The organism is Gudongella sp. QWL-04, assembly GCF_058683975.1.
The window spans coordinates 57,672-173,014 of the sequence record NZ_CM178754.1 but is presented as its reverse complement, the minus strand read 5'-3'; the positions used below and the strand labels follow the sequence as shown (position 1 = coordinate 173,014).

The 115,343-nt window shown below is 43.2% G+C and carries 111 protein-coding genes and 1 tRNA gene (2 of these 112 cut by a window edge); 25 read left to right on the top strand and 87 right to left on the bottom strand.

Translation table 11 applies throughout. The annotated features are described in order from the left end of the window. From AC4PHB_RS00835 to spoVG, 7 genes are all read right to left on the bottom strand, one after another. On the bottom strand, window positions 1–1,506 hold the 5' portion of the coding sequence (locus AC4PHB_RS00835) for a putative polysaccharide biosynthesis protein (RefSeq protein WP_492136798.1). The gene continues 108 nt to the left of window position 1, outside the view; the window shows 1,506 of its 1,614 coding nt (coding positions 1–1,506); its start codon is at window positions 1,504–1,506; the stop codon falls past the left edge of the window. Between the two features lie 25 nt (window positions 1,507–1,531). Beyond that, window positions 1,532–2,488: a SurA N-terminal domain-containing protein gene (locus AC4PHB_RS00830; protein ID WP_492137780.1), complete on the bottom strand. Its 957-nt coding sequence runs from the start codon at window positions 2,486–2,488 to the stop codon at window positions 1,532–1,534. Window positions 2,489–2,491: 3 nt separating this feature from the next. Continuing rightward, on the bottom strand, window positions 2,492–6,001 hold the full coding sequence (gene mfd / locus AC4PHB_RS00825) for a transcription-repair coupling factor (RefSeq protein WP_492136797.1): 3,510 nt from the start codon (window positions 5,999–6,001) through the stop codon (window positions 2,492–2,494). Between the two features lie 35 nt (window positions 6,002–6,036). After that, the gene (gene pth / locus AC4PHB_RS00820; protein ID WP_492136796.1) at window positions 6,037–6,615 is read right to left on the bottom strand and encodes an aminoacyl-tRNA hydrolase; all 579 of its coding nucleotides are present in this window, start codon (window positions 6,613–6,615) and stop codon (window positions 6,037–6,039) included. A gap of 22 nt (window positions 6,616–6,637) precedes the next feature. Then, window positions 6,638–7,585: a ribose-phosphate diphosphokinase gene (locus AC4PHB_RS00815; protein WP_492136795.1), complete on the bottom strand. Its 948-nt coding sequence runs from the start codon at window positions 7,583–7,585 to the stop codon at window positions 6,638–6,640. An 11-nt stretch (window positions 7,586–7,596) separates the two neighbouring features. Next, a complete protein-coding gene (glmU, locus tag AC4PHB_RS00810) occupies window positions 7,597–8,982 on the bottom strand; it encodes a bifunctional UDP-N-acetylglucosamine diphosphorylase/glucosamine-1-phosphate N-acetyltransferase GlmU (RefSeq protein ID WP_492136794.1) in 1,386 nt (461 codons plus the stop codon). A gap of 130 nt (window positions 8,983–9,112) precedes the next feature. Next, window positions 9,113–9,376 carry a septation regulator SpoVG gene (gene spoVG, locus AC4PHB_RS00805; protein WP_128426542.1) on the bottom strand — a complete coding sequence of 88 codons (264 nt, stop codon included), beginning with the start codon at window positions 9,374–9,376 and terminating at the stop codon, window positions 9,113–9,115. Window positions 9,377–9,613: 237 nt separating this feature from the next. On the opposite strand from spoVG, the gene murC reads away from it, so the two are divergent. Then, window positions 9,614–11,023, top strand: coding sequence for a UDP-N-acetylmuramate--L-alanine ligase (murC, locus tag AC4PHB_RS00800; protein ID WP_492136793.1), 1,410 nt, complete (start codon window positions 9,614–9,616; stop codon window positions 11,021–11,023). Between the two features lie 33 nt (window positions 11,024–11,056). Here murC and AC4PHB_RS00795 read toward each other — a convergent pair whose 3' ends face one another. From AC4PHB_RS00795 to AC4PHB_RS00770, 6 genes are all read right to left on the bottom strand, one after another. Further along, window positions 11,057–11,905, bottom strand: coding sequence for a 3-hydroxybutyryl-CoA dehydrogenase (locus AC4PHB_RS00795; RefSeq protein ID WP_492136792.1), 849 nt, complete (start codon window positions 11,903–11,905; stop codon window positions 11,057–11,059). Window positions 11,906–11,918: 13 nt separating this feature from the next. Beyond that, window positions 11,919–12,698: an enoyl-CoA hydratase-related protein gene (locus AC4PHB_RS00790; RefSeq protein WP_492136791.1), complete on the bottom strand. Its 780-nt coding sequence runs from the start codon at window positions 12,696–12,698 to the stop codon at window positions 11,919–11,921. 66 nt (window positions 12,699–12,764) lie between these two features. Beyond that, window positions 12,765–14,069: a glucose-6-phosphate isomerase gene (locus AC4PHB_RS00785; RefSeq protein ID WP_492136790.1), complete on the bottom strand. Its 1,305-nt coding sequence runs from the start codon at window positions 14,067–14,069 to the stop codon at window positions 12,765–12,767. A 53-nt stretch (window positions 14,070–14,122) separates the two neighbouring features. Continuing rightward, the gene (locus AC4PHB_RS00780; protein WP_492136789.1) at window positions 14,123–15,247 is read right to left on the bottom strand and encodes a SpoIIE family protein phosphatase; all 1,125 of its coding nucleotides are present in this window, start codon (window positions 15,245–15,247) and stop codon (window positions 14,123–14,125) included. A 173-nt stretch (window positions 15,248–15,420) separates the two neighbouring features. Further along, window positions 15,421–15,948: a cob(I)yrinic acid a,c-diamide adenosyltransferase gene (locus AC4PHB_RS00775; RefSeq protein ID WP_492136788.1), complete on the bottom strand. Its 528-nt coding sequence runs from the start codon at window positions 15,946–15,948 to the stop codon at window positions 15,421–15,423. Window positions 15,949–15,961: 13 nt separating this feature from the next. Continuing rightward, complete coding sequence (locus tag AC4PHB_RS00770; protein WP_492136787.1) at window positions 15,962–17,092, bottom strand: THUMP domain-containing class I SAM-dependent RNA methyltransferase; 1,131 nt, start codon at window positions 17,090–17,092, stop codon at window positions 15,962–15,964. 149 nt (window positions 17,093–17,241) lie between these two features. On the opposite strand from AC4PHB_RS00770, the gene AC4PHB_RS00765 reads away from it, so the two are divergent. The 3 genes from AC4PHB_RS00765 (at window position 17,242) to AC4PHB_RS00755 (ending at window position 20,989) form a co-directional block, all read left to right on the top strand. Beyond that, a complete protein-coding gene (locus tag AC4PHB_RS00765; protein ID WP_492136786.1) occupies window positions 17,242–17,616 on the top strand; it encodes a class II SORL domain-containing protein in 375 nt (124 codons plus the stop codon). A gap of 280 nt (window positions 17,617–17,896) precedes the next feature. Beyond that, window positions 17,897–19,120, top strand: a complete 1,224-nt coding sequence (gene tyrS, locus AC4PHB_RS00760) for a tyrosine--tRNA ligase (protein ID WP_492136785.1) — start codon at window positions 17,897–17,899, stop codon at window positions 19,118–19,120. Between the two features lie 15 nt (window positions 19,121–19,135). Next, complete coding sequence (locus AC4PHB_RS00755) at window positions 19,136–20,989, top strand: helix-turn-helix domain-containing protein (RefSeq protein ID WP_492136784.1); 1,854 nt, start codon at window positions 19,136–19,138, stop codon at window positions 20,987–20,989. A gap of 15 nt (window positions 20,990–21,004) precedes the next feature. Here AC4PHB_RS00755 and AC4PHB_RS00750 read toward each other — a convergent pair whose 3' ends face one another. The 4 genes from AC4PHB_RS00750 to AC4PHB_RS00735 are packed head-to-tail and all read right to left on the bottom strand — an operon-like array spanning window position 21,005 to window position 25,064. After that, on the bottom strand, window positions 21,005–22,168 hold the full coding sequence (locus AC4PHB_RS00750) for an amidohydrolase (protein ID WP_492136783.1): 1,164 nt from the start codon (window positions 22,166–22,168) through the stop codon (window positions 21,005–21,007). Between the two features lies 1 nt (window position 22,169). Continuing rightward, the gene (locus tag AC4PHB_RS00745; RefSeq protein WP_492136782.1) at window positions 22,170–23,405 is read right to left on the bottom strand and encodes a Zn-dependent hydrolase; all 1,236 of its coding nucleotides are present in this window, start codon (window positions 23,403–23,405) and stop codon (window positions 22,170–22,172) included. A gap of 14 nt (window positions 23,406–23,419) precedes the next feature. Then, window positions 23,420–23,836 (bottom strand): OsmC family protein, encoded by a 417-nt coding sequence (locus AC4PHB_RS00740; protein ID WP_492136781.1) that lies wholly within the window; start codon window positions 23,834–23,836, stop codon window positions 23,420–23,422. 43 nt (window positions 23,837–23,879) lie between these two features. After that, on the bottom strand, window positions 23,880–25,064 hold the full coding sequence (locus AC4PHB_RS00735; protein WP_492136780.1) for a hypothetical protein: 1,185 nt from the start codon (window positions 25,062–25,064) through the stop codon (window positions 23,880–23,882). 277 nt (window positions 25,065–25,341) lie between these two features. On the opposite strand from AC4PHB_RS00735, the gene AC4PHB_RS00730 reads away from it, so the two are divergent. From AC4PHB_RS00730 to AC4PHB_RS00720, 3 genes are read left to right on the top strand one after another with little or no spacing between them, the layout of a single operon-like run. Further along, window positions 25,342–26,481: an acyl-CoA dehydrogenase gene (locus AC4PHB_RS00730; protein ID WP_492137779.1), complete on the top strand. Its 1,140-nt coding sequence runs from the start codon at window positions 25,342–25,344 to the stop codon at window positions 26,479–26,481. A gap of 12 nt (window positions 26,482–26,493) precedes the next feature. Continuing rightward, entirely contained in the window at window positions 26,494–27,282 is a 789-nt protein-coding gene (locus AC4PHB_RS00725) for an electron transfer flavoprotein subunit beta (protein WP_492136779.1), read from the top strand. Between the two features lie 10 nt (window positions 27,283–27,292). Continuing rightward, complete coding sequence (locus AC4PHB_RS00720; RefSeq protein WP_492136778.1) at window positions 27,293–28,318, top strand: electron transfer flavoprotein subunit alpha/FixB family protein; 1,026 nt, start codon at window positions 27,293–27,295, stop codon at window positions 28,316–28,318. Window positions 28,319–28,377: 59 nt separating this feature from the next. On the opposite strand, the gene AC4PHB_RS00715 is transcribed toward AC4PHB_RS00720, so the two are convergent. From AC4PHB_RS00715 to AC4PHB_RS00690, 6 genes are all read right to left on the bottom strand, one after another. Further along, window positions 28,378–29,157 (bottom strand): purine nucleoside phosphorylase YfiH/LACC1 family protein, encoded by a 780-nt coding sequence (locus AC4PHB_RS00715; protein ID WP_492136777.1) that lies wholly within the window; start codon window positions 29,155–29,157, stop codon window positions 28,378–28,380. After that, window positions 29,154–29,738 (bottom strand): nucleotidyltransferase family protein, encoded by a 585-nt coding sequence (locus tag AC4PHB_RS00710; protein WP_492136776.1) that lies wholly within the window; start codon window positions 29,736–29,738, stop codon window positions 29,154–29,156. Before AC4PHB_RS00710 ends, AC4PHB_RS00715 begins: the two co-directional genes overlap by 4 nt. After that, window positions 29,739–31,241 (bottom strand): glycerol kinase GlpK, encoded by a 1,503-nt coding sequence (gene glpK, locus AC4PHB_RS00705; protein WP_492136775.1) that lies wholly within the window; start codon window positions 31,239–31,241, stop codon window positions 29,739–29,741. It lies immediately after the preceding gene. A gap of 121 nt (window positions 31,242–31,362) precedes the next feature. Further along, the gene (locus AC4PHB_RS00700; protein WP_492136774.1) at window positions 31,363–31,590 is read right to left on the bottom strand and encodes a MoaD/ThiS family protein; all 228 of its coding nucleotides are present in this window, start codon (window positions 31,588–31,590) and stop codon (window positions 31,363–31,365) included. Beyond that, a complete protein-coding gene (locus AC4PHB_RS00695) occupies window positions 31,590–33,380 on the bottom strand; it encodes an aldehyde ferredoxin oxidoreductase family protein (RefSeq protein WP_492136773.1) in 1,791 nt (596 codons plus the stop codon). Before AC4PHB_RS00695 ends, AC4PHB_RS00700 begins: the two co-directional genes overlap by 1 nt. 200 nt (window positions 33,381–33,580) lie before the next feature. Then, window positions 33,581–35,461, bottom strand: a complete 1,881-nt coding sequence (locus tag AC4PHB_RS00690; RefSeq protein WP_492136772.1) for a sigma-54-dependent Fis family transcriptional regulator — start codon at window positions 35,459–35,461, stop codon at window positions 33,581–33,583. Window positions 35,462–35,603: 142 nt separating this feature from the next. Between AC4PHB_RS00690 and AC4PHB_RS00685 the strand changes: the two genes are divergently transcribed. Further along, window positions 35,604–36,971 carry an MATE family efflux transporter gene (locus AC4PHB_RS00685; RefSeq protein ID WP_492136771.1) on the top strand — a complete coding sequence of 456 codons (1,368 nt, stop codon included), beginning with the start codon at window positions 35,604–35,606 and terminating at the stop codon, window positions 36,969–36,971. A 14-nt stretch (window positions 36,972–36,985) separates the two neighbouring features. Here the strand turns inward: AC4PHB_RS00685 and AC4PHB_RS00680 are convergent, their stop codons facing one another. The 3 genes from AC4PHB_RS00680 to mscL are packed head-to-tail and all read right to left on the bottom strand — an operon-like array spanning window position 36,986 to window position 39,274. Next, the gene (locus AC4PHB_RS00680; protein WP_492136770.1) at window positions 36,986–37,603 is read right to left on the bottom strand and encodes an NUDIX hydrolase; all 618 of its coding nucleotides are present in this window, start codon (window positions 37,601–37,603) and stop codon (window positions 36,986–36,988) included. Window positions 37,604–37,622: 19 nt separating this feature from the next. Continuing rightward, window positions 37,623–38,819, bottom strand: a complete 1,197-nt coding sequence (locus AC4PHB_RS00675; RefSeq protein WP_492136769.1) for a patatin-like phospholipase family protein — start codon at window positions 38,817–38,819, stop codon at window positions 37,623–37,625. Window positions 38,820–38,836: 17 nt separating this feature from the next. Next, window positions 38,837–39,274, bottom strand: coding sequence for a large conductance mechanosensitive channel protein MscL (gene mscL / locus AC4PHB_RS00670; protein WP_492136768.1), 438 nt, complete (start codon window positions 39,272–39,274; stop codon window positions 38,837–38,839). Window positions 39,275–39,417: 143 nt separating this feature from the next. Between mscL and AC4PHB_RS00665 the strand changes: the two genes are divergently transcribed. After that, window positions 39,418–39,846 (top strand): deoxycytidylate deaminase, encoded by a 429-nt coding sequence (locus AC4PHB_RS00665; protein ID WP_492136767.1) that lies wholly within the window; start codon window positions 39,418–39,420, stop codon window positions 39,844–39,846. Here the strand turns inward: AC4PHB_RS00665 and AC4PHB_RS00660 are convergent. Next, window positions 39,824–40,447 (bottom strand): ribonuclease H1 domain-containing protein, encoded by a 624-nt coding sequence (locus AC4PHB_RS00660; protein WP_492136766.1) that lies wholly within the window; start codon window positions 40,445–40,447, stop codon window positions 39,824–39,826. The genes AC4PHB_RS00665 and AC4PHB_RS00660 overlap by 23 nt on opposite strands. A gap of 452 nt (window positions 40,448–40,899) precedes the next feature. On the opposite strand from AC4PHB_RS00660, the gene AC4PHB_RS00655 reads away from it, so the two are divergent. Continuing rightward, window positions 40,900–42,252, top strand: a complete 1,353-nt coding sequence (locus tag AC4PHB_RS00655) for an alanine/glycine:cation symporter family protein (protein ID WP_492136765.1) — start codon at window positions 40,900–40,902, stop codon at window positions 42,250–42,252. A gap of 53 nt (window positions 42,253–42,305) precedes the next feature. Here the strand turns inward: AC4PHB_RS00655 and AC4PHB_RS00650 are convergent, their stop codons facing one another. From AC4PHB_RS00650 to AC4PHB_RS00605, 10 genes are all read right to left on the bottom strand, one after another. Then, window positions 42,306–42,815: a phosphatidylglycerophosphatase A family protein gene (locus AC4PHB_RS00650; protein WP_492136764.1), complete on the bottom strand. Its 510-nt coding sequence runs from the start codon at window positions 42,813–42,815 to the stop codon at window positions 42,306–42,308. A 48-nt stretch (window positions 42,816–42,863) separates the two neighbouring features. Then, window positions 42,864–43,529 carry a sortase family protein gene (locus tag AC4PHB_RS00645; protein WP_492136763.1) on the bottom strand — a complete coding sequence of 222 codons (666 nt, stop codon included), beginning with the start codon at window positions 43,527–43,529 and terminating at the stop codon, window positions 42,864–42,866. 34 nt (window positions 43,530–43,563) lie between these two features. Further along, the gene (cuyB, locus tag AC4PHB_RS00640) at window positions 43,564–44,268 is read right to left on the bottom strand and encodes a cysteate racemase (protein WP_492136762.1); all 705 of its coding nucleotides are present in this window, start codon (window positions 44,266–44,268) and stop codon (window positions 43,564–43,566) included. Beyond that, window positions 44,265–44,672: a nucleoside-diphosphate kinase gene (ndk, locus tag AC4PHB_RS00635; protein ID WP_492136761.1), complete on the bottom strand. Its 408-nt coding sequence runs from the start codon at window positions 44,670–44,672 to the stop codon at window positions 44,265–44,267. The genes cuyB and ndk overlap by 4 nt, the downstream gene beginning before the upstream one ends. A gap of 21 nt (window positions 44,673–44,693) precedes the next feature. Beyond that, entirely contained in the window at window positions 44,694–45,779 is a 1,086-nt protein-coding gene (locus AC4PHB_RS00630) for an FAD:protein FMN transferase (protein ID WP_492136760.1), read from the bottom strand. Window positions 45,780–45,859: 80 nt separating this feature from the next. Then, on the bottom strand, window positions 45,860–46,951 hold the full coding sequence (locus AC4PHB_RS00625) for a hypothetical protein (RefSeq protein ID WP_492136759.1): 1,092 nt from the start codon (window positions 46,949–46,951) through the stop codon (window positions 45,860–45,862). Between the two features lie 228 nt (window positions 46,952–47,179). Further along, a complete protein-coding gene (locus tag AC4PHB_RS00620; protein WP_492136758.1) occupies window positions 47,180–48,658 on the bottom strand; it encodes a tripartite tricarboxylate transporter permease in 1,479 nt (492 codons plus the stop codon). 12 nt (window positions 48,659–48,670) lie between these two features. Further along, a complete protein-coding gene (locus AC4PHB_RS00615; protein ID WP_492136757.1) occupies window positions 48,671–49,096 on the bottom strand; it encodes a tripartite tricarboxylate transporter TctB family protein in 426 nt (141 codons plus the stop codon). A 12-nt stretch (window positions 49,097–49,108) separates the two neighbouring features. Continuing rightward, the gene (locus AC4PHB_RS00610) at window positions 49,109–50,131 is read right to left on the bottom strand and encodes a tripartite tricarboxylate transporter substrate binding protein (protein WP_492136756.1); all 1,023 of its coding nucleotides are present in this window, start codon (window positions 50,129–50,131) and stop codon (window positions 49,109–49,111) included. Window positions 50,132–50,250: 119 nt separating this feature from the next. Next, on the bottom strand, window positions 50,251–50,436 hold the full coding sequence (locus AC4PHB_RS00605; protein WP_333688717.1) for a helix-turn-helix transcriptional regulator: 186 nt from the start codon (window positions 50,434–50,436) through the stop codon (window positions 50,251–50,253). Window positions 50,437–50,577: 141 nt separating this feature from the next. Between AC4PHB_RS00605 and AC4PHB_RS00600 the strand changes: the two genes are divergently transcribed. Next, window positions 50,578–50,967 carry a helix-turn-helix domain-containing protein gene (locus tag AC4PHB_RS00600; protein WP_492136755.1) on the top strand — a complete coding sequence of 130 codons (390 nt, stop codon included), beginning with the start codon at window positions 50,578–50,580 and terminating at the stop codon, window positions 50,965–50,967. A gap of 82 nt (window positions 50,968–51,049) precedes the next feature. On the opposite strand, the gene glmS is transcribed toward AC4PHB_RS00600, so the two are convergent. From glmS to AC4PHB_RS00500, 20 genes are all read right to left on the bottom strand, one after another. Next, window positions 51,050–52,879 carry a glutamine--fructose-6-phosphate transaminase (isomerizing) gene (gene glmS / locus AC4PHB_RS00595; RefSeq protein ID WP_492136754.1) on the bottom strand — a complete coding sequence of 610 codons (1,830 nt, stop codon included), beginning with the start codon at window positions 52,877–52,879 and terminating at the stop codon, window positions 51,050–51,052. A gap of 41 nt (window positions 52,880–52,920) precedes the next feature. After that, entirely contained in the window at window positions 52,921–53,436 is a 516-nt protein-coding gene (locus AC4PHB_RS00590) for an adenine phosphoribosyltransferase (protein ID WP_492136753.1), read from the bottom strand. A 106-nt stretch (window positions 53,437–53,542) separates the two neighbouring features. Further along, window positions 53,543–55,090, bottom strand: a complete 1,548-nt coding sequence (locus AC4PHB_RS00585; RefSeq protein WP_492136752.1) for a Mur ligase family protein — start codon at window positions 55,088–55,090, stop codon at window positions 53,543–53,545. Between the two features lie 9 nt (window positions 55,091–55,099). Then, complete coding sequence (locus tag AC4PHB_RS00580) at window positions 55,100–56,281, bottom strand: carboxylate--amine ligase (protein ID WP_492136751.1); 1,182 nt, start codon at window positions 56,279–56,281, stop codon at window positions 55,100–55,102. A gap of 59 nt (window positions 56,282–56,340) precedes the next feature. Next, a complete protein-coding gene (locus tag AC4PHB_RS00575; protein ID WP_492136750.1) occupies window positions 56,341–56,868 on the bottom strand; it encodes a DUF5317 domain-containing protein in 528 nt (175 codons plus the stop codon). A 41-nt stretch (window positions 56,869–56,909) separates the two neighbouring features. Continuing rightward, a complete protein-coding gene (locus tag AC4PHB_RS00570) occupies window positions 56,910–58,151 on the bottom strand; it encodes an HD-GYP domain-containing protein (RefSeq protein ID WP_492136749.1) in 1,242 nt (413 codons plus the stop codon). Window positions 58,152–58,380: 229 nt separating this feature from the next. Further along, window positions 58,381–58,995, bottom strand: a complete 615-nt coding sequence (locus AC4PHB_RS00565) for a hypothetical protein (protein ID WP_492136748.1) — start codon at window positions 58,993–58,995, stop codon at window positions 58,381–58,383. 125 nt (window positions 58,996–59,120) lie between these two features. Continuing rightward, complete coding sequence (locus tag AC4PHB_RS00560) at window positions 59,121–60,158, bottom strand: LacI family DNA-binding transcriptional regulator (protein WP_492136747.1); 1,038 nt, start codon at window positions 60,156–60,158, stop codon at window positions 59,121–59,123. A gap of 17 nt (window positions 60,159–60,175) precedes the next feature. Then, window positions 60,176–61,264 carry an ABC transporter ATP-binding protein gene (locus AC4PHB_RS00555; protein ID WP_492136746.1) on the bottom strand — a complete coding sequence of 363 codons (1,089 nt, stop codon included), beginning with the start codon at window positions 61,262–61,264 and terminating at the stop codon, window positions 60,176–60,178. Between the two features lie 11 nt (window positions 61,265–61,275). After that, entirely contained in the window at window positions 61,276–62,157 is an 882-nt protein-coding gene (locus AC4PHB_RS00550; protein WP_492136745.1) for a sugar ABC transporter permease, read from the bottom strand. Continuing rightward, complete coding sequence (locus AC4PHB_RS00545; RefSeq protein WP_492136744.1) at window positions 62,154–64,244, bottom strand: carbohydrate ABC transporter permease; 2,091 nt, start codon at window positions 64,242–64,244, stop codon at window positions 62,154–62,156. Before AC4PHB_RS00545 ends, AC4PHB_RS00550 begins: the two co-directional genes overlap by 4 nt. A 1-nt stretch (window position 64,245) precedes the next feature. After that, window positions 64,246–64,704 carry a hypothetical protein gene (locus tag AC4PHB_RS00540; protein WP_492136743.1) on the bottom strand — a complete coding sequence of 153 codons (459 nt, stop codon included), beginning with the start codon at window positions 64,702–64,704 and terminating at the stop codon, window positions 64,246–64,248. Window positions 64,705–64,769: 65 nt separating this feature from the next. Further along, window positions 64,770–66,098 (bottom strand): sugar ABC transporter substrate-binding protein, encoded by a 1,329-nt coding sequence (locus AC4PHB_RS00535; protein ID WP_492136742.1) that lies wholly within the window; start codon window positions 66,096–66,098, stop codon window positions 64,770–64,772. A gap of 118 nt (window positions 66,099–66,216) precedes the next feature. Then, window positions 66,217–68,580 carry a glycogen/starch/alpha-glucan phosphorylase gene (locus tag AC4PHB_RS00530; RefSeq protein ID WP_492136741.1) on the bottom strand — a complete coding sequence of 788 codons (2,364 nt, stop codon included), beginning with the start codon at window positions 68,578–68,580 and terminating at the stop codon, window positions 66,217–66,219. Continuing rightward, window positions 68,558–70,063 (bottom strand): 4-alpha-glucanotransferase, encoded by a 1,506-nt coding sequence (malQ, locus tag AC4PHB_RS00525; protein WP_492136740.1) that lies wholly within the window; start codon window positions 70,061–70,063, stop codon window positions 68,558–68,560. The genes AC4PHB_RS00530 and malQ overlap by 23 nt, the downstream gene beginning before the upstream one ends. A gap of 106 nt (window positions 70,064–70,169) precedes the next feature. Continuing rightward, entirely contained in the window at window positions 70,170–71,024 is an 855-nt protein-coding gene (locus tag AC4PHB_RS00520; RefSeq protein WP_492136739.1) for a sulfurtransferase, read from the bottom strand. Next, a complete protein-coding gene (locus AC4PHB_RS00515) occupies window positions 71,024–71,848 on the bottom strand; it encodes a TPM domain-containing protein (protein ID WP_492136738.1) in 825 nt (274 codons plus the stop codon). The genes AC4PHB_RS00520 and AC4PHB_RS00515 overlap by 1 nt, the downstream gene beginning before the upstream one ends. After that, window positions 71,842–72,876 (bottom strand): TFIIB-type zinc ribbon-containing protein, encoded by a 1,035-nt coding sequence (locus AC4PHB_RS00510; RefSeq protein WP_492136737.1) that lies wholly within the window; start codon window positions 72,874–72,876, stop codon window positions 71,842–71,844. Before AC4PHB_RS00510 ends, AC4PHB_RS00515 begins: the two co-directional genes overlap by 7 nt. Before the next feature lie 16 nt (window positions 72,877–72,892). Next, the gene (locus AC4PHB_RS00505; RefSeq protein ID WP_492136736.1) at window positions 72,893–74,092 is read right to left on the bottom strand and encodes an SPFH domain-containing protein; all 1,200 of its coding nucleotides are present in this window, start codon (window positions 74,090–74,092) and stop codon (window positions 72,893–72,895) included. Window positions 74,093–74,232: 140 nt separating this feature from the next. After that, window positions 74,233–75,381, bottom strand: coding sequence for a baeRF7 domain-containing protein (locus tag AC4PHB_RS00500; protein ID WP_492136735.1), 1,149 nt, complete (start codon window positions 75,379–75,381; stop codon window positions 74,233–74,235). A gap of 281 nt (window positions 75,382–75,662) precedes the next feature. Between AC4PHB_RS00500 and AC4PHB_RS00495 the strand changes: the two genes are divergently transcribed. After that, on the top strand, window positions 75,663–75,890 hold the full coding sequence (locus AC4PHB_RS00495; protein ID WP_492136734.1) for a hypothetical protein: 228 nt from the start codon (window positions 75,663–75,665) through the stop codon (window positions 75,888–75,890). A 64-nt stretch (window positions 75,891–75,954) separates the two neighbouring features. On the opposite strand, the gene AC4PHB_RS00490 is transcribed toward AC4PHB_RS00495, so the two are convergent. Continuing rightward, complete coding sequence (locus AC4PHB_RS00490; RefSeq protein WP_492136733.1) at window positions 75,955–77,688, bottom strand: sigma-54-dependent Fis family transcriptional regulator; 1,734 nt, start codon at window positions 77,686–77,688, stop codon at window positions 75,955–75,957. Between the two features lie 225 nt (window positions 77,689–77,913). On the opposite strand from AC4PHB_RS00490, the gene AC4PHB_RS00485 reads away from it, so the two are divergent. Continuing rightward, window positions 77,914–79,203 carry an L-cysteine desulfidase family protein gene (locus AC4PHB_RS00485; RefSeq protein WP_492136732.1) on the top strand — a complete coding sequence of 430 codons (1,290 nt, stop codon included), beginning with the start codon at window positions 77,914–77,916 and terminating at the stop codon, window positions 79,201–79,203. 45 nt (window positions 79,204–79,248) lie between these two features. On the opposite strand, the gene AC4PHB_RS00480 is transcribed toward AC4PHB_RS00485, so the two are convergent. The 3 genes from AC4PHB_RS00480 to AC4PHB_RS00470 all read right to left on the bottom strand — a co-directional run bounded on the left by AC4PHB_RS00480 (window position 79,249) and on the right by AC4PHB_RS00470 (window position 80,981). Continuing rightward, the gene (locus tag AC4PHB_RS00480; RefSeq protein WP_492136731.1) at window positions 79,249–79,719 is read right to left on the bottom strand and encodes a methylated-DNA--[protein]-cysteine S-methyltransferase; all 471 of its coding nucleotides are present in this window, start codon (window positions 79,717–79,719) and stop codon (window positions 79,249–79,251) included. A 13-nt stretch (window positions 79,720–79,732) separates the two neighbouring features. Beyond that, complete coding sequence (locus AC4PHB_RS00475; protein WP_492136730.1) at window positions 79,733–80,500, bottom strand: J domain-containing protein; 768 nt, start codon at window positions 80,498–80,500, stop codon at window positions 79,733–79,735. Between the two features lie 187 nt (window positions 80,501–80,687). Continuing rightward, window positions 80,688–80,981, bottom strand: coding sequence for a hypothetical protein (locus tag AC4PHB_RS00470; protein WP_492136729.1), 294 nt, complete (start codon window positions 80,979–80,981; stop codon window positions 80,688–80,690). Between the two features lie 150 nt (window positions 80,982–81,131). Between AC4PHB_RS00470 and AC4PHB_RS00465 the strand changes: the two genes are divergently transcribed. After that, on the top strand, window positions 81,132–82,661 hold the full coding sequence (locus AC4PHB_RS00465) for a hypothetical protein (RefSeq protein ID WP_492136728.1): 1,530 nt from the start codon (window positions 81,132–81,134) through the stop codon (window positions 82,659–82,661). An 11-nt stretch (window positions 82,662–82,672) separates the two neighbouring features. Here the strand turns inward: AC4PHB_RS00465 and AC4PHB_RS00460 are convergent, their stop codons facing one another. The 9 genes from AC4PHB_RS00460 to AC4PHB_RS00420 all read right to left on the bottom strand — a co-directional run bounded on the left by AC4PHB_RS00460 (window position 82,673) and on the right by AC4PHB_RS00420 (window position 89,921). After that, on the bottom strand, window positions 82,673–83,617 hold the full coding sequence (locus AC4PHB_RS00460; protein ID WP_492136727.1) for a YbgA family protein: 945 nt from the start codon (window positions 83,615–83,617) through the stop codon (window positions 82,673–82,675). 35 nt (window positions 83,618–83,652) lie between these two features. Beyond that, the gene (locus AC4PHB_RS00455; protein ID WP_492136726.1) at window positions 83,653–84,423 is read right to left on the bottom strand and encodes a DUF1295 domain-containing protein; all 771 of its coding nucleotides are present in this window, start codon (window positions 84,421–84,423) and stop codon (window positions 83,653–83,655) included. Between the two features lie 11 nt (window positions 84,424–84,434). Beyond that, complete coding sequence (locus AC4PHB_RS00450; protein ID WP_492136725.1) at window positions 84,435–86,219, bottom strand: DAK2 domain-containing protein; 1,785 nt, start codon at window positions 86,217–86,219, stop codon at window positions 84,435–84,437. Between the two features lie 24 nt (window positions 86,220–86,243). Continuing rightward, the gene (locus AC4PHB_RS00445) at window positions 86,244–86,645 is read right to left on the bottom strand and encodes a DUF2177 family protein (RefSeq protein ID WP_492136724.1); all 402 of its coding nucleotides are present in this window, start codon (window positions 86,643–86,645) and stop codon (window positions 86,244–86,246) included. Between the two features lie 120 nt (window positions 86,646–86,765). Next, window positions 86,766–87,248 (bottom strand): CBS domain-containing protein, encoded by a 483-nt coding sequence (locus tag AC4PHB_RS00440; protein ID WP_492136723.1) that lies wholly within the window; start codon window positions 87,246–87,248, stop codon window positions 86,766–86,768. A gap of 92 nt (window positions 87,249–87,340) precedes the next feature. Continuing rightward, window positions 87,341–87,661: a thioredoxin family protein gene (locus AC4PHB_RS00435; protein ID WP_492136722.1), complete on the bottom strand. Its 321-nt coding sequence runs from the start codon at window positions 87,659–87,661 to the stop codon at window positions 87,341–87,343. A 17-nt stretch (window positions 87,662–87,678) separates the two neighbouring features. Further along, window positions 87,679–88,233: an isochorismatase family protein gene (locus AC4PHB_RS00430; protein ID WP_492136721.1), complete on the bottom strand. Its 555-nt coding sequence runs from the start codon at window positions 88,231–88,233 to the stop codon at window positions 87,679–87,681. A 51-nt stretch (window positions 88,234–88,284) separates the two neighbouring features. Next, window positions 88,285–88,770, bottom strand: coding sequence for a ferritin-like domain-containing protein (locus AC4PHB_RS00425; RefSeq protein WP_492136720.1), 486 nt, complete (start codon window positions 88,768–88,770; stop codon window positions 88,285–88,287). Between the two features lie 83 nt (window positions 88,771–88,853). After that, window positions 88,854–89,921 (bottom strand): NADH:flavin oxidoreductase, encoded by a 1,068-nt coding sequence (locus tag AC4PHB_RS00420; protein WP_492136719.1) that lies wholly within the window; start codon window positions 89,919–89,921, stop codon window positions 88,854–88,856. Between the two features lie 167 nt (window positions 89,922–90,088). Here AC4PHB_RS00420 and AC4PHB_RS00415 point away from each other — a divergent pair, with 167 nt between their 5' ends. Further along, complete coding sequence (locus AC4PHB_RS00415) at window positions 90,089–90,934, top strand: YitT family protein (RefSeq protein ID WP_492136718.1); 846 nt, start codon at window positions 90,089–90,091, stop codon at window positions 90,932–90,934. A 12-nt stretch (window positions 90,935–90,946) separates the two neighbouring features. Continuing rightward, entirely contained in the window at window positions 90,947–91,684 is a 738-nt protein-coding gene (gene truA, locus AC4PHB_RS00410) for a tRNA pseudouridine(38-40) synthase TruA (protein ID WP_492136717.1), read from the top strand. Here truA and AC4PHB_RS00405 read toward each other — a convergent pair. The 6 genes from AC4PHB_RS00405 to AC4PHB_RS00380 form a co-directional block, all read right to left on the bottom strand. Further along, window positions 91,681–92,160: a GNAT family N-acetyltransferase gene (locus tag AC4PHB_RS00405; RefSeq protein WP_492136716.1), complete on the bottom strand. Its 480-nt coding sequence runs from the start codon at window positions 92,158–92,160 to the stop codon at window positions 91,681–91,683. The two genes, truA and AC4PHB_RS00405, sit on opposite strands and share 4 nt — an antisense overlap. A 91-nt stretch (window positions 92,161–92,251) precedes the next feature. Continuing rightward, on the bottom strand, window positions 92,252–92,854 hold the full coding sequence (locus AC4PHB_RS00400) for an acetate uptake transporter (protein WP_492136715.1): 603 nt from the start codon (window positions 92,852–92,854) through the stop codon (window positions 92,252–92,254). A 112-nt stretch (window positions 92,855–92,966) separates the two neighbouring features. Then, window positions 92,967–93,779, bottom strand: a complete 813-nt coding sequence (locus tag AC4PHB_RS00395) for an EFR1 family ferrodoxin (RefSeq protein WP_492136714.1) — start codon at window positions 93,777–93,779, stop codon at window positions 92,967–92,969. After that, entirely contained in the window at window positions 93,776–94,852 is a 1,077-nt protein-coding gene (locus tag AC4PHB_RS00390; protein ID WP_492136713.1) for an AI-2E family transporter, read from the bottom strand. Before AC4PHB_RS00390 ends, AC4PHB_RS00395 begins: the two co-directional genes overlap by 4 nt. A 51-nt stretch (window positions 94,853–94,903) precedes the next feature. After that, a complete protein-coding gene (locus AC4PHB_RS00385; protein WP_492137778.1) occupies window positions 94,904–95,215 on the bottom strand; it encodes a YbjQ family protein in 312 nt (103 codons plus the stop codon). Further along, complete coding sequence (locus tag AC4PHB_RS00380; protein WP_492136712.1) at window positions 95,196–95,417, bottom strand: hypothetical protein; 222 nt, start codon at window positions 95,415–95,417, stop codon at window positions 95,196–95,198. The genes AC4PHB_RS00385 and AC4PHB_RS00380 overlap by 20 nt, the downstream gene beginning before the upstream one ends. Window positions 95,418–95,538: 121 nt before the next feature. On the opposite strand from AC4PHB_RS00380, the gene AC4PHB_RS00375 reads away from it, so the two are divergent. After that, window positions 95,539–95,614, top strand: a tRNA-Ala gene (locus tag AC4PHB_RS00375). An 82-nt stretch (window positions 95,615–95,696) separates the two neighbouring features. Beyond that, the gene (gene mnmA / locus AC4PHB_RS00370) at window positions 95,697–96,812 is read left to right on the top strand and encodes a tRNA 2-thiouridine(34) synthase MnmA (protein ID WP_492136711.1); all 1,116 of its coding nucleotides are present in this window, start codon (window positions 95,697–95,699) and stop codon (window positions 96,810–96,812) included. A gap of 21 nt (window positions 96,813–96,833) precedes the next feature. Here the strand turns inward: mnmA and AC4PHB_RS00365 are convergent, their stop codons facing one another. Further along, window positions 96,834–97,664 carry a deoxyribonuclease IV gene (locus tag AC4PHB_RS00365; protein ID WP_492136710.1) on the bottom strand — a complete coding sequence of 277 codons (831 nt, stop codon included), beginning with the start codon at window positions 97,662–97,664 and terminating at the stop codon, window positions 96,834–96,836. A 208-nt stretch (window positions 97,665–97,872) separates the two neighbouring features. On the opposite strand from AC4PHB_RS00365, the gene AC4PHB_RS00360 reads away from it, so the two are divergent. Further along, entirely contained in the window at window positions 97,873–99,471 is a 1,599-nt protein-coding gene (locus AC4PHB_RS00360) for an amidohydrolase (protein WP_492136709.1), read from the top strand. Window positions 99,472–99,522: 51 nt separating this feature from the next. On the opposite strand, the gene AC4PHB_RS00355 is transcribed toward AC4PHB_RS00360, so the two are convergent. The 4 genes from AC4PHB_RS00355 to AC4PHB_RS00340 form a co-directional block, all read right to left on the bottom strand. Further along, complete coding sequence (locus AC4PHB_RS00355) at window positions 99,523–99,987, bottom strand: C-GCAxxG-C-C family protein (protein WP_492136708.1); 465 nt, start codon at window positions 99,985–99,987, stop codon at window positions 99,523–99,525. Between the two features lie 15 nt (window positions 99,988–100,002). Further along, on the bottom strand, window positions 100,003–100,935 hold the full coding sequence (locus tag AC4PHB_RS00350) for a TDT family transporter (protein ID WP_492136707.1): 933 nt from the start codon (window positions 100,933–100,935) through the stop codon (window positions 100,003–100,005). A 157-nt stretch (window positions 100,936–101,092) separates the two neighbouring features. After that, window positions 101,093–102,217 carry an aminotransferase gene (locus tag AC4PHB_RS00345; RefSeq protein ID WP_492136706.1) on the bottom strand — a complete coding sequence of 375 codons (1,125 nt, stop codon included), beginning with the start codon at window positions 102,215–102,217 and terminating at the stop codon, window positions 101,093–101,095. Window positions 102,218–102,250: 33 nt separating this feature from the next. Next, complete coding sequence (locus tag AC4PHB_RS00340; RefSeq protein WP_492136705.1) at window positions 102,251–102,874, bottom strand: hypothetical protein; 624 nt, start codon at window positions 102,872–102,874, stop codon at window positions 102,251–102,253. Window positions 102,875–103,013: 139 nt separating this feature from the next. Between AC4PHB_RS00340 and AC4PHB_RS00335 the strand changes: the two genes are divergently transcribed. Continuing rightward, on the top strand, window positions 103,014–103,952 hold the full coding sequence (locus AC4PHB_RS00335) for a carbohydrate kinase family protein (RefSeq protein WP_492136704.1): 939 nt from the start codon (window positions 103,014–103,016) through the stop codon (window positions 103,950–103,952). Beyond that, window positions 103,952–104,854 carry a pseudouridine-5'-phosphate glycosidase gene (locus tag AC4PHB_RS00330; RefSeq protein WP_492136703.1) on the top strand — a complete coding sequence of 301 codons (903 nt, stop codon included), beginning with the start codon at window positions 103,952–103,954 and terminating at the stop codon, window positions 104,852–104,854. Before AC4PHB_RS00335 ends, AC4PHB_RS00330 begins: the two co-directional genes overlap by 1 nt. 79 nt (window positions 104,855–104,933) lie before the next feature. Here AC4PHB_RS00330 and AC4PHB_RS00325 read toward each other — a convergent pair whose 3' ends face one another. Both AC4PHB_RS00325 and AC4PHB_RS00320 read right to left on the bottom strand, forming a co-directional pair. Next, window positions 104,934–105,602: a P-II family nitrogen regulator gene (locus tag AC4PHB_RS00325; RefSeq protein ID WP_492136702.1), complete on the bottom strand. Its 669-nt coding sequence runs from the start codon at window positions 105,600–105,602 to the stop codon at window positions 104,934–104,936. Beyond that, window positions 105,589–107,070 (bottom strand): DUF1538 domain-containing protein, encoded by a 1,482-nt coding sequence (locus tag AC4PHB_RS00320; protein ID WP_492136701.1) that lies wholly within the window; start codon window positions 107,068–107,070, stop codon window positions 105,589–105,591. Before AC4PHB_RS00320 ends, AC4PHB_RS00325 begins: the two co-directional genes overlap by 14 nt. 192 nt (window positions 107,071–107,262) lie before the next feature. Here AC4PHB_RS00320 and pdhA point away from each other — a divergent pair, with 192 nt between their 5' ends. From pdhA to lpdA, 4 genes are read left to right on the top strand one after another with little or no spacing between them, the layout of a single operon-like run. Continuing rightward, window positions 107,263–108,345, top strand: a complete 1,083-nt coding sequence (pdhA, locus tag AC4PHB_RS00315; protein ID WP_492136700.1) for a pyruvate dehydrogenase (acetyl-transferring) E1 component subunit alpha — start codon at window positions 107,263–107,265, stop codon at window positions 108,343–108,345. Between the two features lie 2 nt (window positions 108,346–108,347). Then, a complete protein-coding gene (locus tag AC4PHB_RS00310) occupies window positions 108,348–109,328 on the top strand; it encodes an alpha-ketoacid dehydrogenase subunit beta (protein WP_492136699.1) in 981 nt (326 codons plus the stop codon). Window positions 109,329–109,340: 12 nt separating this feature from the next. Then, entirely contained in the window at window positions 109,341–110,633 is a 1,293-nt protein-coding gene (locus AC4PHB_RS00305; RefSeq protein WP_492136698.1) for a dihydrolipoamide acetyltransferase family protein, read from the top strand. A 16-nt stretch (window positions 110,634–110,649) separates the two neighbouring features. Continuing rightward, a complete protein-coding gene (lpdA, locus tag AC4PHB_RS00300) occupies window positions 110,650–112,029 on the top strand; it encodes a dihydrolipoyl dehydrogenase (RefSeq protein WP_492136697.1) in 1,380 nt (459 codons plus the stop codon). A gap of 50 nt (window positions 112,030–112,079) precedes the next feature. On the opposite strand, the gene rsgA is transcribed toward lpdA, so the two are convergent. The 4 genes from rsgA to AC4PHB_RS00280 all read right to left on the bottom strand — a co-directional run. Next, window positions 112,080–113,213, bottom strand: a complete 1,134-nt coding sequence (gene rsgA / locus AC4PHB_RS00295) for a ribosome small subunit-dependent GTPase A (protein WP_492136696.1) — start codon at window positions 113,211–113,213, stop codon at window positions 112,080–112,082. Between the two features lie 295 nt (window positions 113,214–113,508). Then, entirely contained in the window at window positions 113,509–114,408 is a 900-nt protein-coding gene (gene rarD / locus AC4PHB_RS00290; RefSeq protein ID WP_492136695.1) for an EamA family transporter RarD, read from the bottom strand. Window positions 114,409–114,540: 132 nt separating this feature from the next. Next, window positions 114,541–115,005, bottom strand: a complete 465-nt coding sequence (locus tag AC4PHB_RS00285; RefSeq protein ID WP_492136694.1) for a DUF1801 domain-containing protein — start codon at window positions 115,003–115,005, stop codon at window positions 114,541–114,543. Window positions 115,006–115,008: 3 nt separating this feature from the next. Further along, window positions 115,009–115,343: the 3' portion of a VOC family protein gene (locus AC4PHB_RS00280; RefSeq protein ID WP_492136693.1), read on the bottom strand. It continues 79 nt past the right edge of the window; 335 of the gene's 414 nt are visible here — the last part of the coding sequence; the start codon falls outside the window, past its right edge; it ends in the stop codon at window positions 115,009–115,011.

Below are 115,343 nucleotides of genomic sequence, written 5' to 3'. Positions count from 1 at the left end.
CCCGTATACTACGACTCCCAGTCCTACTGCCCCGACGGTTGCCAGCTTATCAGGCATTATTGTGGACATCCCAATGTAACCCAGCTTTGCGACCGCGGCCATTCCCAGCGATGACATCAGTGGCTTGAGAAGTATTTTCTTCAGGTCGATATCCGCATTTGCCATTTTGAGGACATAATAAAAATCCAGTGTGGCTGCAACAGCATATGCTGTTACAGTACTTATTGCTGCGCCTTTTACATTTATTGCAGGGATGCCGGTGAGTATATAGGTCAGCGATATTTTAGCCACAGCCCCGAGGAAGAGGTTCCTTACAGGTATTATCGGCTTACCTAGACCCTGAATGATCGCAGTCAAGGCCTGTACAAGGGTTAGAAATACTACCCCAAGGGAAAGATAAGTCAGAATATCTCCTGTACTTGCAATTACATCGGGTTCGTTGTTGAAGTACAACAGTGCTATTATCGGCTTAGCAAGTACAAACATGCCAAGTGCAGCTGGAAGACCTATCAGAAGAGTCATTCTTATCCCTGAGGATATAAGACTCCCAAGCTCTTCTCTTGCTTTCCTGGCACTCGCAGTAGATATGGCGGGTACAAGACTCATTGAAATAGCAATCGAGAAAACCTGTGGAAGATTAACCAGCGTCTGCGCCATTCCAGTGAGCTGACCGTAGAGGTCGTTGGCTGTTTTAGACGTGTAACCTATGTCCTGAAGTCTTCTGAAGACGAGTGCTGCATCCACAGTATTCATTATTGGGGCTATCGCTGAACCGATGGTGATCGGTACAGCAATCAGAAGAAGATCCTTTATAATGCTTTTGACTGGATAATCTCCGCCTATGGTCGTCGTTGCTATCTCGTCCTTGATCGAGCTGCGTCTTTTCATATAGATGATCATTATCGTGGCAGCTCCGATTATCGCACCCATAGATCCACCGAAGGATGCACCTCCGGCAGCCATTGGAAGTCCTTTGTCAAGCAGTATGACAGTAAGTCCAAGGCCTGTAGCTACTCTGAAAAGTTGTTCCAGAACCTGTGATAGTGCCGTCGGGAACATTGTCTGGCTTCCCTGGAAAAACCCCCTGAAGGCTGCCATTATTGGTACGAATAAAAGTGCAGGGGCAAGTGCCAGAAGGGCATAGTAGGCATTTGGATTACCGATAGACTCTACTATCTTGCCTGCGCCAACTGCAACTGTAAGGGATGTAAGTATCCCCAGCACCACCAATCCCACAAGTGAGACCTTAAAGACCTTGTGGGCGTTGCGATAATCTCCCAGAGCCCTCTTTTCAGAGACCAGCTTAGCTATTGCAACAGGTATGCCTGCAGTGGAAATCGTAAGCAGAAGGACATATATAGGATAGGCAGTCTGGTAATAGCCTATTCCCTCGTCCTTGATGATATTGGAAAGAGGTATTCTGTATACCGCTCCCAATATTTTTACTATGATGCCGGCAATACCAAGTATTGCTGCACCCTTCAAATAGTTTTGACTTTTAGTCATTATTGCTCCTCCTGATGTCTTAAGGCTATTCGGTGAATTTCTTTACATCTGCCTCAGCCCTAAGCTCCTCTATATACTCATAATATTTTTCTTCTCTTATAGTCTCAAAGACTTTGTCTGAAAGCTCCTCATAGGAGTCCATTCTATCCTGCACCCATATTATGTGATAGCCTACCTCAGTCTTGACGATCCCGCTTATTTCTCCCTCTTTAAGTGAAAAAGCCTGCTCTTCGAATTCGGATATTGAGTAGTAGCCCCTTGGAAAGTATCCCAGGTCTCCTCCTCTTATCGCTGATTCACTGTCCAGGGATTCCAGCATTGCAACCTGAGCGAAGTCCTCACCATTTTGGAGTCTCTGCTGGACCCTTAAAGCATCCTCCTCTGTGCCAAGGAGTATATGACTGGCCTTGACTTCAATAAGACTTTCGTTGTTTTGGGAATAGTAATCCCTGGCCTCATCCTCATTGATCTGAATACCTGAAAGAACAAGGTCTCTGTGCTTGTCTATGATAAGCTGCTCCCTTTCGTATTTTCTGAAATACTGAGGATCAAAGCTGTTCGAGCTTAGGAAATCCTGGAAGGCCTGTTCTCCGCCCAGCTCCTCCTTGACCAATGCGATTCTCTGGTCGATCTCTTCATCGTTTACTGAAATCCCATTCTTCTCAGAGTCGGCTTCGATTAGCTTCTGGATTATCAGGTTCTCGAGGATGTTTTCACTAAGGCTTTCACCCAGCGTCTTCCCATCCATACCCACCTGTGACAGAGCATCGTCTCCGTATTGTCTCTCAAACCTGGCCTTGTTTACCTGGAATTCCATGTCGAACTCTTCCTGAGTTATCTCAATTCCATTGACCTCTGCAATTACTCCTTCCCTAGCAGTCTGACAGCCTGCCAGCAGGGCGATGACTACCAGAGTCAACAATATAGCTGATATCTTTTTATTCATAACATCACTTCCCTTTCTGAAAAACCAACTTTGAATATATTACTGCCTGCTGGAATTGTCAATGGTCTCTACCAATTCCTTCAGTCTGTTTATTATATCCGTCTTTGTAGCTATCGTTATCCCCGGCTCAGTGGAAAGGTCGAACTCCATCTCTCTTCCATATTTCCCTGAGAGCTGATTTATAAGCTCAGGTTTCAACCAATCGGGGCTTGCGAAGTCCAGCCTTATCCTGTCACGCAGCTGAAGTATATTTTTAATGCCATTCTTACTCGCCAATGCCCTTATATAGGATATGTTCATCAGGTTCTCAACTGGCTTTGGAAGATCTCCAAAGCGATCGATCAGCTCGTCTATAAGCTCCCTGTAGTCATCCATGCACTCCACTGAGGATATTTTCTTGTAAATCTCTATCTTCTGGTCTTCATCCTCAATATACCTGTCGCTGATAAAGCCGTCAATCTTAATATCTACAGTTGTGTCGATCCTTTCCTCGACGACCTCTCCCTTAAGCCTTCTGACGGCTTCTCCAAGGTATTTCACATACAGGTCATAGCCTATTGACTCAATATGGCCATGCTGCTCCATACCGAGAAGGTTTCCTGCACCTCTTATTTCAAGGTCTCTCATAGCTATCTTGAAGCCTGATCCGAACTCAGTAAATTCCTTTATGGCTCTCAATCTTTTTTCTGCGACTTCGCTGAGTACCTTATCCTTTTCATAGGTGAAGTATGCATATGCGATCCTGTTGGATCTGCCTACTCTTCCTCTGAGCTGATATAGCTGAGAAAGTCCCATTTTGTCGGCATCGTGTATTATTATGGTATTAACGTTTGGGATATCCAAACCGGTTTCTATTATTGTTGTGCATATTAGGACGTCTGTTTCCTGGTTCATAAAGTCCATCATGACATTTTCCAGCTCCCGCTCGGGCATTTGTCCATGCCCCACTGAAAACACAGCCTCAGGCACTAGCTCCTGGAGCTCAGAGGATAACTTGTCTATGGTTTCGACCCTGTTATAAACGTAGTATACCTGACCGCCTCTTGAAATTTCCTTAATTATTGCCTCGCGGATAAGAGACTTGTTGTACTCAGTCACATAGGTCTGGATTGGATACCTCTCCTCAGGAGGATCCTCAATTACCGACATATCCCTTATACCTACCAGGGACATGTGGAGTGTCCTGGGAATGGGCGTAGCTGTAAGGGTAAGCACATCCACTGATTCCTTGAGCCTCTTTAGGGCTTCCTTATGCTTGACTCCAAATCGCTGCTCTTCATCCACTATCAAAAGACCAAGGTCCTTGAACTCTACGTCCTTAGACAGTAGTCTGTGGGTTCCTACAACGACATCTATCATTCCCTTTTTCAAGAGCTTGATATTTTCCTTCTGTTCCTTGGCAGATCTGAATCTGCTCAGCATCGCGATCTTTACAGGAAATGTCCCAAATCTATCCATAAGGGTATTGTAGTGCTGTTGGGCGAGTATGGTCGTAGGTACCAATATGGCGACCTGCTTGCCGTCCATGATGGCTTTGAATGCTGCCCTTAAAGCCACCTCAGTCTTCCCGTAGCCGACATCTCCACAGAGAAGCCTGTCCATTGGTTTGGGTGTCTCCATGTCCTTCTTTATCTCCTCCGCAGACTGAAGCTGACCCTGAGTCTCCTCGTAAGGAAACATATCCTCGAACTCCCTCTGCCAGGTCGAATCCTGCGAGAAGCTGAAGCCCTTAAGCTTTTCTCTTTTTGCATATAGCTCCAGGAGGTCCTGAGCCATATCCTCTATTGCCTTCTTGGTTCTGGAACGAGTTTTTGTCCAGTCCCCTCCGCTGAGCTTATTGATCTTTGGCTTTACCGAGTCTGATCCAATATACTTCTGGATCATTCCCATTTGGTCAATAGGAAGATAAAGCCTGTCATTTCCCTTGTATTGTATATGGAGGTAGTCCTTCTTTATCCCTTGGACTGCAAGCTGCTGAACTCCAAGGTATTGACCGATCCCATAATTTTCGTGTACGACGAAATCTCCTTCCTTTAGATCCCCAAAGCTTAAGGAGGATTCCTTGGTCAGAGGCTTCCCTTTTTTCTTTCTTGTTCGCTTTCTTCCGCTTCCGAAAATATCTCCGTCACTGATTACAGCAAGCTTTATACCCTCGTACTCGAAGCCCGTTTTCAGGGAACCGGGAGTTATAAACAGCTGCCCGCTTTTTATTTCTGCATCTCTCGTCTCATGGTACTCAGAGGCTGTATCAAGCTTGTCAAGCATATCCTTCAGTCTTTTGCCTCTTCCCTCTGTACCGGATAGTATTATTGTTTTGTAGCCTTTGTACTTGAATCTTTCAAGATCCTCCTTCAGCAGGTCCAGCTTACCATGGTAAACAGTCATCTGTCGTCCAGACAGCTGATGGATCGCCTTTGGAGGGAAATCATGATCCTGTTTGAGGAAGGCCGCGCTGGTAAGACAGGTGTACTCGCTGGTATTGTCGATGAAGTCCTGTAGTCTTATCCTTGAATGGAAATGTGACTTCAGTACCTCCCCTGCCTGAAACAGCTCTGAAGCCCAGCTATCGAAGCTGTTCTCCAAGGACAGCTTGGACTCTCTGATCCTCCTGGGCTCGTCAAGAAGTATAACTGAATCCTTTCTAAGATGGTCGAGGAGACCAGAAGTGATTTCAGTTCCAAGAAAAGGCAGCAAAAGGTCTCTGTTGGGAATGTGGATGCCTTGCTTTAAAAGCTCGATGTATTTCCCAAACTTTTCCTCGGCCAGCTCCCTTGATTGCTTGTCAGAGGATGCTTTTACATAGGATGCCAGATCTCTTGAAAGAGATTCGGCTATCATAGAGCCGTCCTTAGGCAGAAGAATATCTCTGGATGGATAGATAATGATACTATCAAGGACCTCTAGCGATCTTTGGGTCCTGAAGTCGAAGCTTCTTATGGAATCGACCATAGTATCGAAAAATTCGATTCTGACGGGATTTTCCATATCCGGTGAAAATATGTCCAATATTCCTCCTCTGAGGCTGAACTGTCCCTGAGCCTCAACCATGCTGACTCTTTCATATCCGGATGCAATAAGCTTGTCGGTCATATGATCCAGAAGGTGTTCTTCCCCAAGTGAAAGGCTTATCCTATGCTCCTCAAGAGTTCTCCTTGAAAGGATCCTGTCAGACAATGCCTCTATCGAAGCGATCACAATCGTGTCCTTGGATTCAAACAATCTGGAGACAACTTTAAGCCTTTGATGTGTTCTTTCATGGCTGTGGGCATCTATGTCGTAAAATAGAAGCTCCTTCCTCGGGAAGTGGACTGTTTTAACTTCACCTGTGATGCTTTTTATGTCCTCATATAGCTGCCTGCTTCTAAGCTCATCATATGTTACCAGCAATAGCTGTCGTCCAAGGTGCAGGTTCAGAGCAGCAGAAAAATGCCCAAGGTTTTCCTCCATGAGGCCGTGAACTGCAATTGGTGATGTCTTGTCCTCTATGTCCTTCAGGAGGCTCCCATAGGACTTGAGGTGAAGCAGCGAATCAAGCAAAAAATCCTTCATTTTTATTCCTCTTCCATAACGCCGGAAGCCCAGGTTTAATCCTGGGCTGTATTTTTTATATTGAAGCTGTTCATGGCTGCATCGATACCCTCTTTAAGTATCGTTTCAACAGCCTCGGCAGCCTTTATTACCATTTTATCTACTTCTTTTCTCTCATCCGTGGAGAACCTGCTTAAAACGAAATCCGCCAGGTCCCACTCAGCAGGCTTCTTCCCGATGCCAAGCTTGATCCTTGTGAAGTCGTCTCTTTTAAGATGAGAGATTATTGACTTCATGCCGTTATGTGAGCCTGCACTTCCTTTTTTCCTTATTCGGGTGGAGCCAAACTCAATGTCTATATCATCCACTACTACAATAAGGTCTTCAACGGACAGCTTGTAATACTCAATTGCTTCCCTGACTGCGATGCCGCTGTTGTTCATGTAGGTCAGAGGCTTCATGAGAATGACCCGCTTCCCAGAGATAGTGCCTTCACCAGTCAGGGCTCTGAATTTTATCCTGTCAACCTTGATGCTGTTGGTTTCCGCCAGTCTGTCGACTGCATCGTAGCCGACATTGTGTCTGGTCTTATCATACTCTTTTCCCGGGTTACCAAGACCCACTATCAAAAACACTTGACCATCTCCCAATAACGGATCATTCAAAAATTATGCTTACTGATTCGTTGGAATTGATCCTCTTTATTGCCTCTGCGAATAGCGGAGCTACGCTTACTACCTCTATCTTGTCTATCCTGGCCTCGTCTGACAATGGAATAGTATCAGTTATTACGAATTTCTCCAGCTCTGAGTTGTGGATCCTGTCCAATGCAGGTCCGGAAAGAACGCCATGAGTTGCGCAGCCGTAGACCTTCTTGGCGCCAAAGCTCTTCAGAACGCTTGCAGCCTTTACAATCGTGCCTGCAGTGTCTATTATGTCATCTACAAGTATTACATTTTTTCCCTCGATTTCACCTATTACGTTCATTACCTCTGAAACATTTGCCTTAGGTCTTCTCTTCTCAATTATTGCAATCGGAAGATCCAGGATGTTGGCAAAGGTTCTTGCCCTCGTTACCCCTCCAAGGTCAGGAGATACTATTACTGTATCTTCATCGATTATCTTCTTGAAGTAATTTGCAAGCAATGGAATGGAGGACAAATGATCCACGGGGATGTCGAAGTATCCCTGGATCTGACCTGCGTGGAGGTCCATCGATACTACTCTGTCCGCTCCGGCCGTCGTTATCAGGTTTGCAACCAGCTTTGCTGTTATTGGTTCCCTTGCCTTGGTTTTTCTGTCCTGTCTGGCATAGCCATAGTAGGGGATAACTGCATTTATCCTGCCTGCTGAAGCTCGCTTAACAGCATCGATAAGGATCAAAAGCTCCATCAGGTTGTCATTTACAGGTGAATTGGTGGGCTGAATTATGTAGACGTCGCAGCCTCTTACGGTTTCTCCGATATTTACGTTTATCTCTCCGTCGCTGAAATGTGTTACATCACAGTTCCCAAGCTGGATATTCAGCTCAGAACAAATCTTTTTGACTAAATCTCTGTTGGCATTGCCGGTGAATACCTTTACTCCTCCAAGACAAAGGTTCATTTTACTTCCTCCTATTTATGTTTTTTGAAGCCCTTTTTCTCAACCCAGCCTTCTTTGTTTACCTGTCTGGCTCTTGCTATGGAAAGCTCACCTTCCCCCACGTCGTCTGTGATCGTCGATCCTGCCGCTATATAGCCCCATTCTTTGACCTCGACCGGAGCGACAAGATTTGAGTTGCTTCCCACAAATGCATGGTCTCCTACTATGGACCTGGATTTTGAGACTCCGTTATAGTTTACGAAAACTACTCCACAGCCTATATTTACATCCTTGCCGACATCAGCGTCTCCCACATAGGAAAGATGGCTTGCTTTTGAGCCGTCTGATATGTTTGCATTCTTGACCTCTACAAAGTTGCCTATCTTAACATGTTCCCCAAGGACACTCTTTGGTCTTAGATGAGCGTAGGGCCCTATATGGGTACCGTCCCCGACTATGCTTTCTTCTATCAGAGAAGAATCTATATCAACGCAGCTTCCTATTTTACTGTCTCTGATCCTTGAGCTTCCAAGAAGCTGGCAATCCGTTCCAATTACTGTCCTGCCCTGCAGGATCGTTCCGGGATGGACAACAGTATCCCTGCCGATCTCTACCCCTTCCTCAATGTACGTTCTGTCAGGATCGATTATGGTTACGCCATTCAGCATATGGAAGGTATTGATCCTGTTTCTCATTATATTCTCTGCCTCAGCCAGCTGCACTCTAGAATTGACTCCCATGATCTCATTGGAGTCCGAAGCTTCCAGAGCACCGACCCTTTGTCCTCTACCGTTGAGAATGCCTATTACGTCAGTGAGATAGTATTCCCCTTGGCTGTTGTCGTTGCTTATTTCTTCCAGACCTTCCTTCAGTGAGGAGGCTTTAAAACAATATATCCCAGAGTTGATCTCTCTTATGTTTTTCTGCTCATCAGAAGCATCTTTTTGCTCCACTATCTCCAGGACTGTTCCATCATCTTTTCTTATGATCCTTCCGTATCCGGCGGGATCATCCATGATAGTAGTAAGGACAGTGGCGGAATTACTGTTTTCTTCGTGATATTCCATCAAGGCCTTAAGAGTTTCGTGCTTTACAAGCGGAGTATCTCCACATAGTACTACGACCGTACTGTCATTCTCAATATGCGGCAGAGCCTGCATAACTGCAAAGCCGGTGCCGTAGGGTGCTCCATCATACATCGGCTGCTCCACGAAAACTATATCCTCTCCGGATATTTCCCCCAGGACATCTTCCTTCCTGTGTCCCACTACAACTAAATTTTTATTGATACCTGCCTTCGCAGATACATTAAGCACGTGCTCCAGCATCGGTCTGCCACATACCCTGTGCATTACCTTTGCATGGTTGGATCTCATCCTGGTGCCTTCCCCTGCAGCCAATACAATGCTTATTTTCATATGATTTACACACCTCTTTTTTAAATGCCTCTATAATATTTTAACCCATTTAACCTATAAGTCCACCCCAAATCACCAATATTTTAAATAAAAACTCCTATATAAAGCAAAAGAGCCCATTGGGCCCTTTTTACTCTGCTGTCAGCGACTTCTCATACTCTGAAAAGACGGCTTCCTGGATCTTTTGCCTTGTGGTGGCATTAATTGGGTGAGCGATGTCTCTAAATTCACCGTCAGCCATCTTCCTGCTCGGCATGGCAATAAATAGTCCATTTTGTCCCTCGATGACCTTAATGTCGTGAACGACGAATTCATCGTCAAACGTAACTGAAACTATCGCCTTCATTTTGCCTTCCTCAGTAACCTTTCTTACCCTTACGTCAGTAATCTTCATTGTCTCACCACCTTCCCCGACACATTAATTGCATTTACTATATTTATTCTACATATTTTTCAAAAATCCTTCTTTTTTTTTGAAAATTGTAAATTTTTTATTAGTTTTTTTGTTTTCAGCGTAGAAATTTGTTCTTTAATATTATTTTTGGTATGATATAATCATTCAATGGCAGGGACAAGGCATATGCGATGAGCGCCGTGCCATCATAACCGAGTATATTCAGGGGGAAAATAAATGTTTGAATTTGATTTTGATGCCAGAGCCTATAATAAGGTCCACTTCATTGGGATAGGCGGCATCAGCATGAGCGGAATGGCAGAGATACTACTTAGCAAGGGCTACCAGGTTTCAGGAACTGACAACTCTGACAGCCATATAGTCAGGCATCTGAGGGAGCTTGGTGCAACTATCCATATTGGACATTCTCCAAATAACATCGGAGATGCTGAGCTTATAATATTTACCGACGCGATCTCTCCGGACAATATCGAGCTGATAGCTGCAAGGGAATCAGGTGCTTCTGTAATAGACAGAGCTTCATTTTTGGGTTCCTTGATGAGAAATTACAAGAATTCGATCGCTGTATCGGGTACTCACGGAAAGACCACTACAACCAGCATGATCGCTACTATAATCAATAATCCACAGATGAACCCCACCATATTGCTTGGTGGAGAGCTTGACTCAATAGGTGGCAACGTAAGGTTGGGAACAAGTGAGTTTTTGCTTACCGAAGCATGTGAATACAAGGCAAATATCCTTAAATACCGTCCGTCTATGGCAATAGTTTTGAATATTGACGAGGATCACCTGGATTTTTTCAAAAGTATAGACCACATAACTGATACCTTCAGGCAGTTTGTAGACAACCTTACCGAAAAGGATGTACTGATCGCAAATACTGATGATAATCATGTTAGATCGCTTTCAAGGGCTTGCAGGGGCTTAGTAGTAACAATCGGTATTGATCAGGATGCAGATTTTATGGCTAGAAATATATCCTTTGATTCACTTGGATTCCCTTCCTTCGATCTTTTCGTCGGGGGCAGCTACGAGAGGAGCTTAACTCTTAGCGTAATGGGCAAGCACAATGTTTATAATGCATTAGCTGCTATCGCTGCTTCCTATTCTATGGGTGTGGACAGGGGCCTCGTCCTGGAGAAGATATCGTCCTACGGAGGCGTCCACAGAAGACTTGAGCTGAAGGGCTTTATGGGAGGCGTCAGGATAATCGATGACTACGCCCATCATCCCACTGAGATCAAGGCTTCACTAAATGCCATAAGAAATTCCACTAATGAAAAGGTATTTTGCATATTCCAGCCACATACCTTCACCAGGACAAAGATACTTCTGGACAGCTTCTCAGAGGCATTCTCAGATGCTGACAGAATTATAATCGCCGACATATACGCAGCTAGAGAGCTTGACAATGGCGAGGTGCATTCCAGAGATCTTGCAGAGCTTATTCGCAGGAGAGGTTATGAAGCAGTTTATCTGGGATCCTTCGATGAGATCGAGGATTATATACTCAAGGAAGCCTCAAATCACGATACGGTAATAACTATGGGAGCTGGAAATATATATCAGGTAGGGACCAATCTATTGAATAGATTTGGTGCAGACAGCCAAAAAGCAATTTAACCCCCGATTTGGGGGTTAAATTTTTTTTATATATCAATAAGCGTAGAAGCCCTTCTTGGTTTTTCTTCCAAGCAGATTTGCCCTTACCATCTTTCTTAGGAGTGGATGAGCTCTATATTTTGGATCCTGATATTCACTGTAGAGTACGTCCATTATTGCAAGGCATACGTCGAGTCCTACCAGATCACCTAAAGCCAATGGCCCTATTGGGTGGTTTGCACCAAGCTTCATGGCCTCGTCAATATCCTCTGCAGTTGCAACTCCGTCAGCAAGTATTCCTACAGCCTCATTTATCATTGGGATAAGTATCCTGTTCACAACGAAGCCCGGAGCCTCAGCTACCTCTACTGGAGTTTTCCCAAGGGATTTCGACAGTTCAACGATGGCATCCTTTGTTTCATCTGAGGTTGCTAGTCCCTTTATTACTTCAACCAGCTTCATCAAGGGCACCGGATTGAAGAAGTGCATACCTATTACCTTGTCAGGTCTTCCGGTCGAATTCGCTATCTCAGTTATTGAAAGTGACGATGTATTGGTAGCAAGTATGGTGCTTTCCTTGCATAGCACGTCCAGCTTTTTAAATGTTTCCCTTTTGACCTGCATATCCTCAGATATCGCTTCGATTACCAGATCGCTGTCTGAAACGTCGTCAAGATTAGTTGTGATTGTAATGTTGGATAGTGTTTTTTCCATTTGCTCTGCAGTTATTTTCTCCTTGGCAACGAGCTTCTCAAGGGTTTTTGCTATGGGAGCCACGCTTCCTCTTGGATTGCTCTCCTCAATGGATCTGACCCATACATTCACATCAAAATCTCTTTCGGCAAATATTTGAACTATACCCAATGCCATAGTCCCTCTGCCAAGTATGCTTACCTTCTTCATAATAGCACCTCCATTATTTTACCTTAAATTCAGGCTTTCTTTTATTCAGGAATGCATCCATTCCTTCCTTTTGGTCCTCTGTTGCAAAGCAGAGGCTGAAAAGATTCCTCTCTATCTCCATCCCTGTCTCGACATCAGTTTCAAAGCTTCTGTTGATCGCTTGTTTTGAGTATCTGACAGCCAGCTGACCCTTTGATGCAATTTTCTCTGCCAGCTCCATAGCCTTCTCCATCAGGACCTCTGGTTCGGCCACTGAGTTTACAAGGCCAAGTCTCTCTGCCTCAAGAGCATCTATTACATCTCCCGTGAAGATCAGCTCCTTTGCCTTAGCCGGCCCTACAAGCCTCGCCAGGCGGTTTGTTCCTCCAAAACCCGGAGTTACTCCCAGGCTTACCTCAGGCTGGCCAAACTTAGCTTTGCTTGAAGCGATCCTTATATCGCAGGACATGGCAAGCTCGCAGCCGCCACCAAGGGCAAATCCATTGACTGCCGCTATTGAGGGCTTGTCCATAAGCTCGATAGCCCTGAATACCTCCAGACCAAGCTTCGCGAAGCCTCTGGCACCTTCCGGATCCATATCCTTCATTTCTGCTATATCAGCACCGGCTACGAAGGCTCTGCCCTCACCCGTAAGCACAAAAACATGTACCGATTCGTCGGCAGCTATTGATTCAACGGCTGATTTCAGCTCAATAAGGAGCTTTGAGTTCAATGCGTTCAGTGCCTCAGGCCTGTTGATAGAAAGAGTTGCAATGCTTCCGCTTTTATTGATCTTCAAATGCTCATAAGTCATTTCCATCCCTCCCATTGATTATAATATATCAATACAAGGAAAATGGCAATATCAGGTTGTTCCTGATCAATATCCGGATTTACCCAAAAGCCTGAACATATTTCTCTTGTACTGCTCGACTCCGGGCTGATCGAATGGATTTACTCCCTGGATATATCCGGAGATAGCGCATGCCTTTTCGAAGAAGTATATAAGGTTGCCGAAGGAGTACTCGTCAAGCCTTGGTATAGAAATCGCCAGGTTGGGTACGCCCCCTTCCAGGTGCGCAAGAACGGTTCCCTCGTATGCCTTTCTATTTACATTTCCAATAGTCTTGCCCTGGAGGTAGTTCAAGCCGTCAAGATCTACGTCACTTCCCTTGATGACTATGTCCCTTAAATGATCCTCTACCACAATGGTAGTTTCAAAAATATTTCTGGCTCCATCCTGGATCAGCTGCCCCATGGAGTGAAGATCTGCTGTGAAGCTTACGCTTGCCGGGAATATACCCTTGCCGTCCTTGCCTTCAGATTCACCATAAAGCTGTTTCCACCATTCTCCAAGATACTGCAGCGATGGTTCATAGCTTGCAAGTATTTCAATGGTTTTACCCTTCCTGCTTAATATTTGGCGGACTGCAGCATACTGGTAGCAATTGTTTTCTTCCAGGCTTGGGTTGCTGTATTCTATGGCCGCGGCATGAACGCCCTCCAGCATCCTGTCAATGTCTATCCCCACCGATGCCAGTGGAAGCAGCCCTACTGCCGTCATAACAGAATATCTTCCGCCGATGTCGTCAGGTATGGTGAAGGTTTCGTAGCCCTCTTTATCAGCCAGGGTCTTAAGTGCTCCTCTTGTCTTGTCTGTTGTTGCAACTATCCTCGTAGATGCCTCCTCCACTCCATACCTTTTCTCCATATAGCTTTTGAAATGTCTGAAGGCTACAGCAGGCTCAGTTGTGGTTCCCGACTTGGATATGACGTTTATGTATATCTCCCGTCCATCAAGAAGGTCCATAACATCTGAATAGTATTTCGGAGACATGTTATTTCCTACGAAAATCAGTTGTGGGGCCTTTCTTGTGCCTTTATCCAGAAGATTGTGGAAGCTGTGTGTCAGAGCCTCCATTGCCGCTCTTGCTCCAAGATAAGAGCCTCCTATGCCGATCACAAGAAGTATGTCTGCATTTTGTCTGATCCTCTCAGCAGTTATCCTGATCCTGCCAAGCTCTTCCTTATCGATTACTTCAGTCCAGTCAAGCCAGCCTGTGAATTCACACCCCGGTCCTTTCCTGTCATGGAGAAGCTGGTGGGCGATATTTACCTGCGGTTTGATTATCTCGATCTCATGTTCCTTGATAAAGCCCTTTGAATAATCAAATTCAATAAACACAGTATCCCTCCTGTCTAAAAATATAACCCAGAATCAAATTCCGGGTTAATCTCCTATTCCATTACCTCCAGCAGTACTAGGGCATAATCATCATTTTGCTCTCCCCAGCTGTGGATAATGAACTTATCCTCTATTTCCTTAAGCATGTTGTCTGGATTTTTTCTTACCGTCTCAAGTACACCTTCTATTCCAAACTGCACATCATTGTGGTCCCTGGCTTCAGTTATCCCATCTGTATATAGAAGGACCTTGTCTCCCTTTTCCAGGGAAACCTCCTTCTCCTTGTAGGTAACCTCCCCAAACAGCATCGTTATTGGGTATCCCTTTATTTTCAACGGCTCTATGTGGCCTGAGTTGAATTTGATCGGGTAGCAATTATGGCCTGCATTGGAATATGTCAGCTTATGTGTCTCTTTGTCGTAAACTCCATAAAAAATTGTGAAATACTTATCCGCCTCAAGATCCAGTGCAGTAAACCTTCTATGGAGCTCCTCAAGAGTCTCGGATGGTTTCCTGATCTCATCCTTGATGCTTCTCATGGTTTCCTTGATGAACATGGTCATCATCGAGGCTGCAATCCCATGGCCTGCAACGTCGCATATATATATCCCAAGCGTCCTGTCGTCTATGTGGAAGATATCAAACATATCTCCGCTCAACATCTCGGACGCCTTGTAGATGTAGTCTACGGTAACGTTGTCTACGGCTCCTCTTTTTGGAAGGACCTTTTCCTGTATCCTTCTTGCAAAGTGGAGATCCTTGCTTATCTTCTTGTTTCTCTCGATAAGCTCGAGCTCAAGCTTACGCTCACGGGTAACATTTCGGAATACCTCGACAGCAGCATTTATCTTGCCGTTGCTGTCTTTTACGGGGGAGCTTTTGACAGAATAATACTGACCGTTGATTATCTCTTCCTTTTGAACGGTCTCCCCTGTTGCAATGCTTTTATTGGTTATACAGAAGGTACATCTTTCATCCTTGCAATATGATCTGTAGCATTCTCTTCCTACGATATCCTCTCCGAGAGCCTTTCTCATAGCACTGTTGGCAAATATTACCTTGCCCTTAAGGTCCACAACCCGGACCCAATCAGCCATACCCTCTAGGACATGGTGGTTCAGGATTCCATACTCGATGTAATCCATTCCCTCGTTTATGATTTTTCTTCCATCAATCATGATCATCACTCCAAGCCGGGCAATTTGATAAAGAATTAACTATTAGTCGTGCCCCTTACCGATCAAAACGGTGATTACCATAATTGTATACCATAATTAGTGACATTTCCACAGTATAATTGAGTGTTTGGCAAAATTCTGGCTCATTCGATGCCAAATTCAGTTGTAAAGGTTCACTGATACTTAACCGAGCTCTGCTGATCCTCAGAATACCTTGCCATTGCATAAATCGCATCTGACAATCTGTTGACGTATTTTACAACAAGGGGATCTACCTCAGCAACACCTGTGAGGCTGACGATCCTTCTTTCTGCCCTTCTGCAAACAGTTCTTGCTACATGGAGATAGCCAGATTCAGCGCTGGATCCAGGTACGATGAAGCCTGTGGGGTCATTCAATCTACCCATATACAAGTCGATTATCCCCTCCAGATATTTTATGTCCTCCTCCTTGATCTTATACATCACCTTCGTCTGATCCTCGGTAGCCAGATTTGTAGCAACGGTAAAAAGCTTGTTTTGTATGGTGAAGATCTGCTCCTTCATTTCCGGTTCCTTTACGAAGTTCTTGGCCAGTCCAAGAAATGAGCCAAGCTCGTCGACGGTACCATAGCTTTCTACTCTTATATCATCCTTCGTGACCCTTTTGTTGTCGAACAGGGAGGTCGTTCCCTTATCTCCAGTCTTTGTATAAATACCCATATCTCTCTACCTCCTACTTTGGTCTTGGCCCATAGAATTGATAATAGTCTACCTTTATTCGGCCATTGTATAGCTTCCTTTTCCTGTCGGCCTTTTTCCCGTAAAGGCTTTCAAATTCCTCATTCGAGGTTATGACATACACTGACCAGGTTTCAAGAGGTCTGAATTTGCTTCCAAAATCTGTATAAAGCTTTCTTACCTCTTCTCTTTCTCCCATCCGTTCGCCATATGGGGGGTTGGTTATAACTACCCCAAACTCGTCGTTTATGTCAACATCCCTCATGTCCTTCATAAAAAAAGCAATGTCATCCTCAAGCCCAAGATTTGCTGCATTGTCTCTGGCTCTTAATATCGACCTCTTATCTGTATCGCAGCCCAGAAGCTTCAGCTGGGAGCTGAAATCTATTGCATTTCGCGCCTTGATGCGTTCACTGCTCCATACCTCAGAGGGTATACTGCTCCATTTTTCAGCATCAAAGCTTCTGTCCAGGCCAGGAGCCATGTTCCTGCCAATCATTGCTGCCTCAATAAGAATCGTTCCTGATCCGCAGAATGGATCCAGAAGGACTCTGTCCTTATTCCAGTAGCTGAGTAATATCATTGCTGCTGCAAGGGTCTCCTTTATGGGAGCATCGCCTGCCCTGTCTCTGTAGCCTCTTTTATGCAGCCCATCACCTGAGGTGTCAAGAGTTATGGTCGCAATATCCTTTAGCAGCGATACCTCGATTCGATATCTGGCTCCTGACTTTGAAAACCATTCAATAGGGTACCTCTCCTTTAGCTTTTCCACTATCGCTTTTTCAACGATCCTCTGGCTGTCAGAAATACTGTATAGCTTGGAATTAAGGCTTTTTCCCTCGACGATGAAGGCACCGTCCTCGGGTATCCAATCTGCCCATTGGACTGCCTTAGTTCCCTGGAACAGCTCCTCAAAGCTGGTTGCTTCAAATTCAGCAAGCTTTACAAGAACTCTATCCACGGTCCTCAGCCACAGATTGGTTTTGACAATATCTTCAAGACCTCCATTAAATTCAATTTTCCCATTTTCAACCTTTATATTTTCATATCCCAGAGCCTCAAGCTCTCTTTTGGCAACTGCCTCCAGACCAAAGGTGGTGGTGGCTATCAAGCAGATATCCTTCATAAGCAACGCTCCTCTCTGTCCTAAGTATACTCAAGTTTTGGTGCTTTTAATCAGGCCTGATGATAAAGAAGGATTTCCTGTGATACTTTTTGTGATAACTTCTCATATGAGGGGTATAAAGTAACAAAACATTCAAGGAGGAATGAGTTATGAAAATAGGTACAATGTATCAAAGCGGAGACTGGAAGGGAGAAAAACACGTACCGGTCATCCACGCCCCAGAGACTGCAAAAAAAGGTGAAGAGCTTGAGGTCAAGGTCCTTGTTGGCCAAGAAATCCCACACCCCAATACCTTTGAGCACTACATAGCTTGGATCAAGGTCTATTTCAAGACAGACGAGGGCAAATTCCCAGTCGAGATAGCTACCTTCTCATTTGCTGCTCACGGTGAGTCTGAAATGCTTACCAGCCCATTTGGAGTACTTAAATTCAAGGTTCCTGCTTCAGGCTCGATCATTGCAGCAAGCTACTGCAATATCCACGGTCTGTGGGAAAACTCGGCTGCAATAGCAGTTACAGAGTAATTCGCAGCTGAATAGAATCTTGACATTGCCTTCTGCTTGTATTAATATGAGGTTAACTTTATATTGACGATGATGGAGCAAGTAGGTAGTTGGTAATGTTTTTAGAGAGAGCTGAGGTTGGTGGAAAATCGGCAGAGCACGGCACTGAATTACGATCCTGAGTCTTTTGGTAGAGCTGCACCATACGCAGCATGAGGCTTTTTGCGAATTAAGGTGGTACCACGGGTTTTCTCGTCCTTATGGAGGAGAAAGCCCTTATTTTTTTTCAGGAGGTTTTTCTATGGCAAATGTATTTGACGTTTTGAGTGAAAGAGGCTACATCGATCAGGCAACACATGAGGAGGAGCTTAGGGAGCTGCTGGAGAAGGAATCCGTAGCATTCTATATAGGCTTTGACGCAACTGCAGACAGCCTTACCTTGGGGCATTTCCTTCAGATGATGGTAATGATGCATATGCAAAGGGCTGGTCACAAGCCTATAGCTCTACTTGGCGGTGGAACTACGATGATCGGGGATCCTTCCGGAAAGTCGGATATGCGAAGAGTGTTGACAAGAGAGATAATAGACCACAATGCAGAATGCTTTAAGGAGCAGTTCAAGAGATTCCTGGACTTCAACGACGACAGGGCTATAATGGTGAATAACGCTGACTGGCTGATGGATCTTAATTTCGTAAACTTCATGCGTGAGATCGGAGTCCACTTCTCAGTGAACAGGATGCTCACCTTCGACTGCTACAAAAATAGGCTGGAGCAGGGACTTACATTTTTCGAATTTGGATACATGTTGATGCAGAGCTATGATTTTCTGTACCTGTACAGGCATCACAACTGCAAGATGCAGCTTGGAGGAAGCGACCAGTGGTCAAATATAATCGGAGGCTATGAGCTTGTGAGAAAGCTTGAACAGGACAAGGTATACGGGATGACCTTCAAGCTCCTAACAACTGCATCCGGAACAAAGATGGGCAAAACTGAGAAGGGTACAATCTGGCTGGACAGGGAAAAGACCTCCCCGTATGAACTGTTCCAGTACCTTAGAAATGTCGATGACAGAGATGTTGAAAAATTCCTGGCACTTCTGACCTTCCTTCCTATGGATGAAGTTAGAAGACTGGGTTCGCTTAAGGATGCTGAGATCAATACTGCCAAGGAGGTCCTGGCGTATGAGGTGACTCAAATGGTCCATGGCAAGGATGATGCAGATAAAGCCTTGGAGGCATCGAGGTCGCTATTTGCAGGCGATGCGGATTCGGAGTCAATTCCTTCAACCGACATGGATCCAGGGATTTTCGGAGATGGGATAGGCATTCTGGATCTTATGAGAGAGCTTGGGTTGATCAAGACAAACAGTGAAGGAAGACGTCTTGTCGAGCAAGGCGGCATTACTATAAATGGCGAGAAGGTAGAGGCTGTTGACAAGCTTGTAACGATTGAGGATTTTAAAGAAGGCAGGATATTGATCAGAAAAGGCAAAAAGGTGTATCACCAAGTAAAAATCTGATTTGGAGGGAATCCAATGCAGAATTCAGAAAAGAGGATACTGGAGCTTCAAAATATCCTGGAGGCAACTAAGCTGCTCAATGCCTCTAAGGATATCGATTTCATACTTGAGGAGCTTATGAAGACAACTCTGAGACTTATCAGCCGGGCAGATATTGGCATAATTTTTCTTTATGACAAGGATAGCAGTATGTTAAAGGCAAAATGCTCCTTCGGCTTTAGCGATATGTCCATCTCATTAAAGCCAGGGGAGTCCATAACCGGGATAACCTTTGTCAGAAAGGAGACTCTGCACCTGAAGAGCAATCAAGAGATGATGGAGCTTATGGACTTTATGGAGCCTGAAAACAGAAGGATGCTTGACGAGAAGATAATCAAGCCCATGAAGGATCTTCAAAGCTCGATAAGCTGTCCGCTTATCCATGAGGATGAATGCATTGGGGTATTTGTTCTGGACAACTATGTCGGGAAGGACCCTTTGACTGAGGATGACGTTTATCTTGCGGAGCTTATCTCAGTGCAGGCAACTATAGCAATTAGGAATGCCGAAATACATGAGAATGAGATAAGGAATCAGAGGGACTTAAAAAGCTACAGTGAGATGCTTGAGATCGAAAAGAACCGGTATCAGTATTCAACTTATCTTCATAACAGATTTACTGAGATGATCCTTAAAAAAAGTACTATTGATGATATTGTTCGAGAAGTGTCGATGCTCCTGCAGAGCGATGTTTTCGTCATTGACTCATTTTATTCCATCATAAGCTACTGTGGTGATTTCTCAGTGTCAAGAGATACTCTCTCCCTTCAAAAATCAAGTCTGCTTGATCATATGCTGGAAAATGACGAAAGCATACATTTTTCTGAAACTCTTAAGAACTGGGTGATGCTATACCCTATCACACCTGCAAATGAGCTTATGGGATGGGTAGGAGTCATACTTAGGTCAAGAGACATCAACGAGCTTGATAAAATAGCCATAGAGAAGTGCACTAACGCAGTTGCACTTGACATGATAAAGCATAATGAAATGTTTAACCTTGAGCAGTCTATAAAGGGAGATCTATTCGACAACCTTATGAATTCAGGAAGCCTGGACTCCATCGAGGCTTTTTCAAAAAGATACAAGGTCGACCTTGAAAGACCTCACAGACTCCTTTTGATAAGGCTGGAGCTTCCAAAAATTCAGGTTTCAAATTATAAGCTGATCAAGCATCTTTACGAGGAAGTAAACGCATTAGCCTTGCAGAGATTCAAAAATAGCCTTTCATTGCTGAAGGGGAATATCATCATCGTGCTGCTTGACGATACCAAAAATCCCACTCGTAAGGATATTTTGAAATTCCATCAGGATGTGGCTGGTTATTTTACCGGCTTCGGATACTCCCACAGATACTCTCCAGAGCTCTCTATGGTGGTAAGCGAGAGGATCGACGACTGGAAGCAGCTGCGTACTACCTATGACTATACCTTCAGACTTTTTGAACTAGTTCCGATTGAAAGTCTGAGGGATAAATGTATTTTTTATGAGGATTTCGAGGTCAAAAGGTTCCTTCTTAAGGCTGACAAAAGAGAGCTTGAGGAATTTGTGATCAAGACTTTCCATCCTCTCTCTGAATATCCAGGGTCCTCACGGACTGAGCTTTACCAAACCTTGAAGATTTATATCAAAAGCTGTGGTAATTGGTCCAGCACCAGGGATATTCTCCATATCCACGGCAACACTCTTACTTATAGGTTATCACGGGTCAAGGATATTCTTAGTCTGGACCTTGACGATTACGAGAAGAGGCTTAAGCTTCAGTTGGCCTTCGAGATCATTTCGATATATCCTGAGCTTGAGAAAAAAATATGCCCTGATTCCTTATAGGAATCAGGGCAATTGTTATTTGCTCAGGAAATCCAGTGCAAACTGGGTATAAAGCCCAGCGGATATTCCAAGTGCATCCTCATCAATATCGAATTTTGGATGATGGTGTGGATAATTATCCAGCTTTCCAGTATTCTTTGAACCAACGAATGCAAATGCTGACGGAGCATACTCTGAGAAGAATGCAAAGTCTTCCCCGCCGGAGGTCTTCTCGAAAGTTATTACGCCTTCTTCTCCAACTAACTTTTTGGATGACTCAGCTGCGATAGCAGACATCATTGGATCATTTATCGTCGGGATAGTCATCTGAGTATATTCCAATCTAGCCTCTGCCCTATAGGCTTGTGCAGTCATCTCGACTATTCTTTTGATCTGACCCTCAAAGGCATTATTTACATCCATGCTGTAGCATCTAGTAGTTCCCTCCATATAAGCCTCGCCGGAGATTACGTTCCATCTGGAACCACTTCTGATCATTCCAACTGTAACTACTGCAGGATCTGAAGGAGCTACCTCTCTGTTTACTATGGTTTGCAGGTTCATTACTATCGCAGATGCCACTACTGAAGCATCAACCGTCTGATGAGGCATTGCACCATGACCGCCCTTACCAGTGATATAGACCTTGAACATTCCAGCAGATGCCATTCTTGGACCAGCTTCACAGGAAATTTTACCAGTCTCGACATCGTTCCAGATATGGATACCGAAGATGCCATCTACTCCTTCCATTACCCCGTCCTTGATCATAGCAAGGGCTCCCTGGGCAACTTCCTCGCCAGGTTGGAAGATCAGCTTGATAGTACCATTAAATTCATCCTTAATTTCGTTGAGCATTTTGGCTGCCGTCAGAAGACTTGCAGTATGTCCGTCGTGACCGCATGCATGCATCATACCCACGATCTTTGATTTATAAGGGGCTGAATTCTCTTCCTGGACCTCAAGAGCGTCCATATCAGCTCTAAGTGCGATGGTTTTTCCAGGTCCTTTCCCTTTGATAATACCAACAACTCCTGTCCCGCCACATGTATAATGCTCTATGCCCATAGCCTGAAGCTCTTCCATGACCCTTTTCTGAGTGTTGAATTCCTTCATGCTTGGCTCGGGATTTTCGTGAAAATGCCTTCTCATACCTACTGAATAGTCCTGATACTTAGTCATTAGTTCCTTGATTTCCATTTTATGCCTCCCCTAGTTTAATAATAGTATCGTAGATAAGCTCAATTCCTTTTTGAAGCTTATCATAGTCTGTCCATTCTTCCTTACAATGGCTTCTTCCATCTTTACTTGGCACAAATATTAGCCCAACTTCACTGACAGCTGCCATTATCATAGCGTCGTGTCCGGCTCCGCTCAGCATCATCTGGTAGGATAAGCCCAATTTTTCTGCTGATTCCTCAAACATCCCGATCATAACTTCATTCATTCTGACCGGCTTAACATTAAGCATATCAACAAACTGGTATGATACTCCCGAAGCATCTGTCAGCTGCTCCAGATCATTGATTATCTTCTCTCTGACCCTATTAATGCTATCCTGATCTTTAGACCTGATATCTACAGTAAACACAACCTGTGCAGGAACTATGTTTGCAGCTCCCGGTTTTACCTCAAGTACACCTACAGTAGCTACTGTTCCGTTATTTTCCGCAGCAGGGTAACTGTCGATCTTTGAGATCACCTTAGCCGCTACGCTAAGAGCATCTGCTCTCATGTCCATCGGAGTAGTCCCGGCGTGATCAGGTCTGCCTGAAAGTATTATCTTGAACTCATTTATACCAACTATAAATTCAACAATGCCAACATCCTTGTTGTTTTTTTCAAGGATAGGTCCCTGCTCGATATGAAGCTCGATAAATGCCTTTACCTCTGAGGGATCTTTTTTCGATTCACCTATCCTGCGAGGGTCAAAGCCGAATTTTTCCAAAGCTTCAGCCATCGATACTCCCTCGCTGTCCTTATTTGCTAGAAGATTCTCATAGGTAACAAGTCCAGCCATTGCTCTGCTGCCAAATACTCCTGAACCAAATCTTCCGCCTTCTTCCTCGATCATAGCAACAAACTCGATGGGGTACTTGGTTCTGACTTTGTTTTCATCAAGGGTCCTCATTATCTCCAGGGCCATGACTACACCTGCAGGGCCGTCGAAGTTTCCCCCGTTCCTTACTGAATCGAAATGTGAGCCTATCATTATTGCCGGTGCATCAGGATCTGTACCCTCTCTTCTAGCGAAAAGAGTGGCCGCATGATCCTCATAGATCTTGACATCAAGTTTACCAAGCTCGCTTTTCAGGTAGTTTCTTGCTGCCCTGTCTTCCTCTGTCAGAGAGAATCTGGTCAACCCTCCATCCTTGCTGCTGTTGAACCTTGAGAGCTCTACCAGGTCTCTTTCTATTCTTTCAAGCTTTGTTATCATAACATCCCTCCTCTCTAAACTATAACTGCTTTATATTCCAGCTCACATATCCTGGACAACATAGCGCTGACATTACAGTACTTTTCTTCTGCAAGGGCTATAGCCCTCTCCAGTTTTTCCTGTTCCAGGCTTTCACCGCCGATGCTGAATAGGATGCTTATTTTTTTGTAGGTTTTTGGGGTCGTGGATTCATCCAGCTCACCCGTTATGTCCAGATCCAGTGAAGTGATGTTTAGCTTCATCTTCTCCAGGATTATCTTTACATCCACTCCCATACAACCTCCTAAGCCGACCAGCAGCATAGGCATGGGCCTGAATCCCTCGTCATCTCCGCCTGCTTCTCTTGAAAGGTCCATAGATACCTTGTGATCAAACTCATCTGCTGCAGTAAATTTCATGTTTCCATCCCAATTGCACTTTATCCTATGCATAAATTACCTCCTATGAAAAAGCGCCCTTCGAAGGCGCTTTATACTACATGTACTGGACGAATATACCTGCTATTATTACTGAGACTATAGTGACTGTAGTGAAGCCCCCTACAAGCATTTTGGGAAGCATTTCATCCATAAGGAAATCTCTTTCCTCCTGTGTCTTACCAATAGCCTTCGAGGCTTCCTCAGTGAGGATGTAGTTTGGAGGGAAGCCGTACAGTGCTGTAAGTGCAACTGCAAAGGACATCTCCTTAGTATAACCAAGCTTTTTCCCAAGTAATATGGATAGGATCGCCATACCTGTAACTCCAAGTATAATTATACCGCCCAATGGTACTACTATTTCCATAAGCATTGCAGGCGTTGCTCTTGAAAGTCCAGCAAATACGTAAGCCATAAGAACTGTTATTAGGAATCCGAATGATGTTGAAGTGTTCAAAGGTCTTTGTTCAACAAATCCTATTTCCTGAGCTATTACTCCAAAGAAAAGACACATAACGAATGGAGAAATATCAATAACTGGTTTGATGAAGCCTGCAAATGCAACTGCTGCCCATGCAGCCAATCCAAGCCTTGCAAGTGTTACATAGGTTGTCTGATAGTCCTTTGGAAGAGCTGGCAATAGCTTCTTCTTAGCAGGAGCGTCAACTGCCTTAGCCTCGTCCTTAACATGCTTGAACTCGCCAGTTCTAAATCCATTAACAAGTCGAGTTCCTTCTTTCTTTAGCATAATTGCGGTCAGAGGATAGCCTACGAAGCCTTGCATTACATACATGATTATTGCAAGTATTGCTAAATTATCCTTGCCAGCTGCAGTAGCAGCGTCCATCATGACGATAGCAGCTACGATACCTCCAGTCAATGGAGGTGTAGCAACCAGTGCTGTTTCAAAGCCAAAGATTGCAGCTCCGACTGTCATAGTCAAAGCGACGATACCAACTATACCTATCAATGCAACTGCGATGGTTCTCCACTGAGCTGCAAGCTCTCTAACAGAAAGCATAGTACCCATGTGAGTGATCAACAGGTACATGGATAGAGTTACCACTGGCATCTGGAATCCAGCCAGTGCTACTATGTCTGCTGGGAAGAATGTCCAAAATCCGAATAAAAACAATAATGCCGATACGAAAACCGATGGTACAAATGCTTTAGTCTTTGCTGAAACAAGATCGCCCAGCGAAAGTACGATAAGTACAACTGAAAAAGCCATCAACAAACTCATAGTATACCTCCCTTATTTTGTATTCTTTTAAAGTATAACAGTAAATTGGATTAATTTCTATGGTGTATAAACCAAATATTAAATAAATATTTTGAAATATCACTTAACGAATGATCTTAATTTGATTATTTTTTATCAAATATTCTCAAATGCCTTGATTTATGTTTCAGATGTTTTATAATAGTGTATAGTGATTTATTTAACAATATGAATATTTTTTTGACTAATATTGTTACTATTTTATCAATAATAAGGGGTGAAGCTGTTGAGTAAGGCAATGCATTTTGATCTAAGCGAAAAGCAAGCATTGATGAGGAAGCTTTTTCGGGAGTTTTCTGAAAAGGAAGTAAAGCCGATTGCGGCAGATATCGACGAGGAGGAAAGATTCCCTGTTGAAACGGTCGAGAAAATGAAGGCTATAGGTATGATGGGAATACCATTCGAAAGCAAGTATGGTGGTTCAGATGGAGATAACCTCTCATACATATTAGCTGTGGAGGAGCTTTCAAAGGTCTGCGGCACAACTGGTGTAATCCTTTCAGCCCATACCTCTCTAGGATGCAATCCGATCTATACCTACGGAAACGAAGCACAGAAGGAGAAATATCTCATACCATTGGCAAGCGGCGAAAAGCTGGGTGCATTTGGATTGACAGAGCCAAATGCAGGAACTGATGCAGCAATGCAGCAAACGGTTGCAATCAGAGAAGGCGATCATTACAGGATCAACGGATCGAAGATATTCATAACAAATGGTGGTTATGCCGACACTTATGTTATATTTGCCATGACTGACAAATCAAAGGGTAACCGTGGTATTTCTGCCTTTATACTTGAAAAGGAGATGGAGGGCTTTTCTATTGGCAAAACTGAGCACAAGCTTGGTATAAAGGGAAGTTCAACTACTGAGCTTATTTTCAAGGATGTCATGGTTCCAAAGGAAAATCTCCTTGGAGCAGAGGGTAAGGGCTTTATGATAGCTATGTCCACTCTTGACGGAGGAAGGATCGGTATCGCTGCACAGGCTCTTGGTATTGCACAGGGATCTCTTGATGAGGCGGTAAAATACGTGAAGGAAAGAAAGCAGTTTGGAAAGCCAATAGCAGCCTTCCAGAACACACAATTTACGATCGCCGAGCTTCAAACCAAGATCGACGCAGCAAGGCTGTTGGTTTATAGAGCGGCTTACCTGAAGGATACAAATCAAAGCTACAGTACGGAGGCTGCTATGGCAAAATTGTTTGCTTCAGAGGTTGCTATGGAGACGACTACCAAGGCTATACAGCTGCATGGCGGATATGGTTATACCAGGGACTATCCAGTTGAGAGAATGTTCAGAGATGCTAAGATAACCGAGATATATGAGGGTACCTCAGAGGTACAGAAGATGGTTATTGCAAGTAAAATATTGAGATAATAGGAGAATGCTATGAATATACTGGTTTTATTAAAACAAGTACCCGATACAACTGAAATGCAGATCGATAAGGAAACTGGGACTCTAATTAGAGCCGGCGTACCGACGATAACCAATCCGGACGACCTGGCAGGTCTTGAAGCTGCTCTTAGGCTTAAGGATTCCATGGGGGCCAAGGTTACATGCATAACCATGGGGCCTCCTCAGGCAAAAAATATGATGAGAGAGCTCTATGCAATGGGAGCCGACGAGGCTATAGTACTAAGCGACATGAAATTCAGCGGAGCTGACACCTGGGCTACCTCCAATACACTGGCAGCTCTTATCAGAACACTGGAATTTGATCTTATAATTGCAGGCCGTCAGGCTATAGACGGTGATACAGCTCAGGTTGGACCACAGACAGCTGAAAAGCTGGGCCTTCCACAAATAACATATGTTGATGACATCGTCGCGGTAAAGGATGGAAAAATAGTAGTAAAGAAAGCTTTGGAGAGCACTTATGAGCTTGTTGAGTCTCCTCTCCCTTGTGTGATCACCACTCTAAGCACTCTTGCGGCTCCGAGGTACATGCACGTAAAGGGGATCAGTCATGCATTTGAGAGAGATATCAAAATCATGACCTTTGATGATATTGAGATAGATCAGTCGTTAATTGGACTAAAGGGCTCACCCACAAAGGTAAAAAAGACCTTTACCAAGGAAGTCCACAAGAATTCAGATATACTTCACCTTGACGGCAAGGCAGCAGCACGAAAAGTCTTCGATATCATGGTCGATTTCAAGTTTATAGGAAAGTAGGGTGAATAATATGAATCTAAACGAATACAAGGATATATATGTTTTCTGTGAGGTAAAGGACGGAAAGGTCCATGACGCATCTCTGGAGCTTTTAGGTGAAGCGGCAAGACTAGTTAATGGAAGACCCCAGCTTAAGTACAAGGTAGTGGGAGTATTGATCGGGGACCATTCCGACGACGTTGCAGCACAGGTTGGCTGGTATGGTGCTGATAAGGTCATCTTCCTGCATAACATGAGTATAAAACACTATAGTACTGAGATTTTCACCTCTCTTTTTACCAGTATGATAGAGACTGACAAGCCTGACATAGTGCTTGTACCAGCTACAGTAATGGGAAGAGACCTGGCTCCAAGGATAGCTGCCAGATGCGACACCGGTCTCACTGCTGACGCAACCAAGCTTGAGCTGAATCCCGAGGATTCTGACTCAAGTCTGTTGTATGTTACGAGACCTGCATTCGGAGGCAACCTTTTTGGTACGATAATCAATGAAACGAAGAGACCTCAAATGACGACTATAAGACCAGGGGTAATGGAAATGCTCCATAAGGATGAGCATAGACACTTCGAGGTGGATAAGAGAGAGGTTTCTATCGACCATATCAACGATCCTGTAAGGATTCTCGAGGTAATGCATAAGGACCACATGGCTGTGGATATTACCAAGGCCGATATAATAGTATCAGGAGGAAGAGGGATAGGAGATAATTTCCATGTGCTCCAGGAATGTGCAGATATGATGGGCGCTGTAGTAGGTGCTTCAAGAGGAGCTGTTGACAAGGGCTACATAGCAAAGGACCATCAAGTTGGTCAAACAGGTAAGACTGTAAAGCCTAAGGTATACATTGCATGCGGTATTTCGGGTGCGGTCCAGCATCTTGCCGGAATGGAAAAGTCAGATTATATTATTGCCATAAACAAGGATCCAGAGGCACCGATATTCAGCGTAGCCAATATAGGCCTTGTAGGTGATGCGCTGGAAATACTTCCACAGCTTACCCAGGAAATCAAGCGTTACAGAGAAAGACCTTACTAAAATAATTAAATATACCAGAAGCTCCCGGTACTGTGACTGGGAGCTTCTTATATAAGTGGTTATTTTATCATAGTAAGCATCCCCATAAGTCCGTAGGATGCCTGGTCCCTTCTGTATGAGTGGAAGCGCTTATCCGAAAAGGTTGATATGGGTATGATGTGGATGTTCTCCTTCTGGATCCCTCCGCGCAGGAGAAGCTCCTCGTTTATAAGTTGAAGATCGACAAGGTATTTATTATCATTTTTCTTACGTACCGCTCCAGGAATATGGCCGTGTATTTCAATGAACCTGGATGCAACATCCCATTCCACCTCAAAATCGTCTCTTCCAATCGAAGGCCCAATAAGAGCAATCATATCCTCTCCCATTGAGTTGAAATTCTTCTTCATTGCATGGACTCCTTTTTCCCCTATCTTCAAAAGAGTACCCTTCCACCCTGAATGGATATTTGCTTGGACTTTATTTTTTCTGTCAAATAGTACGATCGGAACACAGTCTGCGAATCTCGTCAAAAGACATACCTGGGTCATACCGGTTATAAGTCCATCAGTTGATGGTATGAATCTTCCGTAGGGACTAACCAGCCCCTGCTCAAAAGAGCTTATCATTTCAAGATTGTCCGTGTGCTCCTGGTACCCGTTGTATAGAAGCTCAGGCTCACTGCCAAGTACTTCAAATGCAACCTTTAGATTACTTCTTATAGACTCCACATCTCCATTTGTGGAGGTACCAATATCCATATCACCAGTAGTCATACATATCAACAGCCCAGCCTGTACAAGCTCCGGGAAGGTTAGAAACTGATGCCCTTTGTGGTTGACCAAAATATGATCCATCATGATCCTTCTCCTCCATTAGCCATGATCCATCTGTAGTCATCCAAGGTGTCTACGTCTGCAACCAGCTTTTCATTCTCAATTTGGACAAACTCTATGTCCCCAGGATTATCTTCAATGATTTCAAAGCCTCCGTGCTCACCATGGACTTTTAGTAAATCACCCTTGTAGTTTCCAGAGAATAGAATCGGCATTTTTATCTTGTCTCTTAATACGGGCGCAATTATTCCCTTCCCCGTTTGAATATGCTTTTCTATCAAAAGATCAAGAAATCCAGGGGTTATATATGGCTGATCAGCCGCGAGAAAAAGGTAGCCGTCAGCATCAGAGGCCGCAACTCCAAGCTTAACGCTTTCAGCCTGACCGAGTATGGCATTCTTGTTCATGATCGGCGTTACGCCAAGGTTTCTCCCTATCTCCATCAATCTTTCATCTCTGCATACAAGGATTATTCTACCAAGCCCTGAAGCCTTTGCAGCAAGTATAACCTTCTCAACAACAGTATCAGATCCCAGTGACAGCAAAAGCTTGTTTTTCCCCATTCGTTTGGAAAATCCGGATGCCAGTATTATTCCGTCTATCATTTAATCCTCCTCAGGTTCCCAGCTTCTGGATCTCTCCACAGCTCTCTTCCATCCTTTGTACAGTTTCTCCCTTAAGGAAGTATCCATATCGGATTTGAATACTCTATCCAATATCCTGTTCCCAATTATCTCTTCTTTGCTCTGCCAAAAGCCCACAGCCAGCCCTGCCAAATATGCTACTCCCAAGGCTGTAGTTTCAGTTACTGAAGGCCTCTCTACCTGAGTATTCAATATGTCTGCCTGAAACTGCATCAGGAAGTTATTGGCGACTGCACCCCCATCAACCTTCAATGCCTTAAGAGATATCCCTGAATCCTCTTCCATTGAATCCAGAACTTCCTTAGTCTGGTAAGCTATGGATTCAAGGGATGCCCTTATTATATGCTCTGCCTTAGAGCCTCTCGTTATTCCCACAATAGTCCCCCTGGCATACATATCCCAGTATGGGGCTCCCAGGCCTACAAAGGCAGGGACTACATACACTCCGTTTGCGTTCGGCACCGAGGAAGCCAACATCTCTGATTCTGCAGCTGTCCTTATAAGCTTCATCTCATCCCTAAGCCATTGAACTACAGCGCCTGCAACGAATATACTGCCCTCAAGTGCGTAGGTTATGCTGCCGTTCAGACCCCAGGCTATCGTCGTCAGCAGACCATTTTTTGATCTGATCATTCTGTCTCCTGTATTCATAAGCATAAAGCAGCCTGTCCCATAGGTATTCTTCGCTTCACCCGGTTCAAAGCAGGTCTGTCCAAACAAAGCCGCCTGTTGGTCACCCGCAGCGCCTGAAATAGGAACACTGCCTCCAAAATCCTTTTCTTCCGTATATCCAAAGATCCCTGAAGAAGGCAATACATCCGGGAGCATAGTCTTAGGAATGTCAAGATACTTAAGGATCTTTTCATCCCATTCCAGGGACTTGATGTTATAAAGCATTGTCCTTGAGGCATTTGAATAATCAGTAGCGTGGATCTTTCCTGCGGTCAGCTTCCAGATCAGCCAGGTATCTATAGTTCCAAATAGAAGGTCTCCTCTTGCAGCTTTCTCTCTCGCTCCATCAACGTTGTCAAGTATCCATTTGATCTTAGTTGCTGAAAAATAAGCATCGATGATCAGGCCGGTATTCTCTGAAATATATTCGCCCAAGCCTTCATCCTTCATCCTCTGGCATATGCCAGCGGTCCTTCTGCATTGCCAAACTATAGCGTTATAAACCGGTGTCCCAGTGTTCTTGTCCCACACTACGGTAGTTTCCCTTTGGTTTGTGATCCCTATGGCTTTAAGATCATCAGGTTTTACAGAGGCTTTCTCTACAACCTCCTTAATTACTCCTGACTGGGTAGCCCAAATTTCAAGAGGATCATGCTCGACCCACCCGGCCCTTGGATAAATCTGTCTGAAGTCCTTTTGAGCAGCTGAAACTACATTACCCCTATGGTCAAATAGAATTGCTCTTGAGCTTGTTGTGCCCTGATCCAGAGCCAATATATATCCATCACTCAATTCCAATGCACCTCCAATCGTTATGTATATTATAACAATATTACCTGTAATAATTAATAGAAAATGAAAAACATCCAGAACTGGTTATACTCAACCAGTCTGGATGTTTTTGATCAGCAGATCAACCTCCTCCAACAGGAGGAAACAGGGAGATAACGTCTCCCTCCTTCAGTACTGTTTCAGGTTCACTCCTGACTCCGTTTACAAGCAATATGGCAATATCGTCCATGGAGATATCCAAATTCCTTATCAGTTCTTCAGCCGTTGTGTCCTCATCGGCTCTTAGAATCTCTTTTTTCACCCCATCCTTACGAAGAGTTGCAAAGTACCTGACTTCAATTTTTATCATTACAATCCCAATTCCTCTAGCTTTTCCTTAGTTGGGATACCGTCATTACCCCAACCTCGCTTAGAGTAATAAACCGGAAGCATCTCGGCAAGTCTATTCACATGTCCTTTAGAAGGACCTTCAGGGATCCCGTCCTCCAGCAGTCTCTTTGGAAGAGTATCGTCAGCCGGTGTCAGGCCTGCCATCATGTTGAATTGTCTTTCTATATTGTATACCCTTTCGCCTATCTTAAGGATCTCTGCACCTGTATATTCAGTTCCACAGATTGCATTGCACATTTCAGCATAATCATCAGCACCAAGTGCAAAGGATGTGAACAGGCATACCCCAAGTGAGTCTATTGCTGCAGTAAGGTCCTGGAACACCTTTACCCAGCCAGGCTTCCCATCGGCTTCAAATCTGTCAAGCTGCTCAGGCAGACCCAATATCTCTGGAGATATTGTATAGCCTCTTACATGACAGCCTCCTCTGTTGCTGGTTGCATAGTTCAGACCTATACCCATTATTCCTCTGGGATCATAAGCAGGCATCTCAAGCTTCTTGACGGACATTGAAATCTCTGGCACTCCATAGCTTTCAGTAAGCCTGTAGGAGCCTTGAGCCATCTTAGCGCCTAGTCCCTGGCCATAGCCCATTCTTCTGGTCCATTCAGCTATGTCGGTTATATTTCCAAACTGAAGACTTACACCATCGAGATCCTCATCCTTGATATATCCTCTTTGATAAAGCTCCATAGCTGCAGCTATAGTAGCACCTGCTGATATGGTGTCCAGTCCCATCTCATTACACCAGTAGTTTGCCATTATCACGGATTCCATGTCGCTGATTCCACAGGTAGCTCCAAAGGACCATAGAGTCTCATACTCAGGACCTCCACCTTCCCAATCGCCAACTTTGACGTATCTTCCGCACCCGATCGGACACCTGTAGCAAGCAGTTCTCTTGACCAGGTATTTTTCTGCCAAAGTTTCTCCACTTATCTCCTCTGCTCCATCGAATACTGATTTCTGGAAGTTGTCGGTAGGCAAGCTCCCCAGTTCATTTAGTATATTCACAAGAACTGCTGTTCCGTATGTAGGCAGACCCTGTCCTGTGACTCCATTTTCCTTTATCTTAGCGAGTTGTTTTTTGTTGAGCTCTTTGATTTTGTCCTGGTCGGGAACGTCAGGTGCTCCTGAGCCTTTTACAACGATAGCCTTAAGGTTCTTTGATCCCATAACTGCTCCAACGCCAGAACGCCCGGCCGCTCTGTCCTCATCATTCATGACCGCTGCTATAAGCGAGAGATTTTCTCCCGCTGGGCCTATGGTAAGTACCTTAGCACCCTTTGCATGCCTTTCCTCAAGCTTCTTTGTCGTTGATGATACGGTAGTCCCCCAAAGCTCGTCAGCAGGCAACAGTTCTACCTTATCATCTTCTATGCTTAGATAAACAGGATTCTCTGATTTGCCCTCAAAGGCTATTACGTCCCAGCCGGCAAATTTCATCTCTGCTCCCCATTTCCCTCCGGAATTAGAGGACGCAATAGTTCCTGAGAGCGGTGACTTTGTGACGACCATGTACCTTCCACCCGTAGCAACAGGATTTCCCGTCATGGGTCCTGAGACAATGAACAGCTTGTTTTCAGGGCTGAAGGGATCAACCTTTGGATCCACCTCATCCATCATAAGCTTTGTTCCAAGTCCTCTTCCTCCAAGGAACTTTCTGGCCATATCCATATCAAGGTTCTCAGTCTTTAGGGTTCCTTCTGTCAGGTTAACTCTTAGTATCTTTCCATTGTAACCGTACATATGCAAACCTCCTATCAAATATTGTACGATATACTTATGCAAGATTAGTGCCAACTTTGAACAAAATATGAAATTGCTGGATAGCTCTATTTTGCTTAATTACAGGACAAAGGTAAAGTGGATAGTATCTTCAATTTGAAATATGTGCCATATTTGAGCAATAAAAGAAGCAGGACAGTGCTCATTTTTGGAGCACTGTCCTATTTTGGTACGTCTATTCTATATAGTTCAAGCTTCCTGTACAAGGTGTTCCTGCTTATTCCCAGAAGCTCTGCACTTCTGGAAATATTATATGATACTTCCTCAAGAGTGCTCCTGATGTGGAGTTCTTCAACCTCTGCAAGTGAAAGAACTTTATTGGGTTCACTTACAGCAGATCTGACAGGAGCCTCGGGGTTTATTTCACCTGGGATGGATTCAGTATTTATTATTAGCTCGACAAAATTCTCAAGCTCCCTGATGTTGCCCGGCCAATCATAGTTTATAAGCCTATCCATGAACGATGCAGGGATATTTACCTTCTTTTTGTTTAGTCTTTTGGACTTTCTCTCCATGAAATAATCGATCAAAAGAGGTATGTCCTCCCTCCTCTCACGCAGTGCCGGCAGCCTGAGAGGCAATACATTCAATCTATAGTAAAGATCCTTCCTGAAGTTACCTTTTTCCACCTCTCCCTTGAGATTCTTATTTGTAGCAGCTATTATCCTGATGTCGACTGGGATCTCACGATTGCCTCCTATACGCCTTACATTCCCTTCCTCGATGACTCTAAGAAGTCTTGTCTGGAGTTCATACGGCATCTCTCCTATCTCATCTAGAAAAAGCGTTCCTCCATCAGCTATCTCGAATTTGCCAGGGTGACCCTCCGACTTCGCCCCGGTAAAAGCTCCTCCCACATAGCCGAAAAGCTCTGATTCAATGAGGTTTTTTGGTATAGCTCCGCAATTCAGAGCTACAAAGGGCTCATCCCTTCGGTTGCTGTAATTCTGGATCGATTGTGCAAAGACCTCCTTCCCGGTCCCGCTCTCCCCCATAATCAAGATAGTGGATTTTGAATCCGCAATCTTTTTGGCGAAGGCGACAGTCTGCATGAAGGCTGGAGATTTCCCGATTATCTTATCGAATGTGTATATTGCAAGAGATCCCGTCACCTTATTGGCAAGTCTTCTCATCTTTTTGACATCTTTAAGGACGAAAACGATCTCCTTTGTATTGCCATCTGGTCCAAATATCGGATAGGCACTTAAATTTACTTCATTTTTGTTTGCCTTAAGGCTTACCTCTACATCTTCCTGGAGGATACTCTCCTTTTTTGATATCCTTTCAACTATCTTCGGCCAGCCATGTATCAGCCTGGAACAGTCTATGTTAAGGAACTCCTCTCTTCCATAGCCTAGCATTCCATAGGAAAACTCATTGAAATGCCTTATCCTGCCATGAAGATCAGTTGTAAAAATTGCTGAAGGGAGCGAATTGATTATCCCTTCTATGTACATATTGTCAGCTTCTATCATATCAGAGTATCTCTTAAGGCTCAGCATTTTTTCTATTGCTGTGGCAGCTGCTGCTACCATTCCAAGAGTGTGTGAGTTTACAAGTTCAATATTTCCTGTAAGATCTATGCAGCCTGTAATTATTCCTTCGGGATCTCTTATGGGAGCCCCGGAGCAGGTCCAGCCCTTCAGTATTTCCAGAATGTGCTCTTCTCCTGTTATCTGTAACGGATACCCTTCGATTATTGACGTCCCCATTCCATTCGTGCCTATATATTCCTCTCCCATATATGCTCCCGGAAGCAGATAGGTCGAGTGTGCTTTCTGAAGCATTTCCTCGTTTCCGATAACATTGAGGATACAGCCTTCTTCGTCAGTAAGGATAACTAAGAATTGCGAGTCCTTTACAAAGGTGTAAAGCTGATTAACGAACGGCTCAGCAACAGCAACTAGCTCCTGTTTGGATTTTATAAGGGTATCGAACTCTCTCTCATCCAACATTTTCTTACTGGTCCTTTGCCTGGAATCTATACCGTACTTAACGCTTCTTTCATGTGATCGGATAACAAAATCCCTGTTCTTAGACATGTGTACACCTCCTGATAATAGTATAGCTTTCCTGAACACTATTGAAAACCATTATCTTGATACGGCAGCCTGGGAAGGATTAAGTTGCCAAAATCCTATGTTGTAGTATAATCATATTTAGTTATTCTAAGGATGTGAAATAATGAAAAGAGATGAAAAAAGAGCAGAAAGGCTTGGAATTGAGCCAATACCAAGTCTACTTCTAAGGTTCTCAGTGCCGGCAATTGTAGGTATGTTGGTTAACGCCCTTTATAATATAGTGGACAGGATCTTCATAGGCCGTGGAGTAGATAGTGTTGCTATAGGTGGAATCTATATAGGCATGCCGATAATGCTCGTGCTGATGGCATTCGCTATGCTTATAGGTATTGGAGGCAATACACTGGTATCCATAAGATTGGGAGAGGGCAAGAAGGAGGAAGCTGACAGGATCGCAGCAAATTCGCTGACCATGCTCGCTCTGGTAGGAATATTTTTAGGTGCAGCAGGTACAGTTCTACTTGAGCCTTTGCTGAAGCTATTTGGAGCGAGCAGCTCTAATATTGGTTATGCGAAGGAATATCTGCAGGTCATACTAATTGGTGCGCCTCTTAATGCTATCGGCTTTGGAATGAATAACTTCATAAGGGGTGAAGGTAATCCCAAGATAGCAATGTTTACGATGTTGATAGGAGCATTTTTGAATATGGTCCTGGATCCTATCTTCATTTTCGTGTTTAATATGGGGGTCAGGGGAGCTGCACTTGCGACCATAATCTCTCAGGCTGTTTCGGCCATTTGGGTCTTAAGATATTTCCTTACAGGCAAAAGTATATTATCCTTCAAGAAAAAGTACCTTGTACCAAATCTAAAAATCATTAAAAAGATAGTCGCGAATGGAGTGGCACCCTTTAGTATGCAGATAGCAGCCAGTATGGTAACTGCTTTATACAACAATAATCTCCAGACATATGGAGGTGATATGGCTACATCCAGTATGGGAGTGATCAACTCTGTGAGCATGATGATAGCTATGCCAATATTTGGAATTAACCAGGGATCGCAGCCAATCATGGGATATAACTACGGAGCAAAGAAATATGACAGGGTGAAGATCACATTCAAATATGCTGCCATAGCAGCCACTACGATCACTACGCTTGGATTCGTAATCGTGCAGTTATTCCCAGATATCATAATCAAGGCCTTTGTAGGTGAACAGGGTGCGTCTGGCCAGCTAATGTCGATAGCTGTTCCAGGTATGAGGACTTTGCTTATGGCATTCCCTTTCATTGGTTTTCAGATAGTGAGCAGCGCGTACTTCCAGGCGACGGGCAAACCGAGACAGTCAATGCTCTTAAGTCTTTCAAGGCAGGTTTTGATTCTTATTCCAGCATTGCTTATACTGCCTAAGCTATTCGGGCTCAGTGGTGTATGGATGGCAGGTCCGATTGCTGATTTCACGTCATTTGCCATTGCAGCTGTACTAATGACCTTTTCATTGAAGCATTTGAAAAACGAGGAGCTCTAAAGCCCCTCGTTTTTTCATTCTAAACCCCTTATTATCTCAGCCAATTGGTGGGTCATCCTTGCGGTGTAGCCCCAAATCGTGTAATCCCCATACTCATAAAACAATATTCTGTGCTTGCCCACTCGGAAATTATAGTCCCTTCCATTTGGTATCAGATGATATGGAAAGGTGTCGCTGTCCTCAGTTTTCAAGGACAGCTCATGGACCAGCGGCTCATTCTCTGTAAAAAAACTTACAGGCACAGTGAATATATGGTCCACCTCGTCCGGATTTGGTTCTATGTTTTCAAAGTCTACATCCATTATTATTCCTAGAAAGCAGTGGATGGTAAAATTGGCGTAGGATACTAAAAAATCAAGCTCACCTATAAGATTAATGTTTTCTCTGTCTATCCTAAGCTCTTCAAGTGTTTCTCTTATGGCAGTCTGCTTGAAGCTTTCTCCTTGTTCAACCCTTCCTCCCGGAAAGGATACCTCCCCAGGTTGGGTAATGTTTTTTGAACGGAGTTCATAAATGATCTCCCAAGTCCCATTTCTATTGATCAACGGTATCAAAACTGCAAACCTGCCCTTTACATCCATAGGTTTGGGAGATCTGTTTTGCACCTTTAAAGCCAACTTATTGATATCCACCTTATTCCCTCCATGTTGCTCATTTTCTGAACATAATATCTGACAGCCGAAGCAGAAGCTCCTCTCTATTGAAGGGGCTGATATTCTCCAATCGTTCCTTTAATTTCGACAGCCTGTTATTATCTTTTCCCCTGAATGGCACTATATCCAGAGACTTTGATCCGATCACCTCGTCGAAATGATATATCCTGAATCTCTCCATTCCCGCCTCATGCATCGACCTTTCGATGAGACCGATCGCCAGATCCTCATAGTTGCTATCCTGTCCGAGATCCAACATTTTCCCAAGCTTAGGAAGTATTTCTTCAAATAGAGATCTTAGGTTTGCCCTTCCTTGGAACCCGAGGAGCTCAGAGATATCCTTAATGGAATCCTCGTTCAGATGGGATAACAGCTCAAAATAGTACCTCTCACCCTTAGGCTCGAAATAGAACCTGGACCCTTTAAGCCCCCTCAGCTGCCTTAAGGCATCGAAATATCCAAGCTCGATGTTATGCCTTACCATTCCCTTTTCGTAATTGAAGGTCCGGCCTATGTCCTCTGAAGGTTCAATTATGATTGCTTCTAATCCGTTGGGTAGTATTTCCCGTGTCCTTGCATCCATATGGGTTCTGACAATAACAAGCTTATCGTAGCCTTTCCCGAGGAGCATCCTGAATGGAAGATTGTCGTATATTCCTCCGTCAAGGTACAGCTTTCCATTGAGTCTCTCAAATCTAAAAACAGGTAAATAGGACGATGCAAGGAGATAATTCTTCATCTCTCCATAGGGTATCTGCTCCTTGAACATCTGAACGGGTCTAAGATCAGACAGATTGAAGGTCACCAACCCAAAATCCATTGCTGAAGACCTAATTTTGTCCTCATCTACATATTTATCCAGCATACGCTTGAAAGGCGAGATATCAAAGCCCTTGTCAGTAATCAGAAGCTTAAGCTTCTGAGCCAGCACCGCAAGTTCTTCTCTGCCAAGCCTTAACCTAGTAAGCCTTTCGATCTCATCGTAATTTGCTCCGATGATTTTGGAATAGCTGATGCTCTCCCAAAGCTTCAGACAAATTTCAAAGTCTCCCTGAACTATCATAGCTCCATTCAGGGCACCGATCGAGGTTCCGGCGACTCCTCCTATAGGTATGCCTTCCTCAAGGAGAGCCTTGTATACACCTACATGGTAGCTACCCTTAGCTCCACCACCTTCAAGAACCAGGCCATACATCTAAATCACTTCCTTATTTACACCAGCTCTGATGTGCAGTGTGGACATCTTGTAGCAGCAATAGCAACCTGTGATTTGCAGAATGGACATTCTTTAGTGGTTGGCTCTTCAGCAACGGGCTCCTCCGGCTTTTTCATCTTGTTTATGGCTCTCACGACCATAAAAATCGAAAAAGCGATTATCAGAAAATCAATGATTGCCATTATAAATAAACCATAATTAAGCGTTGCTGCTCCTGCTTCCTGCGCCGCTGCAATAGTTGGATAAGTATTCCCGTCAAGACTTACGAACTTCCCTGCAAAGTCCATACCGCCGACCACAAGGCCAACAAGCGGCATAATGATATCTGCAACCAGTGATGCTACTATCTTTCCAAAGGCACCACCGATAACAACACCTACTGCCAAATCGATGACATTACCCCGCATCGCAAACTTTTTGAATTCCTGGAACATTTTTGTCTCCTCCTTTTTGTATTCTCATTACCGTTTTATTATACCCAGAATATTTCATTTCTCATTGTTTCAGCTATGCTATAATATTGATAAAGAAGATATCATCGTAAATTGATCGATCAAAATTCAACGGGAGGAAAAATATGAGTAAGAGAAAGGATTGGAAGGAGTACTTCATGCAGATAACGGAGCTGGTCGCTACCAGGTCGACCTGTGACAGGGCCTGGGTCGGATGTGTACTGGTCAATGACAGCAACAGGATAGTGTCCACAGGTTACAATGGTTCAGTATCAGGGAATCCCCATTGTGACGACGTAGGCCATACAATGAGAGACGGACATTGTATTGCAACGATACACGCTGAAATGAATGCTCTCCTATATTGTGCCAAGGAGGGTATCTCCGTAAAGAACTGCTCAGCATATGTGACTCACTTCCCTTGTCTTAACTGTACTAAGGCACTGATCCAGGCAGGAATAAAGAATATATATTACAAAAACGATTACCGGGTAGACGACTATGCAATACTCCTTCTTCAAAGAAACAATGTCAATTATGAAAAGGTTGAGTAACTAGCATAGCTTCCTTAGCCAATTTATCTGCTTCTTCATTGTATTTATTACCTGAATGAGCCTTGACCTTTATGAATTCGACCCTGAGTTTATTTTTAATGCTGTCAAAATAAGCTTTATATGCCTTAGTTCCATCTTTATTGGTCTTCCAGTCACCCTTTGCCCAGCGCTCGATACCAGTGTAATCATAGTGCAGGTAAAGGGTTTCTATCTTGTTCTCAAGAGCCCATTCCATGGCCTTCATTGCACCCTTCAGCTCTCCCGAAACATTCCGCATCAATGCCATTTCAGGATCTACTTCCCTTCCGCTTAGTTCATAGGTATCATCCTTCGTCAAAATAACGACGCCATAGCTGTAAGTACTTGATCCGAGATCAAAGCTGCCGTCGACATATACAGAGGCCTCACCTTCGCTCAGTCCTTCTATATCCATATCCATTTTTAATGATTTTCTGCCTAGGAATTCCTCAGCCTCCTCCAGAGTGGAAAACTTTTTATATTCAGCTCCTGGATAGCCTATCACCTGCTCCCTGCATTTTTCCCATGTTTCATATATCCCAGGCATTCTCCCGGCTTTGACGCTGTAGTATTTCTTATCCATATGGACCTCCTGTCGTTTATTATACTAATTATACCATAAAGCTTCATTCTTGATGGATAAGGTTATCATAAGGAAAAGACCACCAAGAATAAGTTACCATTTTATTGTTATTCTATAAATTAATTTTTAAATTTTTGGAACATTTTTTTGATTTAATAGGAAAACCTTTTCTCGATGTCATTTCACAAAATACCTATTTACCAACATTATAAAAATTCAATTGTATATTTATGGAAATTTTATTACACTTTTATTTGTTAATGGTATGTCAATGTTCTATAAATTGGGAATTTTCGATTAACTTAGTTGTTGTAAAGCTGTATTAATTTTGCTAAAATCATGTTAGGTTGGTACGTTTAGTGGGAAAACGATACTATACCGAAGATTTGAACCTTCACCAGGGTTTGAATTAACGCGTGAACTTGAAAAACAATATTAAAAGGAGGGAATTTATGGATTTTCTAATGTCAATCAACAGCGCAATAAACAATATCGTTTGGGGTCCCCCGATATTGTTCCTGATTGTCGGAACTGGTCTTTATCTATCTATTAGTACTAAATTTTTCTCTGTTACAAAAATTGGTTATATCCTTAGGAACACTTTCCTTAAGATGTTCTCAAAGGAATCACGTGGTGAAGGTGAAGTAACTGCATTCCAGGCAGTAGCAACAGCTCTTGCTGCTACAGTAGGAACTGGTAATATTGCAGGGGTTGCAACTGCTATCGCACTTGGTGGACCAGGAGCAGTATTCTGGATGTGGATGGCAGCAGTAGTAGGTATGACAACTAAATTTGCAGAGGTCGTACTGGCTGTTAACTTCAGAGAAAAGACTCCAGACGGCCGTTTCGTCGGCGGTCCGATGTACTACATCGAAAAAGGTCTTAAGATGAAGTGGCTTGCAGTAATCTTTGCAGTATTTGGAGCTTTGGCTGCATTTGGTATCGGTAATATGGTTCAGTCAAACTCAGTTGCCGCTTCATTACAAGCAACCTTCAGTATCAATCCATGGATAACTGGTGTAACTCTTGCTGTAATAACTGCAGCCGTTATCATTGGTGGTATTAAGAGAATCGGTGCTTTTACTGAGAAACTTGTTCCATTTATGGCAGCTATCTATATAGTTGGTGGATTATTTATCATCTTTGCAAATGCATCTCATATTCCAGCAGCTTTTGCTCTGATATTCGGAAACGCATTCACAGGAACTGCAGCCGTTGGAGGATTTGCTGGAGCAACTATAGCAAAATCGATCAGATATGGGGTTGCCCGTGGAGTATTCACAAACGAAGCAGGTCTTGGTAGTGCTCCAATAGCTCACGCTGCTGCAACTACCGATCACCCGGTAAGACAAGGTCTCTGGGGAGTATTCGAGGTTTTTGCTGATACAATAGTAATTTGTTCTATAACTGCGCTAGCTATCATGGTATCAAGTCAGTGGAGTTCAGGTCTAACAGGTGCAGCACTTACAACTGCTGCATTTAATGAAGGGATTCCAGGAGTTGGTGGATATATCGTATCAATAGGCATAGTATTGTTTGCTTATTCAACAATAATCGGTTGGGAATATTACGGTGAGAGATGTGCTGAGTACGTGTTTGGCCCTAAGGTCATAACTCCTTACAGATTGATCTGGATACCATTCGTAGTAATCGGAGCTATAGGCGGACTAGAAGACCTATGGGCACTTGCCGACACTCTCAATGGTTTGATGGCGATTCCAAACTTGATAGGTGTTCTGTTGTTAAGTGGTACAGTATTTAAGCTTACAAAGGATTTCTTTGCTAAGGAAAAAGCTGCAAAATAAATCAAGTACACTATTTCCCTATAAAAACACCGGAGCCACAGGCTCCGGTGTTTTTATTCAGAATGTGCAATTCTACTGGCTGCAGCTGCAGCAATAGCAGCTACTATATCGTCCAAAAAGGTATGGACTGCTTCTCCCTTCTTCGTATCAAGCTCCTTGATAATGCCTATCTTTTCTTTATCAAGATATCCAAAATTAGTAAGTCCAATACTTCCATATACATTTACTATTGATAATGGCAGTATTTCATCTATTCCGTAAAGCCCCTCATCAGCTTCAACAATTGATTGCAGTGGCTCCGGTAAAAGTTTTTTCTCAGTCAGCTCATCTATAGCAATGCCTGTAATTATGGCATGTATGATTTCCCTTTTCCTTAGAACTGCATGTATGTTCTCGAGACACTTTTCTTTAGTGAGGTCCTCATAGTAATTCTTCTGCAGGTCGTAAACTATATCCGCGATATCCTCCAATGCTACGCCTCTTCTGTTTATCATTTCGATCGTCATTTCTTTTAGTTCATCCATATTATATCTGTGTTGGTATCTTTTTTTATTTATATCCATATTATCATTCCCCTTTAATGTATTTTAAAAGCCGCTCGTTTATAGCGGCTAAAATTTATCTTCTGAGTATTCATAGGTGTCAACCAGTTCACCAAGTGCAAAAAATCTCTTTCCGTTCTTTGATGTATAGTAACAGGTCATAAGTGATATGATCGGCTTGCCTCTTAGCTCTGCCCTTTCCTGGTCCAGCATATATAACGCTGTTTCAGGCACAAGGACTGTTTCGTAGATCTTATATTCATAAATATATCTTTTATCCGTTATCTTCACAGACATCTCAGGCTGTGCATTCAACAGGTTTCCAAATAAGAGCTTTGGATCCTTCATATAATGAGAAGCCAGAGAAAAGTTACCCTCGCCCATGACCAGGTCCGGGACCATCGTTCCTGCTCCCGCCATCAAATTAGCATCAGATACTCCATTCAATATTGGAAGATCGATGCCAAGCTCAGGAATCTTAAGCAGACCTACGATATTTGGATCCTCAAACTGTGCCACTGCAACTGCAGCAGTTATGGCTGACACGTCAGTTATGGCAGAGTAATCATACTCTGCTTTCATTTGTTTATTGAGTTCGATCTCCTCGGCAGTTATGCTCTCAATTACCTTGCTGGTCTTTTCGATCTGCTGCTCCACCATTTTTTCTGTAATTAGAGGAGAAATTATCAAGGCCAGTCCAGTTATTATAAGAATTGCAGAAAGCCATTTTCGCATGGCAAATCACCTCGTCATATAGATACCCATCATTCTATTTTGTCTCACAGCCAGATTCAAATAATGCCCTCCTAGCAATAATTGTAAGAGGATCGAGATAAGTGATCCTATTATCAAGCTCAAGGTAGTCAATAGCGACTGAAAGCTCTGTGCAGCCAAGTATAACAGCCTTCAAGCCATTATCTGCCATCTTATTGACTACTTCCTTAAAGTCTTCGGAGTGGCCACCTAAATTTCCACTTTTGATCCCATAAATGAATTTCATTACCTTTACTTGATCCTCAGGTTCAGGATGGATCAATTTAAGTCCATGATCGGCAGCCCTCTTATCATATATTCCCGACTGTAAAGTACCGTCAGTTGCAAGAAGTCCGATCCTTCCGTCTAACACTGTCTCCGAGGCTTTCAAAAGTGTTTCCTCCAGCATATCGATAAATGGAATTTTGATCACTTTCGAAATTTCTTCCAAAAAGAAATGTGCTGTATTGCACGGCATTATAAGAAAATCTGCACCCATTTTTTCAAGTCCAACTGCACTTTTTGTAAGCTCCGGTACAGGATCTTCACCTCTGCCAAGTATAAAACTAGTCCTGTCGGGAATATTTGTATTGTTGTCTATCAGTACCCTCGGATGCTCCTGGTCGGCAGCCGCACCGGAATTTGTGACTATTCTTTCGAACAGCTTTACTGTAGCAAGGGGTCCCATGCCCCCAATTATCCCAATTGTCTTTTTTATCATAGCTTATCTCCAAACCAAATTTTAATTTCTCTTTCTGCTGATTCTTTTGAATCTGACGCATGGATCAGATTTTTTGTGGTCTCAAAGGCATAATCCCCTCTAATTGTCCCCGGAAGTGCGCACAATGGGTCTTTGTCCCCTACCATTAACCTCATAAGCTTTATAGAGCTTTCGCCCTCTATTATCATAGCTAAAACAGGTTTATCCTTCATGGAATCTACAAGTGTCTGAAAAAATGGTTTATTCCTATGCTCCATGTAGTGGTTTTCAAGGATATCAGGTGATACCTTGACCAGCTTAAGCTGCTGCAGCTTAAGTCCTTTATTTTCAATTCTTGAAATTATCTCTCCAACCAGCCCTCGCTCCACTCCGTCTGGTTTAATCATGACAAAAGTCTTTTCCATGACCATACCTCCCCGTCTACACTACTTGTCAACCGCACTTGCACCATGACTTAGAGCAATGCTTTGAAATCCGTCAGTCATTTCGATCCTCCCGTTTGCGAAGACCCATATAGCTTCCAGGCCTTCTACCGACTCAACCAAGGCTCTGCTTTGCTCGTATGGAAGAAGGAATACTTCAGTGGAATAAAAGTCAGCAAGTCCTGAATCCTCTATCACAACGTTTACAGCCCTATAATTTGTCGCAGGCATAAGTGTTTCCGGATCAATGATATGGTGAATTCTTTGATCCCCAACCATATAGTATCGTTGATAATCTCCTGAGCTTACCACTGATGCATCGTTTACGAAAATCGTTTCAAGGGTGTTAGAACCGTCTCCAAATACATCCTTATCAGGATTCTGGATACCTACGCCCCATCTGTCTCTCTCTCCATCCAATGGCTTGCCGACTGCCCGAATATTTCCTCCTGCGCTCATTATGAAGGATTCAAAGCCCGCTTCCTTGGCTTCGCGTGTCACTATTTCAGCTGCAAAGCCCTTAGCCACAGCTCCCACATCAAGAGACATCCTTGGATCTTCAAGAAATATCGTGCTATTTTCTACATCCACAATCACCTTGTCGATATCGGTATGCTTCTTTGCCTCTTCAAGTACATCCATTGGAGGTATTTTTGCATTAAATGGGTCCGCCTCCGCCTCATTTCTGTATTCAGACCAAATCGACAATACTGCTCCAAATGCTATATTTGTCCTATGACTTGTTTTCTCATACATCTCTTTAGAGAAGACTATCAGGTCGAGAAGCTCTTTCTCAACAACGACGGGTTCTTTACCTGCCATATCATTTATTGTCTTGATATTGTTGATACCCTCGTAATTATTGTACTTGTCATATAGCTTGTGAAGCTCAAGCATTCTGTCATGCATAATTGCAGTGTACTGTTTGAATTCTTCCTCCGTCTTGGCATACCCGACTATCTGAGTAATAGTGTCGAAGGAATCGAAGAACGTATCTGTGTATTTTTCGTACTCTACTTTAAGTCCACAGCCTGAGACAGTTGTAGCTATAATTGAGAGCAGAATTATTATTGTTATTGTTTTTTTCAAATTATCACCCCAGAACATCATACCAAAAACCGGATTTTCAGGCAAATAAAAACTCCCTCTTTCGAGGGAGTCGAAATCAACTATTTTGCTGTGGATGCTGCCTCTTCTACTACCAACAGGTAGTCTTCAACTCCAACTGTAACTGAGGATATAAGATCTTCTACAGTTGTTTTGCCTTCTGCAAGCTCCATTCCTTTGATCTCATCGATTGACTTTCCAGCCATCCAATCAGCAAGTGCTCTTGCCTGCTCATACCACTCTTTGCCTATTGAGGAAGCTTTTATCATTCCATACTCATCCTTAAGCTCATTCTTTGTCTTGAACTCGCCAGCTTTATCAGCTGTAACTTTACCTTCAGCGTCGAATGGAATTTTTACCTGTGCAGTATCGATTATTGCTCCTGCAACCTTACCTTCAGCGTCAAATGCTGCAGCTGAAATTATAGTATCAACCTGAGCCTGAGCTGTAACTGCATTTCCATTTGCATCTTTTCCAGCGTCCTTAGACTTTGCTATAGATGTTTTGATACCAAGGCCCACGGTTTCTCCGCCAGCAACTTCAATGGACTCATTCCAAGCCTGCTCAACTGCTGCGATGTAGCTGTCTACAGAAATAGTAACTGACGATACCAGGTCCTCTTCAGTAGTTTTGCCTTCTGCCATCTTCATACCCTTGATCTCTTCTACAGTCTTGCCAACCATCCAGTCTTCAAGAGCTGCTATTTGCTCGAACCACTCTTTGCCGATACCTGAAGCCTTAACCATTCCATAGTCAGCTCCAAGATCTTTTTTACTCTTTACTTCAGCAGTTTTGTCTGAAGTTACTACCATGTTCTCATCGAATGCAACCTTTGTTTGAGCAACATCGATGTATACGCTTGCAACCTTACCGTCAGCATCGAATCCTACTGATGCAATGGTTACGTCTGCTTGTGCTCCTGCGTTGACTGCATTTCCGTTAGCATCTGTCCCTTTGTCCTTGGATTTTGCTATAGATATAACATGTCCAAGTCCAAGCTTTACGATAGTTCCCTCTACAGCTGGTTCTTCAGCTGGAGTTTCTGCAGGAGTCTCTGCTGGTGTTTCCGGTGCTGCTGGTGCTGCTGGAGTACAACCTGCAAGCAAGCCAATGCTCAGCATAAGTACTAATAACAATGAAATAATTTTCTTCATCCTTCACCCTCCATGAAATTTATATAGGTTCAAACAACAAGTCGATTATAGCATGTAACTTTTTTAGGTGCAATAGATATATCGTTAAATTTCTATTTATCTATGTTTTAACGAACATTATCCCTTTATTGTTTGACATCCTCTTTACGTATAAGCATTTGCAACGATTTTTATCAGGATCATAATAAAACACAGGTAGATTTGTCACGAACTATGACTTTTCATGCATTAAATTCGCTTCCTAAGCCGAATACCTGATAATAATAGTAGAGCTATCACAGCAAATAGGGTCAGACTTATGGGATTAGAGATTATTTCAAATAGAACACCTTTCAAGGATCCGGCAGAAAGTGCAGCCCTTCGAAAGTTGCTGTCGATCATTGGCCCAAGGATCATGCCAAGTATTACTGGTCCAGTCGGATAACCGTTAAGCTTTATGCCATAACCAACTACTCCAAAGATTATTACCAAAACCAGGTCCAGATACCTGCCTCTGATTGCGTAGGCACCTATCATCGAAAGTATTAGTATTGTCGGGATTATCCACTGCTTTGGAATCTCAACTATACGTGAAAATATCCGGACTCCCATCAGCCCAAATACCAGCATGAAAATATTGCTCAGAAAAAGAGCTGACACAAAAAACCAGAATACTTCAGGTTTTTCAGACATCATCAATGGACCAGGCCTTAAGCCATGGATGAATAGAGCTCCAAGGATAACGGCAGTAACACTGTCTCCCGGTATTCCCAGCGTCAACATCGGTATGAATGCTCCCCCAACGGCAGCATTATTTGCCGCTTCGGGAGCAATGACGCCCTCTATAGTTCCCTCACCAAAAGGTCTCATAGGACTCTTGACCGTTCTTCTAGCATGGTCATATGCAAGTAATGCTGCAATATCTCCACCTGCTCCAGGAAGCGCTCCTATGAATGCTCCTATCGCTGAAGCTCTTAGAGACAATGGAATGTGGCGTAACGTTTCACTCCACAGAGGTATTATCCTGTCTAACTTTTGCCTGATGATTGGTTTTCCTATTAGCTCTATCTGACTTATGGCCTCTGAAACTCCAAAAAGTCCTATCATGGCTACCACATAGTCGATTCCACCCATAAGCGCCAGAGAACCAAAGGTAAACCTTCCCTCACCTGTGAATGGGTCCATACCTATCATTCCCAGGATAACTCCCATCAAGCCCATCAGTATACCCTTTGAAGGAGTCTTGCCTCCTAGACTTCCAATAAGAAGAAGCCCCATCGAGGCAATCAGGAAGTAGTCTCTGGGAGCAAAGGCCAAAGCTATCTGAGACATGAGAGGTGTTGCGAAAACCATGATCAACAATCCTATCATACCTCCAAGAAATGACTGAATTGTCGCAGTACCGATGGCCTCACCCGCCAGGCCAAGCTTAGCCAATGGATAACCATCGAAGGATGTAGCTATGGCAGCAGGCGCACCCGGTATATTCAATAATATTGCAGACCTTGAGCCTCCATAAACTCCTCCGGCAAATACTCCAGTCATCAACGCCATAGCGCTGAACATATCCCACGAGAATGTGAAGGAGATAAGCAGTGAGACCGCCATAGTAACCGATAGGCCTGGGATGGCTCCAACATATATACCTGCAAAGGTCCCTGCCGCTATGAGAAATATTAAAAAAGGATCTGATATTGGTATCAATAATCCTGTCAGACCTTCAAGCATAATATCAACTCCCTAAGGTAATGTGACTCTGAATATGGTCCCAAAAAGAATCCATAGCACCAATACAAGCCCTGATGAATAAAGCAGCATCCCTATGGATGGCTTCTCTCCAAGCACGATGACTGAATAGACGGCAAAAATCGCAGTCGAAGGATAAAAACCTATAAGATAAGTCAATAGTATATATACTGATAAACCTATTATTACCAGTGGAACCCTAGGATCCATCGTGAGGTTGTTTTCTTTTTCCAAACGCTTCGTATATAGTAGTATGCTGATCATCACCATCAATGTTGATACTCCAAGCGGCAATGCTCCTGCAGAAGCTATCGATGGGTCTTTTAAGAACATGATCAATGAAAGGCAAAAAGCCCCAAGGCTGAAAAGCCCAAGGGCAAAAATGATCAGAGTATATTTCCTTTGTTCTGATTTTCTCATTATTATCACAGCCTATGGATTTACTCTTTCTATGCCAAGCTCCTCAGGTGATATTTTAGCTCCTCCTGCATCGTATAACAGCCAGGATGATACCTTTTTCCAGTTTTCCAGAAAATCTCTGGCTTCATCGCCCGAAATCCCCATAGGTGTTATGGCACTCTCTGATAGGAAATCCTGGAACTCTTCATTTTGAAATCCCTTGAGGTAAGCACTCTTAAGAATATCCACTACCTCAGGCGATGTATCCTTTCTTGCATAAACTCCATAAAATGGTCCCCATGGAAGATATTTTGAGTACTCAGGTCGGGTGCTGGTAATTGTAGGTATTTCCTCAAAACCGATTATCGGTTCTTCGGATATGCTTCCCAGGATCTTTACCTCTCCTGCAGAAGCCAGATCCTTGACCGTAGAAAGCTTAGTAACTGTTACATCAACATGTCCCCCAAGGAGGGCAGTGACTACAGGGCCGTCTCCATCAAATGGTATTTGGTTGAATTCCGCCTTATCAACGGCATTAAAAAGAGCTGCGACGACATAGGGCAGTCCCCCAGGACCAGTGGTGCCAAGCTTTATTGACCCAGGTGAATCAGACGCATTCTGGAGGAGTTGATCAAGAGAATCGATCCCTGAGCTATCAGTAGTTACAACCACTGCAGTCTCTCTGCCGATAACGATTATTGGCTCAAAATCATCATAGCTTAGTTTAGATATATCCATTACCCCGTAAAGTTGAGGATTCTCTGCACCATAAAGAAGAGTGTACCCGTCCGCAGGCTGGTCATATACATACTGAGCAGCTATTGCACCGGTTGCACCTGTCTTGTTTTGTAGAATGATCGTCTTTCCAAGCTGAGCCTCTACATAAGGCGTCAATGATCTGGAAATAATGTCCGTACCTCCGCCTGCACCCCATTGGATGATCCCATTGATATCCTGGGAAGGGAATTTCTCCTCAGCCTTTCCAAGACCACATCCTGATACCAGTAATATTACTGCTAATACCAGTGAAACTAAAATTGATTTTCTTTTATTCATGATTGATGCTCCTCTTAATAAATAGTCACACTTATATTACCACTGACGGTATTAATCATGCAAGAGCATTATTAAATAACGATGGTCTCCGACACGCTAATGAACGAAGACCAATCCTGCTACAGCTCTAAAATTTGATTGATGCCGGGTATATACTTTTTGCCTGACCTTTCTCCATAAAGTATCATGCTTAAATATACCTCTGAGGTACCCAGTGCTTCTGCCAATTTCTTCTGGGTCATATTCACCTCAACAAGCTTCTGTTTGACCTTTTCTCCAAATGGGGTCAGCTTTCTCCTTTTCATCAAAATCACATCCCTAAAAAGAATTTTTATTCTCTTTTTGTTGATCTATATGGTAGAATGGGCTTAATATGATTAACATTCCTAGCTATAGGATATCTCAGATGTCAGATACTGTCAATATGAAATGGCTACAATTCTCTGATGTCAGAAAAATTTGGAGGTGTTAAAGTGTCCACCATAGGGCAAAGGATCAGATCTGCAAGAAAAGCAAAGAAATTATCTCTAATTGAGGTTAGGGATCTCACCGGTCTATCAACAGGAAACCTGAGTGATCTGGAAAATGACAAGTTCGCTCCATCAGCCAATACCCTAATGCTCCTTAAAAAGGTACTGGAGATCAATATCGACTGGATGCTTACAGGAAGCCTCCCCATGGAAGCTCCTTCCGCTGATGTTGTAAGAGAAAAGACCCCTCAGTATCTGGGTTCAGATGAGAAAATGCTTCTGGATGCATATGGACGATTAAGCGAGGATGAGAAGAGAAACGTCATCGCTTATATGAATTTGATACTCAGCAAAGGAAGTCTATAATTTTTTTGATAAGTGATTAATGTTTAATCTTATCGTTTCAAAAGTGAAGTAATTAAAAAAAGCCGCCTAGGCGGCTTTTTTGCTATTCAACAGTGACAGATTTTGCCAAATTTCTCGGCTTGTCAACATCATTTCCCTTAGCGAGTGAAGTATAATATGCCAACATCTGCGGATAAACGACTGACAACAGAGGCATGAATATGTTGAAGCTCTCCTCAAGATAAATCACTGTATCAGCAACCTCTGAAAGATCTGTATTCCTTTTCCTAGTAATTCCTGTAACTACAGCTCCTCTGGCCTTTACCTCCTTGATGTTGGAAACCATTTTTTCATATATGCCCTGCTGTGTGGCAACAGCAATTACCGGAGTCCCCTCCTCGATAAGAGCTATGGTGCCATGCTTAAGCTCACCTGCAGGAAATGCCTCCGTATGGATATAGGATATTTCCTTCAGCTTCAATGCTCCCTCAAGAGCTGTATAGTAATCAAGTCCTCTGCCTAGATAGAATATCGACTTGCTGTTCTTTATCTCCTGAGCAGCTGTTTTTGCCTTTTCAGCAAAAGCTGTAAGGGAAGCCTCCACCTTGCCGGGAAGAGTCTTCAACTCGGCTAGGATCTCATCATAGCATTTATCTTCAAGGGTGCCCTTAAGCTCCCCAAAGTAAAGAGCCAGTATATAGAAAGCTGTGAGCTGAGTAGTGTAAGCCTTTGTAGATGCTACAGCTATTTCTGGTCCTGCCCATGTATAGAATATGTCATCTGATTCTCTAGCGATGGAGCTTCCGACGACATTTGTTATCGATAGTATCCTGGCACCCTTTGCCTTCGCGGCTTTTAATGCACCGATGGTATCCATCGTTTCGCCAGATTGACTTACAATAACGACCAAGGTCTTATCGTCAATGTAGTGCTCTGAATATCTGAATTCAGAAGCTATCTCTGCCTGGGTATCTACCTTCAGGAATTCCTGCAAAAGATATCTTCCAACCAGCCCTGCATGGTAGGCTGTACCACAGCCAACTACATATATCTTGTTGATCTGTTTTATGGTTTCCTTATCGATTTCAATATTTTCGAGGAACAATCTTCCGTTCTCATCAAGTCTTCTGTTTATTGTCTCTGCTATGACCGAAGGCTGCTGATAAATTTCCTTCAGCATAAAGTGCTCATAGCCTTCCTTGGTTGCTGATTCAAGATCCCACTCTATAGTTCTTACCTTTCTGCCGATCCTGTTTCTGTCCTCACCATAGATCTCATATCCGGATCGGGTAAGTCTTACTATGTCCTTATTTTCAATATAAACTACCTTATTTGTATACTTAAGTATTGCGGGTATATCAGATGCTATGAAGTTTTCACCCTCGCCTACACCAAGTATTATTGGGCTCTCATGTCTGATAGCAATTATCTCATCAGGGCTGCTCTCACACATTACTACCAGTGCATATGCTCCTCTGAGTCTAGCCTCAGTTTTAAAAACAGCCTGGAGAAGATCTCCTTCATAATAGTGATCCAAGAGATGTGCAATGACCTCTGTGTCAGTTTCTGATTTGAATTTATAGCCCAAAGCAAGAAGCTCATCCTTTATAGGCCTGTAGTTCTCTATTATACCGTTGTGTATTACAGCTATAGTACCCTTTTCATTCGTATGAGGATGGGCATTGTCATCGGTTGGAGCACCATGAGTCGCCCACCTTGTATGTCCCATACCAATAGTTCCATTTATTGGATCATTTTCCAGGCTTCCTGCCAGAACTCCAAGTCTGCCCGAAAGTTTCCTGATCTTCATTTTCCCGCTCTCAATAATGGAAATCCCTGCAGAGTCATAGCCTCTGTACTCAAGCTTTGACAAGCCGTCGAGTATGATGTTCTGAGCATTTCCGGTTCCTAAGTAACCAACTATACCACACATAGTTTATCCCTCCAAAATGATTTGCTTTCAGTCTTATTCGATCAGTCGTATTTGACCAATGAGTTGACGTGATAGCTTCCCAGTTTTTCTCTTCCTCCCAAGAAGGTAAGCTCAATAACGAACTCCAATGCGACTACATCTCCGCCAAGAGACTCGATCAGTTTAGTTGCAGCCATTACTGTACCTGCTGTTGCCAAAAGGTCATCTACGATTGCGATCCTGTCACCCTTCTTTATTGATTCGGTATGGATCTCAAGGGTGTTTGTACCATATTCAAGCTCGTACTCAAAGCTTGTAGTTTCACCGGGAAGCTTCCCTGGCTTTCTTATGGGGATGAACCCTACTCCCAAGCCATATGCAACTGCTGCGCCGAAAAGGAATCCTCTGGCCTCAGGCCCTACGATATAATCTACTTTCTTGTCCTTCAGATCATCGATCATGCTAGAAACAGCATGGTTGAAGGCATCCTTATCCCTGGTAAGAGTGGTGATATCCTTAAAGCTTACTCCCTTTATTGGAAAATCTTCTATTTCCCTGATTTTAGACTTAAGATCCAAAACACTTCCTCCTCAATTCTTCATTTTGATCCCATGAGTCGATCCAACCGAGTTGATCATACACAACATAAGTTTAACATAACAGAGTGAATTTCTAAACAATTTTTTACAGTTGGTCCATGTGCTCCGACACCCTTCTCTCAAGAGGTGAATACAGCTTTTTCATGTCGATCTCAGGACGCATTCCGGCTATAAAGTCAAAGGCGACCCTTGCTCCACGATCCATTCCCTGGCAGCCAGCTAAAAGAACTATGTCGTTTCTCTCCACTCTCTTAAGGACTTCCCCTATAGCCTCCTTAAGGGTATCAAAAACCTTCAACTCAAGATCCGTCTTCCCTATCACTTCTCTGAAGACCTTTTCTTCCTCAGGTACTACTTCATCCTTCCATCCAACTGATCCTATGCTCCTTGTGGCAACAAGATCGTTTATCCCTAGCTTGTCCTTCCAGTACACCAAAGCTTCCGCATTTTCTCTGTTAACTGTTATTCCTCTGTTGCCTCTTATGGCATATACGATATGAAGCTTGTTCTTATCCATATCCGCAAGTGTACCCAGAGTGCTGTTTATATTCTTGACATTTGCAAAGTGGTCGTCAACTATTATGAAGTCATCCTCGAATATAAATTCAAAACGCCGTTCAACTCCCTTGAAGCTTCTCAATGCTGCGGTAATTATGTTTATTGGGATCCCATCTGCCAATGCTATTACAGTAGCAGCCATGGCATTCTCTACTGAATGGTATCCGGGTATCCCAAGACTTACATTGAAGTCTCCTTTTTTTATAATGAATTCCCCAAGTTCAATATCCTTTTTTATCACGACCTGATAGTTAGCCCTGCCCTTTATCAGCCTTACATTTCGGCACAGGATATCACCATTTTCTCCGGATATCGAGTAAGTCACTATTCTGGCATTAGTCTGTTCTCTAAGACTTGCTATCCTTTCATCATCAACATTCAAAACTGCTATAGCTGAATCCTTTGCATTTCTAATAAGGCTGGATTTAACCTCCCAGTACCTTTCAAAGCTCCCATGCTGGTCGATATGCTCCCTGCTGAAGTTGGCAAAGGACACTATGTCAAAGTCAATGTCGTTAGTCCTGTAAAGCTCGAGGGCTGATGAGGATACCTCCATGGATACCCTTGTGATGCAGTTTTCCCTCATTTCAAAGAATAAACCCTGGAGATCAAGACTTTCAGGTGTTGTAAGCTCTGCAGTTTCTATCCTTCCTCCCGTTTTGTTAAGAACGCTTCCAATTACGCCAGATTTAAAGCCTGCCAGCTCGAATATCCTGTCCAGGATAAAGGTAGTGGTCGTCTTTCCGTTCGTCGCAGTTACTCCAATGGTCCTGATGGATTTCGATGGGTGACCATACAGGTTTGCACCAAGTCTTGATAAAGCAACTCTAGTATTTGCAACCTTTATCTGGGGTATTGGAATATCTGAAAATTCTTCAACGATTGCTGCGACGGCACCCTTGTCAAATGCTTCGCTGATATAAAGGTGACCGTCAGTCTTGTATCCTTTTATAGCTACGTATATATATCCCTCCTGCACTCTCTTTGAGTGGTATGCCACACCCTTGGCATCAGAATCGATTGTATCTCTTGTATCCAATATTTTAATTCCTTCAAGGAGCGTGTTGAGTCTCATATATTCCTCCTATCGAAGCAGTCTCTTGGCCGTCTTTCCAAAAATTGTCCACATATAGCTAAATGCAGGCATGGGGTCATCCAGACTCCATATGGCAGGTGCTTTTCTTCTGAACAGTGATTTAAGGATCTCACCTGCAGTAAGCTGTCCCTTTCTAATATACTCTCTGCAAGCCAGGATATCTTCAAACAGATACTGGAACACATAGCCTGTATCTTCCTTTACAGCTTTGTCCTGGAGTGGGTCTCCGATCATGTCTCTGTAGCAGACATATGGGAAATTAATACCTGCTTTGTATAGAAGATAATTCAGAGTAGTAGTCCTTGTATTTATTTCTATCATATAAAACTTACCTGTTTTTTCATCCTTTTTAAACTCTATTTCACCAAAGCCTCTGTATCCAATTTTCTCAATGAATGGGATCCCAAGCTCAGCAAGCTCAGGGACGTACTTTTGCTCAGTATAAACTGAAGCACCGAAGTTTATAGGCCATTGTCTCAGCTTCCTGCAGGTAACCCAATGTGATATCTTCCCTTTTTGATCTACATGAAAGTCAAAGGTATACATATGGTCATCAAAGCCTGGGATTATTCTTTGAACGATGACCTTAAGTCCCTCATTATCCGCTCTTTCCACCGCATCCAAAAGCTCATCACGATTATTGCAATATAGTACCTTTCTTCTGAACTTTGCAACAAAAGCAGGTGAATTCACAGGCTTAACTATACAGGGATAACCAAGCTCTGCCTCGACCCTGTCTCCCAGGTTTGGGTCAGGTGCTTCTATTGTCTCAGGTACGGGCATACCATGCTCAATTGCTAGATGGAAAAGACTCTCCTTTTTCATAACCCTCGACCAGAGGCCTTGCTCTTTCATGGGAATCAGGAAGTGTTCTTTGAGTATGTCAAGATGTTCGTCCATGAACTCGGCATATGGATCGGCACTAGGGAAAAGAATCGGCTTTGTATCCTCCTTTGATGCGATCTCGATAAGCTTAGCGATATATCCCTGAGGATCCTCTCTAAAGCTTGGTGCCATATAATGAGCATCAAGATACTTTGACCTGGAGCCATACAGATCCTCATCAAGGTAATCCACTGCGATGGTCTTTACCCCCTCATAGCCCAATGACCTAATGATGGTAAGCCCTATAAAATAATTGGTTCCCAATACTACTGCCTTAGTTTGCATGATCCACCTCCAAAAAATATCCCAACCACTTCAACCTATACAGGAAGTGCTTGGGATTGTCAACCACGTTTTGATGCCAGCATTTCCTTTTGAAAAAAGAGAAACACTCCACCCATGATAAATATGTCTCCTATGCTGATTACTTTAGGCAACGGATAGGGCTTTGGGATAAGAATGATGTCAGCCAACCACACGAGCTTTGTATCCTCATCTGCAGCCACGTGCTTGATATCCACTTCCCGATCTGGCAGCACGGTTTCCTGGCCAATTCCTTGTATTCCATCGATGGATACAGGCATTTTGCCGTCATTCCAAATAATGACTGCCATGTTGAGCAAAAGACCTACGAAAAATAGCTTCATGTAGCTTTTCTCATAGTTGATTATAACTGTAATAAGCATTACTGTGTATGTTGCAAGCATGACGTACACTAGCCATTCACCTGTAAGACGCTCTACCAGTGGGAGCTTATAAAGTTTTCCGAATGAGAGCGCTCCCTGTAGAATCGCTGCAAGTATGAACATCCAGTAACCCTTTATGCTTACTTTCTCCAGATTTTTTATTTTGCCGCCCCTAAGCTTTGCCAAGGTAATTGATATAACTGAAGGCTCCAGAAACATAAGCTCACCTAATGATTCATTATTGAAATGAATGTTTCTACCAGCTGTGGATGGAACTGTGTTCCTGCATTTTTCTTCAGTTCCTCAAAAGCCTCTTCCTGAGTCAGCGCTTTTCTGTATGGTCTGTCGGAGGTCATTGCATCATAGGAATCCGCTATCGTCAATATAGCAGCCTCTATCGGTATCTCTTCTCCATGCAGGCCGTCCGGATACCCCTTTCCGTCAAATCTTTCGTGATGATGCTTGACGATCGTCGTAATGTCCTTAAGGAAGTCTACCTTGCTGATTATATCCGCACCTATGCTTGGATGCCTCATTATCTCATGGAATTCTTCCTGCGACAGCCTCGTAGCCTTATTCAGTATGCTGTCGTTTATACCGATTTTCCCTATATCATGAAGTATTGAAGCCGTCTTTATATTTTGAACGCTTTCAAATGGCAGATGATATGCCTCTGCCAGCTCTACTGCGAATTTTTCAACTCTGTTTGCGTGGCCGCTTGTGTATGGATCCTTGGCCTCGACTGTCTTATTCAATGCCTGAATGGTTGAAAGGTAGAGATTCCTCATCTCTATATATAGCTTAAAGGAGTACCTTGCCAATAGTAGAGGACCAAAAAACAGAATAACGGCACCATAACCGTATCCAATAAACGCAAGGGCTATTATGATGCCCATAGTTCCCACGGCTACCGAGCTTGGGAAAGTCCCACGTATATTTCCTATCCATGTATTAATAAAATGAGTCGAGGAAGAAATCGACAGAAACCCTGAGATCAATGAAGTATTCAGCACTACTCCAACTAAAAGGATAACGATTGTTGGAATCAAGCTAAACGAACCGATTTGACCACCTATAAGAATATATATCAAACTCATTAGTGCGGTAACTATTATACTCTGAGATACATTGAATAAAGATTTATGCGGTGGCAAATTCAGGACATGGACATAGCCTCTCCCTGCAATCTTAGGAGCTCTGCAAAGGAAACCTAGTCCTGCTACTGTTGTTGCCAGAAGAGGACCTCCAATGATTATAGTAGCAATGTTAATTGCATAGCCAACGGAAACTCCAATTGTATTGTTGGGGAGTGGAATTAAAAGAGATTCAACAACAATTGCAAGAACAGACCAAAAAGCCAGAAGACCGACCGGTCCCAGGCTGTAGTTGAGAGCAAGATATATGTACAATGTTAACGCCAAAGCCACTAGGAATCCGAGGTATACTTTGGTTTTAGTATTGATCCCCATGTCTATCGCTCCTTATATAGATAATGCCGGCTAGTTTTATGCTTCATGTGTAGTTAGATCAGTGAATAGTTTGCGCCTGCTGCCAAAACCAATGCTAGAATGCTCATGAACGCACCGATAACTTTTTTCATCGAATATAGCCTCCTCTTAGAGTACTCTGCTGTCCGCTAGTTCAGCATGCTATATTCGCTCCGCTCGTTAAAACCAAAAAATTAGCCGGCATTGATCACTACTTTGTCAAAAACCTGTTGACCGCATCAAGGGTCGCCTTTACAACAGCTCCATGATAATCATTCTTGACTACGCAGGAGCCTGAAAGCCTTTGCTCAGTATCATTCCAGATGCCAGTTACACATACGATCACCACAGTCCCTCCGGAAATCTGAATCTGTCTGACATCCTCGAAGATAAAGATATCCTCATACCCACATGCATCCTGTACAGCAGCAAGAGTGCTCTCAACGAGCATCCTGTCAACATTCCGCACGGTATTTACACCTGTCCTGGAGTGGACGTATTCGTCTTCCTTCTTGGATAGATTGACCCTTACTGTCGCCTTGGTTCCGAAGGTATCCTGGGATACTCCGTTAAGCTTGACCCGGCAGCTGTTCCTTTGGACCATTTCATCCGGGATCTGGGCTATGCTTATTTTCTTGTGGTCAATATCTACGTCATATGTAGCAAGAAGAACGGACTGTATATCTCTGGCGATCTGTTTGGCACCTCTGTGCCCGTTTGAAACAATGTGGACCTCGTCGATCTGATTGTCCTCACCAACTACTATCTTGCTGGACACAACCGCTTCAATTTTTCTTAAATTGTCTTCCATCAGCTTGTGATCCATAGTATCCCCCACAGTAAATTATAAAATAGCATACCATAATTAGATATTAACACGCTTAATCATTACTTTCAATATAAAACGTGTATCAGAGTCAAATAAAGTGTGAAAATTATAAATATACTGCACTATTTAATGAAGCCCTCAGTGGATGCACGTTTGTGGAGCTGATACGGCACGATTATTCTTTTATCCATTGTTCCATTCAATATCGAGTCAATGACAAGCTTAACTGATTCCTCTCCCAGCTTTCCAGGATTGATTTCTATCGACGTTATGGGGATATTGCATCTTCTCGACAGTACGCTGTTATTAAAGCTTGATATTGCAACATCCTCAGGGATCCTCAGACCACTTTCAAGAAGCGCTGTCGTAGCACCAAATGCCAGCACGTCGTCTGTTGCGATGATACCATCTATCCTGTTGATTGGATCTGATGCCCACTTTCCGAAGTTATATCCTGTCTCCTCATCAAATCTTCCCACAAGCACCCTGTCGTCAGTGTATGGGATGCCTGATTCTTCAAGGGCTTTTCTGAAGCCATGGATCCTCATCCTTGTCACTGTAAGTTCTTTTTCTCCGGATAGCAATACAAGCCTTCTGTAGCCCTTAGCTATCATATAGCTTGTTAGCTCATAGGCTGCCAAAATATTATCATTATCAGCATGGTTAAAGCTCTTTTGCCCGTTATACGGTGAGCCTATGACTGAATATGGAAAGTCTATAGATGCCAGATACTCTATTGATCTGTCATCCTTTCTACTTGACATAAGGATTATCCCATCTACCTTGGAGGCATTTATCATCCCTTTTATTGCGTTGACCTGTCCATCCTCATCACCATGATGTGATACCAGCAATATGTCATAGCCCATCTCTGACGAGGTCCTGATTATACCGCTCAGAGCCTCTGGAAAAAATGGATTCGACAATGCTTCTCCTGGTCCCTGCGGCATTACGAGCCCAATTGTACTTGAACTGCTATTTGCAAGTGACCTGGCGATTGCATTTGGATGGTATCCCATTTTTTCCATGCACTGCATGACTCGTTCAGTTGTATCTCTACTGATCCTCGGATTACCTGATATGACACGAGATACAGTGGATGGCGAAACACCGGCTTTTCTTGCTACATCTCTAATCGTTATCCTCTTATTTTCTTTCATGGCCCCTGCTCCCTGGATCAAGGATTGATCCGCACTCCCGTTTCAGAATCGAAGAAATGGATAGCACTTTTATCAAAGCCGAAGCTGTGGCTTTCACCCTCAATGAACTCGTGATGTCCTGGCACAGATATCACCAGATCAGTTCCGTCTTCAAGCTTTGCGAATATGGTTTTTTCCTTTCCAAGCATCTCTATAACGTCGACCTTAGCATTGAAGGTATCCTCGTAGGTGTCATCGTTGACAAATCTCTCAGGCCTTATGCCCATTGATATCTTCTTGCCCTCAAACTCGGAAAGGCTTTCTCTGTCCTCTTCAGAGGGAGTCAGTTTTATCGTATTATTATCGGATATGAACCTTCCATTTCTGTATTCACCTTCAAGGATATTCATTGTTGGTGATCCGATAAACCTTGCCACAAATATATTTGCAGGCTTGTTGTAAAATTCATCAGGCGTTCCTACCTGCTGAACCTTACCCTTGTCAAGAAGTATTATCTTGTTTGCCATGGTCATTGCCTCTGTCTGATCATGGGTAACATATATCGTCGTTGTTCCAAGCTGTTTGTGGATTCTTACAAGCTCAACTCTCATGTGCTCTCTCAGCTTTGCATCAAGATTTGAAAGCGGTTCATCCATGAGGAAGACCTTGGGTTTTCTAACTATCGCCCTTCCCAAGGCTACTCTCTGCCTTTGTCCGCCTGATATATCCGCAGGTTTGGCATAGAGGTTGTTTTCTATCTGAAGAAGCTCTGCCGCCTCCCTTACTCTCTCATCAACAAGCTTCCTGCTCTCCTTCCTCATCGCAAGAGAAAACGCCATATTGTCATACACCGTCATGTGCGGATAAAGTGCATAGGACTGAAAGACCATCGCTATGTCTCTATCCTTTGGTGGAACAGTATTTACCCTTCTGTCGTCGAACATAAGGTCTCCCTCCGTGATGGAGTTAAGACCGGCTATCATCCTTAAAAGAGTTGTCTTTCCACAGCCTGATGGACCTAGAATTACACAAAATTCTCTGTCATCTATTTCAAGGTTTATATTCCTTAGAGTAAACTCTTCTCTTCCCTCGTATTTTTTACCAATATTCTTAAGAATTACCTTCATGGCCTCTCCTCCTATCCTTTAACTGAGCCGCTGGTCAAGCCTGATACCAGCTGTTTTTGAAGAACGATGAACAACGCAACGATGGGTATTGCAGTGAGCAATCCACCAGCAGCGAAGGCTGGCTGGTTCATCGTCCTGAAATCACTGATCAGAGTGAATAGTCCTGTAGCAAGGGTATAGGATTGAGGATTTGTGAGCAATACCTTTGCCATAAGATAATCCATGAAAGGGCCAATAAAAGACCAAAGAGCTATTATTGTGAGCATCGGCTTAGCTATAGGCATGATTATAAGCCTATATACGTCAAAGTTTGAGCAACCGTCGATTCTAGCGGCATCATCAAGCTCAGTAGAGACCGAATCGATATAGCCCTTAAGTATAAAGGTATTGGAGGCTATACCGCCGCCGGTGTATATCAGTATCAGCATCATCTGTCTTGTAAACTGAGGAACAATAGCAGCTGCAATGGAATGCATCGTGAAGTAGGCCGTGATACCTGCAAAGGTTGGAATGGTCTGTATCAGCATGATTGCCATCAGAGATGCACTTCTCCCCTTGAACCTGTACCTCGAATAGGCGTAGCCTGTAAAGGATACAACTATCAGCGTCAGCACAGCTGTTGTACCGGCTATGAACAGGGTATTTTTGACCCAGGTGAGGAACAGCGTTTCCTCAAACAGATACTCAAAGTGCCTGGTGGAAAACTCAAAATTGGTGTTTGCCATGATATACTGCTGCTGCTTGCCATTAAAGGCTGATATTACCATTTGCACCAAAGGCCATATTATCGCCGCTGCCCATGCTGCAAGCACTGCATAGGTCATACCTAGGCCAACTCTACCAAGAGGAGTCAGTGGAGGCTTGTCTGAGAGATACATTTTATCCTTTTTCATAGTCTTCCCTCCTTAAAACCCTTAGAATTTCTAAATCCTAGATACGCGAAAACCATCAGACCAAGGGATATAAAGATGGTGATCGCTGCGCCGATGGCCTGATACTGGTTCATCATAGCCAGCTTATAGATGTATGAAATCAACAGGTCTGACGATCCTGCAAGATTTCCATATTGCTGCGGATTGAAGGGGCCTCCTTCATTAAACAGGAAGATCACACTGAAATTATTGAAGTTGAACGTGTACTGGGTCACCAGCAAAGGTGATATCTGGAATAAAACCAGAGGTACTGTGATCCTGATTATCCTGTCCCAGGCAGTGGCTCCATCGATCTCTGCTGCTTCATATAAGTCAGAGGGTATGGACTGAAGAACTCCTGTAGTCAATAGGAATACATAGGCACTTCCCAACCATCCCTGTATAAGGATCAAGGCTGTCCTTGTTAGGAGAGTGTTGTTTTTTATCTCAATCCTGGAGTTAAAAATACCTGATAGTATTTCAGTGATCGAGCCTCCTGGTGCAGTCATTATACTGAAGTACATTATCGTTATAAATGCCGGGACAGCCCATGGTAGGATATATATCGTACGGAAAAATCTCTTCCCCTTTATACGTTCGTTGTTTACCAATAAAGCCATGAAGAAGCCTATGAGTATAGCAAGGGTGGTTGCTGCAAGAGTCCAGATCAGCGTCCATACCAGAATCAGCCAGAATACGCTTCCAGCTAGTCCCTCTCCCAAGGCTATAAGTCTATAATTTTGTATTCCTATCCAGTTGAATTTAGACTGATGCTGCGGGTCCATGTTAGTAAAGGACAGGAGGAAGGTTGTAATAACTGGAACAAGTACAATGAATAGTATTATGATCATAGCCGGCATCGAGGATACGTATGGGAATCCCTCCTCCAGCAATGACTTCTTGTTTTCAAACCAGGACTTTGGTCTTGTTCCCTTTATCTTTCCAACCTCTACCTTGTATACGTCAGAGAAGGAAACATACAATACAAGTACAGCCAGAAGCAATAAAAATATCGAAACGACTCCTTCAATCATAAATATCAGAGATTTATCGATCCTTGCGCCGCCCTCTGCAAGGCTAATGAGTCCTGCAATTCCTTCACCCTGATAATTTCCGAAGCCTAGGGCATAGGGTATTGCGACCAAGTATATGAACAACGAGCCAAGGAGCATTACCAACATCTTTCCAAGCTGACCGTTCAAGCCCTGGCCCAGGCCAGGCAGCAAGATTGTAGCATAGGAAACGATGGGTTTAGTTTTCTCAACCTCCACAGGGGTTATCTTTCTTATATCTGCTATGTCACTTTTAAGGATCTTGAGACTCTGCTTGGTAAAATTTTTCAATTCAATATTTTTACTTTTTAGCTGATCTCTTATCCCAGTGGTCGGGATTTCCAGTTCCTTAAGTTTTATTGAATTCCTGTTGCGTTGCTTAGCTTCACGGATCGAATTGGCCTCAGCCTTTCTAGATATTGTACCTTCCTTTCTAAGCAGCTTGATCCTTGATATTTCATCTTCAACTGCCTTCTTTTGAGATGTCTTGAAGGATTGAAACTCTGATTTTTTTAAGACTTCCTGAGAGGTGTCTACTGAAGACTTAAGAGTCTCCAATGCACCAATCTCAGTTTTTATTCTTCCTATATTCTCAAGGATCCCAGGAAGTTGTTTTCTTTCCAATTCAGCCTTCTTATATTCAAATTCAGCATCGTAGCTTATAGCCATGTGATCCTTATAAAAATCAGCGGACATTTCACTGGCAAAGAGTCTCAGTTTAAGTCTACTCTGATTTTTATCGTGATTGTCTGAAAATGTCCCAGAAAATGAGTTCAGTTCATTTTTCAAGCGGTTTTTGAATTCCTTTTCTTTCCTCTTAAACTCCTTGAACTGGATCATATACGGATGCTTATCTCTACCTGAAATCAGGTCTCTTCTCCTTTTCCTGAGCTCGGGTTTATCTGAGGCTTTGCTATCCAGCAGCTCGTCTATTTCAGCCAGCTCTGCTAAATAGAGATTCCTTCTGTTATATTCCCTGCCTATCTCATCATACAGATATTTGTTAAACTTCCCCAAATCAATCACCACCCTCAGATGAATTGTAGGTACCCTGTAAAGCGATAGAATATAGCTTCACATTAAGTATAATATAAAGAAATAGTCCTATGTAATAGAAAAATGAGTAGAAATCATGCTGAAGTATTTGGTATATGATTCCTCCTGATGAAATAACAAGCCAAACAAACGTCATCGCTCCAAATGCTTTGGATTTATCAATAGCAAAATATGCAGTTAACGCTATTGAAGCCGGAAACGCCGTTTTCAAAAAATACTCGACCATACTCCCCACAAGATATATCGAAAAATTCGAAGTCGCTACCTGTTCCCCCGGGTATGCCTCCTGGTGCCACTTAGTGAACATGTTTACGTCCTTTACCTTTGTAACGGCTTCAAGGGAACTGAAAAGTATTAATAGGGCGCAGATCCCAGCTATAATATAAAAGCCTCTCCGATCGAGGGCTCTCCTGTTTTTCATTTCTACACATCCCTGATTTAAAGTTATGGGAATAGGGATCTCTCCCTATTCCCAAGTTTATTATCCTAGAAGTTTGCCATCATGGCATCAAACGATGCCTTCATAGCTGAATATGCATCCTCGACTGTTTGAGGATTGTTTGCAGACCAGGAAAGAAGTCCATTTTTCCAGGTATCCCATACTGAACCCCACTCAGTGAACAAAGGTCTAGCCGGAGCTGCCTCATAGGACTCAAGGACTGCAGCTATTACCTTCTTATCTGTCTCAGAAAGATCTGAGTTCATGTATTGGTCTGCTGAAACGTTCTCAAGTATCTTGCCGGTTGCTTTGAAGAAATCTACTGCAAATTCAGGATTTACGATTTCTTCGATCATTGCCATTCCAAGAGCCATTTTTTCAGCGTCGCCTTCATTTCTCGAGTTTATTGCCAATCCCCAGCCGCCTTTCCAGTGTGCCAATGGATAGCCCTTAACTGTTATCTGATTTATTGGGATTATGTCTAGATCAGCTCCGTTGCCTGCAAGAGCCGATAGGCTTCCTGTAGACCATGGACCCTCTATCCTGAGTGCAGTTTGTCCGCCAGTTGAAAACTCAGTGTCCATGTAGCCCCAGGCTGCATCTGCATCCCACATCGGTGTTCCGTTAGTGTAGTGCTCTTTCCAATACTCATACAGAGCTGTAAATACTGCCTTTTGCTGATCGTTCAATTCGCTGAATTCCTTAGTAAAATCGGAGTAGAGGTTCCCTTGTGCATCATGTCCAAGGAGCTCGATCCCAGCTGCATTTGCAAAGGAAACTCCAAACCATGCATCAAAAGCCGGAAGCAGCATATCAGTATATCCCAGCTCAGTCAATTCTATAGAACCGGTTATGTCTATGCCCTTTGATGCAGCATTAGCTGTATTTACGAAGGTTACCAACGTCTCGATATTCATCGGGAATGCAAGATATTCTCCGTCTACTTTAAGGTTCCCTCCAAGTCCTGCATCATAATCAGAAAAACCGCCAATATTATCAGCCATCACTTTTACGTCTGTTAATGCTGCAAGAGCCTCATTGTTGGACAGGCCATAAATCCTGTCAGCTGGAATAGCAAAAACATCTGCTACGTCAGGATTTGTAACATCTGTAGCATCAAGAACATCAAGATGGTCGAAGGATCCAGTTTCAATTAGATTGATCGTAGCTCCTGGATTCTTTTCCAATACTCTTGCTACAGCAGCTTCATAATAAGGCATCCAACCTGATTCTGCCTGTACAGATATTGTAGCAGTGCTTCCTTCTACTGCAGGAGTCTCAGGACCTGGCTGTGCAGGCTCTGGTGCCTTTGGTGAACAAGCTGTTATGGTCATTGCCAAAACCAGGATAAATGCCAGTGCAAATCTTTTTTTCATTTTCATTCCCCCTATTCTTTGTGCATACGGTTGCATGAGCCAAAAAATATAATTTAATTGAGGATTATCTCCCCTTATTAAATCCACTTACAAACCGAAGGGCAAAGCCCTTCGGATTCTATACCTTTTCTATGCTCCATATTTCCTTTGAGTATTCCTCAATTGTCCTATCAGAACTAAATTTACCCGAATTTACCAAATTCAACCAGCATTTTCTAGTCCATTCCACACTGTTTCTGTAATCATTGTCAATTCTTTCCTGAGCAAGCCTGTATTCTTCGAAATCCTTCAGCACATAGTAATTATCGGGCCTGTGCCAGTCTGCACCGTACAAAAGTGAATTGAATATCTCCCTGTAAACTCCAGAATCGTCGCTGAAGGTTCCATCTACAAGCGAGTCCAGTGCTCGCTTAAGAAATGGGTTGTCGTTGTATACAGACTTGGGGTCGTAGGTATCGCCCATAGCCTTTATATCTTCGACTTGAAGTCCAAAGATATAATTATTGTCCTCTCCTGCTTCCTCTACGATTTCAATATTTGCTCCATCATAGGTGCCAAGTGTTGGTGCACCATTGAGCATGAATTTCATATTTCCTGTCCCTGAGGCCTCTTTTCCGGCAGTTGAAATCTGCTCTGATACGTCTGCTGCAGGAAACAACTTTTCGGCGCAGGATACTCTGTAATTTTGTATGAAGACTACCTTTATTTTTTTGCTCACTACAGGATCGTTATTTACCAGCTCCTTGATATCGTTGATAAGCTTTATGATCCCCTTAGCTCTTACATATCCGGGAGCTGCCTTTGCTCCGAATATAAAGGTTCTTGGGTGGATATCAAACTCCGGAGCATCCTTTATCCTGAAGTAAAGATGGATTATGTGGAGTGCGTTCAATAGCTGTCGCTTGTACTCATGAAGTCTTTTTATCTGAGTGTCGAATATGGATTCCGGGTCTAGATCGATCCCTTCAGTGTGGCTGATATACTCTATAAGCTGTGACTTCTTAAGCTGCTTGATCTCTCTGAACCGCGCAAGAATAGCTTCATCCCACGCGAATTTCTCAAGATTCTTGAGCTTTCCTAGATCTGTAATCCATTCATCGCCTCCCAAAAGCTCACTTATGAGACGGGAAAGCTCAGGATTTGACTGTAGAAGCCATCTTCTTTGAGTTATTCCGTTGGTCTTATTGTTGAATTTCCATGGGTACAGTCTGTACCAATCCCTTAGCTCCTGGTTTATCAACAAGTCTGTATGGAGCCTCGCAACTCCATTTACAGATTTTGAGCCATAAATTGAAAGCCATGCCATTCTTATATTGCCATTGTGGATTATCTCATACTTGTGGAATTGATCATGGGTTATTCCATAGCCGGCAAGCTCCTCGAGGAGCATATAGTTTATTCGCTGGATTATCTCGTATATCTGAGGTATAAGCTCTTCGTAATACCTTACCGGCCACTGCTCCAGAGCCTCTGCCATAAGGGTATGGTTGGTGTAGCCAAAGACATTCTTTACAATCTTCCATGCTCCATGCCACTCCATCCCCTCCAGCTTGGTCAATATCCTCATGAGCTCGGGTATGGCTACTGCAGGGTGAGTATCGTTAAGCTGGATTGCATGCTTGTCTGCAAAGCCTTCAATACTATTGTTTTCCTTTTTATATCTTCTTACGATGTCCTGAAGAGACGCTGAGACAAAGAAATACTGTTGCTTAAGCCTCAGCTTCTTCCCTTCCTCATAGGAGTCATTAGGATAAAGTACCTTAGCAATATTTTCTGCGTCATTTTTAGCTTTTACAGCAAGATCATAATTCTGGTCGTTGAAGGCCTTGAAATCAAACTCCTCCAGTGATTCAGCCTTCCAGAGTCTCAGTTTATTTATCATCTTATGTCCGTACCCGATTACAGGGTAATCGTAAGGAACTGCTCTTATTTCACCACCTCTAAAGGTGACCAAAACAGTTTCCTTAACCTTCCTGATTCCCCAGGGATCACCATATTTTGTCCAGTTGTCGGCTTCCTCAACCTGTTCCTTATTAACGATCTTTTGTTTGAACAATCCAAAATCATATCTTATACCATATCCGTCAAGAGGGTATCCCAGGGTCGCAGCTGAGTCCAGGAAACAAGCTGCAAGTCTTCCTAATCCTCCATTCCCCAGGGCAGGGTCCTCCTCAGATTCCTCAATAAAATCATATTCTATGCCCATCTCAACCAAAAGCTTTTCTACCTCGTCCTTGACCCCCATGCTTATAAGGTTATTGGTAAGAAACCTTCCCATAAGATATTCAGATGAAAGATAGAAGGCTCTCCTTTTTCCACCAAGTGACCTCCTTGACTCCTCCCATAAAGGAAGTACATTTTCCATTAAAGCTTTTGATAGCACAACATATTTTTCAGTGTCCAGCAGCTCCTCAAAGGTTGAGCCGAAGGTAGTCTGAGAATAAAGGTGGATCCTTTTCTTAAGATTCTCGTGGTTGATCATCCTTACCCCTCCTATATATCCAGGTAAGCCTGGATATCCTTTTCGCCAACTTATCAGTAAGCTGCTCCTTTTGTACTCTCCAGGTCCAATTCTGCCCTAGTGTTGCCGGTTCGTTCATCCTTCCTTCCATGCCAAGATCAAGAAAGTCTTGCATCTGAGCTATCGCAAGGTAGGCATTCGTACCCCAGGCACCCCTAATCAAGCCCCAGTTGTAGCCTTCGTCATTATCATCCAGCTTCAGGTACTCGATTGCATATTCCCTTGAATCCTTTGGTGCCGTCTTTATCCAGTCTCTTACCGTCTTGTTGTCGTGTGTTCCTGTATATACTATGCAATTCCTGTCATGATTGTGCGGAAGGTAGTCATTGTCTCCCTCCGGATCAAAGGCAAACTGAAGTATTTTCATACCCGGAAATCCTGTGGCCTTAATAAGATCTACTACCTCTTCGGTCTGAAACCCAAGATCCTCTGCTATTATATCGACATCACCAAATACCTGAGCTATTCTATTGAAAAGCTTCATTCCAGGTCCCTTGGTCCACTTACCGTTTACCGCATCCTCCGCACCGCTGGGAACCTCCCAGAATGACTCGAAGCCTCTGAAATGGTCTATCCTTATGGTGTCAAAGAGCAGGATGCTTTGTTTTATTCTTTTGATCCAAAAGTCGTAACCTGACTCTTCCAGTGCGTCCCAGTCATAGATGGGATTCCCCCATAACTGGCCCTTAGCTGTAAAATAATCAGGAGGTACTCCGGCTACAGTAATTGGCTTAAGCTCCTCATCAAGCTTGAAGTACTCAGGGTATGCCCAAAGGTCGGAGCTGTCCTCTGAAACATAGATAGGCAGGTCTCCAATAATCTTTATTCCCTTGTCATTCGCATAGCTTTTTAGCTTCAGCCACTGCTTCAGGAAAAAATATTGGGTGAAAATCCAGAAGCTTATCCCTTCCGACTCCCTTTTTTCAAATTCCAGCACCTTAGGACTGTCGACATGCTTAAGATCCTCATCCCATTCAGACCAACCCTTGCCGCCTTGACTGTCCTTTATTGCCATGAAAACAGAAAATTCCCTGAGCCACCAACTGTGTTCCTCGTAGAATCCAGCCAGAGCGCCTTCAAGAGAACCCTTGCTTTTTTCGAATGCCAGCCTAAGAAGCCTGTATTTCTCTTTATATAAATGACTGTAATCTACCCTGCCGTTCTCAGCAAAACCTGCAGAGTAAATATCGGACTTTGTCAGTAATCCAAGCTTTAATAGCTCATCCAGGTCAATAAAGTATGGATTTCCAGCAAAGGCTGAGAAGCTCTGATATGGTGAATCACCATAGCCTGTCGGTCCCAAGGGAAGTATCTGCCAGTACCGCTGAGCTGACTTTTCTAGAAAGTCTACAAAATCATAGGCTTCCTTCCCAAAATCTCCTATACCATACTTCCCTGGAAGTGATGAAATCCCTAATAAGATACCGCTTTCTCTTTTCTTCACAAATCCACTTCCTTTGTTTTGGGTTTGATGCACGTTTGTGCAACCGGTTGAACATGTTTTCATGATACCCCGGATGGGGTATCATGAAAACATATATTGTATTTTATCACATACCTGTTGCTACTTCATTCTCGGGATAGGATATCCAATCGCTCCAGCCTCCTACATACAGCTTTGGTTGAAATCCTATCTCCTCCATAAACATTATGTTGACAGTACCCGTTATTCCGGATCCGCAATGCACGATCAGCTGCTCAGATTCCTTCAAGGATTTGAAATGTTCCTTGAGCTCTTCAATATCCGGCACTCTTCCACCTTCGGTCAAAGCTGTCCAGGGGTAATTAACAGCCCCCGGGATATGACCTGCTAACCTATCTATAGGCTCTACATCTCCCCTGAATCGCTCCCTGGTTCTAGAATCTATAACAGATGCTTTTGGATCCTTGAGAGCTTCCTTGACCTCTTCTATGGAAGCCTCTATGCTTGAGTCTATTTTTAATGTTAGGGTTTCTCCAGGATTTGGAAGAGCTGCTGTCTTGGATACAGAATATCCCTTTTCGATCCATTTTTTGATCCCGCCGCCAAGTAATCGCACATCCTCTTTACCAATGAGCTTAAGCATCCACCAAAGCCTTCCTGCCATCGACAAATCACCGTCATCATAGACTATCACGCTGGATTTATCGTCAACTCCAAGCTTGTTGATATTCGCTGCAAACTCGTTCATATCAGGAAGAGGGTGTCTGCCTCCGTGCTGTGCCACCTCACCTGTCAAAATATCCTCGACCGAAACATATACAGCCCCTTCAATGTGGCCTTCTTTATATGCATCAGAGCCATAGTGAGGGTTTCCAAGCTCAGATCTGACGTCAAGCACTACAACTCCATCTTTTTTAAGATTTTCAACAAGCCATTCTGCAGATACGATGTTCTTCATTGTATTCTCCTTCCATTCTGTCATTAAAATTTTCTTCCCCCTCCGCCATGCATCCTGCCGCTTGAGGACCTGTGGACTGTACTCCTTCCGGAGGATGAACCTCCTGACCCTGGCGGGGGCGTTCTTGGTATTATTCTTGAGGTAACAGACGTATCTATCAGCCTGTCTCCTTTGTCGGCAAGATTTACAATGCTGTTGTTCCTGTATGAAAATGGATTTGGAGGATTCTTGATCCTGTACCCCGACTTGACAGATCCGTAGAAGCCTCCTCCGATCCCCAGTGATGCCAGAAAGCTCAACGCAGCTTCAACAAGAGTTAACTTGTTTTCCTCGCTGCCTTCCTCAACTGTGTGTTGGTCGGAGGGTATACCGGCCTGGAGATACTCCTCCGTCTTTCTCAGGAATCCGGATGCAGCTCCATAGTAATCTCCCTCTGTCAATCCGGAGTCAAATACTTCATCCAATATTCTTTCTATCCTTTCGTCCGTCAGGTACCTGATCCCTTCCCCTGAGGTAGATATATATGCTTCCCTGTTGTCCATATCGATCAAAAATAGTATCCCTGAATAATCAGCTCCTCTACCATAGCCTTGGTAATCGAAGTAATCATCTGCGTATTCTCTTGCACTTTTTCCCTGAGCGTTATCAGTGGTAACTATAACTATATCCATATCATACTGGTCTGAAAAAACTGCAGCTGTCTCCTCGAGCATAGATTCCTCTGACGACGAAAACAGCATCGCGTCGTCGACTACAAGCCTTTCGGCTTCTGCTGCAAGTGATAAGCTTGAAAAAAATAGAAGGGCAAGAATCAAGAATGGTAAAAGTATTCTTCTGTTTGCTACCATAGGAACATCCCTCCTATTGCAAGGGCACTGAATACTACTGCAGCAATCAAGCCTGCAGTTGAGAAAACCCTTCCCTCGCTGAGCGGCAGATCGCCGAACGATTTTCCCGACTGCCCGTTTACAGCGAAGACATATGTTTTCCCCTTGTATCCATAGGTCAGTATCCATGCAGGCAGAAGCGAAAAATGCCAATTTTTGAGGTTCAGCTCCATTTCCTTCTTCTGAGGAATAACCTGCTGATATCCTGCAGTGATTTCGCTAAGCATATATCCAAAATACTTTTGCAGATCCTGTCTTACCATAGGCTCGACGTCTTCCCTTGGGACGTTATACTGCTCGGCATAGAAGCCGGAAAGATAACCCATAGAGAATGGTATCGCACCCTCCTCATCATATGGTCCTATCCCATTTAAGAGCCTGGCATCGATCTTATCGAAGCCCAGTGCTCCTGCGTTATTTATCTCAAGATTTCCTTTACGCACTATCTCATATTTTTTAGTCTCAGTATATTCTGTGTTGCCATTTCGCCAGACTCTAGTTTCCCTTCCCTCGCCGACGAAATCAAGCCATGCATTTGCCTCGACTCTCCAGTGGGGAAGATATACCCCGGTTATTTTTTCAAGCTGAGATTGACTGGTAAAGTCCTTTGGAACATATTTCTTCCTTCCAGCCCATTCCATAAACAGCTCCTGAGCTCTGTCTTTGCTGATTTTGAAAGGTATGATCTTCTTAGGCTTGAACTCCCCCTCCAGCTTTCCCGAAAGGATAACCGGATTGTGGCAATAGTAGCAAAAGGTAGCCGAGGTAGTATCATCGGTTACCAGGTCTGCTCCGCAGCTGTTGCAGTGGTAATTTATCAGGTGCTCCTTCTCTTCAGCAGGCATATCTCCTGCTTCATCTACAAAGCCCTTGTTCAGCTGATCTTCTGTGAATTCACTGAGGCAGTATTCACATTTGAATTTCCCATGATCCGGATTGAAGTGGATACCTGCTCCACAATTCAGACACTTAAAGCTTGTGGTTGTCATTTTCTACCTCCAGCAGCTAAAATTTATTGCCGCACTCCGGACAGAATTTTGGTGTTGCACCTTCCGGAATATATCCACAGTTGGAGCAGGCTTTTTTCTCAGGTCCTTTTGCTCCGCATTCTGAACAGAATTTTCCGCTGTTCTTGGCTCCACATTCTGTACAGAACCACTCATTAGCTTTCTTGGGCTGTGCTTGCTCGTTCTTCTGAGCTTGCTCCTCCATCTGTCTTTGGTTGGATTGACTTGCAGCTCCAATAAACGAGCCTGCGCCCTGCATGCCTACTCCCATTCCCAGGAATGCGCCCATGGCTCCTCCTTCATTCGAACCTGCAGCCTCCAGACCCCTTGCAACTGAGCCTTGTACGTAACCTTCCCTGACTGAGGGATCTCCAAGCATAGCTCCCTTGTTTCTCATGTTTATAAGCTCCTTGGACTCGTCGTCGTAGGAGATGCTTGCTATACCTACAGACTGGATCTCCATACCTCTGTTCTTCTTCCATTCCTCATCGAGGATCTGAGCCATATAAGCACTCAATTCCCTTCCTTTGGATGGTACGTGGGATATCCTGATCCCGTCAACGGACATCTGGTTCATGGCTGCCTGGAGAGCTTCCAGGAACTCTGAAAGGTATTGCTCGTTAATATCCTGGATCTCTACCTTGTCCTCGTTCTTAGGAATGGCCTCCATAAAGAACAATAGCGGATCGGTTATCTTGATCGAGTAGGTTCCATGAGTCCTTAAAAATAGCTCTGAATTATAGAAATCATCAAAATAGTTCAAGGGGTTGGGAGTTCCAAATTTGATTCCCTTGATCTCCTGTAGGTTGATGTAGAAAACCTTTTGCTTTGAAGGCGTAACTCCACCGAATTTTATCCTCTGGAAGGATTCAAGTAGCGCTTCCTTAAATGTTCCGTTGAACAATGAAGGCATCGATGAATCATCTACCTTGTAGTAGCCCTCCTCGGCGGTATAATCCACTACCTTTCCACCATCCACCAGCATCATGAATTGATTTGGGTAAACATGTATCATGGAGCCGTTAGATATTACGTCCTCGGTTCCCTTTCTGTTTGAGCCTCTCCTGTCATCCTTCCTTACTGTGACTCCCTTTGTAAAAACAGTATTATCGCTCATGTCATCAGGTTCAATTACCTCCAGCCACTGGTCAGCCAAAGACCCTCCGATGGCACTTCCGATTGCTTTGATCAATCCCATGATAGCCCTCCTTATATATTAATATTTCTAATTATCCCACGATATAACTATACCCCAACACAGCTGAAAATTACAAATAATTATATGGTCAACATTTATGAAGGTGCAGCCCCTTGGACCACACCTTCAGTTTAATTTCTTCAGAATCTCAAGATCGCTGCTGCCGGTTTAAGTACGGGCATCTTCTCTTTGTCTAAAACGTAAACCTTACCACCATTTTCCATGGCAGCCAGCAAGGCTCGATCCAGAATATCCATATGGTTTTCGCCTTCGCTATTGTCGACTACTATTTCGCCGGTGTCATTGTCCAGAAAACCCCATTGCTGTACGCCATCAGCGACAAACAGCCGTTCTATTCTTCCGTGCAATGCCAATCTTGTGATCTCTGCTGCATCGCAGCTTGACAGCTTAGAATCAGTACCCTTAAGGGTGTTGAATTTCTCAATTTCTCTTTCCAGCATGCCTTCACACCTGGGTATAACTATCTCCAGTGCTTTTTCATGTATATCCCGGGGTGAGACTCCTACAGGGCTTCCCTTAATTGACTCCTCCATCAGATGAGGATAAGTGCTTACTTCTCTATACATAGGATAAATGTAATCGACCGAGTACACCAGAAGAGGTGCTCCGGTATCCTTCAAAACTCTCGATACTTCTTTATCTATACTTCTCAAATGTTTGGATATCTCATTTTTTTCTGTCTGGCTCATTTCATTGTAGCCATGAAGGTAGGAAGTGGCACCACCTGTTGCTCCCTTAGGACTTGTGGCTTCCTGGCGCAGCTCATTTGCCGGGATATAATTTTCAACTAGCTCATCTATCTCAGGTACATCGACCCTTTCAATCTCATAGGCGCCTGCTTTATATAGCTTTATTTCCGACTGGCTGAGGGTAAGAACATTGAACCTGGTATCTGACGACAAGTATTTAATGAGTGGTCGCAAGTAATATCTGTTGGATACGCTCAGGGTTTGCTCAGAAGCAATTGGCAGCTTGTAGTGCTTAAATGAATTTTCTGAGATGAAAAGTGCCAAGGTCTTGTCCTGTTTCTGCCAGAATAGAGCATCATCCAAAAGCATCGTGCAGGGTTTTAGGATCTCGCTTGCTTCTCTCCCTCCAAAGCCCATCTCGATAAGCCTTTCCTCAGCTTCCTTTAGAATATTCTTCAGTTGTATCCTGCTTTGTCCAGCTTCACTTCCATATCTCCATGTGGGCATGTAAATTGAGACCAGTCCCTTATGGTCTTCCTCCATCATTTGCTTCAATAGGTCAAAGCTGATTTTTTCCATAGTTAATCTCCTTTCAATACATTGATTCCCGTCGATCCCTTGTGTTGAATTTCAGATAAACTATTATTCAATATACTTTTACCACTCTTAGAGAGAATAAAACATTATGGATACCCTGGTGGTATGAGTATGTTTTTATTGAAAATGGTGCTTTGTTATGCTAGAATAAAAAATAAACCCCTATGGGGTATTGGAGGTGTGCCATGAAAGAAAAGCTATTCGGCGTAGGATCTATCTTTTCAGCTATAGCAGCATCCCTATGCTGAAGTGGAGGCCTTATTTTGGCATCCCTGGGTCTGGGATCTGTAGGCAGTGCTTATTTTTCTAATCTCACACAGTATAAGCCTATATTTGTATTGATTACAGGTGTTCTTTTATATAAAGGCTATTCCGTAATAGAAAAAAAGAATGCAAGCAAGGGCACTAAGATATTTTTCTGGATCAGTGCTGCTATATCGATCCTTGCTTTGTACTACCCGACGATATTAAACTTTATAAGCGCTTTCTAAGAAGCGCTTATTGTTCTGAAATGCTGAAATAATATCTGGAACAGGCATAGATAGTGATAATAAGTTATTGCTCCAGCTTTCTGTAAAGAGTTGCAATGCTTATACCAAGCTGTTTTGCCAGCTCTTTTTTTGCGTCTACAGAGTCCCCGATCACCTGAAGTCTTGATTGAATAACATCTCTTTCATAAGCCTTTGTAAGCTCAGAAAGAAGCTTAGAGTCAATATTTTGCGACATTGTCATCTTTCTTGAAAGGTATTCCTCGCTCACCCTGGATTCATTTGAAAATATGACGCAGTATTCTATAAGGTTCTTAAGCTCTCTGATGTTTCCGGGAAAGCTGTATTTCAACAGCAAGCGCTCAGCTCCGGGAGTAAAACCGTAAAGCGGCTTTTGATAGATTCTGCTGAAATGCTCAAGAAAATTTTTAGCCAGTATCAGAACATCGTAGCCTCTTTCCCGGAGCGGTGGTATAAACAACGGTACAATATTAAGCCTGTAGAACAGATCCTCTCTGAAATAACCGTCTCGCGTCATTTTGGCAAGATCCTTGTGAGTGGCTGATATTATCCTCGGATTGACCTTTATTCCCCTATGTCCCCCGACTCGTATTATCTCCTTCTGCTCAAGAGCTCTTAGAAGCTTGACCTGCATCCCTAGTGGAAGCTCTCCTATTTCATCCAGAAACAGGGTTCCCTCCTTGGCAACTTCAAAAATTCCTAGCTTGCCTGTTGAGCTGGCACCGGTAAATGAACCTTTTTCGTACCCAAAGAACTCGCTTTCCATTAGGTTTTCAGGAATAGCGCCGCAGTTTACAGGCTGGAATATCTGTTCACTCCTGTTACCTGCAAAATGTATTGCCTTTGCGAAAATCTCCTTTCCTGTCCCAGTCTCTCCAAAAATGAGCACTGATGCATCGCTTCCGGCAACCTGAATTGCTTGTCTCCTGGCAGCTTTTATAGCTTCACTCTCTCCCAAAATATCCTCGAAGGTTACTATCTCGTTTTCCTTCCTGGACTTGAGAACAGATTGCTTCATTTTCCCAAAATCGCTAAGTACCAGCACATATCCGCTCTTGCTGCCATCTGAAATGATAGGGTTGCTCTGGATTATATACTCTTCGCCTCGAATATTTACTGGACCAAGCTCCCCTGAAAAACCCCTCGAGCTTAGCTTGTCCAGTATTGCCTCTGGAAGTATCTCTCTTATGAGATATCGCCTGCCCTGCTCAAGATCCATTCTTTCCGATAAATATGCATTGACTGATGCCACTCTCATGGCTTCGTCTATGATCAAAATGCCCTCTGTTATTGAGTTAATAAGCGTCTCAAGCTCACTCGACCTGTACTCAAGCTGTCTACCGTAATCTTTCTCCTTCAGCATTGTATTTATTATTCCTTTGAGCTGATCCTCAAGCCTCTCATAACCATCTCTATTGTTTAGAAGATTATCTCTAGATTTCTCATCAAATGCGCATAATCCAAGGACCCCTATGATATCCCCCTCGTAGCTTATAGGCAGGCATATCTCGACAAGCTCGCTGCAGTCCTCCTTGCTTTCGCAATCGCCACATATGCTGTGGAGTCTTGGATTCTCTATAAAGTACTGTTCGCCTGTTGTAATACATTTATGGAAGGCTGAATTGCTCGGTGCAGCCCTTCCAATAGCCTCACTGTGCCGACCGGTACCAACGACTCTTTCAAGGCTTTCATCAACGATTGTTATATCTACATTTGTGACTGCATGAAGCGCTTCTATTATGTGCTGCAGCTCGCCTCTTATATTGTTGAGCATATTCATGGGGCTTACTCCTTTCTCAAATCAGATAATTGTTTCTCATATTTGATAAGCTAATTTAATAGCATTTTTATGTTTTTTCAGTACTATTGCAGTTTTAGATTATCATTATTGATAAATCAGTGCAATTGTTTTTTAGACATACGTCTGGAACTCAGCGGATAAGCCATTATTAACTCAAGATATCTTGGCATGGTATTTGCATTAATACTCTTTGGAGGTGGAAATATGACAAATTCCCGCATATTGATCGATATCTTAAAGGACCAGGTCAAGCCTGCCCTTGGTTGTACTGAACCAGGTGCAGTTGCTTTTTGTGCAGCAAGGGCAGCCGAGCTGTTGGCATGCCCGGTTGAAAAAATGGAGCTGGTGGTAAATAACAATATTTTAAAAAATGGAATGGGCGTTGGAATACCGGGCACTATCGAGAGAGGTCTTGACTTTGCAGCTGCTCTTGGTATCTTCTGCGGCAACTCAGAATACGGTCTTGAGGTTCTTAAAACTGTGGATGGACCCTGCATATCCAAATCCAAGGAGATGGTCGAAGCTGGAAGAATAAAGGTCATCCTTGACAAAGAGCTTACCAGCCTTTACATAAAGGCCACGGCTTGGGGGGAAGGAAGCATATCTGAGGTAGAGATTAAGGATACTCACACAAATATATTTCTTGAGAGGTTGAATGGACATACTACATATCAGAAGGATGAGTCATTTGCTGAGGATCGGCAAACAAAGACTAAAACCAAAGGAATCAGATTCAGGATCAAGGAATTTACAATTGATAAGCTGGTCAGTTTCGTTAACGAGTGCCCTATTGAGGATCTATCCTTTATCAATGATGGGATCGAGATGAATCTTTCACTGGCAAATGTCGGGATCAATGAGGACATTGGCCTTGGTATGGGTAAGCACTTCAAGGCTCAGATAAACGACCCTTTTTCCAAGGCAAAGGCATATACAGTAGCAGCATCAGAGGCGAGAATGACGGGATATCCGCTGCCTGTAATGAGCAGTGCGGGGTCCGGAAACCACGGGCTAGTTGCGATTATTCCTATCTCTGTGCTTGGTCTGGAGACTGGCATAGAAAGAGACCGTATCATTCGCTCAGTAGCTCTTAGTCACCTTGTGACCATCTACGTGAAGGTGCACCTGGGAGTTTTAACCCCAGTGTGTGGATGTGGTGTGGCCGCAGGTGTGGGCTGCGCAGCAGGTATTGCCTATCTGAAGTCTGGAAAGGTCGAGCACATAGAGGCCTCGATCAATAATATGATCGCAGGCGTATCCGGAATATTATGCGATGGAGCAAAGATCGGCTGTGCTTATAAGCTTGCCATATCAGTCGATGCGGCAAGGGATGCATCCTCAATGGCACTGTCTGACATCCGGATACCCTCCGACAATGGAATCCTGGGAAATACTCCTGAGGGATCCATCCGAAATCTTGCACACGTTTCAACTAAAGGCATGAGCAATACCGATGAAGCTATTTTAGATGTGATGATCGAAAAATGCGTATAAATAACACTGGGGAGCCAAACGGCTCCCCTTGTTTATAAATATAGATTATTCTATACTTCCTGTTCGTTCAAGTTTCAATAATATTTCCTTTATCTCAAGTCCTCCCCCGAATCCTACCAACCCACCGTTGGCTCCAATAACTCTATGTCAGGGGACTATGATGGATACGGGATTATGGTGGTTTGCACCACCTACTGCTCTCATTGCTTTAGGCTTTCCTATCTGGATCGCAATTTCCTTATAGCTTCTTGTCTCACCGTAGGGTATTGTCTTAAGTGCTTCCCATACGGTTTTTCTGAAGTCTGTTCCCTCCATAAGTATCGGAAGCTGAAACTCCCTTCTGCTTCCATTGAGATACTCCTCAATTTGTGCAATGCAGTTCGCTATAAGCTCAGTTTTTATATTCTCGCAGCCATCCGGCTTTATCTCTCCAAAATAAAGTCCGTTTATAAAGCCTGATTTTTCAGTTATGGTCAATACCCCTATTGCGGTGTCACAGCTATAAAAGCTCTCCATCACTCTAAACCTCCTAGCTTCTCATTTGTTTGTATCTTTCAATATTCTCATCGCTTAAAAACTCATATGCTTCGTTGATTTCCTGGAACTTTCTCGTTGCGTCCGGGGAATGATTTATGTCCGGATGGTATTCCTTTGCCTTCTTTCTATAAGCAAGCTTTACCTGATATTTGTCTGTATCCGTCCCTAATCCCAGGGTAGAGCATGCAGTCTCATACCTTGACCTGAACTCTGTTATCGGATTGGAATAAGGCTGCTGTCTGTAGTAGCCACCCTGCTGCTGGCCCTGCTGCTGATAGCTTTGCCATTGTCTGAACCTTTCCTCCCATTCCCTTTGCTGCTGCTGTTGCCTTTCAGCTCTCTCCCTACTTATCCTCTCCTCCTCCATTCGCTGATACTTGTGTCCGTACTCGGAGAAGCTCTTGTACTGACCCTTTCCATCCATCAGGTAGCTGCCCAGGTCGAATAAATATTCAGTAACTATGTATTTCAGATACTTCAAAAAGGATATGAACTTATAACCCAGTATTGGGAATACAACAAAAAAAACTATAGCCATAAGGGTTATTGGATTTAGAAGCAGCACAAGACCAACGGGAGTCGACAAGAGAAGTATCAACAGACACCCTCCCATCCCGATAAGTGCGGCTAACGCCCTCGCTATACCGGCAACAAGGCCTACTGCCGCCTCTGCTATCCAGATGAACAAGTCGAATATCACAGACAAAAATTGACCAAAGCCATATATGACCTTTCCTGTTATTTTCTTGATTATCGTCATTAAATTTCTCCATTCATTAAAATAAGCTGAAGTCTGATTCCATTGTATTTTGTTTTAAAGACTGTGTCAATCAAGGGCTTAGTAATGACTGGTTCTGAGGGACGTTCTTTTACTTTTGGACTGCCAGTAAAATAAAAAAAAGATCGTTCATCGAACAATCTTAAACTTACTAAGTTACTCCAATGTACTACTGATATCTGACCCTGATTTTGTGATACTCTTTTAACTCATTTGCAAGCCTTCTGGCCTGTTCCTGATCCTTTACGATTCCAAGGTACGTGCCATTGGAGGTCTGAATGTCGAGTTCAATCGAATTCTCCCATTCCAAAAAGCATATCTCAAATATTGAGTCCCAAGGAAGACATATCTGTTGTTCCCCTATAGTATCAGCTGGGACAAAGTTTATTCCTGGCTCATCAAGACTCATACTGAAGTTTATTGTTCTAAAAAAACCTGTTTTTAAGTGAACCAGGTAATTCATATACTACACCTCCAGCATAATTTTACCCAAATAATACCAACTGCCTCAGAGAATTGCCATTAGTCAATGACAAATTATGGCAACTATTATGACAAATTTTATGGAAATGATTAACCCTCTTTGGTATACTATACTCAGGAGGTGTAGGCTGTGGAATTTAATGAAAAGCTTGATTTTCTAATGAAGCTAACCAATACAAGCAATAGTTTGCTGGCAAGACACATAGCTATGGACCCTTCCTTCGTCAGCAGGCTTAGATCAGGAACCAGAAAGCCTTCAAAAAATGAGGATTATATAGAACCTATATCAAGATTCCTTTCAAAGAGGTGTACAGAAGATTATCAAAGGGACGGTTTGTTTGATTTCTTAGGTATCAGCCAGAGGCAAGTATCCACCGACCCGGCAAGCATATCCGGATTGATGATTTCATGGCTTCTTAATAAGGACACTGCATCAGATGATTCTATAGTATCGCTGATCAAGAATATAGACGAATTCAGCTTTAAAAAACCTCAATCCATGAATACCGAAGCTGCGGGACTTCAGCTGGAGAGTTTAAATGCAGGGACTTATGTGGGGATTGATGGAAAAAGGCAATGTGTGCTGGGATTCCTGTCGGCAATAATACAATCCCCAACACCGCAAACGCTCCTTCTTTACAGCAATGAGGATCTGGAATGGCTTGCTGGAGATCCTGTCTTTACTGCTAAATGGGCAGCCTTGTTCTTTGAGGTATTGAAGAGAGGAAACAACGTAAAAATCGTTCACACAATAAGCAGATCCCTTGATGAGATGCTCACCGCCATAAAGGAATGGCTACCATTCTATATGACAGGCCGCATAGAGCCAATGTACTATCCAAAGACAATGGATGGAGTTTTTAGAAGGACTATGTTCATCGCACCGGAGACCTGTGCCTTGATATCGAACTCAGTGGGAAGTGTCTCAAGCAGCTCAGTAAATAACTATTTCACAGACCCAGTCGCAATTAGAGCCTACGAGGCTGAGTTTATTGATTTTTTAAGACAATGCAGACCTCTAATGAAAATATTCAATCCAATATCTTCCCGAGAGCACCTGGAGTCCATGGTAGAGTTTGAAAATGAAGAAGGCGATATAATGATAAGGTCTCGCATTTTATCATCATTTACCTTCCCACAGTTCCTGCTGGAGAGGATCCTCAAGGAGCTGAATCATCCTGACAAGGCGTCCATGGTAACCTTTCACAGGGCACGGCTAAATAGATTGATCCAAAGCCTGGCAACCAATAGGATAACAGAAATCGTTGTACTTCCTGCTCTTGAGGAAATTAAAGAGAAGAGGATACCCATAGGGTTCTCAACAATGTTTTCTGAGAAGGAGATCCCATATGACCAGTACACCATAAAGGCCCATCTTGAAAATATCGTTTCGTTATTGAAGCATCATGATAACTACAACGTGGTCCTACTTGATAATTCAGATAACGATCTTTCAATATATATCAAGGAAAATGTAGGACTCTTCGTCTTGAAATACAGCATCCCTTCGATAACTTTTGCCATCAACGAGCATGGTATGACGTCCGCTTTCTGGAACTACATGAATCTCCAGCTTAAGCAAGTGACTCCGGACAAATCCGGTAAGGAAAATACTATAAAAGAAATCAACGACTACATCAAAAAAATGGGCACCCTTTAGGATGCCCATTTCTATTTGTTGCCAGTGTCCCTTATGTCCAGGAGCTTTTCAGGGAAAGGCTCCCAGATGACCTGCTTCAAAAGATATTCTTTTCTATACTTGATCACATAGCTGCGGAGAAGGTTTACAGGTACGCCAATGTGAACTCTTCCACTCTTAAATTTTTCAAAGGAATCCAGAATAAATTCCTTTTCATCTCGAATAAGCTCTTCAGAAAAATGGCCCATTATATGCATAAGAGCATTTACATAACTTTTGTCTCTGGGAGGTTTGGATAAAACCCTCCCAAAATGCTCCCTGTAATCCCTCATAACATCCTTGATGTCCCTTTTGCCGCCATCTGCGACAATTTTTCCAAGCGTACGCATCTCGCTTTCATTGTAGGCCAGGAGGATGTACTTATAGCTGGAATGGAAATCCACAAGCTTGCCCATTGTGTCAACATCTCTAAGCTTCATGTTTGCATACAGCTTAGTCAAAAAATGCTCTCGGATCGTAAAATTCGTAAGCCTGCCTTCCTCCTCTATCGCAGAATTGGGAAAGTAGTCAAAAACATGCTGAGCAAATCGTCCAACAGCCTTGAAGGATCCAACTCCTTTTTCTCTTCCGTAATAGGCCTTTACATCCTTTATCCCACAGGATGGTGATCTGCCCTTCAGAATGAAGCCATCCACTTCACCCAGATTGGATAGAAGCTCATGGGAATACCTATCCATTTCTTCAGTATGTATCAGACCGGAGCCTGGCTGATAAAGCTCAAGCCGGTCATTTTCAAATATCAGTCTTACCGATTCTCTTGGTACACCCAAGCCTATCTCTACCTCTGGGCATACCTTTATATAGTCCACATATGGTTCAAGACCCTGAACGAATTTGTCCGGGAGGGTCTGCCCATCGTACCTGCAATGACAAAAGCCCATACACTTGCTTACCACTACTCTTGGTTTCCCTTCCATTGGATCCTCCTGAGATATATTGTCAACTCAATTTACTATTTCTTTGGGGGCATGGGTAAAAAGATGCTCGTTTTCTCTGCGTACTCCTTCCATTCGGGATGATTCTGATACTTTTTCTCCAATAAAGGTACACCTGAAACAAATAGCAGCAAATAGGTAATAAGAATCGGGCTTACAATTGTGAAAAGGGCTCCCGGAACTGATGATGCAATGATGAAAATCCCCCACCACATGGTGGCTTCTCCAAAGTAATTTGGATGTCTTGAGTAGCTCCAAAGTCCCGACTTCATTAGCCGTCCCTTGTTTTCGGGCTTGCTGATAAATTGTTTTAACTGCCAGTCACCAACCACCTCGAAGAAATAGCCTAAGATCCAAATGGCCAATCCAGTAAAATCAAGAAGACCAAGAGGACCTCCTGATTTCAGATTTGCCCTTAAAACAGGCTGAACTATTATAAAAAGCAGTATCAGCTGAGGCATGAAAACTCTAAAATATGCGGTCACATACGGATTTGAATCTCCCCATTTTTCCCTCATGGCCCTGTATCTGTAGTCCTCTTCCTTGTACCAGTTTCTTCTGAAAAGGTGATAGGATAGCCTTAAACCCCATAGGAGAACGAGCGATGTCAGTAGAAATCCCCTTACTGATGGCTCTGAGGTTATTGTGAGGCTGGTAAGTGCTGCTACTACGAAGCCCATACCCCATGCTATATCGATCAAGCCATTATTTTTTCTCTTTTGTGCAATAGAAAATGCAATTGTAAAGAATACAAGTAGAGCTGCCAATACTATCGTGTAATCCTTCAAGCTATCCCTCCTTAGTTGGTTATAAGAGCAACCGCAACAGTTCCAATTCCAGCGCTCATTGCCACAATTGTCGATATATCCATAGTATACTCAGGCTGCTTTCCTGTAAGCCTAACCATATATTCCGCAAAAGCCTCAGCTCTTTCAGCTGCATCGGCATGAACTATTGAGTATCTTTCTATTCCCTTCTCCTTCTGGATATTGGAGACGAGATCCTTTATCTTCTGCGTGTTGCTATCGACGCTGAAGGCTTTTCCTATTATGGTTCCCTTACCCTCTCCATCGATTGATACAACAGGCTTGAAGTTCATTGCATTTGCTGCAAAGCCTGCAACCTTACCGATCCTTCCTGATCTGACCATGTATTTAAGGTCAGTGACGCTTACGTATATTTCGCTTCTTTCAATGTTTTTCTGTATATTAACCAGTACCTTCTCAAAGGACAGTCCATTGTGGATATCCTCTGCGGCTTTCATTACCACAAGGCCTTCCGCCCCTGAGTTTCTTTTAGAATCAACGAGTGCTATCCTGTCCTCTATCTGGAGCTTGGCCGCAGCTTTCCTGAAGGTATTCAGCGTTCCACTCATCTTATCAGAAACAGTAATGGCAATTATCTTCTCATAGTTTGATGCAAGGAACCTTAATAATCCCTCTGTCTCCTTTAATCCAGGCTGACTTGAGGTAGGATATTCCTCTATCTCATCCATCATCCTGTAGAAGTACTCGGGAGATATGGTCACCTTATCCAGATAGCTGCTCCCCTCTGCTATAAGGTTCAATGGCAGCATGTGGATCTTATACTTATCCATTATCTCTCTTGGCAGATCGGCTATAGAATCAGTGACGAGTGCTATGTCATAGGTCTTATCGTGGGTCGCCTCAAACTGCCTTACCATATCGTCAGCTTTTTGCTGAAGGATCGTCCCAAAGCCTCTAAGTCTCCTGAAAACCTCCTCTGGTCTGTCAGTATGGATATGAAGTCTTGCTTTGTTCTTATTTCCGGCAATTATAAATGAGCTTCCCAAGTCTGCCAGAGTCTCTCTTATCCTTTCAGTATCCAGCTCCTTCCCCTTTATCAGTGCCTCGGTGCAGTATCTTCCATTAAGCTCCAGATGATCTCCTGCATGGATTTCTTCGTGCTGCAGGACTTCATTTCCTCCTACAAAATCAAAGCTTGCAGGTACCCTGGTCTTAACAAACTCAAGGAATCCCTCGAGGAAGTGTACGAAGCCCTTTGCTCCTGAATCGACTACGTGTGAGTCTCTTAGTACCTTAAGCTTTTCGGGTGTTTTCCTCAGTGACTCAGCTGCAGTCTCCAGTGACAAGGCTATTAGCTCTGAGTAGTCTGCAGATTTTTCCTTAAAGCCTTTTAGTGACTCAGCCCAATCTCTAATCACGGTTATCATGGTTCCCTCGACAGGATTTGAGATCGCCTTATATGCGTACTCTACAGCATTTATGGCAGTCTTAGAGAAGGAATCTATGGAAATATCCTCTGAGTCATCCATTTCCATATACAGCCCGTTGACATATTGGGCAAAGATGATCCCAGAATTTCCCCTGGCCCCATTCAATGCAGCCTCTGCAATTGATTCCATGGTCTTTTTTACCGTGCTTTCGGGTCTTGATTGTTCTGCGATGGTGAACATCGTAAATGCAAGATTTGAACCTGTATCTCCATCTGGAACCGGAAAAACATTTATTCTGTCAAGCTCGCTCCTTTGACTGATAACCTCCTTAGCTCCCGAAAGGAATGCATTATAGATGTTCTCTCCATTCAACTGTTTGATTGTCATATATGCGTCCCCCTAAAAAATCATTTATCTGCCAAGCAACCGTAGAATAATGAAGCTTCCTGCAGTAGTCATACTGCACAGAAAGGTTCCCCATGCGATGTCGATCACTGTTATATACACAGGCCAGTTTTTAAGTGTTGCAAGATTGGTCATATCATAAGTTGCATAGGTGACGAGGCCAAAGAACCCGCCTACAAGTATTGCATAGGTAAGGCTCTCTTTTTTAAGAGCAGGATCCAGGGCAAAGAAAATCAGTCCCAAAATAAACAGCATGTAGAATCCGACGGCTGCAGACCAATTTACCTTATCAGCCATCAGAAATCCAAGATGCTTTCTATAAAGATCCTTTGCAATGACTCCAAGCCAGACCAGGTCTATTGCGAAGAAGACTATAAATGTTACTAAATAGGTTTTTATAAATGCCATTTGAACATTCCTTTCATTTCTGTAATAGATAGATTATCTTTTATATATTATATCAATAAAGTATTCCAGACATAAATACCCCCTGTTTTTATCTATAAAACAGGGGCTTTAGCTGTGTTATCACTCTTTTTCTAAATTGTCATCAACATTTCCAGGAGGGAAAAGATAATTTAGAATATCCCTTCTGGAGATTATACCTACTAGCTTCCCGGATTTATCTACAACCGGAAGCCGCTTGATCTTATTTTGAACAAGCAAGGTAGCAGCCTCCTCTGCAGAAGCCTCAGGAGAAATTGTGACAAGTTTTTTGCTCATTACATCCTGAACCAACTGCCCCATAGACCTTTTTAGCTCCTCCATAAACTTCTTTGGTGTATCGAGGTATATTATCCCTCCCAATATCTCCAATACAGCTGGTCCCTGGATCTTCGACTCCCTTCTGATCAGATCACCCTCAGTTACTATACCAACAAGCTTACCCTCATCATTCAGTACGGGCAATCCGCTGATATTATGATTGAATAAAAGATTTGCGCACGTATCCACAGTGTCTGTTGATTTTACCGTTATGACCTCTTTTGCCATTATATCCTTAACCAGCATATCCAGTCCCCCCCTTGAGGTGTTTGATTTGGTCACAAGATAGATACCCAACAGTACATCCTCAAAAACAAATAGACTCCAAATGAAGTCTATTAGAACATGATACTGAAAAGTCTCTCCATACCTGCGAAGTCAATAAATCTACTTTCTCTGTGTATCTCTCTTCCCTCATCGAATACAATGATTGTAGGTATGCTAAATATTAGACTTTGACCTGCTAGCTTTTTACTTTCATTCACATCGATCCTCCCGATATCTATCGGGTAATCCTTCAACAACTGGACCAGCTTTGGAAATACTGCATGGCATACATTACAGTCCTTCGAGCTGAAATATAATACGAATCTTCCCCTAGCTGAAAACTCATCCAACTCAGTCTGATCCTTTATCCAAAATACTCTGCTATCTTCCATAATATTTCTCCAATCCGTCAAATAAGTATTACACCAAGCTCCTTCAGCTCTTCCAATGTTTTCTTGTGATTTTCCTTATCTACGTATCCCAACCCGCCGGTGAGAAGCTCGACCTCATAACCATTTTTAAGAAGCTCCAGCACCGTCTCCCTCACACAGAATTCGGTAGCTATACCTGCCACGACGACTTTCTTCGTCAAAACTTCATTTATTCTCTTCCCGTCTTCCCTTACCGCATAGAACGCTGAATACTCTTCTGTCTCGTCGTCCATCCCCTTCTTGAATACATTGCCTTCGTTTGGCCTTTGCCAGGGTAACGAGACGGATCTGTCAAAATCATCATGAAGCATTGCTCCTTCATCGCCCTGTACGCAATGTACTGGCCATGTCCCTCCATTGATTCCGAAGCTTTTATTCTCACGGGAATGCCAGTCCATGGAGTATAGTGGCATCACATTATTCGAGTTTATATACCTTACTATTCTTCTTACTGCATCCTCTGACTTTTCACATGCAAGGCTGCCGTAGATAAAGTCAAACTGGCAATCCACAACTATCATGCTTTTATCCATAGTTATCTCCCTTTTGAAAAGACAGCTGCAGTCACGCAGCTGTCCATAGCTTTAGTATGTTTCTCTTTTCCCGAACTCAGCGTCCTCGACCCATTCCTCTGCTATACGAAGGTGTTGGACCAGGTTGTCGAAAATCGTGAAGTGATATTCTTCCTGCTTTATCAAATAATCAAAAAGTCCTCTATCCTTATCATCAGCAGCCTCTTCCTTCATCTTCTGATAAAGCTCAATGCTTTCCTTTTCCTTACCAAGCGCCATTCTGTAGGCATCTATCTGCTCCGGCATCCCCTTTAGCTCAGTTTTGAAGTCCTCTGCAGATTTGAATACGTTATTGAACTCAGTGATTGCATTTTCTTCGGACAAATCGTATTCTACGGCTTTGGCATAGTTTCTTACTAATGCTTCATGCTTCTCCTCATCCTTTGCGAGCATTACAAAAACCTTTTCAAGTTCTGTACCCTTGTTTTTTTCTGCCTGCTCCAGGTAGTACTTTTGACCGTCGATTTCCATTTGAATCGCAAATTCTACGTTATTCATCTTTCAGCCTCCTTAGTATGGTTTGATACTTCATACATTACCCTTTATGTATACCCTGTCTTTGCCGGGGTAACACCTCTTTTTCAGATTTGTCTTGAAGCCTGGATCTGTCTTGGACATTCACTTCCATCTGTCCACCATTTGCAGGGCTTACACTCAAGACAATACAGTATCCGGACGTCATTTTTCATGTGCTTCACAAAGTTGTAATCGGCTAGCTGAGCTCTTCCAAGGGCAGCAAAGTCGAGAAGATCATTACTTAGCAGATATTCAATTTGATTTTCATCCTTTATCATATTGACTCCGATTACTGGTATACCGACATTTTCTTTGATTTTAACTCCGCCATATACGATCCAATTGCAGGGAAAACCCTCCGGTACCTCATCAATTGAACGAGTTCCATCGAAGCCAGTAGAAATATTGAGATAATCAAAGCCCAAGTTTTCAAAAACCCTGGCTCTTTCGATAGATTCTTCAAGGCTGTCGTCGTTGGACCCCATTCTTATGCCTATTACGAAATCTTCTCCGCAAGCTTCTCTTACATCTCTATATATTTCTGCAGCCAGCCTGTTTCTGTTCTCAAAGGTTCCTCCATATTCGTCATTTCTATTATTGACCTTCGAATTGAAGAACTGAGTCAACAGGTAGCCGTGTGCACCATGTATCTCAACTCCGTCAAAGCCGGCTTTCCTGGCTCTCAATGCTGCATCTCTGAACTGGCTTTTGACTCTTTTTATCTCATCAAGTGTCATTTCCCTTCCCTTCATCCTACCATCATCATAGTCTGAAGATGTAAAGGGTTCTGGTGCAACATCCTTCTTCGCCTTCATTCCGGCATGATGGAGCTGTATAAATACCTTGCCTCCAGCATCGTGTACCACGTCTGATATTCTGGAAAGTCCCTCAATAAAGCTGTCATCCCAAATACCCAGCTGTCTGGAGTCTAGTCTCCCTTCAGGACTTATACAGGTTGCTTCGACTATTATCAAGCCAATCCCATTTTGCGCAATCTTAGAGTAGTGCTCGACATTTCTGTCAGATACCCTGCCGCTTTCTTCAGCATATCCAAAGGCTACCATTGGAGGCAGTGCCAAGCCATTTTCTATTTTTAATTTTCTTATGTACCTAGGTTCAAATACTCCTGTCATGATATCAACCTTTCTAAATAATTCTTCAGCTATACCCTTAGTTCTATTTTACGGGTACCAGAGTTCAAAGTAAAGTATTAATGGAGGGGTTGTTAATTTCTTGTTTTTCTGTTATCATATCTTATCGAAATTCAATAAACGATGCTTCGAAAAGGAGGTACAATAAAATGAAGCTTGATATCAAAAAATTTCTAATAATCAATGCAGGACTGGCTATTATGACTGCAGGACTTTATTTCTTCCTTATGCCGTCCAATTTGGCTGTAGGGGGAGCTACTGGTCTTGCAATGGTCCTGAGCTACCTTATACCGTCGATTCCAATGGGAGTGATTCTGGCAGTTATTAATATAATCCTATTCATAACTGCATTCCTTGTCCTGGGTAAGGAGTTTGGAGGACTAACTGTCTACTCCAGTCTGGCTTTATCGGGGATGATAGCTATACTTGAGCTGGCAGTTCCAATGACACAGCCTTTCACAGACGACCTATTTATCAATCTAATATTCGGGATACTCATTTCAGGAGTGGGAATGGGGATAGTTTTCAATCAGAACGCATCCACAGGGGGAACAGACATCATTGCAAAAATAATAAATAAATACCTTCACCTAGATATAGGAAAATCACTACTGGCAGCAGATTTTCTCATAACCCTTTTTGCAGGGCTCGTATTTGGGGCTAGACTGGGAATGTATGCTTTGCTTGGAATAGTAATAAACTCCTTCGTAATAGACAAGATGATAGCTGGCTTTAACGTAAAGATAAACATGATAATAATCTCGGATCATATTGATGATATAAACAAGTTCATTCTCGTTGACGTTTTCAGAGGAACTACTCTCTATCACGCCACAGGAGGTTATTCCAAGGAGGATAAGAGGATTATAAATACCATAGTATCGAGGAGTGAATATATTAGGATAAGAAACTTCGTAAGGTCTATAGATGAAAAGGCATTTGTTGCGGTCTCATATATCACTGAGGTCGAGGGAGAGGGCTTCACATTTGAATAGGAGTGTTGGATAATGAGAAACATAATGCTTAAGATTCAATATGACGGCAGCAGGTACCTGGGTTGGCAAAGGCTTGGAAACTCAGATATGACTATTCAGGGCAAGCTTGAGGATGTCATTAGCAGAATGACAGGCGAGGATATCTCGATCATTGGCTCAGGTCGTACAGATGCAGGCGTTCATGCAAGAGGACATATCTCTAATTTTACAACCTCGTCTGACATGGCCTTAACGGAGATGAAGACGTATATGAACCATTATCTTCCAAAGGATATAGTAATATGGGATATTTCGGAAGCTCCCGAAAGGTTCCATTCAAGATACAACGTAAAAGGTAAAAAGTATTCCTATTACATCTGGACAGGAGAAGTACAACCGCCTTTTATAAGGAAGTACTCCTGGCATATGAAGGAAAGGCTGGATCAGGAAAAGATAAAGGAAGCATCTGCCAAGCTCATGGGTACCCATGATTTCATTGGCTTCAGCTCTCTTAAAAAGACTAAAAAATCCACAGTAAGAAGACTCGATTCAATAGAGTTCGAAATTGACGGAGATATGCTTGTACTCAACTTTATTGGGAACGGCTTCCTTTATAACATGGTTCGAATATTGACCGGTACACTTTTAGATATTGGATCCGGAAAAGTCAACTTAGAAATGATAGAAGAAATATTTAAGTCAGGCATCCGTTCTGAGGCAGGCATTACAGTGCCTCCGCACGGCCTTTTCCTGGAAGAGGTCTACTACTAGAGCTTCATTGTCCACTTCTCCTCAGTGAGATCCCGGCCCCATATGTTATGGGGTATTTCTTTTTCTATGGAGAATCCAAGGCTTTTATATAATCCTCTTGCTTCATTCAATATACTGACAGTCCATAGAATAATCTCTTCATATCCTGCATCCATTGCAAACTGAACAGCCTTTTCAGCCAGAAGCCTTCCGTTTCCGCTCCCTCTGAATTCCTTTAATAGGAGAAACCACCTGAACTGAGCAGTTTTATCATCTGCCTTAGCTATTGCCACGGCCCCGACTCTTTTGCCTTCAGATTCAGCTATCCAGATGCATTCCTTTTTAACGTCTCTGTCTGAATGGAATTTTTCAAGGGGTTCTCTGACATAGTGCGGGAAGGTTTCATCGAAGCCATATTCCTCTTTATACATTGACCCGTGGATCGATATGATCCATTCCAGATCCTCCTCTATGTATTCTCTTATTTTGATTCCCATGTTTATTCGCCTCCAAAAAAAGATTAAGGGATGTGATTGAATTAATTCTACCACATCCCTTTAAATCGTCATAACACTATTTATGATTGCCTTATTTTTTAGCCATTGCTCCAAGAGGTAGTATCTCTTTGCCATATACCTCGTTTATTACCTGTGCCAGGCCGGTATATATAGCTGAGAATCCGCAGAATATGCCTTCGTAGCCTGCAATATTTATCAGTGCATGGTTCCCGGTAAAGTCTCCTATCGCAAGGAGCATGAACAGGATCGTAAGTGAGCCGAAAACTATTTGAAGTGCCCTGCTTATCCTCAATGTTCCGATAAACATAACAAAGGTGAAAAGGCCCCACATAAAAAGGAATGCTCCCAAAGCCTTGCCATCCGGTGCTGCAGCCAGGCCCAGAACAGGCATGGTCTTTATTGTAACGAATACCAGCCAGAACATACCATAGGAGGTAAAGGCTGTTGCTGCAAATGTGTTGTTTTTCTTCCATTCCATTATTCCTGCAATTATCTGTGCAATGCCGCCGTAGAAAATCCCCATTCCAAGGATCATAGCACTCATAGGAATAAGCCCTGCGTTGCTGATATTAAGTAAAACCGTAGTAAGTCCAAAGCCAAGAAGTCCCAGCGGCGCTGGATTTGCTGCCGTATCCTTTATGGATACCACCGTTTGATTATTGTTGTTTTGCATATTATCCTCCTAAAATCGTTATCTTTCTGTCATACGACACAGCCTCTATTATACATATATTCAATATGCAAATCAACAGATATTTATATCATTTTTCAGAGCATGAAGGATTCTAGATAAACGTCTCTATTTCCCTTCTCTCTCTATAATTATCCTCCAGCTCCTCCTTGTGCCAAATAAAGCTATTATCAGTAAATACCTTGGCAGATACCGGACAAACCTTCACGCAAGCACAGCATTTTATACAAGGGCCAGGAATTTTTGACACGTCTGTAAAATCAATTGAGCCCATAGGACATGAGCTGGCACACAGCTTACAGTCGATACAGGTATCCAGCGTATCGGGCTTGATCCTTTTAAAATCAACATGCTCCCCATCCTCACCGACAGGTCTGTAATAAGGCCTGTATGGACTATTCCCTGTAATCGATAAGCTTTCTTCCCGACCAGAGGCCGAAAGCTTACTACCAATTTCTCCGCCAAACTCACTAAGCTTAAGAATATCGCTCTCGTCAGGTCTCCCCTTAGCTAGTACCTCAGAGAAGGAGTGCTGTCCAACGACTGCTGCAGCAGCTATTATGTCAAATCCTCTGTCTTTAACCAGATCGCACAGCTCAAGCAGAGCATCGTCATAGTGTCTGTTTCCATAGGTAACAACGCAGATGCACCTTGCGCCGTTTCCCTGGAGTGTATTTAAGTATGGCAGGAGAAGGTTTGGAAGCCTTCCTGCATAAACGGGCATCCCTATGATCAAGAGATCCTGCTCCGAAAAGATCAGAGCCTCCCTTCTTCGGGAAGGGAGAGTAATATCAAGCTCCTCGAAGTCTGCCGTTTCATCCAGCACCTCCCTGATGCCGCTCATTATTGCTCTCGAAGCCTTCGCTGTATTACCGGTAGGGCTAAATGTCAAGGTATAGTGGCTCATATGCTTACCCCTTTCCTGCCGTCCTCTGTAAGGCTTGTCCTGAGCTTCATAACCTTGATTCCTATAGCCTTAAGAACTCCTGATAAAGGTACACCTATTATCATTCCAGGTATCCCCATCATGCTACCAAAGAAGAGAACTGAGAACATAACAGTCAGAGGATGTAGTCCTACTGAATGAGACATTATCTGAGGTGAAATCAGGCTTGCTTCTATTTGCTGGATAACTAATATCAATATCACTACCCACAAGGCCATAAGAGGTTTTTCCAAAAGAGCCAGTACCACTGGCAATATCCCTCCAAGCCAAGGCCCAAAGTACGGGATGATATTTGTAAGACCTGCTACAAAGCCAATAGTCAGAGAATAAGGAACGCCGATGATCCTGCAGCCGATCCCTGTAAGAACACCTACGAATAATGCGACTGTAAGCTGTCCCTTCAGGAAGCCTCCCAGCACCTTATCTACATCCTTTCCAATATCTGAAACTCCCTTCTTGAGCGCGTCAGGAACAATGCTCATCATGCCTTTGACAAGCTTATCCTTGTCCTTAAGATAATAAAAGGCTATCAGCGGCGTCATCACAAGATCAAGCAATGTTCCAGTAGAGCTTGCCAACGAGTTGAGTATCCCTCCCATCGCATTTCTGAGGTATTCTGAAATATTGGCAATCTCCTTGTCTATATTAAGAAACTCCTGGATCGATTCAGGTATGAAGGGTATTTCTCCAGCCCTAAGACCTTCGATGAAATTTTTAAGAAATTCAAATATCCTGGGTATATCGCTGATAAACACTGACATATCCCTTGTCAGTTTTGGAATAAAGGTTGCGAATACAAGAGCTATAACACCTGCTATGGCTGCAAATATAAGAAGTATGGCCCATATCCTTTTAAGACCCCTTTTTTCAAGCAGCTTCACAAGGGGATCCAGCAGATACGCTGCAACCAACGCATATATGAAGGGGTTTATCATACTTCCCAGAGGCTTTCTCACGAGGATAAAAACGATTATTACTATGATAAATATGGTCAAATCAAACCAAGCTGATTTATTTAACTTTGGAAGCTTCATTTATGTCTACACCAACTTTCGTTAAAATGAAGGGCAGGAGTAATCCTGCCCCTATTTGAATCTTACCGCTGTGCCGTAGGCTATCACTTCAGCTGCACCCTGCATTATTGAAGAGGATGCATATCTTATGTTTACTATAGCATCTGCTCCCAGCGCCTCTGCTTCTTCTACCATCCTTTTGGTGGCCAGTGCCCTTGCATCATTCATCATTTCATTATATGCCTTCAATTCCCCGCCGACGAGAGTCTTGAAGCCTTGTGTTATATCCTTGCCTATGTTTTTGCTCTGTATTGTACCGCCCTTTACAAGGCCCAGCATCTCAAATTCCTTCCCAGTTATGTAATCAGTATTTACTAAGATCATCTTCTTCACCACTCCTTATCTCCTTTATCCTTTCATATAACATATAAATACTTACACCCATAAAGCCAAGCGGTATTGCGACGACAAAAAACTTGAATATTGGGGGCATGGGTTCCCTGGACAGATAGAATACATAAAAGAATAGATAGATTAAAATCAGTATGGTAATTATGATTGGAGCAATAAGTTTTTTCCATTTCACAGGCGTCACCACCTCCTAATGATAATTTAGCACGTAGAGCTTTCAATGGCAAGGTTTAGCTCATTGCTGTCCAAAAACTCTTGCAAAGGAAAGTACATTTTGCTATTATATGAGTATGTCTGGGGGTATAGCGCAGTTGGGAGCGCGTCTGAATGGCATTCAGAAGGTCAGGGGTTCGACTCCCCTTATCTCCACCAAACCTGTCACTTCATTCATAAGCACAATGAGGTGGCTTTTTTATGCAGATAGGCTGTAAGCAATATGTGGAGTTGAGATTATATGAAGAAGAAGAAAGTAATATTAGGTATGAGCGGTGGTGTTGATTCATCGGTTTCAGCAGTATTATTGAAGGAAGCTGGCTATGACGTTATCGGGCTGTTCATGAAGAATTGGGATGAAAAGGATGAAAATGGAGTCTGCACATCAGCTGAGGACGCAGAGGATGCTAAAAGAGTTGCAGCTGAGCTGGGTTTTCCCTGTTATACCATAAATTTTGAAAAGGAGTATTGGGAGAGAGTCTTCAGCTACTTCCTAAGCGAGTATAAGAAGGGAAGGACTCCAAATCCAGATGTTATGTGCAATCAGGAAATCAAATTCAACGCTTTTCTCGATTATGCCTTAAAGCTTGATGCAGACTACATCGCCATGGGCCACTATGCCCAAGTGGAGGAAAGAGACGGAGAGTTCGTGCTGCTTAGAGGAAAGGATCAGAGTAAGGACCAAAGCTACTTCCTTTCGAGGATCAATCAAAAGGCCCTGTCCAAAACCTTGTTCCCTATTGGTCACCTTGAGAAGAAAAGAGTCAGGGAGATCGCAGAGGAGTATAAGCTTTATACTGCTAAGAAAAAGGATTCAACAGGTATATGCTTTATCGGAGAAAGAGACTTTGATGAATTTCTAGACCGGTACCTTTTGTCTGAAGAGGGCGACATTATAGATGTGGACGGAGGTAAGATAGGAAGGCATACAGGGCTTATACACTACACGCTTGGCCAGAGAAAAGGCATAGGCATAGGCGGAGTGGGTACGGGAGAACCCTGGTTTGTGGTTGGGAAAAGCCTTAAGAACAATAAGCTCTTTGTCGCACAAGGCGAAAATCATCCTGCTTTGTTCTCGGTTTCTCTTCAAGGTGAGGATCCCGTTTGGATAGCCGGTAAGGCTCCGGGGCTTCCTATGAAATGTACCGCAAAGTTCAGATACCGTCAGTCTGATATACCCGTCACGGTTTCAGAGCTTGAGGACGGCACTCTTCATATACAATTTGACCACCCTGTGAAGGCTGTTACGCCTGGCCAGGCCGCTGTACTCTATGACGGAGAGGTATGCCTTGGAAGTTCAATAATAAGGTCAGTAGAGCCGCTTGATAAAATCTACAGCCAAATCAATATCGATTAAAAGACTGCCCACCGGCAGTCTTTACTTATAAAGAGATCTTAGCAGCTCTATCTCCTTTTTATAGCCCTCGATATCATTGGGTGTCTCCAGGACAAATGGAAGATCACGCAGACTTGGGTGGTTTATAAGCCTCTCAAAGGTATCAATACCCAGGGTACCTTCCCCGATTTTTGCATGTCTGTCCTTTCCACTCCCTCTTTCGTTTATACTGTCATTTATATGCACAGCCTTGAGCCATTTAAGACCGATCACCCTATCGAACTCCTCCAATACTCCGTCTAGGTCGTTTACTATGTCATAGCCTGCATCGCTTATATGACAGCTGTCTATGCAAATGCCCATCCTATCCTTGTGCTCTACACCGTCAAGTATCCTTTTAAGTTCTTCGAAGCTCCTTCCAAGCTCAGTCCCCTTACCAGCCATTGCTTCCAACAGAACTATCGTCGTCTGTTCCTTCCATATGACCTTGTTGAGCAGCTCGATCACAAGCTCTATACCCTCGTCGACTCCCTGACCGACATGACTTCCGGGATGAAAATTATAAAAAGTCCCGGGCAGTAGTTCAAGCCTTTGAAGGTCATCCATCATTACCTCCTCTGCAAACTGCCTAACTTTTTCATCCTTGGATGCTGGATTTAGGGTATAGGGTGCATGAGCAAGAGCGCCATAGATATTATTTTCCTCCATAAGTTTTCTAAGTCGTAAGACATCAGCCGGATCTATATCCTTCGCCTTACTGCCTCTGGGATTTCTCGTGAAAAACTGAAAATAATTAGCTCCTATAGACAGAGCCTCTACACCCATTGCCTCGAAGCCCTTTGATACAGATAAGTGACAACCAATTTTTAACATCATATCCTCCTTATAATAAATACTAGGACGTTTATACCCAAGTTTTACAAAACAAAATTCAAAATCATTGTTGATTAATTGACAATATAGCTTTATTATTGTAATAAAGCACCTTGTCAATTGGAGCTAATATCCAAAATAGTAACTACAATTGTACCAGGTGGGGTATATGCATTGGGATTGTAAAATAATATTGGGAGATGATTATTTGAGAACTTTGATCAGAAATGCAAAGATTTTCGCAGAAAAAGGACACTTCGTTGAAGCTCTGCTGATAGAAAACGGCATGATCAAGAAAGCAGGCAGCAATACTGAGCTGGCAGGAGAATCAGCGGAAACGATCCTCGATATGGAAGGTAAGACGATCCTTCCGGGTCTTAACGACAGCCATCTTCATATAACTATGAAGGGCGCAGCAATGAATTCGTGTGATCTTATACCTGCCAAATCCATTGACGATATAATCAGACTTGGTCGAGAGTTCCTGGCTGCCGATCCGGATATGAAGGCAATGCCCGGCAGAGGCTGGAACCAGGACTATTTTGCAACCGGTGAGAAAAGGATGATAAACAGGTTCGACCTCGACCAGATATCAACTGACATCCCCATAGTTTTTGAGAGGACCTGTGGTCATGTAGGAGTAGGAAATACCAAAGCACTTGAAATATTGGGAGTAGACGAGAATACAAGAATCGATGGCGGAGAAATTGAGATCGGCGAAGACGGCAAGCCTAATGGGATATTCAATGAAAATGCTGTTCAGCTCATTAGAAAGGCTATCCCTGAGAAGGACATGGCTACCAGAGAAAAGGAATTCCTTATGTCTATGGATTACTCAGTCAGCCAGGGTTTGACCTCCGTACAATCCTGCGACGTAATGGGTAAAGACTTCAAGGAAGTATTCAAGCTTCTTCACGACCTTTATAATGAAGGAAAGCTGAAGTTCAGATACAGGCATCAATACAATTTCCAGGATATAGAGGACTTTAAGGAGTATTTGAAATCTGAGCATATTACAGGCAAATACGATGAGATGTTCTTCTCGAAAGGTGCCCTAAAGCTATTCAAGGATGGCTCTCTTGGTGCCAGAACAGCTTACATGAAGAAGGAATATGCAGATGCACCTGGGACCTTTGGAGTTGAGGCCCTAAGTGATGATCAGCTTCAGGCATTAGTTGACCTTGCAGTTGAGAACGACATAACAGTCGTCACTCATGCCATAGGAGATGCAGCAGTTGAAAGCGTAATGAATGCTTATGAGAGTACAATGGTCGATGGCAAAAATCCTCTGCGTCATGGAATAGTTCACAACCAGATTACAAGTATGGAGCAGCTGGAAAGACAGACAAGACTTCAAATTCCTGTAATGTATCAGCCTATCTTCCTGGACTATGACAACAGAGTCATCGAGGACAGAGTTGGCAAGGAGCTTGCAAAGACATCCTATGCCTTCAATACCCTTTATAAGATGGGAGCTCCAGTGAGCCTTGGCACAGATTCGCCTGTCGAGGACTGCAATCCATTCCAAAACATCTATTGTGCAGTGAACAGAAAGGGGCTCGATGGACATCCAGAAGGAGGCTATTATCCGGAGGAGGCTATGACTCTTGAGGATGCAATCGATGCGTATACCGTAGGAAGTGCTTTCAATGAGTTCAAGGAGGATGTCAAAGGGAAGCTATTGCCAGGCTTTGTTGCTGACCTTATCGTTCTTGACAGGGATATCTTCTCCATAGATCCTATGGATATAAAGAATATCAAGGTTGAAAAGACAATGGTAAATGGGAAGTTCGTTTACGAGAGATAAAAATTCGAAGCTGTCAGTGGAAAAATCCACCGGCAGCTTCTTTTTTTAGTGTTATTCTACTGTGACCTTGCCATCCTCTATCAGCTTATTGGCGATCCACTCTGCGACCTTTCCCGTTATTTCAACGCAGTGCTTTTTTCTTTCGGGACTCATGAAGTTGTCTCCCACCCATTTTCTAGTGATTACTCTACAGCAGTTTGAGCCATATTCATCCATCACATAGTCATGGAGCTGTGCTGCAGCAGGAAACATTTCCTCTTTCATAGGCTCTCCATGAACTCTGCCATAAACCATCCCAAGTGCCATCTGTCCGCCACTTACGGCGCCGCAAACGCATCCGGATTTCCCCATCCCTATTGGGAAGCCAGAAGCCATTTTCACTATATTTTCATCATACGGCTTGCCTAAAAGGTTATTTATAGTCTGGGCTACTGCTTCTGAGCAGTAGAACTCTCCCCTTGCGAAGTAGCCTGATGCCTCTTCCCTTATCTGATCCAATAATTCCTGTTTAGTCATATGTAATCCTCCTGTTTATATATTAATTTTCTCTGCTATCTTTGGCCTTTCAGGCTTAAGGAACCCAATGTACCTGAAAAGAACGTAAATAACTAAAACCACTGCAATTATAGCTTCTATAATCGATAATTGTCTCAACAAGCCTATCCCAGTGAAGTAACCCGATGCAGCTTTGATAGAGATCGCAGTTATAACCACCGGAAAGGTGAAAGCCGCGAATGATGGATAGAACCTTAATCTCAAAAGCATTGGAAGCATGATCAGTACATATAAGTAAGCAAGCTGAGAAACAATCAACAGCGCAGCTGCCAATAAAGAATTTTTTGATTCAAATGCGTTCATATAGCCAGCTAGAAGAAGGCTGGCAGGAGCACAGAATATAGCGATTGCTGGCAATGCCGGTTCAGGTACAGATTTAAGTCTTCCCAGCTTTCTTATTACTAATGGCAACAAAGCCAGGTAACCAACAAGACCTATCCAAAATAGCAGCTGCCCAAGTGGCTTCATAGAGTAGGCAGGGCTAGTTACCGATGCTGCCACGATTCCGACATAAACTACAAACCATGAGGGCATAACTGAATCCTGTTTGAAGCCCCTAAGATATTTATTGCTGAAAAATATTGCAAGTCCAATATGTAACACTATCGCCAATGACCACATTATAAGGGCTGCAGCTGGGAATACTGGTTTTATGTATACGGAAAGCAGCATCATCCCCATGGAATATGTAGGTGCGACGCTTGCGATCACAGGGTTTTTAATCTCCTCAGCGACAAATCTCCCATGTATTATCAGCTTCAAGGATAACAGTACAAAAATAATTGCAGCTAAAAAACCCATGATAAGCCTCAATTCAGCCGACCACTGCTGGACAAGATTTCCTCCTGCAGCCAATCCCAGCATAAGACCAGCGGCTGGAACGGGCATTCTTTTTATAAGTCCAATCATTCAATCACTCCTTCATATTGATCGATACATTGAAATAATAGCATTTGTTAGATTGTTGACGCCAATTGATATTTTTTATAGATAATCGATATCAATACAAAAACCAAATAAAAAACCGCTGAAGGAATTATCTTCAGCAGCTTTAACACAAAATTATCTATTTGATTTTTTCAGAGTAGTCTGCCAGCATCTCGAGGCCTTTTATGAGGACCTCCTTTGAGGCAGCATAGCCTATCCTGAAGCTTTTCTCATATTCGAAGCAATCTCCCGGCGTTACAAGGGTCTTTGAATGCTCCATAAGTCCGATACAAAAGTCATAGGAGTTTATGTCATAGTCGTAGTAGACAAGAGCGGTGGTGCCTGCCTTTGGCTTCACAAAGGAAAATTTTGGATGCGCCTTTATCCAGTTATCAAGTATTTCAAGGTTTTCCTTTATGATCCCCAGGTTTCTCTCTAGAAGCTTATCCTTGTTCTTAAGGGCATGGGCAGCGATTATTTCATCCAGCATCCCACAACTGATCATACTATAATCTCTATGAGATTCCAGCTTCTTCATAAGCTCCACGTTCTTCGTAGCTATCCAGCCAAGTCTGAGGCCTGCAAGTGAGAAAACCTTAGACATGCTTGATGTTCCTACCCCCTTCTCATAAAGGTCTGCTATCGAGCTTTGGTAGCTGCCATCCTGATTAAGACCTCTGTAAACCTCGTCGCATAGAACATAGGCATCGTGCTTTCTCGCAAGCTCAACTATCTCCTTCATCAGCTCCTCAGGGATGATCGCACCTGTAGGATTATTTGGATTATTTAGAGCGATAAGTTTGGTATTATCGTCGACAATCCTTTTCAGTAAATCCATGTCTGGCAGGTAATTTTTTTCTTTTTCCAGATAAACGACTGTAACCTCCGCACCAATTGACTCTGGTATGGAATAAAGCTGCTGGTAGGTTGGTATTATTGATACCACCTTGTCACCTTTATCGACTAACGCCTGAAGAATAAGATTGTTTGCACCGATCCCGCCATTTGTAGTAAGTATATCTTCAGGGACAAGATCCTTGTATAAGCCGCTTATAGCCTTTTTAAGATCAGGATTACCTGTAATATACCCATAGGTAAGCTTCTTCTCAGAAAGCTCCCTGCAAAAGCCCTCCTCAGGCGTACCAGTAAGCTGGAGAAGCTCTTTTAAGGAAATCGAATCCACGCATGTCTCAGCTATGTTGTTTAGAGAATCCATTTCATACTCATTCATCCACTGCTCCACCTTGAATGGCTTCAGCTTCATTTACATCAGTCCTTTCGATTTATTTTTATATGCTTATTTCATATTCGACTTTTCAAATTCGAAGGCTATTGCCCCTCTTAAGAGAGCCTTATCCCTTATCCATTCCTCATATGAGTAGATCCTTCGTCTCCCCCAGTTGGATGCAATAAGGTCGTAGCCTTCCTTTTTCTTTACCATACCGGTTACTGTCACCCAATGGTTTCTGAATTCCCTGTTTGAAGCGTTCCATGTCAAAAGCAGGACGGGTCTGTCCAATTCAAGCATCTGGATGATGAAGTCGCTTCCTTCATTTACATCCCAAATCCAGCTTTCCATATAGAAGCTCAGTTTGATGCCCCTGGAGTACGCAAACCTCTGTATTCCCTGCCTCATCTTGGTGAGGGTGGGTATACCATAAACCCTGGGCTTAAGAAAAGGGTATAACTCCTTCATCAATCCTACAAATTCCTCGCTTGTAGTACCCTGGTACAGAGCTGACAGGTCTTTTCTTGTCCTTGAAAGGTACATTATAAGATTTGCAGCTGCAGTTACTCCACATGATCTGTCCGCCCAAAATTGATTTTTGATTTTAAATGCTTTAAGCCAGCTTTGCTGACCTCCGTAAGAGCCTTCGACATTAAAAAGCTTCTCATTAAGGAGCATGGTCCTCCCCTCCATTTCTGGTGTGACTACATTATACCAGATTTATTTCTGCTGTGAAGGTTATCCTTGCTTCGATTATAATTACTCACTGTTGAAAAATGTCATAACAGGGGTAAAATAGTTCTAAAGCCATAAAAGGAAGGAGATGATCGATTTGAATGCTTCGTTGGGAAGCGTTGCAGTGATTGGAGGATCTAATCTGGATATCGTAGGTTCGCCCACGAAAGTACTTATTAGAGGAGATTCAAATATCGGAAGCGTAAAGCTGTCGCCAGGAGGTGTGGGAAGAAATATCGCTGAAAACTCAGCACTTTTAGGGATACCTACGAGGCTTTTTTCAGTTATCGGCAGTGACAGTTTTGGTGAATACCTAATTTTGGAGGCAAAAAAATCAGGTATTGATGTGGACCATGTGAAAAGAGTTGCTGAACCCACAGGCATTTATCTCGCTATTCTTGATGAGAACAAGGATATGGACCTTGCAATAAATGCTATGAGTATTATGGAGGAGCTTGACTGGAATTACATCAGCGTCAACAGAGCTTTGATTGAAGAAAGTGACATCATCATGGTAGACGCTAACCTAAGGAAGGATGTTCTCGAAAGAATAGTGTTTGAATTCAGCCACAAGAAGCTTTTCCTTGATACTGTTTCAACCGCCAAGGCGGAGTTTGCAGCTGAATTTATCGGAAGCTTTCATACTATAAAGCCAAACAGGATCGAGGCCGAGACACTTACTGGAATTAGGATACAGGACAGGAATGACCTGGTTAAGGCAGCACATATCCTCCACGATAAAGGAGTCAGTAATGTATGCATTACTCTCGGAAAGGATGGAGTTTTTTTCAGCAGCCATTCAGGTTCCCGAGGCGGATTTAAGTCCTCTGAGTTTGTTCCAGTAAACGCTACCGGAGCAGGTGATGCTTTTCAGGCAGGATTGATTTACGGAGAGTTAAATAATCTTCCTCTCAGAGATTCCATCAGGTATGCAATGGGAGCAGCGATTGTTGCGATGAGCTCTGAGGATACTATCAACAAGGAAATGAGCATTGATAAAATTGAAGGAATCTCAAAAAGATTGGAGGAAATATAATGAACAGATACCTTGATATAAGTGATGAGGTAAAAAAGGCGCTGGATGATAACAAACCGATAGTAGCTCTGGAGTCGACAATAATCTCCCACGGGATGCCCTATCCTCAAAACGTTGAGACAGCCCTAAAGGTCGAAGAGATAATCAGAGAAAATGGTGCAGTGCCTGCTACGATAGGGATAATTGGAGGAAGACTTAAAGCAGGTCTTACTGCGGAAGAAATTGACTACATGGGCAGAGCTGGAAATATCGCAAAGGTTTCAAGAAGAGATATACCATACCTTGTTGCACACAAGAGAGACGGTGCCACGACTGTTGCATCAACGATGATCATCGCTGCCATGGCGGGAATCAAGGTTTTTGCAACCGGTGGAGTGGGCGGAGTACACAGAGGTGCGGAGAAGACAATGGATATCTCAGCTGACCTGGAGGAGCTTGCAATGACTGAGGTAGCAGTTGTTTGTGCTGGTGCAAAATCAATTCTTGATCTGGGGCTTACACTTGAGTACCTTGAGACTAAGGGAGTGCCTGTGCTTGGCTATAAGACAGAGGAGCTTCCGGCATTCTATACAAGAAAAAGCGGATTCAAAGTAGACTACAAGGTTGACACTCCGGAGGAAATAGCAAGCATACTTAGGACAAAATGGGAACTTGGACTTATGGGGGGAGCTCTTATAGCCAACCCAATCCCCGAGGAATACTCAATGGATGCTGACCTTATCACAAAAGTGATCGAGGATGCGGTAAATGAGGCAGAAGCGCTGGGTATAAAGGGTAAGGATACTACCCCCTTCCTTCTGGCCAAAATAAAGGAAATAACCGGCGGAGAATCTCTTGAGTCGAATATTCAGTTGGTTTACAACAATGCTCTGCTGGCAGCACAAATAGCTAGAGCATTATAGTTTCTCACACAAAAAAGAGCTGTGGACCCTCCACATAATAATTAGTTATCAAGATTGCCACAGCTCTTCTGCCTAGTAATTACTCAAATAATCCAAGGGTTTTGATTGCTCTTTGGACAAAAATTATTCCGTTTCCCGGTTTATCCATCTCAAGCCTTTCATTAATGGACTGTATTATGCCGTCCACCAACTCATTCTTGACCAATATCATTACTATCTCCTTCTCAGGCTCTATATCAATTGCAAATACCCTTCTGGTCTCATGTATTCCAGCACCTCTTGCATTTATTATAGTTCCTCCCTTGGCACCTGCCTCTGATGCTGCTTCTATTACCTCTTCAGCTCTCCCCTTATCAACGATAGCATTTATAACCTGATACATATACTCACCCTCTCCATCATCCTCTGCTCTGCAATCCAACGAGGCGGCTCCTGTAACCCTGCATAATTGGGTCATGTAGGCTATGCCATGATTTGGCTTGGAAAACTCAAGCTCCCTGTCAAGAGCAATGAGAGCATGATCTGCACTTTCCCGCTGAGCAGCCATCATGATCATCTCCTTCCTGGTATCGGTGATACCAAGAAAATTTAACAGCCCATGGCGAATGGTACCATCTGCCATTAGAACCGTCCCCCCTGTTACTTCATTGTCTCTTGCTATTCTAAGGACCCGGCTTCCCTTGCCACAGTCCACTATAACTGTAATAAGGACCAGCTCCTTTACTAAATTAGCTTCATTCGGCATCATCAGCCACACCTACCTTTTTAGATTTCAAATGAAATATGAACCCAAGGATCTGTAATGCTATCAAAGGAATCATAGCTACCAATGCAATGACTCCAAACCCATCAGCCAGTACATCAGCTCCCTCAGCTGCAGATGCTGCCCCTTGGGCAAATGCGAGTATGAATGTCGCAGTCATAGGTCCTGACGCTACACCTCCTGAATCAAAGGCAATACCAACAAACAACTCAGGTACAAAGAACATAAGCCCAATCGCGATCAAGTATCCAGGGATAAGGATATGCCATAGCTCCAATGGTTCTATAACGATCCTTGCCATTGAAAGTGCTACTGCCAGACCGACTCCAAGAGAAAGTGCCGCCATAACTGATTTTCTCGTAATGAATCCGCTCGTTACCTCCTCTATCTGATGCGTGAGGATATAAACAGCCGGTTCCGCCAGGATCGTTACAAGTCCAAGAACGAATCCTATGCCAATGACTACCATCCCTCCACCGTTTAGCATTGCTTCAAAGCCAACCTTTCTTCCAACTTCCATGAAGCCGGTATTGACTCCTGCAAGAAACATGACCAAGCCCAGGAAAGTATATACTAGTCCTACCACAATATTTCTAAATTTCCTTTTTGAAATGTTCAGTGAAGTTTTATACACTATCAGGAAAACCAGAAATATGGGTGCTAGAGCCAGGAGAACCTCACCAGAGACTATCAGCAAAGTCTCAAAAATTGTAGCTGCACCATGGCTTACAGCCTGATCTGCAGCTTCTGATATGCCTCCCTTTGAAAATATGCTCATTACCATTACAGCCAATATAGCTCCCACCGAAGAAATCCCAACAAGCCCAAAGCTGTCAGCCTCTGAAGATTTACTATCCTTCCTCAGTGCAGATATACCCAGTGCAAGTGCTAGTATGAATGGTACTGTCATGGCTCCCGTAGTCGCACCTGATGAATCAAAGGCGATCGCCAAAAGCTCCTGAGGAGCGAGTAACCCTCCGATAAGAACCAATCCATATAGCAGGAAAAGTATCAGCTTAAGAGAAATATTGTATACGATCCTTATAAACCCAAGGGTCAGCATAACTGCTATACCTATGGAGACCATCACAACCAGATGGAGCTTTGGTAGCATACCTCCTGTAGCTAAGTCAACTTGGTTTGCCAGAATGTGAAGGTCAGGCTCGGCGACCGAGATTAGAAATCCCAGAATCAATCCAGATGCGGCAAGTATCCACAGGCTGTTTTTCTTTACAACTGCTCCGCCTATGTATCTTCCGATTGGGCTGATACCCAGGTCTACCCCAAAAAGGAACAATGTAAGACCTGAAATTACCAGGACCGCTCCCAATAAAAATGATCCCAGCTGCTCGCTCTCAAGCGGAGTTATCGTAAAATTGAGAAGCACAACTATCCCCACTATCGGAAAGACTGCCATAATTACTTCTTTTAATTTATTGTATAATACCTGCAATCTATCACCTCCTCCGTAGGACTATACCCAACACTTGATCATAATCACTCAATTATTTCTAAAAATGGATCACTATGTTCAATAACCGGAGCTCTCTATATTTTTATTGGATTATGTTTATTATATTCGTTTTTGGTAATATATAAGTAAGATGATATTAATTATCAATTAATATATAAGGAGGCATGCTTCGTGAAATTCGAAGAACATAATCCGTTAGATAATAAGATTTACCAGGTGATCGACCCGGATGGCAAGGTAGTTGAAAAGAGTGAAGTCCCTGAATTATCAGATGACCAGCTAAAATCAATGTACCAGACCATGCTTTACTCAAGGACTATCGATGAGAAAGCGTTATCCTATCAAAGGCAGGGCCGAATGCTCACCTACGCCCCAAACATCGGACAGGAGGCCGCCCAGGTTGGCAGTGCCTACACTCTAGGCAAGAAAGACTGGCTAGTTCCCGCCTTCAGGGAGCTGGGTGCGTGGCTAACTAAAGGTGTCAGTCTGAAAAATATTTATACCTACTGGTACGGAGATGAATGGGGAAGCCATACTCCCGAGGATGTAAGGGTTCTGCCTGTATCAGTTCCAATCGCATCCCAGCTTCAACATGCCACAGGCATAGGGATGTCAATCAACATCAAGGGTGAAAAAGACGTAGTGCTGACCTATGTGGGTGACGGTGGCACATCCCATGGCGACTTCCATGAGGCCTTGAATTTTGCTGCAGTATTTAAGGCACCTGTGGTATTTGTCATACAAAACAACCAGTATGCAATATCGACAAGAAGAGTAATTCAAACCATGAGTGAAAATCTGGCTCAGAAGGCGATCGCCTATGGAATGCCAGGCATACTTGTCGATGGAAACGATATATTTGCAATGTACAATGCCACCAAGACAGCTGTGGAAAGAGCAAGGGATGGAGAAGGTCCAACCCTTATCGAGGCCTACACCTACAGACTTGCTGCCCACACAACCTCCGACGATCCAACGAAGTACAGAGATGATAAAGAGGTAGATGAGTGGCGTCTCAAGGATCCTGTGAAGAGATTCGGCAATTACCTTAAGGATAACGGGGTAATTGACGAGAACTGGGAAAAAGAGATCTTGGCAAAGCTTGCGGAGGAGGTTATGGCAACCTTCGAGGATATTGAAAAGAATTCAAGCTATGAACTGGAGGATATATTCAAATACCACTACGAAAAGATGCCTTTACAGCTTCAGGAGCAGCTTGATGAGTACAGGGCGTATCTTAAGGGAGGTAATTAAGGATGGCTAATACACTTAGTATAGTACAGGCAGTAAACCAGGCATTGATGAATGAAATGGCCCTTGATGACAGGGTAGTTGTCTACGGTGAGGATGTTGGCGTTGAAGGAGGAGTCTTCAGAGCGACTGTAGATCTCCAGAAGACTTATGGGAAGGAAAGAGTATTTGACACTCCCCTTGCTGAATCGGCAATAGTGGGCACTGCAGTCGGAATGGCTATCAATGGACTTAAACCAGTTGTGGAAATGCAGTTTTCAGGCTTCTCATACCCGGCCTTCAATCAGATCATAAGTCACGTTGCAAGAATGAGAAACAGATCAAGAGGCAAATACAGTCTCCCTATGGTAATAAGAGCTCCATATGGCGGAGGCATTAGGGCATTGGAGCACCATTCAGAGAGCACAGAGGCACTATATGCTCAGATCCCGGGACTTAAGGTAGTCATACCGTCCACCCCATATGATGCCAAAGGTCTCCTTATATCTGCAATGAGAGATCCTGATCCGGTGCTTTTTTGGGAGCCCAAGAGGATATATAGGGCGTTCAAGCAGGAGATCCCCGAGGAAGCATACGAAATACCCATTGGAAAGGCTAAAGTCGTCAAGGAGGGCACTGATATAACAATAGTAGCCTGGGGAGCTATGGTAAGGGATGTTCAAAAGGCAGTAGATATGGTTGAGAAGAAGGATATATCAGCAGAGATAATTGATCTTAGAACTATTGCGCCAATGGACAGAGAAAGCTTTGTGGAATCAGCTAAAAAGACCGGAAGGATATTAGTAGTACACGAAGCGCCTAAAACCTTAGGCGTTGGTGCAGAAATAATATCTATAGTCAACGAGAAGGCATTCCTCCATCTTGAGGCACCGCCTACAAGGCTGACAGGGTTTGATACGACCTTCCCACTTCCAAGGGGCGAGCATCACTATATACCTACACCTGAGAGAATAGCTAAAACTATAGAAGAAATCGTTAAGTACTAGGAGGTGCAGGATATGAAATTCGAATTTAAGTTTCCGGATATAGGAGAAGGCATACACGAGGGCGTCATAACCAAGTGGCTTGTGGAGGAAGGCTCTGAAATAAAGGAGGGCGATTCAGTTGCTGAAGTCGAAACTGATAAGGTAACTACTGAGATCCCCTCTCCCAGGACAGGCAAGGTACTTCACCTTCTTGCAAAAAAGGGAGATACAATCAATGTGGGGCAGGTTTTTGTAATGATAGAAACAGAAGCAGCAGGTGAGGAGACACGAGCTCAGGAGGTACCTGAGGTCGTAGAGGAGGAGACTGCAGGAGTAGTCGGCGAGGTGATAGCCTCATCCGAGGTCATACCGTCAAGCACTGAAGGCTTCGAGAAAAAGACAGTAGGGATCTCCGTCGAAAAGATTCTTGCTACCCCAGTTGCCAGAGCCCTTGCGAAGGATCTTGGCGTTGATATCAATAAAATAAAGGGAACCGGACCTAATGGCAGAGTCATGAAGGAGGATATCTACAACACCTCCCAAAAAGAATCTGACAGAGTGAATGAAGCGAAGGCAAAGCCTGAGGAAAGGGCAATATCAAAGGCTGAACAGTCTGCCCGTGGTGAAAGGGTCGAAAGAGTACCACTAACAAGGATAAGAAAAACCATATCTGAAAAAATGACTCAATCAAGGTTTACTATACCTCATACCACCGCAATGGACGAGGTGGATATATCAAAGCTTTATGATCTTAGGAAGAAATATAAGGACTCCCTTAAGGACGAGGACATAAATCTGACCTACATGCCCTTTATTATAAAGGCTGCGATCACAGCGCTCAAGCAGCTGCCTGAATTCAATGCAAGCCTGGACATGGAAAAGGATGAGCTGATCCTCAAAAAATACTATGACATCGGAATCGCTGCAGATACTGAGAGAGGTCTTATGGTTCCCGTCATAAGGGAAGCTGACAGACTCTCAATAATTCAGCTGGCAAAGGCAGTTGAGGATGTCAGCGCCAGGGCTAAGAATAATACGATCGAGCTGTCTGAGCTTAAGGGCAGTACCTTTACCATAACCAACTATGGCTCTATTGGGGGATACTTTGGTATACCGATCATAAACTACCCTGAGTCCGGAGTTCTTGGATTGGGAAGAGTAACTAAAAAGCCTATCGTGAGGGATGATGAGATAGTTATTGCACATGTGCTGCCATTGTCACTTTCCTACGATCACAGAATTATCGACGGAGCAAGCGGAGCAAGGTTCCTTAATATAGTGAAAGAGCTATTATCCGAGCCGGAGCTGCTGCTCCTTAAGTCATAGATTGGGGCTGATTTGAATGGAAAAATATGATATTGCAGTATTTGGAGGGGGCCCTGGCGGATATGTTTCTGCAATAAAGGCTGCCCAGCTGGGTGCAAAGGTTGTACTTGTCGAGAGGGAAAGATTGGGAGGATTGTGTCTTAACTGGGGTTGTATCCCTACAAAGACCCTGCTAATTACTGCAAGACATTACAGAGATCTTCTAAGGAGCAACGAATTTGGAATTTCAGGAGTCGATCTTTCCAATGCTAAGGTCGATTGGACGCTATTGATGGAGAGAAAAAGCAAGGTAGTAGATAAGCTTGTTTCAGGGATAGAGCTTCTTGTAAAAAAGAATAAGATCACCTTCGTAAATGGTGAGGGAACTGTCCTGGATAGCCACACAATAGAAGTAAACGGAGAAAAGATAAGCTTTGACAACCTAATAATCGCAACAGGTGCCATGGGTATTGTCCCGGAAATACCGGGTCTCTCTAAATCAATTGAGGATGGCCATGCACTGGACAGCAGAGGGATATTGAGCCTTCAGGATATGCCTGCTGAGGTGACGATCCTTGGCGGAAACGTCTACGCTGTAGAGTACGCTACTATATTCAATGCAATAGGAACCAAGGTGGCCTTGATCCATAAAAACAAATCCATTCTTCCGGGAGCCGACCTTGAGCTTGCACAGCTGTTGGAAAGGCAGCTTAAGAAAGACGGCGTTAAAATTATTGGGGATAGTGTGGTTAAAAGCACGGAAGGTTCAAGAGTCACTATCACAAGGAAGGACAAGGAAGAAATAATCGATGGTGACAAACTTCTTATATTCATGGGTATAAAGCCTAATCTTAGCGGTCTGGAAGTTCTTAACCTTAAGATGAATGAAAGAGGTTTCATAAAAACAGATTCCAAGCTTAGAACAAATATTGATAATGTATACGCAGTCGGGGATGTAAATGGGACCCTCCCACTGGCTCATGTTGCATCAGCTGAGGGCATAGTTGCTGCTGAAACGATCATGGGTGTGGAAAGCAGGATGAACTACAACATAATACCTAGAGTTGTTTACTCCTTCCCTGAGCTTGCCAGCGTGGGGATAACCGAAGAGGAAGCCAAGGATAAGGGTCTGGACTACAGTGTTGGAAAGTTCCCTCTTATGGCAAACGGTATGGCTATTGCAGAAGGTGAGACAAACGGTTTTGTAAAGATAGTCTCTGACAACAAATACGGTGAAGTCATAGGAGTCCACATGGCAGCAGCGACCGCCTCAGACATGATATCCAAAGCGGCAGCTATCATGCAGCTTGAGGGCACAGTTTACGATATAGCCAAGACCATACACCCTCACCCTACCTTTGCTGAAACCCTTATGGAAGCAGCCTTTGCAGTTATCGACAAGCCTATACACGTATAAAAAGCTCTTTAAACTAAAACCCAGGGATATTCTATCCCTGGGTTTTTGCTTTACCTGCCACTCTTTTTTAAATTCTTCTGCATCTTCCCAAAGCTGCGTTCCTTTGCCTTCCTTTGTTGTGAAAGGTTCTTGTTCTCCTTTGCTGCAGCAAATTCAGCCTCCTTTTTGAGCTTCAGGTAGCTGTTCCATCTGTCCTTTGACAATGTTCCCGACTTAATTGCGTTTTGAACAGCGCAACCCGGCTCTCCCTCATGCTTGCAGTCTTTGAATCTGCAATCCATTGACAGCTTATCGATATCACTGAAGGCTGTACCAAGGCCTTCTGATACGTCCCAAAGCTCAAGCTCTCTCATACCTGGTGTATCTATTATCATAGTCCCATCCTCAAGTATTATAAGCTGCCTATGGGTCGTAGTGTGCCTTCCCTTGCTGTCATCTTCCCTAATATCCTTGACCTTCATCACTTCCTTGCCGGATAGTGCATTTACAAGCGAAGATTTCCCAACACCCGAGGATCCTAAAAGGACTAAAGTTGACCTCGGCTTAAATATAGCCTTCAGCTCATCAATACCTTCACCGGTGATTGAACTGACGGCAACAATAGGCACACCTATTGCATTCTCCTCAGTGTTTTTTAGAAACCACTCTACATCTTCAGTAGTGTCGCTCTTAGTAAGCACAATGACAGGAGTCGCACCACTCTCCCATGATGAAGCCAGATATCTGTCCAGCCTCTTGACGTTATAATCCTTATTCATCGAGGTCAGTATAAGAACATAATCAAAGTTTGCTGCAACTGTCTGCTCGATTTTATTAAAGGAGTCCATTCTTGAGAACTTGCTCTTTCTTTCTAATACCTTAAGGATTGTATCCTCTCCCTCAGGATTCCTTTTTACAAGAACAAAGTCGCCAACAGCCGGATAGATTTGCTCAATGCCGTTATAAAAGATGCTGCCCTTGAGATGAGCTAGCTTCTCCCCATAAGGACCTAGTATCTTATACTTCTCCCTGTGTACCTCACTTACTCTCGCTACTGCCTTTTCATAGTTTAACAATTCATCCTTTTCCAATTGTCCGGCAAAAAAATCCTCAAACCCAATATTTTCTAAATAACTATTATCCATTTTTCCCTCCAATTCAGTATCAGTATAGTTTCTTAAGCTGTTCACTTCAAGCTCTGTCATACGGCATTCCCCCTTTTATTCTGTCGCAGGGTACAAAAATACCGCAAAACCGATCCTGATAAGAGGTGTTTGCGGACACAAAAAACACGACCCTTCAGCCGTGTTGTGTTTACAGCATATCAAAGAAAGGTTAGATTTGTACCCTATTGAATTACATCCTCCAAAGCCATTACAATCTCTCTCATAATTGAGCAACCCCTTTCCTCTTGAAAAATTTATCCACAACTGTATTATAGACCCGCAATCTCTGGATGTCAACCAACTCATTTTTTAATTCCCAAATTATATTTTTACACTATATTTTCGGGTAATTGCTCTCCTTAAGGAATAAAATCTGCGAGTAGATAAAGAATCCTATACCTATCCAAATCAATCCAAATGCTATAAGTGAACTAAAATCAAAGGGCTCCTTAAACACGAATATGCCCAGGAAAAGACCAATTGTTGGAGCTAAATATTGAATGAATCCCATAACAGTCATTGGAAGCTTTTTCAGCCCTTCTGCATAAAGTAGAAGAGGTAGGGCTGTAAGGATTCCGCTCATGATTATTATTGGCCAGAAGTATACAGGGAGATTGCCTGATATACCCTTTCCAGTGGTTTCAACATAAATCATATATACAATGGAGGGTATTCCTATTATTAAGGTTTCAAAAGCAAGTCCTGTAAGTGAATCGACTCTGGATTTCTTTTTCAATAGTCCATAAATAGAAAAGCTTAAAGCTAAAACAATTGCAATTATTGGGAGCTTACCATATGTAACGGTTTTCAGAATAACTCCAGCTGTCGCAAACCCTATCCCAAACTTTTGAAGCCTGGATACCCTTTCTTTTAGCAGTATGCTCCCAAATAAGCTTACTAAAATGGGATTCATGTAGTAACCAAGACTTGTCTCAAGTACGTAACCGTTATTGACTGCCCAGATGAATACTATCCAATTAATCGAAATAAATATTGAAGGCCACAAAAAGTACAGCCAGTTTTTAGCTGATTTTAACTCTTTTTTAAAGGCCTCCCCTTTCTTCCAAAAAACCATAACCAATGTTATAAACAAAAATGACCATACTACTCTATGTGAAAATATTTGAAATGGGCTGATAACTCCCACCATTTTCCAATATAGGGGAAGCAATCCCCAAAGCAAGTACGCAGATACTCCATAAAACATTCCGTGAAGATACTCTTTCCTATCCATTATGTAAAACCTTCTCTCAATTTGATATTTATGATTATACAACAAAAACTCTGGAATACCAGATAAATTTCGTGAAGCTAAACAAAAAAATACCCCAGGATTAGAAAAATCCAGGGGTATTTAAGGATTTAGCTACTTTTTCGTTGCTTTGATCGAAGCCTCGTAAAGCTCAATATACTCCTTTGTCGTCAACCTGGATGAAAGCTGTCCGATAAGTTCAACAGGAACTTTTCTGGTATTTTTGAACCTTATACAGCTTTTTCCCATATCTAGCTTTGTTGGTACAGCCTTCTCATATTCTTCTATGAACCAGCTTAAAAGCTCATCGTCCATGTATATACCCATATGATAGACTGCAATATGGTTTTTCTGAGACGCTATTGCCATAAAAGGTAAAGGGTCTTTTGGGTTTACGTGGTATCCTGGGGGATAAATTGAGTGAGGCACATAATATGTTATCATTCCGTAATCAGTGGTCTCTTCAAAACCCTCAGGAAGATTATCCTTAACGGCACTTCTGATTTCTTTGATTATCTCTTTTCTATCCTCTGGAAGTGATTCGATATACTCTTCTGGCGTAGCAGCATGGATCAGCATGATCTATTCCTCATGGCTTAGCTGCCAGCATACTCCGAACCTGTCGACTAAACTTGCGTATGCCTTGCTCCAGAAGGTTTCCTGAAGTTCCATCTCAACCTTTCCGCCTTCCTTTAGCTCTTCATAGAGTCTTCTTATCTCGTCTATATCCTTATCCACAACAGTCATCGACATATTATTTCCCACAACAAACTCCATCCCTGGCCAAATATCTGAGAACATCAATTTCATCCCATGGACATCGAGGAAGGTATGCATTATTCGATCCTTTGCCTCCTCCGGTATTGGATATGCAGGATCTGAAGGGCCTTCACCAAAGGTCATGACAGGTTGTTCTG

Bases quoted from the DNA above. Each gene is read 5' to 3' on its own strand.
- mfd (WP_492136797.1), bottom strand. From the start codon at position 6,001: ATGAAGGATTTTTTGCTTGATTCGCTGCTTCACCTCAAGTCCTATGGG.
- AC4PHB_RS00815 (WP_492136795.1), bottom strand. From the start codon at position 7,585: ATGAACCTTTGTCTTGGAGGAGTAAAGGTATTCACCGGCAATGCCAAC.
- glmU (WP_492136794.1), bottom strand. From the start codon at position 8,982: ATGAAAATAAGCATTGTATTGGCTGCAGGGGAAGGCACCAGGATGAGA.
- spoVG (WP_128426542.1), bottom strand. From the start codon at position 9,376: ATGAAGATTACTGACGTAAGGGTAAGAAAGGTTACTGAGGAAGGCAAA.
- murC (WP_492136793.1), top strand. From the start codon at position 9,614: ATGTTTGAATTTGATTTTGATGCCAGAGCCTATAATAAGGTCCACTTC.
- AC4PHB_RS00795 (WP_492136792.1), bottom strand. From the start codon at position 11,905: ATGAAGAAGGTAAGCATACTTGGCAGAGGGACTATGGCATTGGGTATA.
- AC4PHB_RS00790 (WP_492136791.1), bottom strand. From the start codon at position 12,698: ATGACTTATGAGCATTTGAAGATCAATAAAAGCGGAAGCATTGCAACT.
- AC4PHB_RS00780 (WP_492136789.1), bottom strand. From the start codon at position 15,247: ATGATTGATGGAAGAAAAATCATAAACGAGGGAATGGATTACATCGAG.
- AC4PHB_RS00775 (WP_492136788.1), bottom strand. From the start codon at position 15,948: ATGGGTATTTATACAAAGACTGGAGATAAGGGAACGACCTCCCTGTTC.
- AC4PHB_RS00770 (WP_492136787.1), bottom strand. From the start codon at position 17,092: ATGAAGGATATCTGCTTGATAGCCACCACCACCTTTGGTCTGGAGGCA.
- AC4PHB_RS00765 (WP_492136786.1), top strand. From the start codon at position 17,242: ATGAAAATAGGTACAATGTATCAAAGCGGAGACTGGAAGGGAGAAAAA.
- tyrS (WP_492136785.1), top strand. From the start codon at position 17,897: ATGGCAAATGTATTTGACGTTTTGAGTGAAAGAGGCTACATCGATCAG.
- AC4PHB_RS00755 (WP_492136784.1), top strand. From the start codon at position 19,136: ATGCAGAATTCAGAAAAGAGGATACTGGAGCTTCAAAATATCCTGGAG.
- AC4PHB_RS00750 (WP_492136783.1), bottom strand. From the start codon at position 22,168: ATGGAAATCAAGGAACTAATGACTAAGTATCAGGACTATTCAGTAGGT.
- AC4PHB_RS00745 (WP_492136782.1), bottom strand. From the start codon at position 23,405: ATGATAACAAAGCTTGAAAGAATAGAAAGAGACCTGGTAGAGCTCTCA.
- AC4PHB_RS00740 (WP_492136781.1), bottom strand. From the start codon at position 23,836: ATGCATAGGATAAAGTGCAATTGGGATGGAAACATGAAATTTACTGCA.
- AC4PHB_RS00735 (WP_492136780.1), bottom strand. From the start codon at position 25,064: ATGAGTTTGTTGATGGCTTTTTCAGTTGTACTTATCGTACTTTCGCTG.
- AC4PHB_RS00730 (WP_492137779.1), top strand. From the start codon at position 25,342: ATGCATTTTGATCTAAGCGAAAAGCAAGCATTGATGAGGAAGCTTTTT.
- AC4PHB_RS00725 (WP_492136779.1), top strand. From the start codon at position 26,494: ATGAATATACTGGTTTTATTAAAACAAGTACCCGATACAACTGAAATG.
- AC4PHB_RS00720 (WP_492136778.1), top strand. From the start codon at position 27,293: ATGAATCTAAACGAATACAAGGATATATATGTTTTCTGTGAGGTAAAG.
- AC4PHB_RS00715 (WP_492136777.1), bottom strand. From the start codon at position 29,157: ATGATGGATCATATTTTGGTCAACCACAAAGGGCATCAGTTTCTAACC.
- AC4PHB_RS00710 (WP_492136776.1), bottom strand. From the start codon at position 29,738: ATGATAGACGGAATAATACTGGCATCCGGATTTTCCAAACGAATGGGG.
- AC4PHB_RS00700 (WP_492136774.1), bottom strand. From the start codon at position 31,590: ATGATAAAAATTGAAGTCAGGTACTTTGCAACTCTTCGTAAGGATGGG.
- AC4PHB_RS00695 (WP_492136773.1), bottom strand. From the start codon at position 33,380: ATGTACGGTTACAATGGAAAGATACTAAGAGTTAACCTGACAGAAGGA.
- AC4PHB_RS00690 (WP_492136772.1), bottom strand. From the start codon at position 35,461: ATGTCTAAGAACAGGGATTTTGTTATCCGATCACATGAAAGAAGCGTT.
- AC4PHB_RS00685 (WP_492136771.1), top strand. From the start codon at position 35,604: ATGAAAAGAGATGAAAAAAGAGCAGAAAGGCTTGGAATTGAGCCAATA.
- AC4PHB_RS00675 (WP_492136769.1), bottom strand. From the start codon at position 38,819: ATGTATGGCCTGGTTCTTGAAGGTGGTGGAGCTAAGGGTAGCTACCAT.
- mscL (WP_492136768.1), bottom strand. From the start codon at position 39,274: ATGTTCCAGGAATTCAAAAAGTTTGCGATGCGGGGTAATGTCATCGAT.
- AC4PHB_RS00665 (WP_492136767.1), top strand. From the start codon at position 39,418: ATGAGTAAGAGAAAGGATTGGAAGGAGTACTTCATGCAGATAACGGAG.
- AC4PHB_RS00660 (WP_492136766.1), bottom strand. From the start codon at position 40,447: ATGGATAAGAAATACTACAGCGTCAAAGCCGGGAGAATGCCTGGGATA.
- AC4PHB_RS00655 (WP_492136765.1), top strand. From the start codon at position 40,900: ATGGATTTTCTAATGTCAATCAACAGCGCAATAAACAATATCGTTTGG.
- AC4PHB_RS00650 (WP_492136764.1), bottom strand. From the start codon at position 42,815: ATGGATATAAATAAAAAAAGATACCAACACAGATATAATATGGATGAA.
- AC4PHB_RS00645 (WP_492136763.1), bottom strand. From the start codon at position 43,529: ATGCGAAAATGGCTTTCTGCAATTCTTATAATAACTGGACTGGCCTTG.
- cuyB (WP_492136762.1), bottom strand. From the start codon at position 44,268: ATGATAAAAAAGACAATTGGGATAATTGGGGGCATGGGACCCCTTGCT.
- ndk (WP_492136761.1), bottom strand. From the start codon at position 44,672: ATGGAAAAGACTTTTGTCATGATTAAACCAGACGGAGTGGAGCGAGGG.
- AC4PHB_RS00625 (WP_492136759.1), bottom strand. From the start codon at position 46,951: ATGAAGAAAATTATTTCATTGTTATTAGTACTTATGCTGAGCATTGGC.
- AC4PHB_RS00620 (WP_492136758.1), bottom strand. From the start codon at position 48,658: ATGCTTGAAGGTCTGACAGGATTATTGATACCAATATCAGATCCTTTT.
- AC4PHB_RS00615 (WP_492136757.1), bottom strand. From the start codon at position 49,096: ATGAGAAAATCAGAACAAAGGAAATATACTCTGATCATTTTTGCCCTT.
- AC4PHB_RS00610 (WP_492136756.1), bottom strand. From the start codon at position 50,131: ATGAATAAAAGAAAATCAATTTTAGTTTCACTGGTATTAGCAGTAATA.
- AC4PHB_RS00605 (WP_333688717.1), bottom strand. From the start codon at position 50,436: ATGAAAAGGAGAAAGCTGACCCCATTTGGAGAAAAGGTCAAACAGAAG.
- AC4PHB_RS00600 (WP_492136755.1), top strand. From the start codon at position 50,578: ATGTCAGAAAAATTTGGAGGTGTTAAAGTGTCCACCATAGGGCAAAGG.
- glmS (WP_492136754.1), bottom strand. From the start codon at position 52,879: ATGTGTGGTATAGTTGGTTACTTAGGAACCGGAAATGCTCAGAACATC.
- AC4PHB_RS00585 (WP_492136752.1), bottom strand. From the start codon at position 55,090: ATGAGACTCAACACGCTCCTTGAAGGAATTAAAATATTGGATACAAGA.
- AC4PHB_RS00580 (WP_492136751.1), bottom strand. From the start codon at position 56,281: ATGCAAACTAAGGCAGTAGTATTGGGAACCAATTATTTTATAGGGCTT.
- AC4PHB_RS00570 (WP_492136749.1), bottom strand. From the start codon at position 58,151: ATGGGGATCAATACTAAAACCAAAGTATACCTCGGATTCCTAGTGGCT.
- AC4PHB_RS00565 (WP_492136748.1), bottom strand. From the start codon at position 58,995: ATGGATCACAAGCTGATGGAAGACAATTTAAGAAAAATTGAAGCGGTT.
- AC4PHB_RS00560 (WP_492136747.1), bottom strand. From the start codon at position 60,158: ATGAAAGAAAATAAGAGGATAACGATTAGAGATGTAGCAAGAAAAGCC.
- AC4PHB_RS00555 (WP_492136746.1), bottom strand. From the start codon at position 61,264: ATGAAGGTAATTCTTAAGAATATTGGTAAAAAATACGAGGGAAGAGAA.
- AC4PHB_RS00550 (WP_492136745.1), bottom strand. From the start codon at position 62,157: ATGAAAAAGGATAAAATGTATCTCTCAGACAAGCCTCCACTGACTCCT.
- AC4PHB_RS00540 (WP_492136743.1), bottom strand. From the start codon at position 64,704: ATGAAAAACAGGAGAGCCCTCGATCGGAGAGGCTTTTATATTATAGCT.
- AC4PHB_RS00535 (WP_492136742.1), bottom strand. From the start codon at position 66,098: ATGAAAAAAAGATTTGCACTGGCATTTATCCTGGTTTTGGCAATGACC.
- AC4PHB_RS00530 (WP_492136741.1), bottom strand. From the start codon at position 68,580: ATGATCAACCACGAGAATCTTAAGAAAAGGATCCACCTTTATTCTCAG.
- AC4PHB_RS00520 (WP_492136739.1), bottom strand. From the start codon at position 71,024: ATGACAGAATGGAAGGAGAATACAATGAAGAACATCGTATCTGCAGAA.
- AC4PHB_RS00515 (WP_492136738.1), bottom strand. From the start codon at position 71,848: ATGGTAGCAAACAGAAGAATACTTTTACCATTCTTGATTCTTGCCCTT.
- AC4PHB_RS00510 (WP_492136737.1), bottom strand. From the start codon at position 72,876: ATGACAACCACAAGCTTTAAGTGTCTGAATTGTGGAGCAGGTATCCAC.
- AC4PHB_RS00505 (WP_492136736.1), bottom strand. From the start codon at position 74,092: ATGGGATTGATCAAAGCAATCGGAAGTGCCATCGGAGGGTCTTTGGCT.
- AC4PHB_RS00500 (WP_492136735.1), bottom strand. From the start codon at position 75,381: ATGGAAAAAATCAGCTTTGACCTATTGAAGCAAATGATGGAGGAAGAC.
- AC4PHB_RS00490 (WP_492136733.1), bottom strand. From the start codon at position 77,688: ATGAATATGCTCAACAATATAAGAGGCGAGCTGCAGCACATAATAGAA.
- AC4PHB_RS00485 (WP_492136732.1), top strand. From the start codon at position 77,914: ATGACAAATTCCCGCATATTGATCGATATCTTAAAGGACCAGGTCAAG.
- AC4PHB_RS00475 (WP_492136730.1), bottom strand. From the start codon at position 80,500: ATGACGATAATCAAGAAAATAACAGGAAAGGTCATATATGGCTTTGGT.
- AC4PHB_RS00470 (WP_492136729.1), bottom strand. From the start codon at position 80,981: ATGAATTACCTGGTTCACTTAAAAACAGGTTTTTTTAGAACAATAAAC.
- AC4PHB_RS00460 (WP_492136727.1), bottom strand. From the start codon at position 83,617: ATGGAAGGGAAACCAAGAGTAGTGGTAAGCAAGTGTATGGGCTTTTGT.
- AC4PHB_RS00450 (WP_492136725.1), bottom strand. From the start codon at position 86,219: ATGACAATCAAACAGTTGAATGGAGAGAACATCTATAATGCATTCCTT.
- AC4PHB_RS00445 (WP_492136724.1), bottom strand. From the start codon at position 86,645: ATGGCATTTATAAAAACCTATTTAGTAACATTTATAGTCTTCTTCGCA.
- AC4PHB_RS00440 (WP_492136723.1), bottom strand. From the start codon at position 87,248: ATGCTGGTTAAGGATATAATGGCAAAAGAGGTCATAACGGTAAAATCA.
- AC4PHB_RS00435 (WP_492136722.1), bottom strand. From the start codon at position 87,661: ATGGAAGATAGCAGAGTATTTTGGATAAAGGATCAGACTGAGTTGGAT.
- AC4PHB_RS00430 (WP_492136721.1), bottom strand. From the start codon at position 88,233: ATGGATAAAAGCATGATAGTTGTGGATTGCCAGTTTGACTTTATCTAC.
- AC4PHB_RS00425 (WP_492136720.1), bottom strand. From the start codon at position 88,770: ATGAATAACGTAGAATTTGCGATTCAAATGGAAATCGACGGTCAAAAG.
- AC4PHB_RS00420 (WP_492136719.1), bottom strand. From the start codon at position 89,921: ATGACAGGAGTATTTGAACCTAGGTACATAAGAAAATTAAAAATAGAA.
- AC4PHB_RS00415 (WP_492136718.1), top strand. From the start codon at position 90,089: ATGAAGCTTGATATCAAAAAATTTCTAATAATCAATGCAGGACTGGCT.
- truA (WP_492136717.1), top strand. From the start codon at position 90,947: ATGAGAAACATAATGCTTAAGATTCAATATGACGGCAGCAGGTACCTG.
- AC4PHB_RS00405 (WP_492136716.1), bottom strand. From the start codon at position 92,160: ATGGGAATCAAAATAAGAGAATACATAGAGGAGGATCTGGAATGGATC.
- AC4PHB_RS00400 (WP_492136715.1), bottom strand. From the start codon at position 92,854: ATGCAAAACAACAATAATCAAACGGTGGTATCCATAAAGGATACGGCA.
- AC4PHB_RS00395 (WP_492136714.1), bottom strand. From the start codon at position 93,779: ATGAGCCACTATACCTTGACATTTAGCCCTACCGGTAATACAGCGAAG.
- AC4PHB_RS00390 (WP_492136713.1), bottom strand. From the start codon at position 94,852: ATGAAGCTTCCAAAGTTAAATAAATCAGCTTGGTTTGATTTGACCATA.
- AC4PHB_RS00385 (WP_492137778.1), bottom strand. From the start codon at position 95,215: ATGATCTTAGTAAATACTGATTACATAACTGGGAAGGAATTTGAGATG.
- mnmA (WP_492136711.1), top strand. From the start codon at position 95,697: ATGAAGAAGAAGAAAGTAATATTAGGTATGAGCGGTGGTGTTGATTCA.
- AC4PHB_RS00365 (WP_492136710.1), bottom strand. From the start codon at position 97,664: ATGTTAAAAATTGGTTGTCACTTATCTGTATCAAAGGGCTTCGAGGCA.
- AC4PHB_RS00355 (WP_492136708.1), bottom strand. From the start codon at position 99,987: ATGACTAAACAGGAATTATTGGATCAGATAAGGGAAGAGGCATCAGGC.
- AC4PHB_RS00350 (WP_492136707.1), bottom strand. From the start codon at position 100,935: ATGATTGGACTTATAAAAAGAATGCCCGTTCCAGCCGCTGGTCTTATG.
- AC4PHB_RS00345 (WP_492136706.1), bottom strand. From the start codon at position 102,217: ATGAAGCTGAAGCCATTCAAGGTGGAGCAGTGGATGAATGAGTATGAA.
- AC4PHB_RS00340 (WP_492136705.1), bottom strand. From the start codon at position 102,874: ATGGAGGGGAGGACCATGCTCCTTAATGAGAAGCTTTTTAATGTCGAA.
- AC4PHB_RS00330 (WP_492136703.1), top strand. From the start codon at position 103,952: ATGAACAGATACCTTGATATAAGTGATGAGGTAAAAAAGGCGCTGGAT.
- AC4PHB_RS00325 (WP_492136702.1), bottom strand. From the start codon at position 105,602: ATGATGCCGAATGAAGCTAATTTAGTAAAGGAGCTGGTCCTTATTACA.
- AC4PHB_RS00310 (WP_492136699.1), top strand. From the start codon at position 108,348: ATGGCTAATACACTTAGTATAGTACAGGCAGTAAACCAGGCATTGATG.
- AC4PHB_RS00305 (WP_492136698.1), top strand. From the start codon at position 109,341: ATGAAATTCGAATTTAAGTTTCCGGATATAGGAGAAGGCATACACGAG.
- lpdA (WP_492136697.1), top strand. From the start codon at position 110,650: ATGGAAAAATATGATATTGCAGTATTTGGAGGGGGCCCTGGCGGATAT.
- rsgA (WP_492136696.1), bottom strand. From the start codon at position 113,213: ATGACAGAGCTTGAAGTGAACAGCTTAAGAAACTATACTGATACTGAA.
- rarD (WP_492136695.1), bottom strand. From the start codon at position 114,408: ATGGATAGGAAAGAGTATCTTCACGGAATGTTTTATGGAGTATCTGCG.
- AC4PHB_RS00285 (WP_492136694.1), bottom strand. From the start codon at position 115,005: ATGCTGATCCATGCTGCTACGCCAGAAGAGTATATCGAATCACTTCCA.